This is a genomic window from Kosakonia sp. MUSA4 (assembly GCF_013085925.1).
In the GTDB taxonomy this organism is placed as follows: Bacteria; Pseudomonadota; Gammaproteobacteria; order Enterobacterales; family Enterobacteriaceae; genus Kosakonia; species Kosakonia sacchari_B.
The window spans coordinates 5,464,084-5,576,662 of record NZ_CP025697.1; the positions used below are offsets into that span (position 1 = coordinate 5,464,084).

General features: G+C 53.5%; 118 protein-coding genes, 1 rRNA gene, 1 pseudogene and 1 other annotated feature (1 of these 121 cut by a window edge). Of the genes and pseudogenes, 70 read left to right on the forward strand and 50 right to left on the reverse strand.

Features of this window, described 5'->3' with window-relative positions:
- The first annotated feature begins 101 nt into the window (after positions 1-101).
- Positions 102-183: a sequence feature (23S ribosomal RNA rRNA prediction is too short), on the forward strand.
- Between the two features lie 108 nt (positions 184-291).
- Positions 292-407: ribosomal RNA gene (gene rrf / locus C0557_RS25955) — 5S ribosomal RNA — on the forward strand.
- Between the two features lie 71 nt (positions 408-478).
- On the opposite strand, the gene mobB is transcribed toward rrf, so the two are convergent.
- Together mobB and mobA are read right to left on the reverse strand one after the other, a co-directional pair.
- Entirely contained in the window at positions 479-982 is a 504-nt protein-coding gene (gene mobB, locus C0557_RS25960; protein WP_208662407.1) for a molybdopterin-guanine dinucleotide biosynthesis protein MobB, read from the reverse strand.
- A 2-nt stretch (positions 983-984) separates the two neighbouring features.
- Entirely contained in the window at positions 985-1,563 is a 579-nt protein-coding gene (mobA, locus tag C0557_RS25965) for a molybdenum cofactor guanylyltransferase MobA (protein WP_208662409.1), read from the reverse strand.
- Between the two features lie 69 nt (positions 1,564-1,632).
- On the opposite strand from mobA, the gene C0557_RS25970 reads away from it, so the two are divergent.
- The 3 genes from C0557_RS25970 to dsbA all read left to right on the forward strand — a co-directional run bounded on the left by C0557_RS25970 (position 1,633) and on the right by dsbA (position 3,604).
- A complete protein-coding gene (locus C0557_RS25970; protein WP_064568898.1) occupies positions 1,633-1,902 on the forward strand; it encodes a YihD family protein in 270 nt (89 codons plus the stop codon).
- Between the two features lie 75 nt (positions 1,903-1,977).
- The gene (locus C0557_RS25975; RefSeq protein WP_208662412.1) at positions 1,978-2,964 is read left to right on the forward strand and encodes a serine/threonine protein kinase; all 987 of its coding nucleotides are present in this window, start codon (positions 1,978-1,980) and stop codon (positions 2,962-2,964) included.
- Between the two features lie 16 nt (positions 2,965-2,980).
- Positions 2,981-3,604 carry a thiol:disulfide interchange protein DsbA gene (dsbA, locus tag C0557_RS25980; RefSeq protein WP_007369343.1) on the forward strand — a complete coding sequence of 208 codons (624 nt, stop codon included), beginning with the start codon at positions 2,981-2,983 and terminating at the stop codon, positions 3,602-3,604.
- A gap of 13 nt (positions 3,605-3,617) precedes the next feature.
- Here the strand turns inward: dsbA and C0557_RS25985 are convergent, their stop codons facing one another.
- On the reverse strand, positions 3,618-4,526 hold the full coding sequence (locus tag C0557_RS25985; protein ID WP_208663130.1) for an acyltransferase: 909 nt from the start codon (positions 4,524-4,526) through the stop codon (positions 3,618-3,620).
- 425 nt (positions 4,527-4,951) lie between these two features.
- On the opposite strand from C0557_RS25985, the gene polA reads away from it, so the two are divergent.
- The gene (gene polA, locus C0557_RS25990) at positions 4,952-7,738 is read left to right on the forward strand and encodes a DNA polymerase I (RefSeq protein WP_208662415.1); all 2,787 of its coding nucleotides are present in this window, start codon (positions 4,952-4,954) and stop codon (positions 7,736-7,738) included.
- Between the two features lie 297 nt (positions 7,739-8,035).
- Here polA and yihA read toward each other — a convergent pair whose 3' ends face one another.
- Positions 8,036-8,662 carry a ribosome biogenesis GTP-binding protein YihA/YsxC gene (gene yihA / locus C0557_RS25995; RefSeq protein ID WP_007369340.1) on the reverse strand — a complete coding sequence of 209 codons (627 nt, stop codon included), beginning with the start codon at positions 8,660-8,662 and terminating at the stop codon, positions 8,036-8,038.
- 581 nt (positions 8,663-9,243) lie between these two features.
- On the opposite strand from yihA, the gene yihI reads away from it, so the two are divergent.
- Both yihI and hemN read left to right on the forward strand, forming a co-directional pair.
- A complete protein-coding gene (yihI, locus tag C0557_RS26000; RefSeq protein WP_208662417.1) occupies positions 9,244-9,747 on the forward strand; it encodes a Der GTPase-activating protein YihI in 504 nt (167 codons plus the stop codon).
- 186 nt (positions 9,748-9,933) lie between these two features.
- Positions 9,934-11,307 (forward strand): oxygen-independent coproporphyrinogen III oxidase, encoded by a 1,374-nt coding sequence (hemN, locus tag C0557_RS26005; protein WP_208662419.1) that lies wholly within the window; start codon positions 9,934-9,936, stop codon positions 11,305-11,307.
- 75 nt (positions 11,308-11,382) lie between these two features.
- On the opposite strand, the gene C0557_RS26010 is transcribed toward hemN, so the two are convergent.
- From C0557_RS26010 to glnA, 4 genes are all read right to left on the reverse strand, one after another.
- Positions 11,383-11,505, reverse strand: a complete 123-nt coding sequence (locus C0557_RS26010) for a YshB family small membrane protein (RefSeq protein WP_007369337.1) — start codon at positions 11,503-11,505, stop codon at positions 11,383-11,385.
- 110 nt (positions 11,506-11,615) lie between these two features.
- Positions 11,616-13,025 (reverse strand): nitrogen regulation protein NR(I), encoded by a 1,410-nt coding sequence (gene glnG / locus C0557_RS26015; RefSeq protein ID WP_007369336.1) that lies wholly within the window; start codon positions 13,023-13,025, stop codon positions 11,616-11,618.
- An 8-nt stretch (positions 13,026-13,033) separates the two neighbouring features.
- The gene (glnL, locus tag C0557_RS26020; protein ID WP_074780265.1) at positions 13,034-14,083 is read right to left on the reverse strand and encodes a nitrogen regulation protein NR(II); all 1,050 of its coding nucleotides are present in this window, start codon (positions 14,081-14,083) and stop codon (positions 13,034-13,036) included.
- A gap of 265 nt (positions 14,084-14,348) precedes the next feature.
- Positions 14,349-15,758, reverse strand: a complete 1,410-nt coding sequence (gene glnA / locus C0557_RS26025) for a glutamate--ammonia ligase (RefSeq protein WP_007369334.1) — start codon at positions 15,756-15,758, stop codon at positions 14,349-14,351.
- Positions 15,759-16,140: 382 nt separating this feature from the next.
- On the opposite strand from glnA, the gene typA reads away from it, so the two are divergent.
- From typA to fabY, 5 genes are all read left to right on the forward strand, one after another.
- Positions 16,141-17,964 (forward strand): ribosome-dependent GTPase TypA, encoded by a 1,824-nt coding sequence (gene typA / locus C0557_RS26030; RefSeq protein WP_074780262.1) that lies wholly within the window; start codon positions 16,141-16,143, stop codon positions 17,962-17,964.
- Between the two features lie 133 nt (positions 17,965-18,097).
- The gene (yihX, locus tag C0557_RS26035; protein WP_074780260.1) at positions 18,098-18,697 is read left to right on the forward strand and encodes a glucose-1-phosphatase; all 600 of its coding nucleotides are present in this window, start codon (positions 18,098-18,100) and stop codon (positions 18,695-18,697) included.
- Positions 18,691-19,563 (forward strand): virulence factor BrkB family protein, encoded by an 873-nt coding sequence (locus C0557_RS26040; RefSeq protein WP_208662421.1) that lies wholly within the window; start codon positions 18,691-18,693, stop codon positions 19,561-19,563. The genes yihX and C0557_RS26040 overlap by 7 nt, the downstream gene beginning before the upstream one ends.
- Positions 19,560-19,997, forward strand: coding sequence for a D-aminoacyl-tRNA deacylase (gene dtd, locus C0557_RS26045; protein WP_007369330.1), 438 nt, complete (start codon positions 19,560-19,562; stop codon positions 19,995-19,997). Before C0557_RS26040 ends, dtd begins: the two co-directional genes overlap by 4 nt.
- 44 nt (positions 19,998-20,041) lie before the next feature.
- Positions 20,042-20,983, forward strand: coding sequence for a fatty acid biosynthesis protein FabY (gene fabY / locus C0557_RS26050; protein ID WP_074780254.1), 942 nt, complete (start codon positions 20,042-20,044; stop codon positions 20,981-20,983).
- Between the two features lie 47 nt (positions 20,984-21,030).
- Here fabY and C0557_RS26055 read toward each other — a convergent pair whose 3' ends face one another.
- The 6 genes from C0557_RS26055 to fdnG all read right to left on the reverse strand — a co-directional run bounded on the left by C0557_RS26055 (position 21,031) and on the right by fdnG (position 28,123).
- Positions 21,031-21,369, reverse strand: a complete 339-nt coding sequence (locus C0557_RS26055; protein WP_208662423.1) for a nuclear transport factor 2 family protein — start codon at positions 21,367-21,369, stop codon at positions 21,031-21,033.
- A 17-nt stretch (positions 21,370-21,386) separates the two neighbouring features.
- Positions 21,387-22,298 (reverse strand): alpha/beta hydrolase, encoded by a 912-nt coding sequence (locus C0557_RS26060; protein WP_208662425.1) that lies wholly within the window; start codon positions 22,296-22,298, stop codon positions 21,387-21,389.
- A gap of 301 nt (positions 22,299-22,599) precedes the next feature.
- Positions 22,600-23,529: a formate dehydrogenase accessory protein FdhE gene (gene fdhE / locus C0557_RS26065; protein WP_074780247.1), complete on the reverse strand. Its 930-nt coding sequence runs from the start codon at positions 23,527-23,529 to the stop codon at positions 22,600-22,602.
- Complete coding sequence (gene fdoI, locus C0557_RS26070; protein ID WP_074780244.1) at positions 23,526-24,161, reverse strand: formate dehydrogenase cytochrome b556 subunit; 636 nt, start codon at positions 24,159-24,161, stop codon at positions 23,526-23,528. Before fdoI ends, fdhE begins: the two co-directional genes overlap by 4 nt.
- Positions 24,158-25,060, reverse strand: coding sequence for a formate dehydrogenase subunit beta (gene fdxH, locus C0557_RS26075; protein ID WP_043955956.1), 903 nt, complete (start codon positions 25,058-25,060; stop codon positions 24,158-24,160). The genes fdoI and fdxH overlap by 4 nt, the downstream gene beginning before the upstream one ends.
- Positions 25,061-25,072: 12 nt before the next feature.
- A complete protein-coding gene (gene fdnG, locus C0557_RS26080) occupies positions 25,073-28,123 on the reverse strand; it encodes a formate dehydrogenase-N subunit alpha (RefSeq protein WP_208662427.1) in 3,051 nt (1,016 codons plus the stop codon).
- Positions 28,124-28,362: 239 nt separating this feature from the next.
- Here fdnG and fdhD point away from each other — a divergent pair, with 239 nt between their 5' ends.
- Positions 28,363-29,202, forward strand: coding sequence for a formate dehydrogenase accessory sulfurtransferase FdhD (gene fdhD, locus C0557_RS26085; protein ID WP_208662429.1), 840 nt, complete (start codon positions 28,363-28,365; stop codon positions 29,200-29,202).
- 114 nt (positions 29,203-29,316) lie between these two features.
- Entirely contained in the window at positions 29,317-29,529 is a 213-nt protein-coding gene (locus tag C0557_RS26090) for a YdgH/BhsA/McbA-like domain containing protein (RefSeq protein ID WP_007369320.1), read from the forward strand.
- Positions 29,530-29,570: 41 nt separating this feature from the next.
- Here the strand turns inward: C0557_RS26090 and C0557_RS26095 are convergent, their stop codons facing one another.
- Both C0557_RS26095 and C0557_RS26100 read right to left on the reverse strand, forming a co-directional pair.
- Entirely contained in the window at positions 29,571-29,894 is a 324-nt protein-coding gene (locus C0557_RS26095) for an AzlD domain-containing protein (protein WP_074780236.1), read from the reverse strand.
- Positions 29,894-30,556 carry an AzlC family ABC transporter permease gene (locus tag C0557_RS26100; RefSeq protein ID WP_208662431.1) on the reverse strand — a complete coding sequence of 221 codons (663 nt, stop codon included), beginning with the start codon at positions 30,554-30,556 and terminating at the stop codon, positions 29,894-29,896. Before C0557_RS26100 ends, C0557_RS26095 begins: the two co-directional genes overlap by 1 nt.
- A 103-nt stretch (positions 30,557-30,659) precedes the next feature.
- Between C0557_RS26100 and C0557_RS26105 the strand changes: the two genes are divergently transcribed.
- The 6 genes from C0557_RS26105 to C0557_RS26130 all read left to right on the forward strand — a co-directional run bounded on the left by C0557_RS26105 (position 30,660) and on the right by C0557_RS26130 (position 37,594).
- Positions 30,660-31,208: a helix-turn-helix domain-containing protein gene (locus tag C0557_RS26105; RefSeq protein ID WP_208662433.1), complete on the forward strand. Its 549-nt coding sequence runs from the start codon at positions 30,660-30,662 to the stop codon at positions 31,206-31,208.
- 420 nt (positions 31,209-31,628) lie between these two features.
- Positions 31,629-32,168: a fimbrial protein gene (locus C0557_RS26110; RefSeq protein ID WP_083416340.1), complete on the forward strand. Its 540-nt coding sequence runs from the start codon at positions 31,629-31,631 to the stop codon at positions 32,166-32,168.
- A gap of 52 nt (positions 32,169-32,220) precedes the next feature.
- Entirely contained in the window at positions 32,221-32,937 is a 717-nt protein-coding gene (locus C0557_RS26115; RefSeq protein ID WP_208662442.1) for a molecular chaperone, read from the forward strand.
- A 47-nt stretch (positions 32,938-32,984) separates the two neighbouring features.
- Positions 32,985-35,522 (forward strand): fimbria/pilus outer membrane usher protein, encoded by a 2,538-nt coding sequence (locus C0557_RS26120; RefSeq protein ID WP_208662445.1) that lies wholly within the window; start codon positions 32,985-32,987, stop codon positions 35,520-35,522.
- Between the two features lie 15 nt (positions 35,523-35,537).
- Positions 35,538-36,857, forward strand: coding sequence for a fimbrial protein (locus tag C0557_RS26125; protein WP_208662447.1), 1,320 nt, complete (start codon positions 35,538-35,540; stop codon positions 36,855-36,857).
- Positions 36,854-37,594 (forward strand): molecular chaperone, encoded by a 741-nt coding sequence (locus C0557_RS26130; protein ID WP_208662450.1) that lies wholly within the window; start codon positions 36,854-36,856, stop codon positions 37,592-37,594. Before C0557_RS26125 ends, C0557_RS26130 begins: the two co-directional genes overlap by 4 nt.
- A 31-nt stretch (positions 37,595-37,625) precedes the next feature.
- On the opposite strand, the gene rhaM is transcribed toward C0557_RS26130, so the two are convergent.
- The 9 genes from rhaM to rhaB form a co-directional block, all read right to left on the reverse strand.
- Positions 37,626-37,940, reverse strand: coding sequence for an L-rhamnose mutarotase (gene rhaM / locus C0557_RS26135; RefSeq protein WP_208662452.1), 315 nt, complete (start codon positions 37,938-37,940; stop codon positions 37,626-37,628).
- The gene (gene fucO / locus C0557_RS26140) at positions 37,937-39,085 is read right to left on the reverse strand and encodes a lactaldehyde reductase (RefSeq protein ID WP_208662454.1); all 1,149 of its coding nucleotides are present in this window, start codon (positions 39,083-39,085) and stop codon (positions 37,937-37,939) included. Before fucO ends, rhaM begins: the two co-directional genes overlap by 4 nt.
- A 165-nt stretch (positions 39,086-39,250) precedes the next feature.
- Complete coding sequence (locus C0557_RS26145) at positions 39,251-40,255, reverse strand: ABC transporter permease (RefSeq protein ID WP_208662456.1); 1,005 nt, start codon at positions 40,253-40,255, stop codon at positions 39,251-39,253.
- Positions 40,252-41,256, reverse strand: a complete 1,005-nt coding sequence (locus C0557_RS26150; protein ID WP_208662464.1) for an ABC transporter permease — start codon at positions 41,254-41,256, stop codon at positions 40,252-40,254. The genes C0557_RS26145 and C0557_RS26150 overlap by 4 nt, the downstream gene beginning before the upstream one ends.
- Complete coding sequence (locus C0557_RS26155; protein ID WP_208662466.1) at positions 41,256-42,758, reverse strand: sugar ABC transporter ATP-binding protein; 1,503 nt, start codon at positions 42,756-42,758, stop codon at positions 41,256-41,258. Before C0557_RS26155 ends, C0557_RS26150 begins: the two co-directional genes overlap by 1 nt.
- A 100-nt stretch (positions 42,759-42,858) precedes the next feature.
- Entirely contained in the window at positions 42,859-43,845 is a 987-nt protein-coding gene (gene rhaS / locus C0557_RS26160) for a rhamnose ABC transporter substrate-binding protein (protein WP_208662468.1), read from the reverse strand.
- Between the two features lie 124 nt (positions 43,846-43,969).
- On the reverse strand, positions 43,970-44,800 hold the full coding sequence (gene rhaD, locus C0557_RS26165) for a rhamnulose-1-phosphate aldolase (RefSeq protein WP_208662470.1): 831 nt from the start codon (positions 44,798-44,800) through the stop codon (positions 43,970-43,972).
- A 112-nt stretch (positions 44,801-44,912) separates the two neighbouring features.
- Entirely contained in the window at positions 44,913-46,172 is a 1,260-nt protein-coding gene (locus tag C0557_RS26170) for an L-rhamnose isomerase (RefSeq protein ID WP_208662472.1), read from the reverse strand.
- On the reverse strand, positions 46,169-47,638 hold the full coding sequence (gene rhaB, locus C0557_RS26175) for a rhamnulokinase (RefSeq protein WP_208662481.1): 1,470 nt from the start codon (positions 47,636-47,638) through the stop codon (positions 46,169-46,171). Before rhaB ends, C0557_RS26170 begins: the two co-directional genes overlap by 4 nt.
- A gap of 299 nt (positions 47,639-47,937) precedes the next feature.
- On the opposite strand from rhaB, the gene rhaS (C0557_RS26180) reads away from it, so the two are divergent.
- Entirely contained in the window at positions 47,938-48,774 is an 837-nt protein-coding gene (gene rhaS / locus C0557_RS26180; RefSeq protein ID WP_208662483.1) for an HTH-type transcriptional activator RhaS, read from the forward strand.
- 73 nt (positions 48,775-48,847) lie between these two features.
- Positions 48,848-49,696, forward strand: a complete 849-nt coding sequence (rhaR, locus tag C0557_RS26185; protein WP_208662486.1) for an HTH-type transcriptional activator RhaR — start codon at positions 48,848-48,850, stop codon at positions 49,694-49,696.
- Here rhaR and rhaT read toward each other — a convergent pair whose 3' ends face one another.
- The gene (gene rhaT / locus C0557_RS26190; protein ID WP_208662488.1) at positions 49,697-50,731 is read right to left on the reverse strand and encodes an L-rhamnose/proton symporter RhaT; all 1,035 of its coding nucleotides are present in this window, start codon (positions 50,729-50,731) and stop codon (positions 49,697-49,699) included.
- A gap of 289 nt (positions 50,732-51,020) precedes the next feature.
- Here rhaT and sodA point away from each other — a divergent pair, with 289 nt between their 5' ends.
- Both sodA and kdgT read left to right on the forward strand, forming a co-directional pair.
- Entirely contained in the window at positions 51,021-51,641 is a 621-nt protein-coding gene (sodA, locus tag C0557_RS26195) for a superoxide dismutase [Mn] (RefSeq protein ID WP_208662490.1), read from the forward strand.
- A gap of 257 nt (positions 51,642-51,898) precedes the next feature.
- Entirely contained in the window at positions 51,899-52,882 is a 984-nt protein-coding gene (gene kdgT / locus C0557_RS26200) for a 2-keto-3-deoxygluconate transporter (RefSeq protein WP_208662492.1), read from the forward strand.
- A 160-nt stretch (positions 52,883-53,042) separates the two neighbouring features.
- On the opposite strand, the gene C0557_RS26205 is transcribed toward kdgT, so the two are convergent.
- Complete coding sequence (locus tag C0557_RS26205) at positions 53,043-53,933, reverse strand: dihydrodipicolinate synthase family protein (RefSeq protein ID WP_208662494.1); 891 nt, start codon at positions 53,931-53,933, stop codon at positions 53,043-53,045.
- 160 nt (positions 53,934-54,093) lie between these two features.
- Between C0557_RS26205 and yiiM the strand changes: the two genes are divergently transcribed.
- The gene (yiiM, locus tag C0557_RS26210) at positions 54,094-54,768 is read left to right on the forward strand and encodes a 6-hydroxyaminopurine reductase (protein ID WP_208662496.1); all 675 of its coding nucleotides are present in this window, start codon (positions 54,094-54,096) and stop codon (positions 54,766-54,768) included.
- Between the two features lie 33 nt (positions 54,769-54,801).
- Here yiiM and cpxA read toward each other — a convergent pair whose 3' ends face one another.
- Positions 54,802-56,175 (reverse strand): envelope stress sensor histidine kinase CpxA, encoded by a 1,374-nt coding sequence (gene cpxA, locus C0557_RS26215; RefSeq protein WP_007369293.1) that lies wholly within the window; start codon positions 56,173-56,175, stop codon positions 54,802-54,804.
- Entirely contained in the window at positions 56,172-56,870 is a 699-nt protein-coding gene (gene cpxR / locus C0557_RS26220) for an envelope stress response regulator transcription factor CpxR (RefSeq protein ID WP_074780174.1), read from the reverse strand. The genes cpxA and cpxR overlap by 4 nt, the downstream gene beginning before the upstream one ends.
- A 151-nt stretch (positions 56,871-57,021) precedes the next feature.
- On the opposite strand from cpxR, the gene cpxP reads away from it, so the two are divergent.
- A complete protein-coding gene (gene cpxP, locus C0557_RS26225) occupies positions 57,022-57,516 on the forward strand; it encodes a cell-envelope stress modulator CpxP (protein ID WP_074780171.1) in 495 nt (164 codons plus the stop codon).
- A 185-nt stretch (positions 57,517-57,701) separates the two neighbouring features.
- Here the strand turns inward: cpxP and C0557_RS26230 are convergent, their stop codons facing one another.
- On the reverse strand, positions 57,702-58,682 hold the full coding sequence (locus C0557_RS26230; RefSeq protein WP_208662499.1) for a tyrosine-type recombinase/integrase: 981 nt from the start codon (positions 58,680-58,682) through the stop codon (positions 57,702-57,704).
- A 69-nt stretch (positions 58,683-58,751) separates the two neighbouring features.
- The gene (locus C0557_RS26235; RefSeq protein WP_035942304.1) at positions 58,752-59,045 is read right to left on the reverse strand and encodes a helix-turn-helix domain-containing protein; all 294 of its coding nucleotides are present in this window, start codon (positions 59,043-59,045) and stop codon (positions 58,752-58,754) included.
- A 135-nt stretch (positions 59,046-59,180) separates the two neighbouring features.
- Here C0557_RS26235 and C0557_RS26240 point away from each other — a divergent pair, with 135 nt between their 5' ends.
- The 7 genes from C0557_RS26240 (at position 59,181) to C0557_RS26270 (ending at position 63,471) form a co-directional block, all read left to right on the forward strand.
- Complete coding sequence (locus C0557_RS26240; RefSeq protein ID WP_007369289.1) at positions 59,181-59,453, forward strand: Cox family DNA-binding protein; 273 nt, start codon at positions 59,181-59,183, stop codon at positions 59,451-59,453.
- Positions 59,454-59,622: 169 nt separating this feature from the next.
- Entirely contained in the window at positions 59,623-60,123 is a 501-nt protein-coding gene (locus C0557_RS26245) for a replication protein B (protein WP_208662507.1), read from the forward strand.
- 63 nt (positions 60,124-60,186) lie between these two features.
- Positions 60,187-60,411: a DUF2732 family protein gene (locus C0557_RS26250; RefSeq protein ID WP_007369287.1), complete on the forward strand. Its 225-nt coding sequence runs from the start codon at positions 60,187-60,189 to the stop codon at positions 60,409-60,411.
- The gene (locus C0557_RS26255) at positions 60,411-60,698 is read left to right on the forward strand and encodes a DUF5405 family protein (RefSeq protein WP_208662514.1); all 288 of its coding nucleotides are present in this window, start codon (positions 60,411-60,413) and stop codon (positions 60,696-60,698) included. The genes C0557_RS26250 and C0557_RS26255 overlap by 1 nt, the downstream gene beginning before the upstream one ends.
- A gap of 13 nt (positions 60,699-60,711) precedes the next feature.
- A complete protein-coding gene (locus C0557_RS26260; RefSeq protein WP_208662516.1) occupies positions 60,712-60,936 on the forward strand; it encodes a TraR/DksA C4-type zinc finger protein in 225 nt (74 codons plus the stop codon).
- The gene (locus C0557_RS26265; RefSeq protein WP_208662519.1) at positions 60,933-61,208 is read left to right on the forward strand and encodes a DUF5405 family protein; all 276 of its coding nucleotides are present in this window, start codon (positions 60,933-60,935) and stop codon (positions 61,206-61,208) included. The genes C0557_RS26260 and C0557_RS26265 overlap by 4 nt, the downstream gene beginning before the upstream one ends.
- Complete coding sequence (locus tag C0557_RS26270; RefSeq protein ID WP_208662521.1) at positions 61,198-63,471, forward strand: replication endonuclease; 2,274 nt, start codon at positions 61,198-61,200, stop codon at positions 63,469-63,471. The genes C0557_RS26265 and C0557_RS26270 overlap by 11 nt, the downstream gene beginning before the upstream one ends.
- A gap of 249 nt (positions 63,472-63,720) precedes the next feature.
- On the opposite strand, the gene C0557_RS26275 is transcribed toward C0557_RS26270, so the two are convergent.
- Positions 63,721-65,949: an AAA family ATPase gene (locus C0557_RS26275; RefSeq protein ID WP_208662524.1), complete on the reverse strand. Its 2,229-nt coding sequence runs from the start codon at positions 65,947-65,949 to the stop codon at positions 63,721-63,723.
- Between the two features lie 774 nt (positions 65,950-66,723).
- The gene (locus tag C0557_RS26280; RefSeq protein ID WP_208662526.1) at positions 66,724-67,434 is read right to left on the reverse strand and encodes a hypothetical protein; all 711 of its coding nucleotides are present in this window, start codon (positions 67,432-67,434) and stop codon (positions 66,724-66,726) included.
- A gap of 71 nt (positions 67,435-67,505) precedes the next feature.
- Here C0557_RS26280 and C0557_RS26285 point away from each other — a divergent pair, with 71 nt between their 5' ends.
- On the forward strand, positions 67,506-67,760 hold the full coding sequence (locus C0557_RS26285; RefSeq protein WP_007370026.1) for a hypothetical protein: 255 nt from the start codon (positions 67,506-67,508) through the stop codon (positions 67,758-67,760).
- Between the two features lie 343 nt (positions 67,761-68,103).
- Here C0557_RS26285 and C0557_RS26290 read toward each other — a convergent pair whose 3' ends face one another.
- Complete coding sequence (locus C0557_RS26290; RefSeq protein ID WP_208662528.1) at positions 68,104-69,138, reverse strand: phage portal protein; 1,035 nt, start codon at positions 69,136-69,138, stop codon at positions 68,104-68,106.
- The gene (locus C0557_RS26295) at positions 69,138-70,907 is read right to left on the reverse strand and encodes a terminase ATPase subunit family protein (RefSeq protein WP_208662530.1); all 1,770 of its coding nucleotides are present in this window, start codon (positions 70,905-70,907) and stop codon (positions 69,138-69,140) included. Before C0557_RS26295 ends, C0557_RS26290 begins: the two co-directional genes overlap by 1 nt.
- A gap of 177 nt (positions 70,908-71,084) precedes the next feature.
- Between C0557_RS26295 and C0557_RS26300 the strand changes: the two genes are divergently transcribed.
- The 28 genes from C0557_RS26300 (at position 71,085) to C0557_RS26430 (ending at position 90,011) form a co-directional block, all read left to right on the forward strand.
- The gene (locus C0557_RS26300; RefSeq protein WP_208662532.1) at positions 71,085-71,945 is read left to right on the forward strand and encodes a GPO family capsid scaffolding protein; all 861 of its coding nucleotides are present in this window, start codon (positions 71,085-71,087) and stop codon (positions 71,943-71,945) included.
- 33 nt (positions 71,946-71,978) lie between these two features.
- Complete coding sequence (locus C0557_RS26305; protein WP_208662534.1) at positions 71,979-73,136, forward strand: phage major capsid protein, P2 family; 1,158 nt, start codon at positions 71,979-71,981, stop codon at positions 73,134-73,136.
- Between the two features lie 3 nt (positions 73,137-73,139).
- A complete protein-coding gene (locus C0557_RS26310; RefSeq protein ID WP_208662536.1) occupies positions 73,140-73,898 on the forward strand; it encodes a terminase endonuclease subunit in 759 nt (252 codons plus the stop codon).
- A gap of 97 nt (positions 73,899-73,995) precedes the next feature.
- Positions 73,996-74,502, forward strand: a complete 507-nt coding sequence (locus C0557_RS26315; RefSeq protein ID WP_208662538.1) for a head completion/stabilization protein — start codon at positions 73,996-73,998, stop codon at positions 74,500-74,502.
- A complete protein-coding gene (locus C0557_RS26320; RefSeq protein ID WP_208662541.1) occupies positions 74,502-74,705 on the forward strand; it encodes a tail protein X in 204 nt (67 codons plus the stop codon). The genes C0557_RS26315 and C0557_RS26320 overlap by 1 nt, the downstream gene beginning before the upstream one ends.
- Positions 74,696-74,932, forward strand: coding sequence for an HP1 family phage holin (locus C0557_RS26325; protein WP_007369270.1), 237 nt, complete (start codon positions 74,696-74,698; stop codon positions 74,930-74,932). The genes C0557_RS26320 and C0557_RS26325 overlap by 10 nt, the downstream gene beginning before the upstream one ends.
- A complete protein-coding gene (locus C0557_RS26330; RefSeq protein WP_208662543.1) occupies positions 74,916-75,428 on the forward strand; it encodes a lysozyme in 513 nt (170 codons plus the stop codon). Before C0557_RS26325 ends, C0557_RS26330 begins: the two co-directional genes overlap by 17 nt.
- Positions 75,425-75,856 carry a DNZ54_00345 family protein gene (locus C0557_RS26335; RefSeq protein ID WP_208662545.1) on the forward strand — a complete coding sequence of 144 codons (432 nt, stop codon included), beginning with the start codon at positions 75,425-75,427 and terminating at the stop codon, positions 75,854-75,856. Before C0557_RS26330 ends, C0557_RS26335 begins: the two co-directional genes overlap by 4 nt.
- Positions 75,856-76,278, forward strand: a complete 423-nt coding sequence (gene lysB / locus C0557_RS27535; protein ID WP_208663132.1) for an Rz-like lysis system protein LysB — start codon at positions 75,856-75,858, stop codon at positions 76,276-76,278. The genes C0557_RS26335 and lysB overlap by 1 nt, the downstream gene beginning before the upstream one ends.
- Complete coding sequence (lysC, locus tag C0557_RS27305) at positions 76,160-76,405, forward strand: Rz1-like lysis system protein LysC (RefSeq protein WP_253073763.1); 246 nt, start codon at positions 76,160-76,162, stop codon at positions 76,403-76,405. Before lysB ends, lysC begins: the two co-directional genes overlap by 119 nt.
- Positions 76,368-76,835 carry a phage tail protein gene (locus C0557_RS26345; RefSeq protein ID WP_208662547.1) on the forward strand — a complete coding sequence of 156 codons (468 nt, stop codon included), beginning with the start codon at positions 76,368-76,370 and terminating at the stop codon, positions 76,833-76,835. The genes lysC and C0557_RS26345 overlap by 38 nt, the downstream gene beginning before the upstream one ends.
- The gene (locus C0557_RS26350; protein ID WP_208662554.1) at positions 76,828-77,280 is read left to right on the forward strand and encodes a phage virion morphogenesis protein; all 453 of its coding nucleotides are present in this window, start codon (positions 76,828-76,830) and stop codon (positions 77,278-77,280) included. Before C0557_RS26345 ends, C0557_RS26350 begins: the two co-directional genes overlap by 8 nt.
- A gap of 65 nt (positions 77,281-77,345) precedes the next feature.
- Entirely contained in the window at positions 77,346-77,981 is a 636-nt protein-coding gene (locus tag C0557_RS26355; RefSeq protein ID WP_208662555.1) for a phage baseplate assembly protein V, read from the forward strand.
- Positions 77,978-78,322 (forward strand): GPW/gp25 family protein, encoded by a 345-nt coding sequence (locus tag C0557_RS26360; RefSeq protein ID WP_208662556.1) that lies wholly within the window; start codon positions 77,978-77,980, stop codon positions 78,320-78,322. Before C0557_RS26355 ends, C0557_RS26360 begins: the two co-directional genes overlap by 4 nt.
- A gap of 4 nt (positions 78,323-78,326) precedes the next feature.
- Positions 78,327-79,235, forward strand: a complete 909-nt coding sequence (locus tag C0557_RS26365; protein WP_208662557.1) for a baseplate assembly protein — start codon at positions 78,327-78,329, stop codon at positions 79,233-79,235.
- Positions 79,228-79,839 carry a phage tail protein I gene (locus C0557_RS26370; protein WP_208662558.1) on the forward strand — a complete coding sequence of 204 codons (612 nt, stop codon included), beginning with the start codon at positions 79,228-79,230 and terminating at the stop codon, positions 79,837-79,839. The genes C0557_RS26365 and C0557_RS26370 overlap by 8 nt, the downstream gene beginning before the upstream one ends.
- On the forward strand, positions 79,836-81,050 hold the full coding sequence (locus tag C0557_RS26375) for a phage tail protein (protein ID WP_208662559.1): 1,215 nt from the start codon (positions 79,836-79,838) through the stop codon (positions 81,048-81,050). Before C0557_RS26370 ends, C0557_RS26375 begins: the two co-directional genes overlap by 4 nt.
- The gene (locus tag C0557_RS26380) at positions 81,050-81,646 is read left to right on the forward strand and encodes a tail fiber assembly protein (RefSeq protein WP_208662560.1); all 597 of its coding nucleotides are present in this window, start codon (positions 81,050-81,052) and stop codon (positions 81,644-81,646) included. Before C0557_RS26375 ends, C0557_RS26380 begins: the two co-directional genes overlap by 1 nt.
- Positions 81,647-81,801: 155 nt before the next feature.
- A complete protein-coding gene (locus tag C0557_RS26385) occupies positions 81,802-82,992 on the forward strand; it encodes a phage tail sheath protein (protein ID WP_208662561.1) in 1,191 nt (396 codons plus the stop codon).
- A 12-nt stretch (positions 82,993-83,004) separates the two neighbouring features.
- Positions 83,005-83,523, forward strand: coding sequence for a phage major tail tube protein (locus C0557_RS26390; RefSeq protein ID WP_007369252.1), 519 nt, complete (start codon positions 83,005-83,007; stop codon positions 83,521-83,523).
- Positions 83,524-83,583: 60 nt separating this feature from the next.
- Positions 83,584-83,859: a phage tail assembly protein gene (locus C0557_RS26395; RefSeq protein ID WP_007370054.1), complete on the forward strand. Its 276-nt coding sequence runs from the start codon at positions 83,584-83,586 to the stop codon at positions 83,857-83,859.
- A 32-nt stretch (positions 83,860-83,891) separates the two neighbouring features.
- A complete protein-coding gene (locus tag C0557_RS26400; protein WP_071531957.1) occupies positions 83,892-84,011 on the forward strand; it encodes a GpE family phage tail protein in 120 nt (39 codons plus the stop codon).
- Positions 84,004-86,445, forward strand: a complete 2,442-nt coding sequence (locus C0557_RS26405) for a phage tail tape measure protein (RefSeq protein ID WP_208662563.1) — start codon at positions 84,004-84,006, stop codon at positions 86,443-86,445. Before C0557_RS26400 ends, C0557_RS26405 begins: the two co-directional genes overlap by 8 nt.
- 15 nt (positions 86,446-86,460) lie before the next feature.
- Positions 86,461-86,937: a phage tail protein gene (locus C0557_RS26410; protein WP_208662565.1), complete on the forward strand. Its 477-nt coding sequence runs from the start codon at positions 86,461-86,463 to the stop codon at positions 86,935-86,937.
- The gene (locus C0557_RS26415) at positions 86,937-88,088 is read left to right on the forward strand and encodes a phage late control D family protein (protein WP_208663134.1); all 1,152 of its coding nucleotides are present in this window, start codon (positions 86,937-86,939) and stop codon (positions 88,086-88,088) included. The genes C0557_RS26410 and C0557_RS26415 overlap by 1 nt, the downstream gene beginning before the upstream one ends.
- An 80-nt stretch (positions 88,089-88,168) precedes the next feature.
- The gene (locus tag C0557_RS26420) at positions 88,169-88,387 is read left to right on the forward strand and encodes a DNA-binding transcriptional regulator (RefSeq protein WP_208662567.1); all 219 of its coding nucleotides are present in this window, start codon (positions 88,169-88,171) and stop codon (positions 88,385-88,387) included.
- Positions 88,388-88,522: 135 nt separating this feature from the next.
- Positions 88,523-89,536 (forward strand): DNA-binding protein, encoded by a 1,014-nt coding sequence (locus C0557_RS26425; protein WP_208662569.1) that lies wholly within the window; start codon positions 88,523-88,525, stop codon positions 89,534-89,536.
- 10 nt (positions 89,537-89,546) lie between these two features.
- On the forward strand, positions 89,547-90,011 hold the full coding sequence (locus C0557_RS26430; protein ID WP_208662571.1) for a type II toxin-antitoxin system death-on-curing family toxin: 465 nt from the start codon (positions 89,547-89,549) through the stop codon (positions 90,009-90,011).
- Positions 90,012-90,184: 173 nt separating this feature from the next.
- On the opposite strand, the pseudogene C0557_RS26435 reads toward C0557_RS26430, so the two are convergent.
- Positions 90,185-90,442, reverse strand: a pseudogene (locus C0557_RS26435) (site-specific integrase); the annotation flags it as partial.
- Between the two features lie 199 nt (positions 90,443-90,641).
- Positions 90,642-91,496 (reverse strand): benzoate transporter, encoded by an 855-nt coding sequence (locus C0557_RS26440; RefSeq protein ID WP_208662573.1) that lies wholly within the window; start codon positions 91,494-91,496, stop codon positions 90,642-90,644.
- Between the two features lie 398 nt (positions 91,497-91,894).
- Here C0557_RS26440 and C0557_RS26445 point away from each other — a divergent pair, with 398 nt between their 5' ends.
- The 6 genes from C0557_RS26445 to C0557_RS26470 all read left to right on the forward strand — a co-directional run bounded on the left by C0557_RS26445 (position 91,895) and on the right by C0557_RS26470 (position 97,748).
- Complete coding sequence (locus C0557_RS26445; protein ID WP_074780165.1) at positions 91,895-92,119, forward strand: DUF2188 domain-containing protein; 225 nt, start codon at positions 91,895-91,897, stop codon at positions 92,117-92,119.
- 186 nt (positions 92,120-92,305) lie between these two features.
- Positions 92,306-93,190 carry a CDF family cation-efflux transporter FieF gene (fieF, locus tag C0557_RS26450; RefSeq protein ID WP_208662575.1) on the forward strand — a complete coding sequence of 295 codons (885 nt, stop codon included), beginning with the start codon at positions 92,306-92,308 and terminating at the stop codon, positions 93,188-93,190.
- A gap of 199 nt (positions 93,191-93,389) precedes the next feature.
- Positions 93,390-94,352 carry a 6-phosphofructokinase gene (pfkA, locus tag C0557_RS26455; RefSeq protein WP_208662577.1) on the forward strand — a complete coding sequence of 321 codons (963 nt, stop codon included), beginning with the start codon at positions 93,390-93,392 and terminating at the stop codon, positions 94,350-94,352.
- Positions 94,353-94,498: 146 nt separating this feature from the next.
- Positions 94,499-95,488 carry a sulfate ABC transporter substrate-binding protein gene (locus C0557_RS26460; RefSeq protein WP_208662579.1) on the forward strand — a complete coding sequence of 330 codons (990 nt, stop codon included), beginning with the start codon at positions 94,499-94,501 and terminating at the stop codon, positions 95,486-95,488.
- Between the two features lie 123 nt (positions 95,489-95,611).
- Positions 95,612-96,370: a CDP-diacylglycerol diphosphatase gene (locus tag C0557_RS26465; protein WP_208662581.1), complete on the forward strand. Its 759-nt coding sequence runs from the start codon at positions 95,612-95,614 to the stop codon at positions 96,368-96,370.
- A 73-nt stretch (positions 96,371-96,443) separates the two neighbouring features.
- Positions 96,444-97,748, forward strand: coding sequence for an SLC13 family permease (locus C0557_RS26470; protein WP_208662583.1), 1,305 nt, complete (start codon positions 96,444-96,446; stop codon positions 97,746-97,748).
- An 85-nt stretch (positions 97,749-97,833) separates the two neighbouring features.
- On the opposite strand, the gene tpiA is transcribed toward C0557_RS26470, so the two are convergent.
- The gene (gene tpiA, locus C0557_RS26475; protein WP_007369238.1) at positions 97,834-98,601 is read right to left on the reverse strand and encodes a triose-phosphate isomerase; all 768 of its coding nucleotides are present in this window, start codon (positions 98,599-98,601) and stop codon (positions 97,834-97,836) included.
- 107 nt (positions 98,602-98,708) lie between these two features.
- The gene (locus C0557_RS26480) at positions 98,709-99,308 is read right to left on the reverse strand and encodes a DUF1454 family protein (protein WP_208662586.1); all 600 of its coding nucleotides are present in this window, start codon (positions 99,306-99,308) and stop codon (positions 98,709-98,711) included.
- A gap of 112 nt (positions 99,309-99,420) precedes the next feature.
- Here C0557_RS26480 and C0557_RS26485 point away from each other — a divergent pair, with 112 nt between their 5' ends.
- Positions 99,421-99,840 (forward strand): DUF805 domain-containing protein, encoded by a 420-nt coding sequence (locus C0557_RS26485; RefSeq protein ID WP_007369236.1) that lies wholly within the window; start codon positions 99,421-99,423, stop codon positions 99,838-99,840.
- Here the strand turns inward: C0557_RS26485 and fpr are convergent, their stop codons facing one another.
- The 4 genes from fpr to C0557_RS26505 all read right to left on the reverse strand — a co-directional run bounded on the left by fpr (position 99,841) and on the right by C0557_RS26505 (position 104,175).
- Positions 99,841-100,587 (reverse strand): ferredoxin--NADP(+) reductase, encoded by a 747-nt coding sequence (gene fpr, locus C0557_RS26490; protein WP_208662588.1) that lies wholly within the window; start codon positions 100,585-100,587, stop codon positions 99,841-99,843.
- Between the two features lie 96 nt (positions 100,588-100,683).
- Entirely contained in the window at positions 100,684-101,694 is a 1,011-nt protein-coding gene (glpX, locus tag C0557_RS26495) for a class II fructose-bisphosphatase (protein WP_208662590.1), read from the reverse strand.
- A 102-nt stretch (positions 101,695-101,796) separates the two neighbouring features.
- A complete protein-coding gene (glpK, locus tag C0557_RS26500) occupies positions 101,797-103,305 on the reverse strand; it encodes a glycerol kinase GlpK (RefSeq protein WP_074780138.1) in 1,509 nt (502 codons plus the stop codon).
- A 21-nt stretch (positions 103,306-103,326) separates the two neighbouring features.
- Complete coding sequence (locus C0557_RS26505; RefSeq protein WP_079517136.1) at positions 103,327-104,175, reverse strand: MIP/aquaporin family protein; 849 nt, start codon at positions 104,173-104,175, stop codon at positions 103,327-103,329.
- Positions 104,176-104,600: 425 nt separating this feature from the next.
- On the opposite strand from C0557_RS26505, the gene zapB reads away from it, so the two are divergent.
- Positions 104,601-104,846, forward strand: a complete 246-nt coding sequence (gene zapB, locus C0557_RS26510; protein WP_007369231.1) for a septal ring assembly protein ZapB — start codon at positions 104,601-104,603, stop codon at positions 104,844-104,846.
- A gap of 173 nt (positions 104,847-105,019) precedes the next feature.
- Here zapB and rraA read toward each other — a convergent pair whose 3' ends face one another.
- The 7 genes from rraA to priA form a co-directional block, all read right to left on the reverse strand.
- Positions 105,020-105,505, reverse strand: coding sequence for a ribonuclease E activity regulator RraA (gene rraA, locus C0557_RS26515; RefSeq protein WP_007369230.1), 486 nt, complete (start codon positions 105,503-105,505; stop codon positions 105,020-105,022).
- Between the two features lie 92 nt (positions 105,506-105,597).
- Positions 105,598-106,527, reverse strand: a complete 930-nt coding sequence (menA, locus tag C0557_RS26520; RefSeq protein WP_208662592.1) for a 1,4-dihydroxy-2-naphthoate polyprenyltransferase — start codon at positions 106,525-106,527, stop codon at positions 105,598-105,600.
- A gap of 66 nt (positions 106,528-106,593) precedes the next feature.
- Positions 106,594-107,925, reverse strand: a complete 1,332-nt coding sequence (gene hslU, locus C0557_RS26525) for an HslU--HslV peptidase ATPase subunit (RefSeq protein WP_208662594.1) — start codon at positions 107,923-107,925, stop codon at positions 106,594-106,596.
- Positions 107,926-107,934: 9 nt separating this feature from the next.
- On the reverse strand, positions 107,935-108,465 hold the full coding sequence (gene hslV, locus C0557_RS26530; RefSeq protein ID WP_007369227.1) for an ATP-dependent protease subunit HslV: 531 nt from the start codon (positions 108,463-108,465) through the stop codon (positions 107,935-107,937).
- A gap of 92 nt (positions 108,466-108,557) precedes the next feature.
- Positions 108,558-109,559, reverse strand: coding sequence for a cell division protein FtsN (ftsN, locus tag C0557_RS26535; protein ID WP_074780638.1), 1,002 nt, complete (start codon positions 109,557-109,559; stop codon positions 108,558-108,560).
- 93 nt (positions 109,560-109,652) lie between these two features.
- Complete coding sequence (cytR, locus tag C0557_RS26540) at positions 109,653-110,678, reverse strand: DNA-binding transcriptional regulator CytR (RefSeq protein ID WP_208662596.1); 1,026 nt, start codon at positions 110,676-110,678, stop codon at positions 109,653-109,655.
- A gap of 124 nt (positions 110,679-110,802) precedes the next feature.
- A protein-coding gene (gene priA / locus C0557_RS26545) for a primosomal protein N' (protein WP_208662598.1) crosses the window boundary here: on the reverse strand, positions 110,803-112,579 show its 3' portion. It continues 416 nt past the right edge of the window; only the last 1,777 of its 2,193 coding nucleotides appear in the window; the start codon falls outside the window, past its right edge; the stop codon is at positions 110,803-110,805.

Genomic DNA, 112,579 nt, shown 5'->3' on the forward strand with positions numbered 1-112,579 from the left:
GGCACTGCCCGGTAGCTAAATGCGGAAGAGATAAGTGCTGAAAGCATCTAAGCACGAAACTTGCCCCGAGATGAGTTCTCCCTGACCCTTCAAGGGTCCTGAAGGAACGTTGAAGACGACGACGTTGATAGGCCGGGTGTGTAAGCGCAGCGATGCGTTGAGCTAACCGGTACTAATGAACCGTGAGGCTTAACCTTACAACGCCGAAGATGTTTTGGCGTGAGAGACGATATTCAGCCTGATACAGATTAGACCGGTGTGCCCTTGGGGCATGCGGGTAAACAGAATTTGCCTGGCGGCAACAGCGCGGTGGTCCCACCTGACCCCATGCCGAACTCAGAAGTGAAACGCCGTAGCGCCGATGGTAGTGTGGGGTCTCCCCATGCGAGAGTAGGGAACTGCCAGGCATCAAATCCGTGAAGAGGCCATCCGTAAGGATGGCCTTTTTGCGTTGAGATAAAATAAAAGGTCACACGCTCTATGCGCGTAGCCAATGAAGAATAAAGTCAGCAATCTGAGCAATATCATTTATATCCAGCACCGGTACATCAAGTTCCAGTGCTACATCGCTGGCTACCGCGATGACGTGCTCATCCAGTATAAGTTCTTGCAGATTATGCCCGCAGTCCTGTCGCCAGAGCATAATTTTAGCCACGGGCTCGTGTTTAAAACCCTCGACCAGAACTAAATCCAGTTTCGTTGCATCCATTCGACCAGCAAGATACGCCAGATCCAGACTGGTTTTATCCGGGGTTTCTGTCATCAGCGCCCAACGCTGCGAACTGGCGACCAGAGTCTGTGCTGCCCCCGCCTTGCGCAGCTCATAGCTATCTTTACCCGGTTTATCGACATCCATATCGTGGTGAGTATGTTTTATTAAGCCCGGACGAATACCATGAGCGCAAAGTTCTGGAATCAATTTCTTGAGTAGCGTGGTTTTTCCTGTACCGCTCCATGCGGCAATAGCCAGTAATGGGATCATAGTTACTCCTGCCAATGAGCAAGGTCTTCCGGGGTATTCACATTAGCGAAAGCGTCTTTAACATCGCTAAAATCCACTGCATGGCCGCCAGCCTCGCGCAGAAATACCATTACCCTGCGTTCACCGCGTGCCAGATATGCCTGTAAAGAGGGCATGATATCGCGATGAATCAGCGCAATAGTGGGATGATCCCGCTCGCCATCGTGGACCCACACAGCCAAAGCCTGCTGACGGTTTCTCTGTAACCGTATGGCAAGATCTGCCGGTATATGAGGGGTATCGCAGGGACAGAAAAGGAACCATAGCCCTGAATGTTGCTGCATTACCGATAAAATTCCTGCCAGCGGCCCGGGATAATCACGTAGCGTATCGGTCAGCACTGGCAGGCCACTGGCACGATAGATATCGAGGTTTCGATTAGCGTTAATTACCATATCTGTCACTTGTGGCTTCAGTTTCTGCGCTACATGCTGCCAAAGTGGCTGGCCATTAAGTTGCAATAATCCCTTATCATTTCCTCCCATCCGTGAGGCTTTCCCCCCCGCCAGAATTACGCCAGTTACCGCATCACTTACTGCCACCAGTATCGCCTCTTTTATTGTGGGTTTGACCCTGCTAACGTGTCTGTACCAAGAGTAAGGAGCACGAATATGAAATGTAAACGCCTGAACGAAGTTATCGAACTTCTCCAGCCTGCGTGGCAAAAAGAGCCCGAATTAAACTTAATGCAATTCTTGCAGAAACTGGCGCAAGAGTCAGGTTATGAGGGTGAACTGGCCGATTTAAGTGATGACATCCTGATTTATCACCTGAAAATGCGTGACTCAGCGAAAGATGCCGTCATCCCTGGTATTCAGAAGGATTATGAAGAGGATTTTAAAACCGCTCTGCTGCGCGCTCGCGGCGTAATTAAAGAGTAAAAGCTTGTAAGCGGCGCCACTGAACGCGCCGCGAAATGGTATCCTGAATTATTCGTCGAATTTTCGGATGCCAGGATGACCTGTAACGCTTTTACTTTCCAGACACTACACCCCGACACCATCATGGATGCGCTATTTGCGCAGGGGATCCGTGTGGATTCTGGCCTTACTCCGCTAAATAGCTACGAAAACCGCGTTTATCAATTTCAGGACGAAGATCGCCGTCGGTATGTCGTGAAATTTTACCGTCCTGAACGCTGGTCGGCCGCGCAGATCCTTGAAGAGCACGAGTTTGCCCTGGATCTTCAGCGCGATGATGTACCGGTTGCCGCACCGCTTGCCTTTAATCACCAGACCTTACTCACTCATCAGGATTTCTGTTTTGCTGTCTTCCCAAGCGTTGGCGGTCGGCAATTTGAAGCCGACAATCTGGATCAAATGGAATGGGTTAGTCGTTATCTCGGGCGACTGCATCAAACCGGCAGCAAAAAATGTTTTACTCATCGCCCGGATATTGGCGTTAAAGAGTATTTAATTGAACCCCGCCAGTTATTTGAAACTACCACACTTATTCCTGCGTCGCTGAAAGAGGCATTTTTGAGCGCTGTTGATAAGCTTATTGATGCTGTCATGGAGCAGTGGCACAGCCGTTTCAATCTTCTGCGTCTGCATGGCGACTGTCATGCCGGAAATATTCTCTGGCGTGACGGGCCGATGTTTGTTGACTTAGACGATGCGCGTAATGGGCCTGCGGTACAGGATCTATGGATGCTGCTGCATGGCGATAAAGCCGAGCAGCGTATGCAACTGGAGATGATCGTCGAAGCATATGAAGAGTTTTGTGAATTTAATCGTGCCGAACTTGGCCTGATTGAGCCTCTTCGCGCCATGCGTCAGGTGTACTACCTGGCGTGGCTTATTCGTCGCTGGGACGATCCGGCGTTTCCGAAAAACTTTCCATGGCTGCGCAGTGAAGATCACTGGCGCAGGCAGACTTCGATTTTTCTGGATCAGGTGAATGTTCTGCAAGAACCACCTTTAGCATTAACACCAATGTATTAAATGGAGAGAATTAACCATGAAGAAGATCTTTTTGGCGCTGGCAGGAATGATTCTGGCTTTTAGCGCCGTAGCTGCTCAACCCACTGATGGTAAGCAGTTTATTACGCTTGATAAACCAGTGGCAGGGGAGCCGCAGGTCCTTGAGTTCTTTTCGTTCTATTGCCCGCATTGCTATGACTTTGAACAGGTATGGCATGTTGCCAGCGCTGTGAAAGAAAAGCTGCCGCAGGGCACCAAAATGACCAAGTACCATGTTGAATTTCTTGGGCCGCTGGGTAAAGAAATGACCCAGGCCTGGGCGGTTGCAATGGCGCTTGGCGTGGAAGATAAAATTACTTCCCCGATGTTTGAAGCGGTGCAAAAAACTCAGACTGTCCAGTCCGTTGCTGACATCCGCGATGTCTTCATCAGCGCTGGCGTAAAAGGCGAAGAGTATGATGCGGCGTGGAACAGCTTCGTGGTGAAATCACTGGTTGCTCAGCAGGAAAAAGCGGCTGCTGACCTTCAATTGCAGGGCGTTCCAGCCATGTTCGTTAACGGTAAATACCAGGTTAACCAGCAGGGCATGGACGGCAGCAGCCTGGATGCTTTCGTGAAAGACTACGCAGATACAGTAAAATATCTGGTAGAGAAGAAGTAAAAAATAACGCCGGTCAATGACCGGCGTTTTTATATTGCGCTTTTATCGCGTCAATATGTTCATCTTTGCCGGACCATAATTTATTCAGCCATTGCTGAAAACTGCGTTTAAAATTCTTGTCGTTGACGTAATCGCCATGCAGTTCTTCATTCACCGGCAGCAAATTAATACGTACGACAATGCGCGTCAGCTTGCCGCTGAGCATATCAAAGAAAGGCGTCTTATCATTTTCCGGATAGCACAAAGTAACATCCAGCAACTTATCAAACTGTTCTCCCAGCACGTTTAGCGCCATAGCCATACCGGCCGCTTTTGGCGGCAATAGGTTTTTGAAGGGGGAACGTGTCTGGCGACGTTTTTCCTCGGTAAAGCGCGAGCCTTCCACGAAATTCACAATCGTGGTGGGATGATAGCGAAACTTCTCACATGAGCGCCGTGTGGTTTCCACGTCTTTGCCGCGGCGTTCCGGGTGACGGAGCAGATAGCTTCTGGAATAGCGGCGCATAAATGGCATATCCAGCGCCCAGCAGGCGAGCCCAATAAAGGGTACCCAGGCGAGTTGTTGCTTAAGGAAATATTTATTCGTCGGGATATGTTTGCGAAACAGCACGCATAACACCACGATATCTGCCCAGCTATGGTGATTGCAGATCAGCAAATACCAGTTCTTTTTATTCAGTCCTTCCAGCCCTTCAACATCCCATTTTAAATGTGGATTGAGATGCAGCAGCCATGAGAGGCCTACACACCAGCAATACATCATGAAATTACAGAAGGCTGAGATTGCTCTCCACAATACTGGCACTGGAAGCAGCAGCTTGAGTAAGCCGGCAACAATAATCGGCACGGAGCAAAAAATAGTAACCAGTATGGTAAGCAGGACACTCATAAACAGAGTGAATACTGCAAGCAATCTCGACATAATTAAAGTATTCAGAAAGTTAGCTGCTAAAGGCACACAATAAAGAAGAGTAAGGCGCTGATTTTAGCAGAAAACCCAGTGCAGGAATGCTTAAACCTTGCTGGTAATACCCGGTGCCTCTGGAATAGAGAATGCCGATTGACTTTTCTTATATCCACATAGAGTAAATTGCCATCAAAAGGCAATAATGATCTTTTATCTTTGCGTAACTGATTAAATCTAAAGTGATTGTGTTTTTTTACGATCGACAGAAGGGCACAAAAATCCAGCCGGGCAGAAATTATTCACAAACTTATCCACAGGTTTATTGTGCGAGCGATCCCGACGATCGCGAAATCTTTTCCGGCAAATACCGTGAAAAACTCATGTTTTCTCCCTGTCTGTGGCATCCTTTAGCTATAAATTGATAAACAGGCACGGACATCATGGTTCAGATCCCAGAAAATCCCCTTATCCTTGTTGACGGCTCGTCTTACCTCTATCGCGCATATCATGCGTTCCCACCGCTGACCAACAGCGCCGGAGAACCCACCGGTGCCATGTACGGCGTGCTGAATATGCTGCGTAGCCTGATCCTGCAATATCAGCCGACCCATGCCGCCGTAGTATTTGATGCGAAAGGAAAAACCTTCCGTGATGAGCTGTTTGAGCATTACAAATCCCATCGACCTCCGATGCCAGACGATCTGCGTGCGCAAATAGAACCGCTGCACGCCATGGTTAAGGCAATGGGCCTGCCGCTATTGGCGGTTTCTGGCGTGGAAGCGGATGATGTGATCGGCACGCTGGCGCGAGAAGCCGAGAAAATGGGGCGCCCGGTGCTGATCAGTACCGGTGATAAAGATATGGCGCAGCTGGTAACGCCGGGTATCACGTTGATCAATACTATGACCAACACCATTCTCGGCCCGGATGAGGTTGTCACCAAATATGGTGTACCGCCTGAACTGATCATTGATTTCCTGGCGCTGATGGGCGACTCCTCCGATAACATTCCGGGTGTTCCTGGCGTGGGCGAGAAAACCGCGCAGGCGCTGCTACAAGGGCTGGGTGGTCTGGATACGCTGTATGCTGAATCAGATAAAATTGCCGGATTGACCTTCCGTGGCGCGAAAACCATGGCCGCGAAGCTGGAGCAGAATAAAGAGGTGGCGTACCTCTCTTATCAACTGGCGACCATCAAAACCGATGTCGAACTGGAACTGACGTGTGAGCAACTGGAAGTGCAGCAACCTGCGGCTCAGGAACTGCTTGGGTTGTTTAAGCAATATGAATTCAAACGCTGGATAACAGACGTCGAAGCCGGTAAGTGGTTGCAGGCGAAAAGCGCGAAACCCACGGCCAAACCGCAGGAAACCATTGTGGTGGAAGCGGAAGCTGATATGCCGACCGCCACACTCTCTGCGGAACAGTACGTCACCATTCTTGACGAAGAGACGTTGCAACAGTGGATCGCGAAACTGAAGCGCGCGCCGCTGTTTGCCTTTGATACCGAAACGGACAGCCTCGATAATATCAGCGCTAATCTGGTTGGCCTCTCCTTTGCGATTGAACCAGGCGTCGCCGCTTATGTGCCGGTTGCGCATGATTATCTTGATGCTCCTGACCAAATCGCCCGCGATCGCGTATTAGAACTGCTTAAACCGCTGCTGGAAGATGAGAATGCCCGCAAAGTAGGGCAGAACCTGAAATACGATCGCGGTGTGCTGGAAAACTACGGCATTGAGCTACGCGGGATCGCGTTCGACACCATGCTCGAATCCTACACGCTGGATAGCGTTGTCGGTCGCCACGATATGGACAGCCTGTCTGAACGCTGGTTGCAACATAAAACCATCACCTTCGAAGAGATTGCCGGTAAGGGCAAAAACCAGCTCACTTTTAACCAAATCGCTCTGGAACAGGCGGGGCGCTACGCAGCGGAAGATGCTGATGTCACGCTGCAATTGCATCTGAAGATGTGGCCGGAGCTGCAAAAAAATGCCGGGCCGCTGAATATATTCCAGAATATCGAAATGCCGCTGGTGCCTGTGCTCTCGCGCATTGAACGTAACGGCGTCAATATTGATCCTGCGGTGCTACATAAGCATTCCGAAGAGCTGACATTGCGCCTGGCTGAGCTGGAGAAAAAAGCGCACGACATTGCAGGTGAGCCATTTAACCTCTCATCAACCAAGCAGTTGCAAACCATTCTGTTTGAAAAACAGGGGATTAAACCGCTGAAGAAAACGCCGGGCGGCGCGCCTTCAACCTCAGAAGAGGTACTGGAAGAGCTGGCGCTGGATTACCCGTTGCCGAAAGTCATTCTGGAATACCGTGGGTTGGCCAAGCTCAAATCAACCTACACCGACAAACTGCCGCTGATGATTAATCCAAAAACCGGGCGCGTGCATACCTCGTATCACCAGGCGGTGACGGCAACCGGGCGTTTATCATCTACCGATCCAAACCTGCAAAACATTCCGGTGCGTAATGATGAAGGGCGACGCATTCGCCAGGCGTTTATTGCGCCGAAAGATTATGTGATTGTCTCGGCAGACTACTCGCAAATTGAACTGCGTATTATGGCGCATCTGTCACGCGATAAAGGCCTGCTGTCAGCCTTTGCTGAAGGTAAAGATATTCACCGGGCGACCGCCGCTGAAGTCTTCGGCTTGCCGCTGGAAAGCGTAAGCAATGAACAGCGTCGCAGCGCGAAAGCGATCAACTTTGGTTTGATCTACGGAATGAGCGCCTTTGGTTTGTCCCGACAGCTTAATATTCCGCGCAAAGAGTCGCAGAAGTATATGGATCTTTACTTTGAGCGTTATCCTGGCGTACTGGAGTATATGGAGCGCACACGAGCACAGGCGAAAGATCGCGGTTATGTGGAAACGCTGGATGGCCGTCGCCTCTATCTGCCGGACATCAAATCCAGCAATGCCGCCCGACGCGCAGGCGCGGAGCGTGCAGCAATCAACGCACCGATGCAGGGTACGGCGGCCGATATCATCAAACGGGCAATGATCGCTGTGGATGGCTGGCTGCAAAGCGAAAAACCTCGGGTGCGTATGATCATGCAGGTGCACGATGAACTGGTGTTTGAAGTGCATAAAGATGATGTTGATGCTGTGTCGAAAAAGATCCATGAACTGATGGAAAGCAGCACCACGCTTGATGTGCCTTTGCTGGTGGAAGTGGGGAGCGGGCAAAACTGGGATCAAGCGCACTAAGCGTTCGGTGAATAAGGGGCTTTTTCTGTAAGTAAGCAACATATCGCCGGCAGTTTTGTGACAATCATTAGAATTCCATATGTAAAAATTGAAAAGAAATTACAAAAAGTGCTTTGTCCGGATCCAAAAAGGGAGTAGAGTTATTTGCGTAGGGTACAGAGGTAAGATGTTCTATCTTTCAGACCTTTTACTTCACGTAATCGGATTTGGCTGAATATTTAGCCGCCCCAGTCAGTAATGACTGGGGCGTTTTTTATTGCGCGAAAGAAAAAGCGCGGCGGACGCCGCACCTGAGGATTATGCGTCGGTTTCTTCAACCGGCGGCAGGGAACTGAACCAGCCGTCCAGTTTTTCACGCAGTTTATCCACGCCCTGTTTTTTCAGTGAAGAGAATGCTTCTACCTGCACTTCACCGTTAAAAGCCAGCACTGCTTCCCGTACCATATTAAGCTGCGTTTTACGTGCGCCGCTGGCCAGTTTGTCCGCTTTGGTCAGCAGCACGAGAACCTGCAAGTTGCTCTCTACTGCCCATGAGATCATCTGCTGATCGAGATCTTTTAACGGATGGCGAATGTCCATCAGCACCACCAGCCCCTGCAAACACTGGCGTTTTTCCAGATATTCACCCAATGCACGTTGCCATTTGAGTTTCATCTCTTCCGGCACTTCGGCGTAGCCGTAACCCGGCAAATCGACGAGGCGCTTGCCCTCGGCAACTTCAAACAGGTTAATCAGTTGCGTACGGCCGGGGGTTTTTGAGGTGCGCGCCAGGTTTTTCTGTTGAGTTAATGTGTTAAGCGCGCTCGATTTACCTGCATTGGAACGGCCGGCAAAAGCCACTTCAACGCCAGTATCGGCAGGCAAGTGGCGAATATCAGGCGCACTGGTGACAAAATGCGTCTTTTGGTAATTCAGGTTTGTCAAAACGGTCGTCTCCATCATCAAAGCATGCGGCGATTATACCTGAACCGGAACAAAAGGCTGTTTTTCTCGCCAGAAACCTGTCTGGCAGCCGTAAGCCATTACCGCGCTATGTGTAAGATATTGCCCCTTCCTGCTATGCGAACTTTCAGAGAAATTTCAGGTTGATAAATGGATAAGAATATTTTAATCAATAACTTATGGTTGAAGAATAGTCTGAAACTGGCGTTTTAAGTCCTGTTAATGCTTGTCTGTGTAGCTCAGAAGGGTAAAGTAACCCACACAAGGCAGGAGGCCTGAAAGGGAAGGAAGACTCAAGGATCGAGGGGTCTGGAGCGCCAGGAGGCGAAGACCACAGGATAACGTCAGAAGATGTTTGCAAGGAAAGGGACCTCAACAGGGAACGTTCTTAGCTAAAGGATAAACAGGGAACAGTTGATAGCGAACAGGGAACGTAAAGCCCGTTACGGGCTGAAGGTCAAGAAAAAAGGCGACAGTTTACACTGTCGCCTTTTTTCTTTGCTTGCTTTCTGCTAGATTCCGCCGCAATTCTATACTGAAGAAAACGACTTAAGACGACCATTATGAAAAAACCGTCCTCCAATCCGCGCAGCAAAGTGCGCCGCAAAACCCGTGAAGAATTGAATCAGGAAGGCCGCGATCGTAAGCGCGAGAAAAAGCATCGCGGTAATGTCTCTGGCAGCCGTGCGAACAGTGGCGGTGAGTCTTCTGGCACCGGTAAAGGCAAGTTGCAGAAAGACCCGCGCGTTGGCAGCAAAAAACCGATCCCGCTGGGTGTCACCGACACACCGGTCAACAAGCAGCACAAACCTAAGAGCGAGAAAACTATGCTTTCACCGCAGGCTGAGTTGGAGATGCTGGAAACGGATGAGCGCCTGGACGCGCTACTGGAACGTCTTGAAGAGGGTGAAACCCTGAGCGCTGACGATCAAGCATGGGTTAACGCCAAACTGGACCGCATCGATGAGTTGATGCAGAAACTGGGCCTTTCTTACGATGATGATGAAGACGAAGAAGAAGAGGAAGGCCGGGAAGATATGATGCGCCTGCTGAAAGGCGGCAACTGATCCTTTTCTATGGGCTTTCCCGTCCTGCTTATAACCCTTCCGGTTATATGTTATCTGGTGTGGTTATTCGTTAAACTACAGCGGTTGTCGCAGCGCAAAGTGTGGCTGCGCAACCGGCTTATGACCCGCAACGAGGTCAGGCCGGGCCGCCGGAACCGCCAGCGGCGTCATCGGAAGGAGTAAGCAATGTCAGAGCAAATTATCGACTGGGATCTGGCCCTGATCCAGAAATATAACTATTCCGGGCCGCGCTACACGTCCTATCCCACCGCGCTGGAGTTTTCTGACGCTTACGGTGAAGAGGATTTCCGCCAGGCGGTTGCGCGTTATCCTGAGCGTCCGCTGTCGCTGTATGTGCATATTCCGTTTTGCCACAAGCTTTGCTACTTCTGCGGCTGCAATAAAATCGTTACCCGCCAGCAGCATAAGGCCGATCAATATCTCGATGCGCTGGAGCAGGAAATTGCCCATCGCGCGCCGCTGTTTCGCGGTCGCCACGTCAGCCAGTTGCATTGGGGCGGCGGTACGCCAACATACCTCAACAAAACGCAAATCAGCCGCCTGATGGGGCTGCTGCGCAGCCATTTTGATTTCAATACCGACGCAGAGATCTCTATTGAGGTCGATCCCCGTGAAATTGAACTCGATGTGCTTGACCATTTGCGTGCGGAAGGTTTTAACCGCCTGAGTATGGGCGTGCAGGATTTCAACAAAGAGGTGCAAAGGCTGGTCAACCGCGAGCAGGACGAAGAGTTTATCTTTGCGCTGCTCAACCATGCCCGCGAGATTGGTTTTACCTCAACAAATATCGATCTGATTTATGGCTTGCCAAAACAAACGCCGGAAAGCTTCGCCTTTACGCTACAACGTGTTGCAGAGCTTAGCCCGGATCGCCTGAGCGTCTTTAACTATGCGCACCTGCCGACGCTGTTTGCCGCGCAACGCAAAATCAAAGACGCCGATCTGCCTTCGGCGCAGCAGAAGCTCGATATTTTGCAACAAACCATCGCTTCGCTGACCGGCTCCGGTTATCAGTTTATCGGTATGGATCACTTCGCCCGCCCGGATGATGAGCTGGCGATTGCCCAGCGCGACGGCGTTTTGCACCGTAACTTCCAGGGCTACACCACGCAGGGCGACAGCGATTTGCTGGGGCTGGGCGTTTCCGCCATCAGCATGATCGGCGACAGCTATGCGCAAAACCAGAAAGAGTTGAAGCTCTACTACCAGCAGGTTGACGAACGCGGCGATGCGTTGTGGCGCGGTATTGCGCTTACCCGCGACGACTGTATTCGCCGTGATGTGATTAAAAGTCTGATTTGTAATTTCCGGCTGGATTTCAGTGCGACGGAACGCGTATGGGATCTTAATTTCCGCGACTATTTTGCTGAAGATTTACGCCTGTTAGCGCCGCTGGTGAACGATGGGCTGGTGGGGATGAATGAGCAGGGGCTACAGGTCACGCCGAAAGGGCGTTTGCTGATCCGCAATATCTGTATGTGCTTTGATGCGTATTTACGCCAGAAAGCGCGTATGCAGCAGTTCTCAAGGGTAATTTAAGTGAAAGCGTTATCAGGCCAGGGCAAAAACCACTGGCCTGAAACGCATAGCGCCTTGCGGCGGCGGCAAGCGAAACTAGCTAAACAGTCCAACCAGCGCGGCGCAAAGAACAGCCGCGATGGCCGTTTGCGGTGTGTGGCTTGCAGATGCGCCAGCTTCGACGCCCGCACTGACCACACTGATAATTGATTCCAGCATCATGAACTCCCCCGTGAACGGGCAAGATCATACTTCACTGCGATAAACAGTAAAGCGCAAAATAGCGTCAATTTGCGGCTGAGATTCATAATTTACATTTCACCCGCACGTTACTCCATTCCCAGCTCTTTCAACTTGCGTGTCAGGGTATTACGTCCCCAGCCAAGCAAGCGCGCTGCTTCCTGTTTATGCCCCTGAGTATGGCGCAGCGCGGTGGTCAGCAATGTCCGTTCCATCTCCGGTTGCGCTTCAGAAAGCAGGTTTTGATGTCCGGAACGCAATGCCCGATCGGCCCACTGCGCCAGCAGCGTTGCCCAACTGTCAGGCAAACTCTGCGACGGGCTGTCCGGCACCGTGGTTTCAAACAGTTCACTGGGCAGATCCTGAATCAGCACTTCCTGGCCCGCAGCCATCACCGTTAACCAGCGACAGGTGTTTTCAAGCTGACGTACGTTACCTGGCCAGGCCAGACGCGTGAGCGCCGCTTCGGTTTCTGGATGCAACTGTTTGGCTTCGACGCCCAGTTCGCGTGCCGCGACCTGCAAGAAATGACGTGCAAGGCGAGGAATGTCCTCCCGGCGTTCGCGCAGCGGCGGCAAGTGGACGCGAATAACGTTCAGCCGGTGGAACAAGTCCTCACGGAATTTGCCTTCCTGAACGCGCAGCTCCAGATTCTGGTGCGTCGCCGCAATAATGCGCACATCAACCTTTACCGGCGCGTAGCCGCCGACACGATAGAACTGACCATCGGCCAGCACGCGCAACAAACGGGTTTGCACATCCAGCGGCATGTCGCCGATCTCGTCGAGAAACAGCGTCCCGCCATCGGCCTGTTCAAAACGCCCCTGACGGATGGTGTTCGCACCGGTAAAGGCACCTTTCTCATGGCCAAACAGTTCTGATTCAATCAGATCTTTGGGAATTGCCGCCATATTCAGAGCGATAAACGGCGCTTTCACTCGCGGGCTATGGCGATGCAGCGCATGCGCCACCAGTTCTTTACCGGTCCCGGATTCACCGTTAATCAGGACGCTAATCGACGAGCGCGACAGGCGGCCGATAATGCGAAACACATCCTGCATCGCCGGCGCTTCGCCGATAATATCGGTGGTCGGGCCGCTGGCCTGTATATTGCGCGGCTGCTGCTGTTCCTGATAATGGCTGATCGCGCGTTCGACCAGCGCGACGGCTTCATCGATATCAAAAGGTTTGGGCAGGTAATCAAATGCCCCTTGCTGATAAGCGCTTACCGCCGCATCCAGATCGGAATGCGCGGTCATAATGATGACCGGAAGCATTGGATGGCGCTGTTTGATCTGTTTTAACAGTGCAAGTCCATCCATCCCTGGCATACGAATATCGGAAAGCAGTACATCCGGGGTTTTGGTGGTGAGCGCATCAAGCACTTCATTGGCACTTTCAAACGTTGTACAACTTAAGCCTGCCCCGCTGAGCGCGCGTTCCAGCACCCAACGGATGGAGCTATCGTCATCAACGATCCAGACTATCCCTCGTTGCATAAACACCTCTACTTCCGAATAGGCAGAAATACCGAGAATTCGGTATGACCTGGCCAACTGGTGAATTCAATTTTGCCAGAATGTTGATCAATCAAACTGCGTGCGATAGATAATCCCAGCCCGGTGCCGCCCTCACGCCCGCTCACCATGGGATAGAACAGCGTATCCTGGAGATGCGACGGAATACCTGGGCCGTTATCTTCCACATCTATTCTCGCCGCGAGGCGATAGCGAATTCCGTGCAGCGTTAACTGGAAGGCGGTACGGGTACGCAGAATAATTTCGCCCCCTTCCGGCCCCAGCGCCTGCAAAGCGTTGCGGACGATATTCAGTAAAACCTGTTCAATTTGGTCTGGATCGTGGGCCAACTCCGGCAAACTCGGATCGTAATCGCGAACCAGCGTTACGTTCTCCGGCAGTTCCATCGACACCAGTTTCACCACGCGTTCGGCAACTTTGTGAATGCTTTCGGTAACATGCATTCCCGGCTGCTGTGGGCCTAACAGACGATCCACCAGATTTCGCAGACGGTCGGCCTGCTCAATAATGACTTTGGTGTATTCCATTAGCGCCGGATCGGGCAGCGCTTTGCTCAGCAGTTGCGCCGCACCGCGTAACCCGCCAAGCGGGTTTTTGATTTCATGCGCCAGTCCACGCACCAGATCACGCGCAGCCACCTGTTGGGCATGCTGCAATTGTTCCTGGCTCAGACGTCGCTGATTATCCATTGGCGCCATTTCCAGCAGGACTAAACCGTCCGGTAAACGTTGCGCCGTCAGCGACAAAATATGTGAGCGGCCGTCGATCACGAGAGTCACTTCGTTATCGGTAAACCCCTGACCTGCATGCAAACTTTCACGCATCAAATCGATATTCAGTGAAAAATAGCTCAGCAGTTCAGGCAGCGGTGTGCCGAATAATTTACGCGAGCTCTGCGCCAGCAATTGCTGTGCCGCAGGGTTGGCGTAATGCACCGCCAGTTCGTCATCAACCAGTAAAATACTGTTGATCAAAGAATTGAGGATCTGCCCAGCATCGGGCAGCGCGCCGCTTGCCATTTAGCAGTCTCCCGGAGATATGCACTAATTTAGTGCAGTATAGCTTTTTATAGGTAAAAAATGCGTCAGAACAGAGTGTTGGTGGAGAAAAAAGCCCATCCAGGGATGGGCTAAAAGTTCCACGGCAACAAATCCTCTGGCGTCTTTCTCGCCGTTGCTGCGTTGGCTGCCTTCGCTCACCCCGGTCACATAGTTATCTATGCTCCCGGGGATTCGCTCAGTTGCCGTCTTGCTACGACAAGAAATCCGCCGAGTATTTAATTTATTAAACGCTGTAGTACAGTTCGAACTCTACCGGGTGCGGCGTCATGCGAACGCGGTCGTTCTCTTCCAGACGCAGCGCGATGTAAGCATCGATAGCGTCGTCGGTGAACACGCCACCGGCTGTCAGGAACTCGCGGTCAGCATCCAGCGCGTTGAGCGCTTCTTCCAGAGAGCCTGCAACCTGCGGGATCTCTTTCGCTTCTTCCGGCGGCAGGTCATACAGGTTTTTGTCCATTGCTTCGCCCGGGTGGATTTTGTTTTTAATACCATCCAGACCGGCCATCATCAGTGCTGCGAAGCACAGGTACGGGTTAGCCGCCGGATCCGGGAAGCGCACTTCGATACGACGTGCTTTCGGAGAGGCAACGACCGGAATACGGATAGAAGCAGAACGGTTACGGGCAGAGTAAGCCAGCATTACCGGCGCTTCGTAACCCGGGACCAGACGTTTGTAGGAGTTGGTGGTCGGGTTAGACAGGGCGTTGATAGCTTTAGCGTGTTTGATTACGCCGCCGATGTAGTACAGCGCCATTTCAGACAGGCCTGCGTATTTGTCGCCAGAGAACAGGTTAGTACCGTTCTTGGACAGGGACATGTGGCAGTGCATACCGGAACCGTTATCACCGAACATTGGTTTCGGCATAAAGGTCGCGGTTTTACCGAAGCGGTGAGCAACGTTATGTACCACATATTTGTAGATCTGAATTTCGTCCGCTTTTTTGGTCATGGTGTTGAAGCGGGTAGCCACTTCGTTCTGACCAGCAGTTGCCACTTCGTGGTGGTGAGCTTCAACAACCAGGCCCATCTCTTCCATCACCAGACACATGGTGGAACGCAGATCCTGTGATGAATCAACCGGCGGAACCGGGAAGTAACCGCCTTTAACAGCCGGACGGTGACCTTTGTTACCACCTTCGTATTTGGTGGAGGTGTTCCATGCGCCTTCGATATCATCGATAGCAACGCTGGAACCGGAAATAGAGCTGCCGAAACGAACGTCGTCGAACAGGAAGAATTCCGGCTCTGGCCCAAACAGAACGGTGTCTGCCAGACCGGTAGAACGCAGGTACTCTTCAGCGCGTTTCGCGATGGAACGCGGGTCGCGATCGTAACCCTGCATGGTGCCTGGTTCGAGGATATCGCAACGGATGATCAGCGTTGTTTCTTCGTAGAACGGGTCAATGACAGCGGTAGTCGCGTCCGGCATCAGCACCATGTCTGATTCGTTGATGCCTTTCCAGCCACCAATCGAAGAACCATCAAACATTTTGCCTTCTTCAAAGAAGTCAGCATTAACCTGATGGGCTGGGATAGTGACGTGCTGTTCTTTACCTTTGGTATCGGTGAAGCGCAGATCAACAAACTTCACTTCGTGCTCATTCAGCATCGTCAAAACGTGTTCAGCGGACATACTTAAACTCTCCCGGATTTGTCATTGTCGTCGTGGTAACGAGGTCTTCAAATACTGCGTGAAACCTGGCGTAGTTGCCGTAAAATAGATAAAGCGAAATCTATGCCAACTTTTAAATGCCCCTCAAAAGGCGTTATTATGCCCGGTATAGTGCAAAAGGGCTGCACCATGATGGTTAAATTGCACCAATATAGTGCTTTCATGTGAACATTAAGCACCTTATTGGTGCGATTTTTTTGTTAGCGGCCCTTTTAACGCTCCGTGAAAGCGATCACAAAGCAACTCTGCAATACTTGTTTGCGGAGGATGTTTGTGATCCTGTTTTGTCCTTCGATTAATACGTGTACAATAACGCGCTATTTCTAATGCCTGAGGCAAAGTTGTGATCGAAAATCTGCGTAACATCGCCATCATTGCTCACGTTGACCATGGTAAAACAACCCTGGTTGACAAGCTGCTGCAGCAATCCGGTACGTTCGACGAACGTGCTGAAACTCAAGAGCGTGTGATGGACTCCAACGATTTGGAGAAAGAGCGTGGGATTACCATCCTCGCGAAAAACACCGCTATCAAATGGAATGATTACCGTATCAACATCGTTGATACCCCTGGGCACGCCGACTTCGGTGGTGAAGTTGAGCGTGTGATGTCCATGGTCGATTCCGTGCTGCTGGTGGTTGATGCGTTTGACGGCCCGATGCCGCAAACGCGCTTCGTGACCAAAAAAGCATTTGCCCATGGCCTCAAGCCGATTGTGGTAATCAACAAAGTTGACCGTCCTGGCGCGCGTCCGGACTGGGTTGTTGATCAGGTCTTCGACCTGTTCGTTAACCTCGACGCGACCGACGAACAGCTGGACTTCCCGATCGTTTACGCTTCTGCGTTGAACGGTATTGCGGGTATGGACCACGAAGACATGGCTGAAGACATGACCCCGCTGTATCAGGCGATTGTTGACCATGTACCGGCACCGAACGTCGATCTCGACGGGACCCTGCAAATGCAGATCTCTCAGCTCGACTACAACAACTATGTTGGTGTTATCGGCATTGGTCGTATTAAACGCGGTAAAGTGAAGCCGAACCAGCAGGTTACTATCATTGATAGCGAAGGCAAAACCCGCAACGGTAAAGTCGGTAAAGTACTGACCCACCTGGGTCTGGAACGTATCGACAGCGAAATCGCCGAAGCCGGCGATATCATCGCGATCACCGGCCTGGGCGAACTGAACATCTCTGACACCATCTGCGACCCGCAGAATGTGGAAGCGCTGCCGGCGCTGTCTGTTGATGAGCCGACCGTAACTATGTTCTTCAACGTCAACACCTCTCCGTTCTGTGGTAAAGAAGGTAAATACGTGACTTCACGTCAGATCCTCGACCGCCTGAACAAAGAGCTGGTGCACAACGTTGCGCTGCGCGTTGAAGAAACCGAAGACGCTGATGCATTCCGCGTTTCCGGTCGTGGTGAGCTGCACCTGTCTGTTCTGATCGAGAACATGCGTCGTGAAGGTTTCGAGATGGCGGTTTCCCGTCCGAAAGTTATCTTCCGTGAAATCGACGGCCGTCGCCAGGAACCGTTTGAAAACGTGACGCTGGACGTTGAAGAGCAGCACCAGGGTTCTGTCATGCAGGCGCTGGGCGAGCGTAAAGGCGACCTGAAAAACATGAATCCGGATGGCAAAGGCCGCGTACGTCTCGACTACGTGATCCCAAGCCGTGGCCTGATCGGCTTCCGTTCTGAGTTCATGACTATGACTTCCGGTACCGGCCTGCTGTACTCCACCTTCAGCCACTACGACGATGTTCGTCCGGGCGAAGTTGGCCAGCGTAACAACGGCGTACTGATCTCTAACGGTCAGGGTAAAGCGGTAGCGTTCGCGCTGTTCGGTTTGCAGGATCGCGGTAAGCTGTTCCTTGGTCACGGTGCGGAAGTTTATGAAGGCCAGATCATCGGTATTCATAGCCGTTCTAATGACCTGACGGTAAACTGCCTGACCGGTAAGAAACTGACCAACATGCGTGCGTCCGGTACGGACGAAGCAACGGTTCTGGTTCCGCCGATTAAGATGACCCTGGAGCAAGCTCTGGAGTTCATCGATGACGACGAACTGGTAGAAGTGACCCCGCTGTCTATCCGTATTCGTAAACGTCACCTGACGGAAAACGATCGTAAACGCGCAATGCGCGGTGCAAAAGAAGAGTAATTTCTCCTCTTTCTTCGTGAAAAAGCCGCTGATATTCAGCGGCTTTTTTTATGCCCGCATGTGAGACGGCAAACTATTCAATTTCACACTTTACCGCTACAGTTAACTCTCCACGGCTGGTAAGGAGAGAGAAATGCTCTATATCTTTGATTTAGGTAATGTGATTGTCGATATCGACTTCAACCGGGTGCTGGGTGCCTGGAGTGATTTCAGCCGTGTGCCGCTGGCGAATTTGAAGCAGAGCTTCACCATGGGCGAAGCTTTTCATCAGCACGAGCGCGGAGAGATCAGCGACGAAGATTTTGCCAAAGCGCTGTGTGAAGAGATGGAAATGCCGCTGAGCTACGAGCAATTTTCCACCGGCTGGCAGGCGGTGTTTGTCGCTCTGCGTAGCGACGTTATCGACATCATGCACAAGTTGCGCGCGCAGGGGCATCGCGTGGTGGTTTTGTCGAATACCAACCGCCTGCATACCACTTACTGGCCGGAGCAATATCCCGAAATCCAGGCTGCTGCCGACCATATCTATCTTTCCCAGGAAATGGGAATGCGTAAGCCCGAAGCGCGCATTTATCAGCAAGTATTATCACTTGAAGGTTTTTCTGCCGACGATGCCGTCTTTTTCGATGACAATGCTGACAATATCGCGGGTGCAGAACAGTTGGGTATTACCAGTATTCTGGTGACGGGCAAAACGACGATCCCCGATTATTTCGCGAAGCAGTTATGCTAAAAAACGTTCGGCAGCATGCCAGACATCGCGCGCGTGCATTGTGGTCATGGTTAAAACTGCTCTGGCAGCGCATCGATGAAGATCATATGACGACGCTGGCGGGGAACCTCGCTTACGTCTCGTTGCTCTCGTTGGTGCCGCTGCTCGCCGTGATAGTCGCGCTGTTTGCTGCATTTCCAATGTTTTCTGAAATCAGCCTTCAGCTACGTCATTTTGTGTTTGCCAATTTCATCCCGGCAACCGGCGATGTGATTCAGAACTATATTGAGCAGTTTGTGGCGAACTCCACCAAAATGACCGCTGTCGGTGCGTGCGGGCTGATCGTGACATCGCTTCTGTTGATGTACTCCATTGATTCGGCGCTGAACACCATCTGGCGCAGCACTCGGATACGCCCGCATGTTTACTCATTTGCGGTGTACTGGATGATCCTCACGCTTGGGCCGCTACTGGCGGGCGCCAGCCTTGCCATTAGTTCCTATTTGCTGTCGCTGCGCTGGGCCAGTGAACTGAACAGCATGATTGATGATGTGCTGCGGATTTTCCCGCTGATTTTATCCTGGCTCTCTTTCTGGCTGCTTTACAGCATTGTACCCACAACGCGGGTGCCTAACCGCGACGCTATTATCGGCGCCTTTGTCGCGGCTCTGTTGTTCGAATTGGGCAAGAAAGTCTTTGGTCTCTATATCACTATGTTCCCTTCCTACCAGCTTATTTATGGCGTGCTGGCTGTCATCCCGATTTTGTTCCTCTGGGTCTACTGGACCTGGTGTATCGTCTTGCTAGGTGCAGAAATAACTGTCACTCTCGGTGAATACCGAAAACTCAAAATAGCCGCACAGCAAGAAGAAGCAGACCAACCATGATTGCATTAATTCAACGTGTTTCCCGCGCAAGCGTTAGCGTGGCGGGCGAGGTGACGGGCGAAATTGGTCCGGGACTTTTAGTGTTGTTAGGGGTCGAAAGGGAAGACGATGAACAAAAAGCGAACCGCCTGTGCGAGCGAGTGCTGGGGTATCGCATTTTTAGCGACGCTGAAGGAAAAATGAATCTTAACGTCCAGCAGGCGGGTGGGAGTGTGCTGGTGGTGTCGCAATTCACGCTGGCGGCGGATACCGAACGCGGCATGCGTCCTGGGTTTTCCAGAGGCGCAGCGCCGGATAAAGCGGAAGCGCTGTATAACTACTTTGTCGAACGTTGCCGCAGCCAGCAGATGGAAACGCAAACCGGGCGATTCGCTGCCGATATGCAGGTTTCGCTGGTCAACGATGGTCCTGTCACATTCTGGTTGCAGATATGAGCCAGCTTGCGGCGTGGCCCAGAGTCACAAGAGAGAACACCGCTATGTATCACCTCCGCGTACCACAGACTGAAGAAGAGTTAGAGCGTTATTACCAGTTCCGCTGGGAAATGCTGCGCAAACCCCTGCATCAGCCAAAAGGTTCCGAACGCGATGCATGGGATGCAATGGCGCATCACCAGATGGTGGTTGATGAAGAGGGCAATATGGTGGCGGTCGGCAGGCTGTATATCAACGCCGACAATGAAGCCTCGATCCGTTTTATGGCCGTGCACCCTTCTGTGCAGGATAAAGGGCTGGGTACGCTGATGGCGATGACGCTGGAATCCGTTGCTCGCCAGGAAGGGGTGAAGCGGGTGACCTGTAGCGCCCGCGAAGATGCCGTAGAGTTTTTTGCCAAGCTCGGGTTTATCAATGAAGGGGAGATCACCGCGCCGCAAACGACGCCGGTGCGCCATTTTTTGATGATCAAACCCGTGGCCACGCTGGACGATATTCTGCATCGCGGCGACTGGTGCGGGCAGCTACAGCAAGCCTGGTACGAGCATATTCCGCTGAGCGAAAAGATGGGCGTGCGTATTCAGCAGTACACCGGGCAGAAATTTATCACTACCATGCCGGAGACCGGCAACCAGAACCCGCATCATACGCTGTTTGCCGGCAGCCTGTTTTCGCTGGGCACGCTGACTGGCTGGGGGTTGATCTGGCTGATGCTGCGCGAACGCCATCTCGGCGGCACCATTATTCTGGCTGATGCGCACATTCGATACAGCACACCAATTAAAGGTAAACCCAGCGCGATTGCCGATCTCGGCTCACTAAGCGGCGATCTCGATCGCCTGGCGCGTGGGCGTAAAGCGCGCGTTCAGCTTCAGGTTGAGCTGTTTGGCGAGGGTAAGCTGGGCGCGATTTTCGAAGGGATTTACATCGTGCTGCCCGCGAAACCTTTTGGCCCTTATGAAGAGGGCGGCAACGAAGAAGAGTAACCGACCGCGCGCTTGTTGACGCAGGCGCGCAGCCTTATAGCTGCTCCTCACTGCGCAAAGAAAAACCACGCGGTGGTGATGCGCCCATCCTGCACTTCATAAACCGCCATATTTTCGATGACCGATTCGCCAATGCCGTAGATTTTTTCGTGATCGAACACCTTATTGCCCATCACTGTACGCGAGAGCAGCTCTGCACGGAGCGCCGGGTTATTAAAACGGTGCCCGGCATAGAACTCACGTAAGGCTTCCCTCCCTTGCAGCGATGGCGCTGTGGAGGGCAAACGGTAGGCGGTGAAATCCTCACTAAAGCATGCGACGAACGCTTCAATATCATGGGTATTGTACGCGGCGAACTGCTGTTCTACGGGGCTTACGACAGACATTGGCTCTCCTTTGGGTTTTATGCTCTGGCCACGCGTGCGGCCACGTCTTGTATGACATCCCGTGCGCTCTGGCTGATACCGGCAAGCTGGAAGAAGCCGTGAATAACGCCGAGGTAGCGGGAACAGGTACAGGTTACGCCCTGATCCGTCATATGCTGGTATAACGCTTCCCCTTCATCGCACAGCGGATCGAACTCCGCCGTAATAATGTGTACCGGCGGCAGACCTGCGAAATCATCGCGCCACAGCGGGCTGACATCCGACAGCAGGCGGTCAGTGTCGCCAAGATACATTTCGTAGCCTGACAGCAGCGCATCACGGGTGATTACATAATCAGAACCGTTAAAGGTATAGCTGTCGAAGTAGGCCGTGGCATCCAGCATCGGGTAGATCAACACCAGTTGCGTGGGTTGCCAGATTGCCGCCGCCTTCAATCGTAGCGCGGTGACCAGCGCCAGATGCCCGCCTGCGCTGTCGCCCGCCAGCGTAATTCGTTGCGGATCAACGTTGAGGCGTTCGGCATTTTTCCATATCACCTCTGCACCCTGTAGCGCATCATCGTGCGCGGCAGGCCAGCGATGTTCTGGCGCGAGCCGATACTGCACGGCAATCACCCGACAGCCGCTGTACCACGCTAACTGGCGCAACTGGTTATCATGCGTGGCGAACCCGCCGCTGATAAAGCAGCCGCCGTGGTAATAGATCAGCGCAGGCAGTTTACCGTTGGCCTCCAGCGGCGAGAACACACGCAGCGTCACACCTTCAAGCGTAACGTCTTCAACCCGAACGCGGGTTTCCGTTTCCCCGGCAAGCGACGTGCTGGCGATATAACCCGTGCGCCGTTCATCAATACTCCTGGCACGCGCCGAGGGGCGCCCGGCGGCGATAAAGTCGCTCACCAACCCGGCAATGCCTTGTTCCAGTGCCATTCCGTTCACCTTTATCTGTATAAATATCCAGTTTTATAGCCTGGTTTTTATGAAATGGGAACGGCTGATTTTGTGGAAAGCACAAATTTGGAAGGCTGCTCGTAAAGCCGGTTTATAACTTTTGAACCCGCTTGTTTTTGCCGAAAGTGGCGGTATGGTGTGCTACGAAATGTGCTGAAATCATTAACGTTTGCGGCAGATTACGGTGAGGAGCGCTAAATTGGGGCAGGAGCAGAATAGCAAGACTGACATGAAAACAATGGCAGGCCGGGTAAGCACAGCTTACCGCGACCTGTCAGGATTATTCCCCTTCGCCCGGGAAGAGGAACGGGTTGATAGAGCTACGGGCGAAACCTTCCTGCTCCATGCGGGCATCAAGCACCAGCGAAGCTAAATCATCGGCCACCGGTTCGACGTTCGGGTCTTTTTCCTGGTACAGGATCTTCAGGTAAGTGCCGCAGTCGCCGCAGCTTTCGGCTTTAATGGCTGCCTGCTCATTATCCAGCGACCAGTAGTGCAGATCGCGGGTCTGCTCGCAGTTGCTGCATTTGACGCGCACCACGTGCCATTCGGTTTCGCACAGATTGCAGTGCAGGTAACGCAGCCCCTGCGTTGTGCCGATATGCACTACGCTGGAAACAGGCATGGCGCCGCATACCGGGCAGAACTGGCGCTGTTCACCATATTCAGCACGGGCTTTTCCTGGAATCAGGCTGGCCATTTGCGCCCAGTAGAGCGACAGCGCGGCCCAGATAAACGGCGATTTATCGCTGCTCACAGCGGCGAAGTCAGCAGCAAACAGCGCGCTTGCCATCGTTTCCAGTTCCTGCGCGGAGGCCTTTTCAAGGTTCTCAATGACCGCCAGCGCCGGGCCGCTCATCTCCGGCTTCAGCTCGGCGATGAGCGAATGCAGCAGCTTGTGCCAGTGCGTATCACGCGGCAGCACGTGAATATCAAGCGGCGGTTTACCCTCTTCAGCGGCTTCTTTAATGCGCGCTGTCAGGTCGATATGCAAGGGGTGGTCGTACAGCACCACTTCCTGGGCATGGGCGATAAGCGCAGCAAAACGCAGGTAATCACCCAGCGGGTTACTCTCTGCAAGTTCGCGCAGACGCTCTGCACGGCGGTTGTAGAGATTTTTCAGTCTGGGGAATAATAACGGCGGAATAACATCCGCCGTGCGTTTATCGCTCTTCTCCAGCTCATCTTGCGGGATTATGCGAATACTCATTCAGTCGATTTTTCCGTTGTCTTGCGAACTTCCCGGTACCAGCGCGGGTGATGTTTCTTCGCCCACGAGCTGGTGACCCAGCCTTCCACCATTGCGGTTATGGTGCCTTTAACCCACAGGGCGGCGTAAATATGCACCATAATAACCACAATTAACGCGACTGCGGCAAATGAATGCACCATCAGCGCTAATCGGATTAGCGGAATAGGGAACGCTGGCGCGAAGTAAGGGCGCCAGATAACCACGCCGCTTACCAGTAGCAACACCAGGAAAATAATCGCCGCCCAGAACACGCATTTCTGACCGAAGTTATATCGCCCGGTGTCGCCCACTTCCTCATTGACGACAATCTTACGAATATTCTTCGCCCAAAAGATATCATCCCTATTGATGAGGTTATGGTGCCAGTAGCGGAAAAACATGATGATAAACGACGCAAACATCACCACGCCGACGAACGGATGGAGAATGCGCGCCAGCTGCGGCGTACCGAGAATTCCCATTAACCAGTTGAAGGACGGGAAGAAAAACCCCAGCCCGCTCACCGCCGCCAGCACGAAGCAGAAGGCGGTGACCCAGTGGTTAATGCGCTCCGGTGCCGTGTAGCGCACGATGGTGTCACGTTTTTTCATTTGCGCACCTCGTCTTTTTCTTCATGCAGGTTATCGTCTTCCTCTTCTGCACGGTTCGGACCGACACCGACATAGTGGAAGATGCTGGCCGCGAAGGTCGCTGCAAAGCCGACCGCCGCAAGTGGTTTCCAGATTCCTTTCCAGAACTTCACGGTTTCGCTGATCTGCGGATTCTCCGGCAGGCCGTGATACAGATTCGGCTTGTCGGCGTGATGCAGCACGTACATCACATGCGTTCCGCCAACGCCCGCCGGATCGTACAGCCCGGCGTTATCGTAACCGCGGGTTTTCAGCTCCGCGACGCGTTCGCCAGCGAGGGTTTTCATATCCTCTTTGGAGCCAAAGTGGATAGCGCCGGTCGGGCAGGTTTTCACGCATGCCGGTTCCTGGCCCACGGTGACACGGTCAACGCACAGCGTACATTTGTAGACGCGGTTGTCTTCCGGGTTCAGACGCGGCACATCGAACGGGCAACCGGCGATGCAGTAACCGCAGCCGATGCACTGCTCAGACTGGAAGTCGACAATGCCGTTGGCATACTGAATAATAGCGCCTTCTGACGGACATGCTTTCAGACAGCCAGGATCGGCGCAGTGCATGCAGCCATCTTTACGGATCAGCCACTCCAGTTTGTCGTTCTGTTCCACTTCCGAGAAGCGCATAACCGTCCAGGATTTCGCGGTCAGATCCGCCGGGTTGTCATACACCCCGACGTTATGTCCCACTTCATCACGGATGTCGTTCCACTCGGAACAGGCCACCTGACAGGCTTTACAGCCAATACAGGTGGTGACGTCGATAAGTTTCGCCACTTCCTGCTGGTGATCCCGCGCCTGTGGCGCGGGAGTGAAGCCGTTAGTTGCGGAACGACGGATGATGTCTTGCGATTGATAAGCCATAAGTCGTCTCCGTTACACCTTTTCCACATTCACCAGGAACGCCTTGAATTCCGGCGTTTGGGTGTTCGCATCGCCGACGAACGGCGTTAACGTATTGGCGATAAAGCCTTTCTTCGCCACACCTTCGTAACCCCAGTGAATCGGAATCCCGATGGTATCGACATCTTTGCCGTTCACTTTCAGCGTGCGGATACGCTTGGTCACCACCGCTTTGGCTTTGATATAGCCACGGTTGGAGGAGACACGAACCGTATCACCCTGAACGATGCCCAGCTTGCCCGCCAGCTTCTCACCGATCTCCACAAACTGTTCCGGCTGCGCGATAGCGTTAAGCAGCGCGTGCTTGGTCCAGTAGTGGAAGTGCTCGGTCAGACGGTAAGTGGTGCCGACATATGGGAATTTATCCGCTTTACCCATGGCTTCCATATCGTCTTTAAAGACGCGGGCTGCCGGGTTGGATACGACGTTCGGGTGCAGCGGGTTCGTGCCCAGCGGCGTTTCAAACGGCTCGTAGTGTTCCGGGAACGGCCCTTCAGCCATCTTATCGATAGCGAACAGGCGACCCATCCCTTCCGGCTGCATGATAAACGGCCCGACATCGCTGCCTGGCGCGGCAGTGCTGTAGTCCGGAATATCCACGCCGCCCCACTTCGCACCGTCCCACTTCAGCAACTGACGCTTCGGATCCCACGGTTTACCCTGCGGATCGGCTGAAGCACGGTTGTAAAGAATGCGGCGGTTAAGCGGCCACGCCCACGCCCAGCCCAACGTATTACCAAGGCCTGACGGATCGGCGTTATCGCGACGTGCCATCTGGTTGCCATCCGGCGTCCAGCTACCCGCGAAGATCCAGCAACCACTGGAGGTAGTACCGTCATCGCGCAACTGAGCAAACGAGCTAAGCTGCTGGCCTTTCTTGACGATCACCGTGCCCGTTGCCGGGTCGATAATGTCTGCCAGTGCTTTACCGTTGCTCTCCATTGCCACTTCTTCCGATGCCGGTTCGTGCGGAGTGGAGTAGTTCCAGGTCATATTCAGCACCTGTTCCGGGCACGCGCCGCCCTCTTCGGCATACATCTTACGTAGACGCGTAAAGATACCGGCGAGGATCTCGCCATCGGTCACAGCTTCGCCCGGGCCGTCAGCGCCTTTCCAGTGCCATTGCAGCCAGCGGCCGGAGTTCACGATCGAGCCGTTCTCTTCGGCGAAGCAGGTTGAAGGCAAACGGAACACTTCGGTCTGGATTTTCGCCGGATCGACATCGTTCGACTCGCCGTGGTTTTGCCAGAAGGTCGAGGTTTCGGTGTTCAGCGGATCGATGGTCACCAGGAACTTCAGTTTCGACAGCGATGCCACGACCTTGTTCTTGTTCGGGAACGAGGCCACCGGGTTAAAGCCCTGGCACAGATAGCCGTTCACCTGGCCTTTGTACATCATGTCGAAGTACTGCAGAACGTCGTAACTTTTGTCCCACTTCGGCAGCCAGTCAAAGCCCCAGCTATTTTCCGCCGTGGCTTTGTCGCCAAAGAAGGCTTTCATCATCGAAACGAAGAATTTCGGGTAATTACCCCAGTAGTTTACCTGGCCTTCCAGCAGCGGTTTCGGCGTGTTGGCGGTAAGGTAAGTCTGGAGATCGGCCTGTTTCTCACTCGGCAGTGTCATATAGCCCGGCAGGCTTTGTGACAGCAAACCAAGGTCCGTCAGCCCCTGAATGTTGGAGTGACCGCGCAGGGCATTCACGCCGCCGCCTGCCATCCCCATGTTCCCCAGCAGCAGTTGGATCATCGCCATGGTGCGAATGTTTTGCGCACCGACAGAGTGCTGCGTCCAGCCCAGCGCGTAGAGGAACGAGGCGGTTTTGTCATGCACGCTGGTTTCGGCGATGTATTCGCACACCTTCAGGAAATCCGCTTTTGGCGTCCCGCAGATGTTTTCAACCACGTCCGGCGTATAGCGAGAAACGTGCTGTTTCAGCAGGTTCCACACGCAGCGCGGATGGGTGAGCGTGGTATCGCGTTTGGCGAAACCTTTCTCATCCAGTTCGTAGTTCCAGCTGGTTTTGTCGTATTTACGTTTATCCGCGTCATAGCCGGTGAACAGGCCATCTTCGAAACCATAATCTTCCCGCACGATCAGGCTGGCGTTGGTATAGGCCTCGGTATATTCGCGGTTATATTTTTCGTTGGTCATCAGGTACAGCAACACGCCTGACAGGAAGGCAATGTCAGTACCGGAACGAATTGGCGTATAGAAATCCGCAACAGAGGCAGTACGCGTAAAGCGCGGATCGATAACAATCAGCTTCGCGCCATTATGGATCTTGGCTTCCATCGCCCAGCGGAATCCCACCGGATGTGCTTCAGCTGCGTTCCCACCCATCACAATGATAAGGTTGGCGTTCTTCATGTCGACCCAGTGGTTGGTCATCGCACCGCGACCAAATGTAGGAGCAAGACTTGCTACCGTTGGTCCGTGTCAGACACGCGCCTGGTTATCGACGGCTAACATGCCGAGTGCGCGGGTGAATTTTTGCGTTAAATAGCCCGTTTCATTGCTGGACGCGGATGCGCACAGCATCCCGGTGCTCAGCCAGCGGTTGACAGTGGTGCCTGCGGCATTTTGCGCGATAAAGTTGGCATCGCGGTCGGCTTTAATCAGCTTCGCGATGCGGTCAAACGCATCATCCCACGTGATGCGCTGCCATTTATCGGAGCCTGGCGCACGGTATTCCGGGTATTTCAGGCGGCTTTCCGAGTGGATGAAATCCACCAGACCTGCGCCTTTCGGGCACAGTGCGCCACGGTTTACCGGATGATCCGGGTCACCCTCGATATGAAAGATTGACGCTTTGGCGTTCTTGGCACCGTCGCCGAGGCTGTACATCAACAGCCCACAGCCGACGGAACAATATGTGCAGGTATTACGGGTTTCACGGGTGCGCAGCAGCTTATACTGCCGTGTTTCCGCAAGTGCGATATTGGGGGCAAAGCCCAATGCCGCAGCCGTTGTTCCTGCCATACCGCCAGCGCAGATCTTAAAGAACTGCCTTCTGCTGACCTGCATGGTTTGCTCCTGGTTCGACATTACTCTTATCGTTTTTTCTTTGCGGTGGTTTTCGCAAAGGTTCAGAATTGCTGGTAATCCCTCATTTGGGGGGATTAGCAACGAAGATTACTACAATGTAGGTAGGTCAATTCTGCGGTAAGTTCCTCAGAATCGCTGCTATTCCCTCTTTCCCCCAAGGGATATACGCAAAGAGTACCATATAGTTGGTACGCTTGTTTGATAACGGTTAAGACAAAGTGAACGATTTGCACCCTAAAAAGCACAAAAATGCAACATCAGTCACAGGGGCCCGTGAGATTTCCCTGTGGAAACGCACCGATTTACAGCAGACGCAGCCGGATATGCTGGCGGAAGAAGTTCCTGTCGCGCTGGTCTACAACGGTATCTCCCATGTGGTGATGATGGCCTCGCCAAAAGATCTCGAATGGTTCGCGATTGGCTTCTCCTTATCCGAAGGGATTATCGAAAACCCGGCGGAAATTTACGGCATGGATGTGGTGCCTTCCTGTAACGGCCTTGAAGTGCAAATCGAACTCTCCAGCCGCCGTTTTATGGGGCTAAAAGAGCGACGCCGCGCGCTTGCCGGGCGAACCGGCTGTGGCGTATGCGGCGTGGAACAACTTAACGATATCGGCAAGCCGATAGCGCCGCTGCCGTTCACGCAGCGCTTTGACCTGGCGTTACTGGATAACGGGCTGGCGCATTTAACCGATTTTCAGCCTGTCGGGCAGTTAACGGGTTGTACGCATGCGGCGGCGTGGATGTTGCCATCCGGCGAACTGGCGGGCGGCCATGAAGATGTCGGGCGTCATGTAGCGCTGGATAAGTTGCTTGGTCATCGCGCGCGTGAAGGTGAAGCGTGGGAGCAAGGAGCGGTGCTGGTGTCCAGCCGCGCCAGCTATGAAATGGTGCAAAAATCGGCGATGTGCGGCGTTGAAATTCTGTTTGCGGTATCGGCGGCGACAACGCTGGCCGTGGAAGTGGCGGAACGCTGCAACCTGACGCTGGTCGGTTTTTGCAAGCCGGGCAGGGCGACGATCTATACCCATCCACAGCGTTTAATTGTTAATCAATAATTTTGAAAGATGAGAACAAATCCTTCCGCTTTTTGTTGTGAGTGAACAGGTCTAGTATTTATTTCATCGAGGCACAACGCCTCACTCCAACAAATTAACGTAAGGATTTATATCATGAAAAGCATCAAAACTTTTGTCGCTGTTATCGCTCTGTCTGCTTCTTTCGGTTCTTTCGCTGCCCAGTCTGTAAGCGTAACTGACACCACTCTCAGCGGTGCAGAAGCACAAATCGCCGCTCAGGCTCAGCAGGCAGGCGCTTCTTCTTACCACATTACCGAAGCTTACAACGGCAACCAGGTTCATATGACTGCCGAGCTGACCAAATAAATTGCAATATTGTCGAAAGAGCGCCTGCGGGCGCTTTTTTTTTAATGCATACCCGCCAGGCGCAACAGCGCCGTCACCACAGCCGCCGAGATAATCACCACAATGAGCGGCATCTTTCGCCAGGCCAGGAAAAGGGCAAACAGTACGCCCAGCACGCGTGCCATTCCGGCAAAATGATCCCCTTCATAGAGCATGGCCGCCAGCGCGACCGCGAACAACAACGTCGTTGCCGCATCGGAAAGTAGCGCCTGTGAGTGCTCTGAGAGCGCCAGCCTGCTGCCGAGTTTTGCGCCGCCGAAGCGCATCAAATACGTGCCAACGGAAAGAACCGCAATGCCGCCGATAATTAAGGAAACGCTGGCCATTATTTCTTCCTCGTCAGTAAACCCAGTAAAGAGAGCAGCACCGGTAAGCCAACCGGGGCGAAGGGAACGGTTGCCAGCGATAACAGAGCGCCGCTGGAAGCGCGGATAAGCGTGGTGCGTTTTTTCAGCGCCGGTAACACCAGCGCCAGCAGGATCGCCGGGAATACGGCGTCGAGCCCGATGGTTTCTGGCGCTGGTAATAGCGTGCCAACCGCCGCGCCCACCAGTACACCCGCAGGCCACAGCAGCGCGACGCCCAATCCGCACAACCAGTAAGCGGCCTTACGCTGTTCCGGTGTGGGTTGCGACAAACCGAACACCACGCTTTCGTCATTCATAATGTGGCAGCCGAGAAATCCCGCCGCCCGCTGACCGACCAGTTCACGCACCGTGACGCCAAAAGGGATATGGCGGGCATTGACCAGTAATCCGGCAACGGCGGCGGCCAACGGGTTACCGCCGCTGGCGACAATCCCGATAAACATAAACTCGCTGGCGCCCGCCAGTACCAGCGTGGAGAGCGCAAGCGGCACCCACAGCGGAAAGCCGTAAGCCATCGCCAGCGATCCGTAGGAGACGCCGACGACGCCGACCGCCAGGCAAACAAGGAATATTGCTTTGATGGTATCGCCTTTTAGCGACGCGAAGTGGTGTGTAAGCATCTCATTTTAGCCATATCGAACGTTTATCCATTATAATGAACACATCAGGATCGTTTTTCAAGGAGAACGATTCGTTCGATTAAATGAACGTTTGGGGTCGTGTATGACACAACCAATTAGCATCATAGCCAAAAGTCTGGTGCGCGAGCGTCAGCGAACCGGCCTTTCGCTGGCAGAAATTGCCCGCCGCGCCGGGATCGCCAAATCCACGCTGTCTCAACTGGAAGCCGGGAATGGCAATCCCAGCCTGGAAACATTGTGGGCGTTGTGCGTGGCGCTGGATATTCCCTTTGCCCGCCTGTTGGAACCGCAAAGCCCGAAAACACAGGTGATTCGCCGCGGTGAAGGCACCAAAGTGATTGCCGAACAGGCTAATTATCAGGCAATTTTACTGGCTGCCTGCCCGCCAGGCGCGCGGCGCGATATCTACCTGCTACTGACGCAGCCGGGCGCGGACCGTATTTCGCATCCTCATCCGCAGGGCTCTGTTGAGCATATTATCGTGACGCAGGGGCGCGCGCTGGTGGGGCTAACCGAAGCGCCAGAGGAGTTATGTGAAGGGGATTACATCTGCTACCCAGCGGATCAGGAGCATATTTTTAAAGCGCTGGAACCGGATACGCAGGCGATTTTAGTGGCGGAACAGAATTAATTATAAATTCTGCTCATAAAGGGTTTCTTATTTCAGGAAGGAGTTATATGCATTAATGCTACCAATCCTTCCTGATCTTAATGATTTATTTTTGACATGCTTTTTATGACGGGTGAGAAATATAGATATATTCCTAATGTTTTATTCTATATTTTTGTTTTTATGCGGATGTGCAGGCACCTCTTACCAGTTTAACTTATTGTTTTAATTGTGTTTTTGTTTTTCTGTTTTTATCAATGTGAATACTATTTCTTGTTTTATTTTTTGAGTGGATATTAATTCAATTTTTGTTTTATTTTTGCTTATTTCTCTGCATTTACAGTAAGTGTCCGTAGGTGTATTTTTGTTTTCGGACTTAAGGCGTTTACCGCCTGGTAAATGTCTTGATATGGACTGTCAATTTTAAATTAAGGTTTTTTTATGAATCGTATGAAAGCTATTTGTGCGGCAACTGCTGTTTTTGCTTTTGGTTTAAGCGCTTCCTCTTTTGCTGCAACGTCAAATAATACTGTGCGTTTTATGGGTGAAGTAAGTGAACAAACCTGTAATATTACTGTAAATGGCAGCAGCTCCGCTCCGGTTGTTCTTCTGCCGACCGCAGCAAAAACTCAGTTGGCCAATGCAGGCGATACCACCGGCGAAACTCCGTTCACTGTAATGCTGTCTGGTTGCGGTGCGCAAACATCTAACGCAAGCGTTGTTTTTGTTGCAAATGATGTTGATGGTATGAATTTGAAAAATACTGCGACCACTTCTCCGGCGGCAAATGTTGCGATCCAATTAATGGAAGGTACTACCGCGCTGGATTTCGTGGGTAATAAAGCTCAGACCGCTTCTCAGTCTGTTGGTGGCGCAAATACCAGCGCAACCTACGATCTGACTGCGCGTTATTTTGCAACCGGTGCATCTACGGCGGGTACTGTAGAAGCTCAGGTGCAGTTTGCCGTAACTTACATGTAATATCCTTAAAAGCGCTGCCTCGTGCAGCGCTTGTTATGGGGTTTAAATCAGCATGTCGAAACATAAAATATTATTCGGTTTTCTTTCCGCCTTTCTTTTTTCCTCTGCGCTCAATAGTGCCTCGGCTAGCGTGACGATGCTCGGGACTCGTATTATTTACAATGCGGAGATTAAAGAAAAATCGCTTGATTTCACTAATGCTGGCGACAACCCTTTTTTAGTACAAGTGTGGACGGATAAAAATAATCCTAATTCAACAGCAGAAACGGCCGATGCTCCTTTTATTGTCATGCCCTCGATATTTCGTATTAATTCGCACGCACAACACAGTTTGCGGTTGAAATTTACGGGAACGGTTTTACCACAGGACAGGGAGTCCCTTTTTTGGCTGAATTTTCTGCAATACCCGGCAAAAAGTGCCGCTGCGCAGGGTAAAAATTCTTTAACCATGCTGGTGAAAAGCCGTATCAAAATATTTTACCGCCCTTCCGGCCTGGTGGGTGACGCAAATAAATCACTCGATGAGTTAAAGGTCGGCGTCCAGGGTAAAAAAATCGATATTAAGAATACCAGCCCCTGGCATATTTCCATTGTTAGCGCATTTGTTGCGGATGGAAAGAAAAAAACGTCCATTACAACGACAGGCATGATTACGCCGCATTCTACTGCGCAATGGATATTGCCTGAGGGTGCAGGTGATAAATTAATAATTAATGCGATAAATGATTATGGCGGCGTATTTAGTAAAACCTACTCATTGGTTCGATAACTTCTGTTTGATGATGTAAATATATTTCTCAATTTCTGGTGACTATAATGCCTCTGCATTTAACCTGCTTTCGTGTTTTTATAGGGCTGATTTTTGTTTTGCCCTTTTCAGCATCAGCGGAAGATGAAGGTTTCTATTTTGATGCCTCTTTGCTAAGGGGGAGTGGCTTATCAGTTGAGGATTTGCAACGTTTAAATAAAAACGAAATGATCTCGCCAGGGCGTCACTCACTGGATATTTATCTTAACGGCAAATTTATTACACACAGTGAAATAGAATATTCCCGCAGGGGGAAGAGTATTAGCCCCTGCCTGCCCCGGGAATTATTAACAACGTTAGGTCTGAAGGCGTTCACGCCCATAATGAAATCATCATGCTACTGGAATGATGATGAAGTGATGAAGGGCGTCACTATCAAAGATGACCTTGCGCAATTGCGTATGGATTTGAGTGTGCCGCAGGCACTGTTGAAATCCGTTCCCCGGGGCAGCGTCAGTGAAGCAAGCCTTGATGCCGGGGAAAGCATGCTGTTTCTGAACTATATCGCCAACCAGTATCACGTGAAGTCGCGGCAGAGCGGCGCAGGCAGCATGGATTCCAGTTGGCTGAATTTTAACGGCGGTTTCAACCTTGGGCTGTGGCGCTATCGCCAGCAATCCAGTTTGAGCTACAGCAACGAAGAAGGCAGCCGCTGGAATACGAACCGTCGTTATCTTCAGCGTGCCATTTACCCGTTGCGCAGCGAATTAATGGTGGGCGAAGGCTATACCAACGGGCAATTTTTTTCCGGGATGAGTTTCCGGGGCTTCCAGCTTTTATCCGATACGCGCATGTTGCCGAATTCGCGCCGGGGCTATGCGCCCGTTGTGCGCGGGATTGCCAATACGAACGCGAAAGTCACCATTTTGCAGGGTAAATCCACGCTGTATGAAACGACTGTCGCGGCGGGCCCATTTACGATCGACGATCTCTACCCGACAAATTTCGCCGGTGATTTAACGGTTGTCGTCACTGAAGCGGATGGCAGCGTAAATACTTTTATGGTGCCTTTCTCGGCACTGGCTGAATCTATGCGCCCTGGCTCCTCAGACTATGTTTTCACGCTGGGGCAGACGCGGGACGTGGGCGATAAGAATGTATTCAGTGAAGTGGTCTGGCGGCAAGGGCTAACGAACGCGTTTACCCTCAGCCTCGGCAACCAACTGGCATCTAACTATATGAGTTATGCGCTGGGCGGCGTCTACACAACCTCCGTGGGCGCTTTTGGTTTGACCAGCCTGTTTTCCCGCGCATCCCTGGCGGATGAGGGTGCCCGAAGCGGCTGGTCGTTACGGGCGAACTACAGCAAATTCATTCCGCAATCGGGAACATCGTTTACGCTCGCCGGTTATCGCTATTCCACCGACGGGTATTCTGAGCTGTATGACGCTTTAGGTTCTCGTGAGGCTTACAAACATGGTAATCAGTGGCAATCACTAAGCTGGAAACAGCGCAATCGTCTGGAGATCTCTGCGGGCCAGACATTAGGCGATTACGGCAACATTAACCTCTCAGCATCAACGCAGACTTACCGCGATAATAAAAAGCGCGACAAACAGCTTCAGTTCAACTGGAGTAAAACCTTCGATTATGGCATTGCGTTGAATCTCGGGGTGGCGCGTACCTATAACGTTACGCCCGATAGCGTAAGCAGTCCGTGGCAAAACAGCGGCAACGAGCACGCGATCTCTTTGCGTGATCAGATTCAAACACTGTGGTCGCTCGCGGTCTCTGTACCGCTTGGCACCCAACGGTCCTCACCTGTTCTTTCAGCCAGTGCACACCGCAGCAACAACAGCGACGGTTCCGATGGTGGCTATCAATCAACATTGAGCGGGGTGTATGGCGACAAAAATCCGCTGAACTACAACCTGAACTATTCAACCGATGACAAAGGCGAGCAGTCGGTGTGGGGTGGCGGTTTGCAGCAGAATTTTTCTTTTGCTAATGCCGGAATCTCCTGGTCATCGTCACAAAATTACTGGCAAGCCTCTGCCTCGCTACAGGGCTCGGTGGTTGCGCATAAAGGCGGCGTGACGCTTGGGCACTGGGTCGGCGACAGTTTTGCCCTGATAGATGCGCCTGGCGCCAGCGGCGCGGAGGTTATCGGCGGACAGGGAGGGCGCGTCGATGCGTTTGGTTACGCCATTGTGCCTTCGCTCGGCGCGTACCAGTTCAATAGCATTGGCCTCGATCCCCGCAATATGAGCGATGACGCCGAACTGCAAACTTCGCAGCAGCGTATTGCGCCGTATGCCGGCGCGACGGTACGAGTGCGTTTTAACACCCTTAACGGGCAGGCGATGCTGATTACGGCGCAACGGCAAGCGAATGAACCGATCCCGATGGGGGCCTCGGTGTATGACGGCTATGACAACTATCTGGGCATGGTGGGGCAGGCTAATCAGATTTACCTGCGTTCCGGTGAGAAAAAAGGGGAGTTGCAGGTGCGTTGGGGAGAAGGGGCTCTGCAGAGCTGCCGTATTGCCTGGCGTGCCACGGAACCCCGGCAACCACTGCTTTTGATGGGTCTGCCTTGTCGTTAATTGACGGAGCTGTTTATGATCTTTATGCGCATTATTTTACTGAACATTCTTTTGCTCGCGAGTTTGTCCGCGAGCGCAGTGTGTAAAAAAGGGCCGGATTTCGTCCGTACCGAACTGGATTATTGGGGTGTTGGCCTGTCGCTGGGCACCGTTAACGTCACCAGTCTGTCGATCCAACCCGTTGGCTCACCGCTTGGTTCAAGCATCGTATCATTTGCGAATAACCCGCGTTATAAAGGCCCGGACAGCGTTTTATGGGTCTGTGATATTGCGGATAAAAATAACATCTTCGAGATCATTGCCACCAATGGTGACGATCGTAACGGTGGTTTTTTTGATTTGGGCGCAGCCGATGGCTACCCTGGCTACTATGGCACGCTGTTTAGCCATGTGGGGTTACGTCTGACGCATGTGAATTCGGGCACTGTGTTTGCCCGTAACTTTCAGCGTATCCCGATGAAAAATTACGCGGTTTCGGCTGACGGCAAGCAGATTTATATCCGGGTCAAAGACTTCAGCCCCATTCGCGCCGAGCTGATTCGCGTGAGTTCCACCTCGCCCAGAGGGGTATCGCCAACGGACTGGTGTGGACGTTCAACCCAGCTCACATCTGGTGTGTATAGCTGCAACCAGCCGAATGGTTATGTCTCTTTCTGCTCGCCTGGCAGCACGGATGCCTACTGCGATGTGGGTGATTCCGCCTACGACTGGAATGGCTGGTTGATGGATAACTGGATGGCGGTGAATATGGGTACCGCTACCGTTCCGGGCGCAATACTGGTATCAACGCCAACCTGTGTGGCTAAAAGCGCCACGCCTGTGGTGCTATTCCCGACGATTTCTGTTGCTGATTTAAATAATGGGAAAAAGGCGCAGGCCAATTTTAGCGTCAACATTCTCTGCGAAGGCGCAATGCAAAGTGGTACTGCTGCGGGTATGACGGCGCTGGCTTTTCAGACCACCCACTATGGTTACACGATCGCAGAGTTGCTGGGCCTGGTGAATCCATTGGGGGGAGTGAGTCACTTGCTGTCCGATCGCTATGGCTATCCAGGCATTGCCATGGGTGTTGGTATCCAGATAGCGAATGCCAGCGATGGCGTACCACGCAATCTGCTCGGCTGGTACTGGTGTTCGCTAAGCGCCTGCCGCTTTGGCAATACCAGCGGCTGGTACTCTGTGCGAGATGGGGCAACGCAAATCTCTAATGGCGGCTCATCGGGACTGAGTGAATATATTGTCCATTTCCATGCGTCCCTGACGCGCCTTCCGGGTCAGACGGTCACACCGGGCAAAGTGGATGCCAGTGCTTATGTGGTGGTGAAAGTCCAATGAGAAAGCATGTTAAAACGATGGCGTTAGCGGCGCTGTTGGCGGTTGCATTTTCTTCTCACGCCGGACTCATCGCATCCTCAACGCGGGTGATTTTTAAAGAGGGGCAGACGCAACAGAGCCTGATGCTGGTAAACACCAATAGCTGGCCCGTAATGGCGCAAAGCTGGGTGGATAACGGCAACACGAACGTGACGATGCCCGATCGCATTAAAACGCCGTTTGTTGCGGTTCCGGCGCTGTTCAAATTAGAACCGCAGGCGATGCAGGGGCTGCGGCTGATCTATAACCAGCAGGAATTGCCCCAGGATCGCGAATCCGTCTTCTGGCTGAACCTGTATGAGATCCCGCCCAAATCCTCGACGATTTCGCCGCAGGCGCAGAGCGTGGTGCTGACCATGAATACGCAGATGAAAATCTTCTGGCGGCCGAAAAAAATTGGCGATCCTGAGAACATTGCGGAAAAAATCAGCTTTCATCAGGAAAAAAACGGCAAAGATATTGAGATCGTGTGCCATAACGCTTCGCCGTGGCATGTCTCATTTGCCGGCATTTCGCTACTCGCTGGCGGCGAAACTTATGCCGCCGGGCAGCAGCCGGACATGATGGTCTCGCCCTTCAGCGAAAAGCATTATTTCGTTGAAGCGGCAAACCTGGCGAGAAATTTACCGCTGCGCGTAAAAGCTGGACTGATAGACGATCTCGGCCAGGTGACGGCCAGGGAGTTCCCGCTTCAGTGATCCCCTCCCGTAACAGAGAGGGGAACAGGGCTCAGGCCAGGTAAAACACTTCTTTCAACTCCGCGCTGACCGGGCTGTTATCCGCGTTGGCGGGCATCACGTCGCGCATATATTTCCACCAGCGCTGGCAAACGTCGGTGCTGGCGACCGCATTCCAGCGCTCTTCAGACTCAATTTCCACGGTGGCGAACAGCAGATGGCGCGCTTTATCGAGATAAATCGCGTAATGGTGCGCGCCTCCTTCTTTCAGCGCCGCTTCCAGCTCCGGCCAGATCGGGTTATGGCGACGTTCATACTCTTCATGGGCCTCAGGATTAACCTGCATCACAAAGGCTTTACGGATCATAACGCCTCCAGATACAGCTCGCGGACTTCATCGCGGCTGGCGGTACGCGGGTTGCACGGGGCGCATGGATCGGCCAGCGCTTTATCCAGCCAGCCTTCGATATCCGCTTTGGTCACGCCCAGTTTGCTAAAACCGGAAGGAATGCCCACGCGCACACTGAGGCGGCGAATCGCGTTGATTGCCTCCATGCTGGCGGCTTCATCGCTCATCCCTTTGGTATCAACGCCCATCGCCTGTGCAACGCGGGCAAAACGGGAAACGGCGTTCGGGCGGTTAAAGTTTTCGATAATCGGCAGCAGAATGGCGTTGCACACGCCGTGCGGCAGGTTGTGGGTCGCTCCCGGTTGATGCGCCAGCGCATGTACCAGGCCAAGACCGGCGCTGTTAAAGGCCATCCCGGCAAGATACTGGCCGTAAGCCATCTGCTCACGCGCTTCGAGGTTATGCCCGTCATCCACCGCTTTCGGCAGCCACAGGTTGATCAGGCGAATCGCTTCCAGCGCGTTGGCGTCGGTTAACGGATGCGCGCCGACAGAAACATAGGCTTCTACCGCATGCGTCAGCGCATCCATTCCGGTGGCGGCGGTTACCGAAGCCGGAATTTCCAGCATTACGCTGGCGTCGTCCACGGCGATGTCGGGGATAATATTAGGGTCGATAATCACCTCTTTGACTTGTCGCGCCGAGTCGATAATCACCGCGTTACTGGTCATTTCCGCTGCGGTACCGGCCGTGGTATTGATCGCCACCAGCGGTACGCCGGGGTTTTTCACTTTGCCCACGCCCGAGTAAGCGGTGGATGGCCCCGGGTTGGCGGTAAGGATTTTCACCGCTTTGGCGGTGTCGATCGGGCTGCCGCCGCCGAAGGCAATGATGTAATCACAGGCGGCGTTTTGGTATGCGGCATACCCTTTTTGCACCAGTTCTTCCGTTGGGTTCGGGAACACGCCATCAAACAGGTGATACGCCATGTTGTGCGCTTTCAACGCAGTAAACAGGCTGTCCAGCAGACCCAGTTTTACCAGTTGTCCATCGGTGACAATCAGCGCTTTACCCCACTGTTTGTTCGCCACCAGGTTGACCATATCGCCGATTGCGCCTGCGCCATGCAGGCTGATTTTGGGTAGGGCTAACATAAAGCTCATCGTGACTCTCCTTAATTTGCTGTGATTTTTCCGGCGGCAATACTCCATGTCGCCGGGGGAATTCTTTTTGCCCGGTGGCGCTACGCTTACCGGGCCTGCAATTATCTGCGGGGCGGTTTTGTAGGCCGGATAAGGCGTAGCCGCCATCCGGCAATCAACGCCCGTTTACATACGCCTGCGCTGCATCACGCGGCGGGTAATGATCGGCAGCGAAATCACCACAATCAGCATCGCGCCGACGATAATCGACATCACAATGCCCGGTACATTGAGCAGGCTCAGACCGAAGGTCACCAGCCCCATCAGGAAGGCGGCGATGATGACGCCGACCATGCTGCCGGAGCCGCCGAGAATATTGACGCCGCCCAGCACGGCCATCGTCACCACTGAAAGCTCCCAGCCGAGCGCCAGCGTCGGGCGCGTGCTGCCAAGGCGTGATGTCAGCAGTACCGATGCCAGCCCCGCCATCAGACCCACCAGCGCGAAGAGGATCAGGTTGTGACGCTTTACGTTGATGCCGGAATACCACGCGCCGGTCGGGTTGTTGCCTATCGCATAGGTGCGGCGGCCAAAGTTGGTTTTGTGCAGCAGGAACGCAAACACAACGGCCAGCACGATAAACAGGGCAAACTCAAACGACAGCGCGCCCCAGACATAGCCCTGGCCAAACCACGCGAAGCTCTCCGGCCATCGGTTCAGCGCCTGATCGCCAAGCAGGATGTAGGTAATGCCGCGATAGAGACTCATGGTGCCGATGGTGATCACAATCGATGACAGGTTGAAACGGGTGACGAGAATGCCGTTGAACAATCCGCACAGCAGACCGACGCCAAGGCCCACCGCGACCAGCAGCGGCGTCTCCATTCCTGCCTGCGCGCAAAACCCCATTACCGTGGAGCTCAGCGCCATGTTGGCGGCGACGGATAAATCGATCTCGCGCGCGATGATCAGCATTGCCATCGGCAGGACAATGATCGCTTTTTCGGTAAAGTTGAACGTCGCGTCAGAGAGGTTCCAGATATTGAGGAAGTAGGGCGACGCGATGGCATTCGCCACAAATACCGCCAGGGTCACGGCCAGCAAAAAACCTTCCCAGCACAGCAGGCGCTGGAGGAAAGGTGAGGTGGCTGGTGCGTTTTTCACGGCATCGGAAGTCAATATTTTGCTCATGATTTCACCGCCTGTTTTTGTCGTGCCAGCGCCGCATCACGCAGGATCAAGCGGCCTTTGCGCTTGTTGGCGCGTTCATTCAGCAGAACCGCAATGACAATCACCGCGCCGGAGATGGCCATCTGCCAGAAGGGAGAAATACCGATGACCGGCAACGCGTTATTGATCACCCCGAGGAATAATGCGCCAAACAGACAGCCAAGCACGCGCCCGGTGCCGCCCATGGTGCTGATGCCGCCAATCACACAGGCTGCCACCGTCTGCAACTCAAAACCGTTAGCCACATCGACATACGCCACCGCAAAGCGCGAGATCCACAAATAGCCGCAAAAGCCCGCCAGCGCGCCGGAGAGGCAGAAGCTGACAAACTGCATCTTGCCGGCGTTGATCCCGGTGTAATACGCGGCCGTCGCGTTGCCGCCTGCGGTATAGAGCGCCCGCCCGGTACGGCTGTAACGCAGGAAATACCCCACCAGCAGTAGCGCGGCGACAGCGCACCAGCTCAGCACCGGTAAACCCAGCACCGACGCGCGCGGCAGGCCGAGAAAATCCGCGCCCATCTGGTTGGAATTCACCCAGCCGCCGCCGGAAAGTAAGAAGATAAGGCCGCGGTAGATGCTCATGGTGCCGAGCGTCACCACAATGGCCGGAATACCCAGTTTCCACACCAGCAGGCCATTGATCATGCCCATCAGCAGACCGAGCAGCGTGGCCAGCAGCAGCAACGACCAGACCGGAACCTCCGGATGATGGAAGTTGATCAGCGCGACAATCATGCCGGTCAGCGCGAGGTTTGCCGCCATCGACAGATCGATGCCTTTGGTCAGCAGCACCATCATTTGCCCGAGCGCGAGGATGATCAGAATGGCGGTATCGTTGAACATCTCCACCAGATTGCCGGGGCCGATAAACGACGGCACACGGCTGCCGATACTCAGCACCAGCAGCACAATCACGCCGCCGAGCAGCGCTTCGCGGTGTTTAAGCAGTTGTTGCCACATTATGCTGCCTCCTTCCCGGCGCCGCTGGCGGCGCTGACAATGGTTTCTGCCGTGGCGTCGCCGGCGTTGTACTGCGCCACCATCAGCCCTTCATGCATCACAATCACCCGATCGGCCATGCCCATCACTTCCGGCAACTCGGAGGAGACCATAATCACTGCCAACCCGTGCGCCACCAGTTCCGACATAAACTGGTGCACCGCCGCTTTTGAGCCGATATCGATTCCTTTCGTCGGTTCGTCGAGGATGATCACGTCCGGATGGGTGGCGAGCCATTTACCGATCACCACTTTTTGCTGATTGCCGCCGGAGAGCGTTTCTACCGCCTGTCTCCAGCTAAAGGCTTTCACCTGCAAACGGCGCGCGTACTCATCGGCCAGCGCCCACTCTTTCGCCTCATTCAGCACGCCGTTGCGGTTCAGCTTGCTTAGCTGCGGCAGGCTGATGTTCTGCGCAATCGACAGCTCGATAATCGCCCCCTGCTTTTGCCGCTCTTCCGGCACGCAGACAATACCGGCCTGAATGGCATCCGCTGGCTGGCGGAACTGCACGGATTTGCCGTTGAGGATGATCTCGCCGGACGAGGGGCGTGAAACGCCGGAAAGCGCCTGCATCAGCTCGGTACGCCCGGCACCGACCAGGCCGTAAAAGCCGAGGATCTCGCCTTTACGCAGGGAAAAGTTGATATGGGCAAACTCGGTGGGATGACACAGATCGCGCACTTCCAGCACCGTTTCGCCTGGTTCGCAGGCCACTTTCGGCCAACTCTGGCTCAGCGTGCGGCCAACCATCATCGCCACCATGCGCTCTTCGGTGATCGCCTTTATCGCGCCGGAATCAACATAAACGCCGTCGCGCAAAATGGTGTAGTGATCGGCCAGTTCAAAGATTTCATCGAACTTGTGCGAGATAAACAGGATCGCTTTGCCTTCCTGTTTCAGGCGCTCGACGATTTGGTAAAACTCCAGGATCTCATGCTGCGAAAGCGCGGCCGTGGGTTCGTCCAGAATCACCACCTGCGCGTCAAAAGAGAGCGCGCGGGCAATCGCCACCATATGGCGCTGGGCAATGCTCAGGGTTTTCAGCGTGGCGCGCGGATCGATTTGCACTTCCAGCCGGGCGAGAATATCCCGCGCCTGCTGGTGCATGGCGGGCCAGTCGAGTTTTTTCAGTAGCCCTTTATAAAGATACTGGCCGACAAAAATGTTCTCGGTCACCGACAGTTCATCAAACAGAACTGTCTCCTGATGGATAGCGGTGATCCCCACTTTGTGGGCGGATTCCGGCGTCGGCAGCGCAATAGGGATCGCTTTATAGAGGATTTCACCTTCGTCCGGTTGATAAATGCCGGTCATCACTTTGACCAGCGTTGATTTCCCTGCGCCGTTTTCACCGATCAACGCGGTGACTTTGCCGGGCCAGAGATCAAGCTGCACATTCTCAAGAGCACGCACACCGGGGAAAACCTTGGTGATGCCGTTGAGTTGAAGGAGTGGTGTCATGATAGTTCTCCATTACAGGGGAATTTGTAGGGCGGGTAAGCGGCTGCGCCACCCGCCGTCTTGCCGGATGGCGCTACGCTTATCCGGCCTACAAATCTCATCAGAAGATTTTTGAGAACTTATCAATATTGCTGGCATCGTAGACAAACGGCTCCGCCATCGCGCCGTTGCCGTCAGCATCGAGCTTCACTTTGCCCAGTTTGCCCATGCTGGCTTCCTCTTTGGTCGCCGTGCCTTTCACTAAATCATCCGCCAGATAGGTGGCGGCATAACCGAGATCGATCGGGTTCCAGATGGCGAAACTTTTGCTGGCGCCGGATTTAATCGCGCCTGCCATTTCAGACGGCAGGCCCAGACCGGTGACATACACTTTGCCAATCTTGCCCTGGTCTTTTACCGCCTGCGCGGCGGCGACAATGCCGACTGACGACGGCGATACGATCACTTTCAGATCGGGGTACGACTTCAGCAAACCGACCGCTTCGCGGTAACTTTTATCCGATAAGTCATCGCCGTAGGCGACGGTCACCAGATTGACGGACGGGTATTTCGGCAGCACTTTTTTCATCTCCGCAATCCAGATGTTCTGGTTGGTGGAGGTCGGTGTGGCGCTGAGAATGGCAACGTCGCCTTTATCCACATTCAGCGCTTTCAGCGCATCGGCGGCGAGTTTGACGTTGGTTTCGCCGATCAGGGCGTTATTGGAAGGATTCAGGTGGATCTGGCGGCCCGCTTTTGCCACGCCGGAATCCCATGAAACCACTTTGATACCGCGCTGCATCGCTTTTTTCAGCACCGGCACCACGGCGTCCGGATCGTTGGCTGAAATGGCGATCGCATCCACCCCCTGGGCGATCAAGCCATTCAGCACTTCGATCTGCGCTTCGGCCGTGGTGGTGGTCGGGCCGGTGTAGATCACTTTGACATCGCCTAACTCTTTGGCCGCCTCCTGCGCGCCGGTATTTGCTGCTTCAAAAAAGCCATTGCCTAAAGATTTCGCCACGAGGGCGATTTTTACTTCAGCGACAGCGGAACCGGACAACGCCATGAGGGCCACGGTGAGGATCAAGCTAGCTTTTGTTTTCATTGCTTTTACTCCACGAGTTAGATTCCCGTCGTCTTTCGCATTGCAGCGCACCGCGAAATCTTCAGGGAAGAGTTGTTTTGCAGGTGACAGAGTTCGCCCCGTCTTTGTGCGGGGCGCGATGTTGTTATTTGTACAAATCCAGCGCCGATTGCAGCGGGGTGACGCCAAAGCGTTTGCCCAGCGCAATCAGTTCTTGCTGACTAATGGTTTGCTTCATTCCGCCCATGGAATAGATTTTCACCAGCACCTCCGCCGACTTCTCGGCGGTGTCAATCAGGCCAAAGGTTTCGTCGAGCGTCGGGCCGCTGCCGAAAACGCCGTGGAACGGCCACAGCACCAGCGAATGTTTCTGCATTTCTTCGGCGGTCGCCTGGCCGATTTCATCGGTGCCGGGCACCATCCACGGCAGAATGCCGACGCCATCCGGGAACACCACCAGACATTCGGTGCTGCCTTCCCACAGTTTGCGGGTCATCAGATCGGAGGTGTTTTCCAGCACATACGTGAGCGCTATCAGGTTGGTGGCGTGGCAGTGCATGATCACGCGATCTTTTCCGCCGGTGACCTGCATGCGCTGGCAGTGTGACAGGAAGTGAGCGGGCAGTTCCGATGTCGGTACCGCTTCAGACGTCAGCCCCCACAGAATGTGGTAGCCCGCGCCATCGCTGTCCACTTTCACCACGCCTAAGTTCGCCGCCGGATCGAGCTGCACGTTGCGGAAGAATTTGCCGGAGCCGGTGACAATAAACGGCGTGTTCGCCAGCAGCGGCATCGGCTGGCTGAGCGCGATATAGCGCGGTTTCTGGTGGAAATCGGCTTCATACTGCGCGATATCCGCATCATCCAGGCGCAGCGTCAGGTTGCCGCCGTTACGTTCGTCCCAGCCTTTCAGCCAGGCATCGGAGGTGGCTTTGATCATCCCCTGGACGAACCAGGAATTAATAATGGTCTGCATGTATGGAGTTCCTGTTGGTTCTGTTGCCGGATGGCGCTGCGCTTATCCGGCCTACGTGAATCGGTTTCTCTGTGTAGGCCGGATAAGGCGCAAGCCGCCATCCGGCACATCGTTACTGGCGCTGGCGTGATACCGCTTGCTCATATGCCCGTACGCTGTCCAGCCACTGACTGCTGGCTGGCGTGTCATGGCGCTGGCAATACATCTCCCATACGGCCTGCCACGGCAGGGATTTTTGCTCTTCCAGCAGCGCCAGGCGGGCGGTGTAGTCGCCATCGGCTTCCAGTTTGCGCAGCGTTTCAACCGGCTCCAGCAGCGCGCGCAGCAGGGCTTTTTTCATATTGCGGGTACCGATGACCCACGCGGCGATGCGGTTGATCGAGGCGTCGAAGAAGTCGAGACCGATGTGCACGCGGTCAAACAGTTTGTGGCGCACGATCTCGCTGGCGATGGCCTGAGTTTCGTCATCCAGCAGCACTACGTGATCGCTGTCCCAGCGCACCGGGCGGCTGACGTGCAGCAGCAGGCGCGGCACATAAAGCATGGCGGCGGAGATTTTGTCGGAGATTACCTCTGTCGGGTGGAAGTGACCTGCATCGAGGCACAGCGCGGTCTGGCGGCTGGTGGCATAGCCCATGTAAAACTCGTTGGAGCCAACGGTGTAGCTCTCTGCGCCAATACCGAACAGCTTGCTTTCGACGGCGTCGATATGGTGCGCCGGGTTGAGTTTTTCGCTGAGCGCTTCGTCCAGCGCATTAAGCAGGCGCTGGCGCGGCGCCAGGCGGTCAACGGTGACATCTTTCATGCCGTCCGGGATCCAGATATTCATTACCGACGGTGTGCCGAGTTGTTCGCCGAAATATGCCGACACGCGGCGGCTGGCTTTGACGTGGTCAATCCAGAACTGGCGGATTTCATCGTTAGCGTGGGAGAGCGTAAAACCGTCGGCGCTCAGCGGGTGCGAGAAGCAGGAAGGATTAAAATCCAGCCCCAGTTTGTTCGCTTTCGCCCACTGCACCCAATTTGTGAAGTGTTCCGGTTTGATCTCATCGCGGCCGACCGGACCGTCGGCTTCGAGATAAATGGCGTGCAGGTTGAGGCGTTTCGGGCCGGGGATCAGGCTCAGCGCCTGCTCCAGATCGGCGCGCAGTTCGCTGGCATTGCGTGCTTTGCCCGGGTAGTTGCCGGTGGCCTGAATGCCGCCTGTCAGGCTGCCTTGCGGGTTTTCAAAACCGGCGACGTCATCGCCCTGCCAGCAGTGCATGGAAACCGGCAGGCGATCGAGCTGGCGCAGCGCCTCCTCGACATCAATCCCCACAGCGGCGAAGCGCTGTTTGGCAATTTCCCAGGCGTGTTCAAGTTGAGTGGTCATGCGCAAAGCTCCTTTGTCTGTCGTTTTTGCTGAAAGCGCGCGACGTAACGGGCGATTTCATGGTCAGGATTAGGGGTAAACGTGATCAGGTTGTGGTTGCTCGCCACCACCTGACGGAAATCATCAACGTTGCTCAGTTCATCCAGCGTCATCAGCTGAATGCCGATGTTGCCGAGCGTGGAGGCTTCCACCGGACCGGCCACCACCGGCAGCCCGCAGGCGTCGGCGCAGAGCTGATTCAGTAACTGGTTCTGGCAACCGCCACCGACGATATGCAGGCGGCTGAAGGGTTTGCCGCGCAGAAAGGCCAGTTCGGCAAGGATGTCGGCATAGAGCAGGGCGAGGCTGTCGAAGATGCAGCGCGCCAGTTCGGCAGCGTTCTGCGGTACGGGCTGGCCCGCTTCCCGACAGGCGGCCTGAAGTTCGGCACTCATGTTCTGCGGGTTGATAAAACGATCGTCGTTCGGGTTGATAACAAAGCGGCAGGCCGCAAGCTGTTCGGTGGCGGCAATCAGCGCGGGCAGATCGCTTACCTGTTGTTCTCTCAGCACCCGTTGCAGTAGCCACAACCCCATAATGTTTTTCAGCACACGGTAGCGGCCTTCCGCGCCGCCTTCGTTGGTGATATTCGCCGCCAGCGCGTCATCGCTGGTGTAAGGAGTTTTGCTCTCAAAACCCATTAATGACCAGGTGCCGGAGGACAAATAGGCTGCGTCTTTATCCGCCAGCGGCGAGGCGATCACCGCGCTGGCGGTATCGTGGCTGGCGACGGCGACCACCGGAATTGCATTGCCCTGCGGGCAGATCCAGTGACCAATCACATTGCCGGGATGTGTCGCGGTGCCAAACCAGCCAGCCGGAACGCCCGCCCACGCCAGCAGCGTATCGTCCCAGTTATCGGTATTGATATTGACCAGTTGCGTGGTGGTGGCGTTGGTGTATTCCCAGTTCAGTTGGCCGGTCAGACGGTAGCTAAAGTAATCGGGGATCAGCAGCGCATGCGCGACCTGGTCAATCAGTTCCGGCTGTTGTTCCGCCAGCGCGCGTAACTGATACAGCGTGTTGAAGGGTAAAAACTGGATGCCGCTGCGGCGATAGATATCGGCTTTGCCGGGATTCTGCATCGCACGCTGCATTACGCCATCGGTGCGATCGTCGCGGTAGGCAATCGGCAGACCGACGCGCTGGCCTTCGCGGTTAATCAGAATGTAATCGACGCCCCAGGTATCGATGCCGATGCTGTCGGGTTGAATGCCTTCTTCGCAGACCTTCAGCAGGCCGAGGCGAATTTCGCTTTCCAGGCCGTCGATATCCCAGCAATCAAAGCCGTCCACTTTTTGCAGACAGTTACTAAAACGGTGGATTTCGCGAAGCGAAAGGATGCGCTGCTGGCTGTCATAACGCGCCAGCATGACACGTCCGCTTGAGGCGCCTAAATCAACTGCGACACAGTGGCGAAAAGTCATGATTGGGTCCTTCTTAGAGTCATTGCAGACAGTCTAAAAAAGAGGGATAAGGCGTACCTTCTCGCTACTGACAGCCGCCAATTGCCGCTGGCAAGAAAGCAAAGGTGAACGTGAGAAAGTTCACAGTTTCCAGTAATGGCGGGGATTTAAGCCATTGTGACCGTTGCCACATTTCCCGATCTTTCCGGTCGTTTCTTGAAAAAACGGCAGGCTATGCGCGAAAAGCTGTCGAAAATTTAAGGTGAGGTTGATAACCCTTAATTACTATTTTGAGAAGGTTTCTCATTAGTGGGGCAATCATGACCGTACTTCATAGCGTGGATTTTTTCCCGGCAGGTCAATCACCTGTTGCCATTGAACCCCGGCTTCCCCAGGCGGCTTTCCCTGAACATCATCATGATTTTCATGAAATTGTGATCGTTGAACACGGCACCGGGATCCACGTTTTTAATGGTCAGCCTTTCACTATCAGCGGCGGCACCGTCTGTTTTGTCCGTGACCATGATCGGCACTTATATGAGCATACCGATAACCTGTGCCTGACCAATGTGTTGTACCGTTCGCCGGAGGCTTTCCAGTTCCTTGCCGGTTTGCACCAGTTACTGCCGCAGGAGCAGGATGGCCACTACCCGTCGCACTGGCGGGTGAGCCAGCAGACGCTGGCGAAGGTGCGCGAGATCATCGGGCAGATGGAAAAACTGGATCCAGAAATGGATACCCACGGTATTGCGAACCGCGAGATCCTGTTTATGCAACTGCTGGTGATGCTGCGTAAAGGGAGCCAGCAGGAGGGCGCCGTCAGCAGCGATGCCCGCCTTAATCAACTGATGTTGTGGCTGGAAGATCACTTTGCCGAGGATGTTTGTTGGGAAATGCTGGCCGACCAGTTCACGCTCTCTTTGCGCACGCTGCATCGCCAGTTGAAGCATTCAACGGGCCTGACGCCGCAGCGCTATCTCAACCGGTTAAGGCTGACCAAAGCGCGGCATATGTTGCGCCACAGCGATGAGAGCGTCACCGATATCGCTTTCCGTTGCGGATTTGGCGACAGCAATCACTTCTCCACCCTGTTTCGCCGGGAATTCAACTGGTCGCCCCGCGATATCCGCCAGGGGCGCGATACGCAGCTTCAGTAACGCGAAGGCTGTCACCGATTTGTCGCCGAAGATCCGCTAATAATTTCAGGTTGTTCAAGGCAGAGGTGAGTGTGTGGCAGGCCAACTGATTCTTCGCAAAGCGGATTTCTTTCCCCGCGCCGGACAAGCGGTAGCGGTGGCCGATCGCTATCCGCAAAATGTCTTTGCTGAACACACTCATGAGTTTTGCGAACTGGTGATGGTGTGGCGCGGCAACGGCCTGCATGTGCTGAATGACCGCCCTTACCGCATCACGCGCGGCGACCTGTTTTATATCCGCGCCGAAGATTGCCACTCTTACGCCTCGGTCAACGATCTGGTGCTGCAAAATATCATCTACTGCCCGGATCGATTGACGCTTAACCTCGACTGGGCGGCGCATATTCCCGGCCTTAACGGTACGGCAAGAACGCCGCACTGGCGGATTGGCAGCACCGGCATGGCGCAGGCGCGGCAGGTGATTGCGCAGCTGGAGCATGAGAGCGCCAAAGCCGATCCGCTGGCGAATATGATGGCGGAAACGCTGTTTGCCCAACTGGTGATGACGCTCAAACGCCACCGTTTTGCTATCGATAACCTTGCGGCGACGCACAGTGAGACGCTGCTTGATAAGCTAATTACCGTGCTCTCCGGCAGCCTGAATCGCAGCTTTGCGCTGGAGCAGTTTTGCGAGCAGGAGCAGTGCAGCGAGCGCGCGCTGCGCCAGCAATTCCGCACCCAGACCGGGATGACCATCAACCACTACCTGCGCCAGTTGCGCATCTGCCATGCGCAGTATTTGCTTCAGCATTCCGAGCAGATGATCGGCGAAATCGCCATGCAGTGCGGGTTTGAGGACAGTAACTACTTTTCGGTGGTGTTTAGCCGGGAAGTGGGGATGACGCCAGGTCAGTGGCGTCATCGTAGCCGGGTTGCTGCCTGATTAGTTCGCCATGCCGAGGCCGACGATATTGGCGGCGACAATGATCACCACGCAACCAAGGCTCAGCACGCTCACCGGCTGACGTCCGGCGTTCTTCCACTCTTTCAGGATCAGCCCGACAATGCCGCCGCACAGCACGTAGAAGCTCATGTGCAGCATCCAACTGATGTAGTCATACTGCGCCGGAATGCGGGCATGGCCCCAGGCGTAGAAGAAGAATTGCAGATACCACATCAAACCGCCCAGCGCCGAGAGCAGAATATTGCTGATGATTAGCGGTTTTGCCAGCGAGAAGTCGGCTTTTACCGACAGGTTTTTCAGTTTTGCCAGCCGAATGAAGCAGAAACCGAGGTTAATCAGCGCGCCGCCGCCCATGATCACCACATAACTTGGCAAGGCGGTGTAGAGCGGATCGATGCCCAGCGCCGCAGCGGCTTCGTGCATCGGTTTGGCGGCGTTCATGGCAAAGGACATGCCGGCGGAGAACACGCCGCACATCACCGCCAGCGTCAGCCCTTTTTTCAGGTTGAACTCTTCGGCTTTAATGCCCATTTTGCGCTCTTTCAGCTGGCCTGCGCGGGTCACAATCCCGACGCCTATCAGCGCAACCAGCACGCCAAGCAGCGTCATGCGACCGCCATCGGTGTTGATCAGAACGTCAAAATTACCGTTGATGATTGGTGTCATTAGCGTACCGACGATCAGCGTAATGCCAATGGCAATGCCAATGCCCATCGACATGCCGAGGTAGCGCATGGTGAGGCCGTAGTTGATGTTCCCGACTCCCCACATTGCGCCGAAGAGAAAGACCGGTAGCAGGGTGGAAGCGCTGAACGAGCTGTAATAGGCCCAAAAATCAGGCAGTAACAGCGCGCTGATGGTCCAGGGAAGAATCAACCAGGAGACGATGCCGCCGATTGACCACATGGTCTCCCAGGACCAATTTTTAACTTTCTTGAACGGGGCATAGAAACAGGCTGCACTGGCCGCACCTATCAAATGCCAAAGAATACCCATCGTAATCGCGTTACTCATTTTCTCATCCTCTTTGTTTTTATCGTCGGGATACGAGCAGCCGACCTGATGAGTGTAAAAATCACTCAGGAGATTAACCTTGAGGCGTTTGCCGCGATAGACGGCGAGCTGGCAATGAGCGCGTGATGGAGGTGAGCAGCTTCACAATTTCAATAACATAACCAAAAGTTATAACCTTATTAAAACTACGGCATTGATAAACATTTTCAATATCATTTAATTAACTATAATGATCCGACTGCTTACTCGGCATTAACATATATGCCGCCAGACAATAATGGAGATGAAAATGAGCTATACACTGCCCGCTCTGCCGTACGCGTATGATGCCCTTGAGCCTCATTTCGACAAGCAGACGATGGAAATCCATCACACTAAACATCACCAGACTTACGTAAATAACGCGAATGCCGCGCTGGAAAGCCTGCCGGAGTTCGCCAGCCAGTCAGCTGAAGAACTGATCACCAAGCTGGATCAACTGCCGGCAGACAAAAAAACCGTTCTGCGTAACAACGCAGGCGGTCACGCTAACCACAGCCTGTTCTGGAAAGGCCTGAAAAAAGGCACCACCCTGCAGGGCGATCTGAAAGCGGCTATCGAGCGTGATTTCGGTTCCGTAGACAACTTCAAAGCTGAATTCGAAAAAGCGGCCGCCACTCGCTTTGGTTCCGGTTGGGCCTGGCTGGTGCTGAAAGGCGACAAACTGGCAGTAGTTTCTACCGCTAACCAGGATTCCCCGCTGATGGGTGAAGCGATCTCTGGCGCGTCCGGTTTCCCGATCGTGGGTCTGGACGTGTGGGAACACGCTTACTACCTGAAATTCCAGAACCGCCGCCCGGACTACATCAAAGAGTTCTGGAACGTAGTGAACTGGGACGAAGCTGCAGCACGTTTCGCGGCGAAAAAATAAGTTTGCTTTCCCCCTCGCGCTAGCGTGAGTCAAAACCCCGTCAGGCCTCGCCGTCGGGGTTTTTTTACGTCATTTCTAACGCGAAAAACTAAAAGGAACGTTGATCTGAAAATAATGAAATATTGTTTTGTTATGGTTGTTTGATCACTTTTCTTCCGCCAGAGCCGATCTACCCTCTCTTCATCCGCGCTGCTGTTGTCCCGCAAACATAGCGGGTCAGCGCTCAAAAAATCGGACGTTTTTTGACAGGTGAAGATATGCAAATCAAGCGTGCAATCGAAAAAATCCCTGGCGGGATGATGCTGGTTCCTTTGTTCATTGGTGCTCTCTGCCATACTTTTGCGCCCGGCGCGGGAAAGTACTTTGGTTCATTCACTAACGGCATGATTACCGGTACGGTGCCAATTCTGGCGGTGTGGTTTTTCTGTATGGGCGCTTCCATCAAACTGAGCGCTACCGGCACGGTGTTGCGTAAGTCCGGCACGCTGGTGGTGACCAAAATTGCGGTTGCCTGGGTGGTGGCTGCTGTCGCCTCACGGTTGATTCCTGAACACGGTGTGGAGGCGGGTTTTTTTGCCGGGTTATCGACGCTGGCGCTGGTGGCATCGATGGATATGACGAACGGCGGGCTGTATGCGTCAATCATGCAGCAGTACGGCACCAAAGAGGAAGCCGGTGCGTTCGTGTTGATGTCGCTGGAATCCGGCCCGCTGATGACGATGATTATCCTTGGCACAGCGGGAATTGCCTCGTTCGAGCCGCACGTGTTTGTCGGCGCGGTGCTGCCTTTCCTGGTGGGGTTCGCGCTGGGTAATCTGGATCCGGAATTGCGGGAATTTTTCAACAAAGCGGTGCAGACGCTGATCCCGTTCTTTGCTTTCGCACTGGGTAACACGATTGATTTAAGCGTGATTGCGCAGACCGGTTTGTTGGGGATTTTGCTGGGGTTGGCGGTGATTGTGATGACCGGTATTCCGCTGATTATCGCCGATAAACTGATTGGCGGCGGCGATGGTACGGCAGGGCTGGCGGCCTCCAGTTCTGCGGGCGCGGCAGTGGCAACGCCGGTGCTGATCGCCGAAATGGTGCCGGACTTTAAATCGATGGCGCCAGCCGCAACCGCGCTGGTGGCAACCTCGGTGATTGTCACGTCGATTCTGGTGCCGATTTTAACGTCCGTCTGGTCGCGCAAGGTGAAAGCAGCAGAGGCGGAAGTGGTGATGCGTAACGCGGTGAAATAACGGTTTGCCCGGTGGCGCTACGCTTACCGGGCCTACAAAACCCCCCGACCGAAGTGTAGGCGGATGGCGTTACGTTTACCGGGCCTACAAAACCCTCGACCGGAATGTAGGCCGGATAAGCGCAGCGCCATCCGGCAATGCAGTCACTTTCCCGTCATGGTCAAATCCCAAACACCCGATCGATAATTTGGCACTGCGCTTCATTCAACGTGCCGCCAAAATTGCGTGAAACCGGCGTACAGTAGCCAAACTTGCGTGAAACCACGGTTTTGATGGTGGTAACGAAGTCGTCGCCAATGGCGTAGATCGCCATAAATTTGCCAATTTCCTGCTGGATTGCGTGCAGCGTCGGCAAATCGCCCTGTCGCCACGCCTCCCGCGCCTGGACAAACAGTTCCGGCATCACATTATTCAGCCCGGAAATAACGCCCGCGCCGCCTGCCAGCAGGTTGGGGATAAAGTACTCGTCGTAGCCGCACAGCACGGCAAAATCCTCACGCACCTGCGCGGTGGCCTGAATCATATTACGGGTATGCGACTGGCAATCGACGGTATCTTTGATGCCAGCAAAATCCGGGAATTCCGCGGCCAGCGTGGCGACCAGCTCCGGCGTCAGATCGCAGCCGGTACGTGCCGGAAAGTTATAGGCGAACCATTTGCCGCTTATCGCTTTGCCCAGCGCGCGGAAGTAGCTCAACAGTTGATTTTGCGTTTGCCCGTAATAGTAAGGCGGCAGCACCATAACCGCGTCATAGCCGGTGCGGTATGCTTCATCAGCCATCCACAGAATATCGTTAAAGCAGGTCGAGGAGACGTTGGCTACCATGGTTATCGGCGACATGCCGCGCGCTTCACGAATCAACAGTAGCCGCTCTTCCAGCGAGAAGGAGGCAAACTCGCCGATACTGCCCATCAGCAACACCACATCGATTTTCGCTGCTGCCAGCCGGGCGATATGCTGGCTCAGCGCGTTAAGGTCAGGTTTCCCTTCGTTGTCCATTGGCGTGATGGAAGGGCACCAGACACCGGAGAAAGATGTTTCGCGGATCACGTTGTAACCTCCTTGATTAATGAAATTGCGTTTCAAATACTGTGTTAAGTGATAGCACGCCCGGTCGGTGCGGATCGGCATGAATGTCGCATTTTTGCAGGTTAGGTCAGCAAACAAATGTGATGTAATAGCGTGATGACGACGAGCGGGCGGAGGGAACATGCAATATCAGGTAGACGTTTTTACTGGAAAAATAAGGGATTATGACGGCAGTCGGCCAAGCGCGATTGCGAAATTGCAGGTGGAAGGCGAGCTAATTCTCACGGAGCTGGGCATCGCGGGTGACGAGCAGGCGGAAAAAAGTTACCACGGCGGCACCGATCGCGCGTTGTGCCACTATCCGCGTGAACACTATGCTCACTGGGCACAGATGTTCCCGGAGCAGGCCGCGCTGTTTTGCGCGCCAGCGTTTGGCGAGAACCTATCAACGGAAGGGCTGACCGAGCAGAACGTGTTTATTGGCGATATTTTTCGCTGGGGCGATACGCTGATTCAGGTGACGCAGCCGCGCTCGCCCTGCTTCAAACTTAACTTCCATTTCGGCATTAGCGACATTTCCGCACAGATGCAGGCCAGCGGCCGCGTCGGCTGGCTTTATCGTGTGGTTGCTGCGGGGAAAGTATCGGCAGAAGCGCCGCTTGAACTGCTCTCCAGGGTCAGTGATGTCAGCGTGTATGACGCGGCGGCGATTGCGTGGTTTCAGCCGTTTGATGATGAACAGTATCACCGTCTGCTTTCGGCTGCGGGATTGTCGGCGAGCTGGACGCGTACCATGCAGAATCGACGCACTCACGGCAAGATTGAGGATCAGTCGCGCCGACTGTGGGGAAAATAAAAAAACGCCCTCTGCGATGAGAGGGCGTTTTTATCAGGCGCGTTTGTACAGCGGTAGCCAGAGCGTTAAGCGTAACCCGCCAAGCGGGCTGTCGTCCGCCTTCACCCAGCCGCGATGCTGCTGAATAGCCGTTTCGACAATCGCCAGCCCGAGGCCCGTGCCGCCGGATTCACGATCGCGCGCTTCGTCGGTGCGGTAGAACGGACGGAAAATCTGTTCCCGATCTTCCGGACTGACGCCGGGGCCGTCATCGTCCACGTTAATGGTGATGCCGTCTTTATCCACCGCAAAACTCACTTCGATTTTGCTGTGCGAATAGCGCAGTGCGTTACGCACGATATTCTCCACCGCGCTTTCCAGCGCACTGGGGTTACCGTACAGCGGCCACGGACCTGGCGGGAAATTCACCGTGAACGATTTGCCCATCTGCTCCGCTTCGAAGGCGGCGTTATCCAGCACTTCGTTCCACATCTGATTGGCTTTCACGGTTTCACTGACCAGCGCGTTTTTCTGCTGATTGCGCGACATCACCAGCAGATCGTTGATCATGCTGTCCAGCCGCTGTGCTTCCGTTTCGATACGTTCCAGTTCTTTACTTTCACCGCTGCGACGACGCAGCAGCGCAGTACCAAGCTGTAAACGCGTCAGCGGCGTGCGCAACTCATGGGAGATATCGGACAGCAGGCGCTGCTGGGCGGTCATCATGCGTTCCAGCGCGGTCACCATCTGGTTAAAACTGGCTCCGGCGGCAAGGAATTCCTGCGGCCCGGCTTCCAGCTCCGGGTGCTGTCGCAGGTTGCCCTGGGCGACTTCATCCGCCGCGTTTTTCAGTTTACGCGCGGGTTTCGCCAGGCTCCACGCCAGCCACAGCAGCAACGGCGAACTGATAAGCATGGTGACGATCAGCAGCAGTAACGGGCGGTCAAACAGCAAATTGATAAAGTCAGATTGTGAGTTGCTGGCAGGGCGGATGAGATAGAGCTGATAGTTGTCTTCTCCGTCGCGAACGGAGAAAGGCCCAACCATCTCAACCCGGCCATACTTTTTCTTCTGCGGATGGTCTGAGTTATCCGCCTGGCCTATAAAGTTGCGGATAATCTGCATTTCGTTGCGTTCGGCGCCAATGACGCGCCCTTCGCTGGTGACCAGTAGCAGGCGTTGACCCGGCGGCGCCCATTTGTCGATAGCGCGAAACAACCTGCGCCACCACATCAGGTCGTTCGGCGGGTCATTTGCCAGTTCTGCTTCAACATGCTGTTCAATCATCACGCCCTGACGCTGTTCGCTGTCCAGAAGCTCCGTCATTTGACGGGAATCCAGCTTCGGCACCATCAGCACCAACATTAGCACCAGCGCCAGCGTTAACCAGAAAATGGCAAAGATGCGGGCGGTCAAACTTCCTATCATGAAGCGGAGACCATCAAATAACCGCGACCACGCAGGGTTTTAAACCACGGATGTCCATCTTTGCGATCCGGCAATTTGCGGCGCAGGTTGGAGATGTGCATGTCGATGGCGCGATCGAACGGCGTCAGGCGTTTACCCAGCACTTCCTGGCTCAGATGTTCACGTGAAACCACCTGGCCTAAATGCTGAGCCAGCAGATAGAGCAGGGTAAATTCAGTGCCTGTAAGTTCCAGTGAGTGCCCATCAAAACTGGCCTCCTGGCGACCCGGATTGAGGCTCAGCGCATCCACTTCCAGCGTGGGTGAACCGTTGTCGCTGCTTTGCTGTTGCTCGCTCCAGTGGGAACGGCGCAGGATCGCACGAATACGCGCGACCAGTTCACGATCGTTAAAGGGTTTCGGCAGATAGTCATCCGCGCCCAGCTCAAGGCCAAGGACGCGATCGAGCTCGCTGCCGCGCGCAGTTAACATAATTACCGGTGTCTGGTGTGTCTGGCGTAGCTCTTTAAGTGTGTCGATACCGTTTTTCTTCGGCATCATGACATCGAGTAAAAGCAAGTCGATGCTGTCGTCGAGGAGGTCGAGTGCCTGCTCTCCGTCATGGGCAACGAGCACGTTAAAACCTTCCATGTCGAGTAGCTCCTTTAACAAGGATGTAAGCTCTCGGTCATCATCTACTAAAAGGATTTTATTCATTGTTTAACTACCTCCGAGGCAGAAATTACGTCATCAAGAGTCGCTAATCCATGACTTTACGTTGTTTTACACCCCCTGACGCATGTTTGCAGCCTGAATCGTAGACTCATTATCGTTGAATCGAGAGATGAAAAGGTTACTGGAGCAAATGATGCGCATCGTTACCGCTGCCGTCATGGCCTCAACGCTGGCGTTAAGCACTGTTAGTCGTGCTGCTGACGTTGAAACAGGCGATAACTGGCACCCGACTGAGGGATTTGCGCAGCGCAGTGTTCAGAGCCATATGTTTGACGGTATTAATTTAACGGAACACCAGCGTCAACAGATGCGGGATCTCATGCGACAGGCGCGGCACGATCAGCCTCCTGTTAATGTTAGCGAAATGGAGACAATGCATCGCCTTGTCATCGCAGAAAAATTTGATGAAAACGCTGTGCGCGCTCAGGCAGAAAAAATGGCGCAGGAACAGGTAGCTCGTCAGGTTGAAATGGCCAGAGTGCGCAACCAGATGTACAACCTGCTCACGCCGGAGCAGCAAGCGGTTTTGAACCAGAAGCATCAACAACGGATGAACCAGTTACGCAGCGTAGCGCAAATGCAGCAAAGTTCACCGATGACCGAGTTAAGTAGCAGTAGTACCAGGTAACAACCCCTGTTTTTCCTTGCCATAGACACCATCCCTGTCTTCCCCCACATGATGTGGGGGTTTTTTTTATCAATTACTTACACATCATTCTAAATAAAACAGCAACTTAGAAAAAGCTGTAACGGTATGGAACGGTTTCAAAACCCTCTGAGTGTGGACACAATGTGGACACTCAGAGAGATGATTTATACCGTCACTCCTCCGTTAAGAGGATTCAATGCGACAGCATTTTGCAGGTAGTCAGGAGCAAGGTGCGCATAGGCCATTGTCTGCTGAATGCTTGCATGCCCGAGAATCTGTTGCAGGGCAATAATATTTCCCCCGTTCATCATGAAATGGCTTGCGAAAGTGTGGCGCAGAATATGTGTTGCCTGATTGGGTGGAATGTCAGGTTTCACGTTGCGTAAGACCCCGCAAAATTTTTCATAATCAACTTTGAACAGCTTCCCGCTGGCTTCCTCTTTCACTTTCTTTTCAAGCTGTGCTGAGATCGGCACGGTTCGCTTTTTGCCGTTTTTAGTTTTTAAAAAGGTGACCCTGCAACTGGCTATCTGCGCCGGTTTTAGAGTGGCGACCTCTGTCCATCTTCCGCCAGTGCTAAGGCAGAGGAGGGCAACGAGCAAAGCATCTCCGGTCAATACTCCTAACAGCCTTTCAATTTCTGACTTGTCCAGAAACGTCATTTCCGGGTTAGCTTCTGCCAGTGGCGGCAAACCATGAATAGGGTGTTGCCCGGCAAATTCCTCTAACTGGATCAGCTTAGTAAACATGCCCGATAGCCGGTACATGTCACGATTTATCGTTGCTGCGCTAATACCTTCCCGTAAACGCAATGAGCGGTAATCCATTAGGCATTTCTTGCTTAACCTGCTGACTGGCAGATCTCCCAGCCCATCGATAGTTTTGAGCAAATGCCCTCGCTCTTTTTTTCCGTGTTCGTGGTTCTGCCCGTGGTATTGCCACCATGCCTCTAACAGCTCGGTTAGAGTACGTCTGTCAGTCCGTTGGGCTGCCCATTCCTTTTGGGAAGCGTTCGCAAGCGTGTAGCGCTCAAATGCGATAGCTTCTGCTTTTCTTTCAAACTTCCGGCGAATGCGACGTCCTTCGCGCCCGCGCGGCCTAATGTCCACTTCATAGCGACCATCATCGAGCTTCTTAATTGCCATAAGAAAGCCCTCCGGCGCAATTTTCACTGTCCTGAAAACAGATAGTGAAAATGTAATGTTTATAAATAGTTAGCCAGTCTGTTTCTCTGAGGGGTTCGAGGTTGCTGACTCTTGCCCATTGTGTGCGATAGCCGGTGCTATTTGACCAGCTTGCGGGGCAGTTTTGTCAGTCATTAACCATAAAGTGTATTTCTGAAACTGAGGTGTGTTTGTTACTTGTAGCAGCACCTGCAAGCCTGGTGTTTTGTATTCCCCCTCGTAGTTCTTCAATGTGCTGAGCGCTATTCCGCTAATTTCACAGAATTTTTTCTGAGTTAAACCTTCAGCCTTTCTTATGGCTTTTAGTTTTTGTCCCATAGTCATTGACATGGTTTCCCTTTGGAGACTATATTCCCTCCGAAAGGTATCCATAGGGAAACCTTCCGGGGCGTAAAAAACCAACCGCCAAAACGGCTCTAAACGGTTTTGGGAGGGTTGGATCAAGAGAGGGTAGCACAGATGGAAGCTAATGATTATGTGATCCAGTATCCGCTGGATGCGGTACATACCGAGAAATTTGCGGAGTTATTAGGCAAGCCTAAAACGGCTGTTGCCGAAATGGTTAAGGCTAACAAGCTGCCTGTTATTGAGCTGCGCGATCCGAGTAAACCGAATGCTCGCGCCGGTGAAAAGTGGGTTTTCATCCCAGAGTTTAACCGCGCAGTTCGCGAAGCTTTTTACAACCGTCCGGTCGAGCAACGTGATGCCTGGCTGCTTTGGATGGGGCTTTGATTATGAACGAACCACGTTGCATAGCTCAGTTATTGCGTAATGAAAGCACAGGGGCGATAGATTTCACTATAACCCACGGCAGAGGGCGAAAGGGCATCATCATTCGCACTAAAAAAACGAGTGCTTTAAGCGCTATTTTTGCTTTCCTGAAATCGTGGAGGTTCTGGAAATGCCTGTAATGACGCTCGGTATCGTGTCAGCACAGCCTGCCGGTTTGCGCAGCCTGGTCAGCAAATATCTGGCCGCGCCTCGCTGGCAGGATTCTTGTGATTTTTATAATCAGATGATGGAGCGTGAGCGCTTAACTGTCTGCTTCCACGCTCAGTTAAAACAGCGTCACGCTACGATGCGTTTTGAAGAAATGAACGATGTTGATCGTGAACGTCTGATAACTGCTATTGATGAATTACGCTCTGCATTTTCAAGATTCCGTCAGGTTGGGATTAGCCTGGTTAAATATATTGGCCGATTAACCATTAGTCAGCGTCGCACATTGTTTATGCATGCAGGATTAACAGAGGAAGAATTTAACCAGCCTTACTGGCGTATTAATGAAGACTCCTGTTATTGGCGTGATGCCTTGTTTCGCGCATTGCGTGAGCTATTTAATTTATTTGAATATGCGCCAACAATTTTAACCTCGGTAAAACCCGAGCAATATCTGCATTAAATAATTAACGGTAAATTTTAACGCACTTAATTGTGCGGGGCTTCTTTTTGTCTGGAGAAAGTCATGCATACAGTAACAGGAAAGCAGTGCGGTAAATTTTCACTAATGTTGCAGCAGGCCAGAGCCGAAGCACAGGCCGATGCGGCTACGCGCTTTTCCTCTCACCTTGACGGCTTAATCCGTCATATAGCTGGCGCTGAGTTATCACGCGTTGAGATTGTTGAGTTACTAAGTCAGGAATCTATCAAGTTTCATAATATCGGCCTTTCTCGCGGAGAATCTCTTTAATGTCTCTGATGCACGCCGTATTGCTTAATAACTGGCTAAAGATTGCGGTTATGAAAAACGGTGAATTATCGCTTGCCGATCTTAAGCACGATAAAAAAACAGGAGCGATGACAGAGTCAATTATCGCTATTTATTCGAGTGAATTAAACCTCCTGACGGATGTGGTCAGTTTGCTTGTGAAACGCGCCGTTTTTCATAAGCAAATCACCACCGTTGATGAATTATCGAAATTAACTATCGAGCTAACTGGTTATTGCGCCAGTGAGTTTAAAAAACTGAACAGATAGAGGAACTAAATCAATGCCAGATTATATGGATCACATTCAAGAACGGCAGTCCGAGTCACTGGCTCGCCAGGTCAACGCTGCGCGGGTAAAAACCTGCGGCGCTGCTGCGTTGGCTTGTGAAGAATGTGACGCTCCGATTCCTGCTGATCGCCGTGCAGTTTATCCATCTGCTACTCGCTGTGTTTACTGTCAGTCAGCGCATGAGGCGAAAGCAAAACACTATCGGGGACACGCATGAGCATTCGTATCGAAATTGGCGAACGTTATGTCGTCACCAGTGATCGCTTTCAATTTATTTTGCAGGAAAAAAAGACCGCTGAAACAGGTAAGAATGCCGGTAAGGAGTGGCTCGATGTTGTCGGCTATTACCCCAAATTAAACCAGCTCGTTTCCGGCTTGGTGCATCACGATCTCTTGACTGGTGACGCCAGCTCGTTTGAGGCACTAAGTACGCAGGTTGAGCGCCTCAGTCAGCAATGTTTAGCGGCTTTTGGTTCAAATGGGCGTTGAAGTTCGGGGGCGTTACGCCCCTACACCGCCACCACCATTCGCAAAAGGCACCACTAAAGAGTTTGCCGGTGCTTACTCATGGAACGCGCCGCGTGATGCTATTGGGCGCGATAGACCCCTTACACGTGACGAGTTGCGTCAGGTGCAAGGCGTTTTATCCAGGATTGACCGCCTGCCTTATTTTTTGCGCTCCCTTTTCATATCGCGCTATGAATACATCAGGCGCAACAAAAGCCCGGTTCACGGATTCTATTTTCTCAAATCGACATTTTTACGCCGTTTATGGCCGCGCATCGAGCGAGTAAACCAGCGCAACGAAATGAACACTCAGGAGTCGCTACTATTTCTGGCGGAAAGCGAAACTTATGCGCGCTTGCCGGGAATGAACGATAAGGAGCTGAAAAAATTCGCGGCGCGTATTGCTTCGCTTTTTTTCGTAATGTACGAGGAGTTAAGTGATGCATGGGCGGAGGCGCACGGTGGTAAAGAATCACTTTTTACCGATGAGGCGCAGGCGCATCTTTATGGTCATGTTGCCGGGGCAGCTCGTGCTTTCAATATCTCCCCGCTTTTTTGGAAGAAATACCGCAAAGGTCAGATTACAATCCGCCAGGCTTTTTCCGCTGTGTCTCGGCTGATTAATGATGAATGGTGGATTAACCAACTCAAAGCGCAACGTATGCGCTGGCATGAAGCTCTTTTAATTGCTGCCGGTGAGGTTAATAAAGACCGTTCGCCGTATGCCAGCAAAAACGCAATCCGCGATGTACATACACGCCGCCTGGCTAACCTTGAATACCTCAAATCCTGTGATCTGGAAAATAAGGTGACGGGCGAGCGTATCGATCTCATTAGCAAAGTCATGGGGAGTATTTCTAACCCTGAGATACGACGCATGGAGCTGATGAATACTATTGCCGGAATTGAGCGTTACGCCGCTGGCGAAGGTGATGTCGGGATGTTTATTACATTGACCACGCCATCGAAATATCATCCGACGCGTCAGGTCGGCAAGGGTAAAGATAAAACTGTGCAGCTTAATCACGGCTGGAATGACGAGGCTTTTACCCCGAAAGATGGGCAGCGCTACCTATGCCGTATATGGAGCCTGATGCGTACCGCTTTCAAAGATAACGATTTGCAGGTTTACGGTATGCGCGTCGTCGAGCCGCATCACGATGGAACGCCGCACTGGCATATGATGCTGTTTTGCAAACAAGAACAACGCAAAGAAATTACTGAAATTATGCGTCGTTATGCCCTCAAAGAGGATGGTGACGAACGCGGGGCAGAGCGTAATCGCTTTCAGGCTAAACACCTGAACAAAGGCGGCGCAGCGGGCTACATCGCGAAATACATTGCTAAAAATATCGATGGCTATGCGCTTGATGGCGAGCTCGATCATGATACCGGTAAGCCGTTAAAAGACACGGCTGCCGCTGTGACAGCCTGGGCGTCTACATGGCGTATTCCTCAATTTAAACCTATTGGCCTGCCGACAATGGGCGCGTATCGCGAGCTGAGAAAATTACCTCGTGGCGTTAGCGTTGCTGATGAATTTGATGAGCGTGTCGAAGCGGTTCGCGCCGCTGCGGATAGTGGTGATTTTGATTTATATATCGCCGCACAGGGTGGGGCAAATATCCCGCGAGATAGTCAGACTGTGCGCGTAGCCCGCAACGTGACTGATGAGGTTAACGCATACGAGGAAGATATTGAGCGGGTGGTAGGAATTTACGCGCCACATATCGGTGCGCGTCATGTCCACGTCACCCGATCATCGGAATGGCGCATTGTTCCAAAGCTTTTGGCCGTTGAGCCTTTGACTTTAAAAAGTGGCATCGCCGCGCCTCGGAGTCCTGTCAATAACTGTGGAAAGCTCACCGGCGGTGACGTTCCGGTTATGACCCCCACACCGTCTGAGCATGCCGCAGCGGTGTTAAATCTGGTTGATAGCGGGGTTATCGGTTGGAATGACGTTGAGGTCGTGACGGCGCTCAGGGGCGCACTAAAACACTGCGCATCACGACCAAATCGACAGCAAAGAAGCGGTGAGTCATTAAAGCCGCATGACGTCGCCCCATCAGGACGGCTGACAAAATCCGAGCGTGACCAAATGCCTCGCATCCGTTTTGACCTTGCGCAGCAAGGCATAACGCCGAAGCGATGGGAGCTTGAGACCTTAGCGCGTGGTGCAACTGTGATATTTGATGGGCGCAAATTCAAATATCCAGTTATTACTAACTGGCCTGGGGGGTTATAAGGGCTTTGATCTTTGGAAACTGCTGCCATAGAATAACCATGTTACCGCTTGGGATATCTACATCGCATTACTCTTAGTATTAGCTTTATACAAAGGGTGTAAAGGCTGCTATTGGCAACAATAGTGCTGGCATGGAGATAACCTCATGTTAAAGCTAGTGAATGTACGTCAGTACAACCGCTACCGCTTCGGGCGCTGGGAGACGGTGCGTAAGCACCGTCGTTCCTACCCGAATCGATGATATGCGGCCTAAGCGGTAACACCTCCTAAACCTTCTTCTTCCTCTTCCTCGTCCATCATTTTTATATAGTGTTTTTGATCACCTGTCATAGAGAATATTTTGCGTAACTGCTCCATATATTTTTCTGGAGCAATATCTCCCATGTCGGTAATGTTAACGGCATCTGAATGAGAGCCTCGGTTAATGTATCTATAAAAGGCTCTAAAATCATTGTTATTATCATCATTAGCAAGTTTTAACAATTCTGATTGCAATGAATCTGTTCTGTGAACAAAAGCAAAATAATATTCTAAGATATTTCTCATTATATTAGGTATTATAATTTTGTTTACTTTCCCATCTCTTGCGTCTTTTAATATTTGCCATAGTGACTGATATTCATTTTGTACACTATTTTTATCTATTTCTGTAATTAAGCTAAAGTTATTTTTTGTTATTCTTCCGAGGTAATAGTCTCGTTTAAATAACTTATCATCTTTGCTTTTTGGTGCTAACTTTATAAGTTCATGAAAGAAATAAAGGTTGTGTGTAAGTATTATTATTTTTTTGGTTGAATCATTTTTAATAAGTTCATGGTGTATTATTGAAGCAATGTCATAAACATAATTTTGTGATAGGCTTGATATTGGATCATCTATTACGATTAATGCGTCGCGTGCATCATTATCATTTTTATCAGTTCTGCCTTTGCAGTATTCTAAAAAATACAGGAAAGTAATTAAGGTCTTCTCCCCTTCGCTGAGAGATCTATATACATTTTCTTGTTCAGTGTTTTCAGATCTGGAGATTATATATTTGTCTTCGCTGCCTGAGTGTTTTTTTATGCTAAATCCATAAATGCCTAGGCTTTTTAGTCGCAAGTTTATAGAGTCTATGGTTGAATCGATATTAGATATTTGAGAACGTAGTTTTGCTATTTCTTGATTGTTTTCTTGACCTTTTTTTGCTATTTCTTTCATTTGAGATTGTAGTTTTTCAAAACTATCTTCGTAACTTTCTTCGTATTTTGAAAGTGACTCAAATTCAGGATGGCAAAGGTCTCTTATTGCCCCCCATATTTGTCTTTTTATAGCGTTCTCGCTTTCCTTAAATTTTTTGACTTTAAGGTTTATATCATTAATAGATTTATTGTATTCTATTAATGTTGATGCTATTTTATTTTCTATTTCATTGTCGTGGTTTAATTTTATTGTTGTGGATGGGTTTGTGATTTTTTCGGAAATTAATTCCAGGTTTTTATCTGCGATTGCCTCCAGTATTGTTAAGTAAGATATACTCTTTTCTTTTTCATTGTCGCTGATTAATTCGCAAGCCAGAATAGCCTGATGTATTTTTTGAAAATGAGCTTTTGTACCCGTTTCATAAGCCGACTTAATTAGATGTATTTGATTGACTTTGTCTGAATAACTTTTATCAAAAATAGACTCTATAGCCGCCAGGAATTCATTAGTTATGGTGTTTTGTTGGCAAAATGGGCAGGAGTCACCGCTTAGGTAATAATCTTTCCCTTTCTTTACCCAATCAAGATTCTGAAGTTTCTTGATTGTTTCTGAAAGGTAACTATTACTTTTATCTATGATTTGAGTGGATAATAGCTCTTGATCTTCAACTGAAATTATATAATTAGAAAAAGGTGGTAGGGATGGAATTTCATTGTTTTTATGCTTTAGTAAATTATTGTATTCGTTTATGAGTGTGCTCAGATTAATTTCCGTGACTCGATTTGTTTTTTTTACTTGGCTAAAAAAATCTTTCTTGCTTCCTATTGATCCTCTCATCAGTATTTTTAAATTAGACGATCTTACAAAGTCAGTTTTTGTCCAAACCAAATCTATGTACCTATCGTCCTCTTTTTCTTTTTCCGCGATTAGCTTGGTTTGTTCAAGTTTTTTTTCTTTGTATTGGCTTGTTAAACTTGTCTTTAACTCCTCTTTTTCAAGTAGTTGTTTTTCTATATCAGCGTTTTCTTTGCTTAGAGTAAATACCCCTTTTTGCTGTGTTGTATTGTAGAAGTTATCTTCTATAAATTTTGAATTGTAGACTAAAGGTCTGTAGTTTTCGATTAATGAGCACTGGCACTCGATGTAGTCAGCATGGGTTGTATTATAAAAATAGTTTGAAATTGTGGACTTTCCACACCCATTATGGCCATAAAATATATTTATTTTTTTAGTGAGATTGATATTTGTGAAACTATCCTTTGAATAGCTGGTAACGTTTTTTAGTTTAAGTTCCATTTTCACTCCTCATCTTATCAATATATGCTATGTGTAAATTTAAATGGTTGAACTATTATGATTTCACTCTACCAGAAGAGATCTACTCCTCACATACGATATATTCAAGGTGAATATGAGGTATAAAAATGATGTGACGCAATTCACTATAATAGTGTTGATTATTTAGCTTGTATTTGATTATCCTGTAGTTTTGTCAATTTTGCATCGTGCATGAATCAGGTGCATTGTTTTGAATGAGAGTTATATTCATTTTTCTTATGATCTCCACCAGAGCTAATGCGGATCCTGAATAGTGTTACAACTGTATTTAAACCGCCCCTTAACGCGGGCTGGAGAGGTGGGGGAGCGGAAAATGGCTGGGTGTTTTCCAGGGACTCAAAGAATACGTCGATGGTTACTTGCTCGGACAACCTTATAAGGATGCATTTTTCTTCGGCAGTGAGCGCCCTGTGTCGATGAATGAAGGAATGGTTTTTTGGTAGTTAAAAAGGCCGCTGAGGTTAGGAATACAGAATTTTTAACGGCCGCGGACGATCCCAACTTGTCGCTGTTTTAACGCCAGAAACAATAAATAGACGATAGTTCTTTCACATGGCTATCAGTACCATCTATTATATTTCACATAGAAATATGTAACGATAATAATCCATATAAAGGTAAGGATGCCGAAATAGTCAGGTATGAAACGAGCGAATATATAAGCCCCCGCCACGATAGCTATCAAAGGGATATAATAAATATATGATTGTAGAAACCATAAAATTGCTCGCTTCATCTTTTTAATAGCTCATACAAAGCATCACCGATTATTTCTTCATTGTTGCCGCCTGATTCTACTTGATAAATTATCTTTGTCATTTGCGGTTCAATAAGAAAGTAAAGCATCTCAAGGTTTTCTTTGTACAGATCCTGATAATATGTTGCGTCCTGAAATTTGAGTTTGTTAGCTGCCATTGCCGCTATTTGTGCTTTTGAATATATTATGGCACCGTTAACATACATCGATGACAATGAATTCACCATTTTAATATGGGATTCCTGAAAGTCACCACTACTGATTACCAACTTTGCGATAGTCAAGGATAGCGCTAATTTACTGGATTTTTCTGCGTATTCATAAGCCTTGTCCCCTAATTCTTTTTTGAGGAATTCTGCAAGATTTGTACTCTTTTGTGCACCAAGTTTTTTAAGAGTTTTCCGAAAATAGATCTCAACCATATCGAGAGCAACATCATTTCGGTTATAGATTTCAGCAAGAGCCAATACGAGCCGTCGGTCTTCATTCATTAACTCACGACAGGTGTTGCGGTAGTAATCATCTGGTATTAAGCACGAACCATAGTTGATCAAACGCTGCGTGCCGAGTTTCAAACTTTCAATAGTGCTCATATTGGTTGCTTGTATTTCTCGTAATGCTTTTGTTAACGCTAAGGCCATCTGTCTGTCAGACTGAGCCTTCATTTTTAAGTAGCTTTCTGCCATTTTAATTTCCCTTGATATAACATTAACGAGTCAATAATTGATCATCATCGTCAGAAGGGGCAAGGAAGATAATGAAAAAAAGCGGTAAGGCGACCATTTATGTTCTGGTGGTGATTGTTTTCTTTCTAACTATTCCTGAAATCGTGATTCGCGTACTGACACCGGAACAGTTTGCCCGGCTGAGTGATTTCACAAGCTTCGGAGGGCTGTTCAGTCATCTCCTTTCATTACTGATTTTTCTGGGCTTAGCTTCTATTTTGCTGGGTGTGCTCGCCATTTTTTTAACGAAAAAAATCTACCGGCATTTAACGCGCGACAGAAGCTAATCAACATGCCTTACCGCGAAATTCTGCGGCGCATGCATCAGGTGCGTCATTTCGCATTTGTTTTATCTTTTGTTGAATGAGGATCAAGGCCAGTTCTGGCAAGGATCCGATGACCTGTTGCAACTGCATTAAAACCGACCCACAAAGCGGGCAGGCGAGGCGGGGAAAGCACTGCGCGCTGAGGCCGGTAATTTATTTATTTTCCCGCGCCTGAGCGCGCCCCAGCCGCGCGCAGGGCGCGAGGGCGTGTGACGAGGAAGCGAGACGGCAGCGCGTCGTGTGGGAGCTCTGGCGGGCTCTGGCGAGGGGCATGAAAAAGCCGCCCTGCGGCGGCTGCGGTGGGTTACGCGTCGTCGGTGTCGAGGCTGTATTTCTGGAACCGGATGATCTCCTCTCCCGCCCATTCATTGAGCTCAAGAAAGCGGGCTTGCAGCGGCATCAGTTCGTTACGCACAAACACTTTTGCCACCTTCTCAACGTCGCCGATCGAGCCCGCATTTTCCGGTTTGCCGCCCATCAACTGGAACGGGATGCGGTGCGCGTCCAGCAGGTCGTTGGCACTGACTTTCTTGATGTTGAAAAAATCGTCTTTGGTGGCGACTTCACTCAGCGGTACGATTTTAATCCCGTCGGCTTTTCCGTTCGGCGCGTAGAAAAACAGATTTTTAAAATTGCCGAGCCCTTTCGAATCACGCATCGCTTTGCGCAGCGCCTCAACATCGGTGCTACTCTGCGCCGCGTCGGTTACATACATGATGTAACCCGCATGCGCGCCGTTCTGGTAATACTTGCGGCGAAACAGCGTCGCCGATTCATTCAGCCAGGCCGAGTTAAGCGCGCTCAGATATTCCGGCATCCCGTAAAGCTCCTGGTTAATATCGGGCTCCAGCAGGTGGAACACCGAGCCGGGCGCAAACTGATGTGGCTTCGTGTAATTCTGAATATACCAGTAGGTATCCTGCTCCACGCCGCGCCGGGTGTATTTGGCCGGTGAGGTTTCATATTTTAGCGGCCTGCCTGTCACGCTCCGGCTCTGCTCAATAAACGCATTGCCAAACACCATGTAATCAAGCGCGAAGCGGGTAAAATCCTGCCGGGATAACAGCGGATGCGGGATGTAGGTTGACACCAGAATATTACGTTTGACGTAGATCGGCGAGCTGTGGTGAACGGCAGCGCGCATGCTTTTCGCCAGCCCGGAAAAGCTGACCGGCGGCTCGTACCACTGGCCGTTATCGATACACTCAACGTAATCCAGGATATCGCGTTTATCCAGCACCGGCACCGGTTCGCCGAAGGTAAACGCCTCCATACTTTGCGCGGGTGCGGCGGTATGCTGGCGCGGTTGGGTGTGCTGACGCCTGTTGCGTTTTGCCATTAATAAAACTCCAGAATTGAGGATGAGGACTGGCCGCTCGCGGCGGTCAGCGGTTCGTTAATCAGTACGTGCATGGTCGCCCAGGCGAGATCGGCGTGACTGGCTTCTTCGGTGCGGCTGGCCTCATAGGTGGCGCTGCGCCCGCTGCTGGTCATGGTTTTGCGGATGGACATAAACGACTGCGTGATGTCGGTTGCGCTGACGTCGTATTCGAGGCAACCGCGCGTGATGGTATCTTTCGCTTTCAGCACCATTGCGGTTTTCATTTCCGGGGTGTAGCGAATATCGCGCGCTGCCGGGTAGAAGGAGCGCACAAGCTGGAAGACGCCCTGACCGAGCCCGGTCGCATCAATCCCGATGTATTCGACGTTGTATTTTTGCGTGAGCGCGCGAATGGATTCGGCCTGTGTGGCAAAATCCATTCCCTTCCACTGGTGGCGCTCCAGAATGCGGAATTTACCCCCGGCAACCAGCGGCGGCGCGATAACCACGCAACCGGCACTGTCGCCACGGTGTGACGGGTCGTAACCAATCCACACCACGCGCTGACCAAATGGCCGGTCGGCAAAGGGCGCGTAATCTTCCCACTCCTCCATGCTGTCAACCATGCAGCGCTGTAGTTCCTCGAACGGGAACACCGACGCCTTATCATCAACGAACTCGCACATAAACAGGTTGCGGAAGTCGTCTGCGCTGTTCTCCCGGCGCAGTGCGTCGAGGTCAAACAGGGTACAGCCCCCGGCGAGCGCGTCCTCAATGGTGACAATCTGCCGCCACTGCCCGTCTGCGCAGGCCACGCCGCGCGCTAATGCTGCATGGCTGATATCAATATCAACCCGCTCGCTGGCGCTGGCGCGCCCCCGGTTAAACAGTTCGCCTGACCAGAACGGATAAGCGCCATGACCGAGCGAGGACGGCGTCGAAAAATAGGTCGTGCGCAGGTGTTTTTGTGAGGCCATGCCCGACGCCACTTTGCGCAGTCGCTGGAAGTTGGGGATCCAGAAAATCTCATCGACATACAGGTCGCCGTTGTGGCTCTGCGCGGTGTTGGAGTTGGTGCCGAGAAACAGCAATTCCGCGCCGTTGTTGCCGATGACAATCGGGTCGCCGGTAAGGTCAACATCAACCAGCCGGGCAAACGCAATGATGTATTTGCGGAACACATACGCCTGCGTTTTTGAGGCGGATAAAAATATCTGGTTATGGCCGGTTTTCAGGGCGCGTAACAGCGCCTCGCGGGCGAAATAAAACGTCGCGCCAATCTGGCGGGATTTGAGAATGTGCCTGATGCGGTGCTCAAGCCCGGCCTTGTGCCAGCCAAGCTGATAGGCGAAGGACTGGTCAAAGAAAATTTCCTCCAGTTTTTCGATGGCCTCCTCGCTGAAAAAATTCTTTTTCGGCTTTTTGCGATCCCCTTTGTTGCGGTTCGCCACGTTCGGATTGAGATCGGCCTCGTTGCCGGTCTGCCCGTAGCGGTTAATACGCGCAAAGCGCTCCATCTGGCGCGCCAGAAAGTCAGCGACCTTGAAGTCGTGCGCGGTCAGCTCCGGCCTGGAGTAAATCTGGATTAACCGCGCTTCTAACGTGTTCCCCACCCGGTCTAACGGGGCGGTGTCCTCCCAGCCGTCGCGCTGTTTCCAGCTCTGAACTGTGGGGCGTTTGGTCTGCAACATTTCCGCGATTTGCGGCACGGAAAACCCCTGCCAGTACAACAGTGCCGCCTGTCGTCGCGGGTCATTTAAAAGTGTCGTGTCGGTGGTGATGGTCATGAATGCCTCGCCGTGATGAATACAGGGCAAGGCTACTTAAGCGCGGTCAGCGATTCGCTAAGGTACTGATGTGTCGGGGGCAAGCCATCCGTGACTGATGGCGAAGCAACGGACGAGCCGGGAAACTACCCCCTGACAAAACCGTGAATCCTTCACAGACAATCAGGACTCCTGACGATGGCAAAAAAAGTAGTTTCAAAATGGTTTCGCATCGGCGTCGAGGGTGACACCTGCGACGGTCGCGTTATTGGCGCGACGGAAATTCAGGAAATGGCCGACACGTTTGATCCGCGTGTCTATGGCTGCCGTATCAACCTTGAGCACATCAAGGGACTTATGCCGGACAGCACCTTCAAACGCTATGGCGATGTGGTGGAGCTGAAAGCGGAGAAAATCGAAGACGATTCTGCGCTGAAGGGCAAGCTGGCGCTGTTCGCGAAAATCACCCCGACTGATGAACTGGTCGCCATGAACAAGGCGCTTCAGAAGGTTTACACCTCGATGGAGATCCAGCCGAATTTCGGCAACAGCGGCAAGTGCTACCTCACCGGCCTGGCCGTGACCGATGACCCGGCAAGCCTCGGCACCGAATATCTGGAATTCTGCCGCACCGCAAAACACAACCCGCTGAGCTCCCGCAAAGCCAGCCCTGAGAATTTCTTCTCGGCGGCTACGCTGGCGGAAATTGAGTTTGAAGAGGAGCCCGACACCCTGCTTAACCGGCTGACTGACTCGGTTAAGGCCATTTTCAGCCGCCAGCAGACCAGCACCGATGCACGTTTTAACGATGTGCATGAAGCCGTGACGGCGATTGCTGAACGTGTCCAGAGCAATGGCGACGGCATTGATACCCGTTTCAGCGCGCTCGAAAGCCAGCTTGCGGAAGTTAAGCAGGGGCTTGAAGCGCAGACCCTGTCCACGACTGAGCAATTCAGCGCGATCACCGCCACCCTGGACAAAACCCCCAGCGAGACGCAGCCGCGCCGGAAACTGAGTACCGGCGGCGATGGTGCAGGCGCAACCCTGACCGACTGCTAATCAGCCCTTTTTCAGAACAGGAACACAGACACAATGCGTAAAGAAACCCGCTTTAAATTTAATGCCTGGCTGAGCCGCCTTGCGGAGCTGAACGGCGTCGGCGTGGAAGACCTGAGCAAGAAATTCAGCGTTGAGCCGTCGGTCACTCAGACGCTGTTCGACAAAGTCCAGCAGTCTTCCTCCTTCCTGCAACAGATTAATATGGTCGTGGTGCGCGAGCTGACCGAGGAAAAAGTCGGCATTGACGTCAACGGCACGATTGCCAGCACCGCCGATACGGCCAACGGCGTAGAGCGTAAAACCGCTGATTTTTCGAAGCTGGACGCGTACCGCTATTTCTGCCACCCGGTGAACTTCGATTATCACCTGAGCTATAACAAACTCGATTTGTGGGCGCGTTTTCAGGATTTTCAGATTCGTATCCGTAACGCGATCATCAAGCGCCAGGCGCTGGACTACATCACCATTGGCTTTAACGGCGTGAGCCGTGCGGCCACCTCTGACCGCAAGGCAAATCCCCTGTTGCAGGATGTCGCTGTCGGCTGGTTGCAGAAATACCGCAACGACGCGCCGGAGCGCGTCATGAGTAAGGTTGTCGACGAAGACGGCACCGTGATTTCGGAGAAAATCACCATCGGTAAAAACGGCGTTTATAAAAACCTCGACGCGCTGGTCATGGATGCGCATGAATCCCTGATTGAAGAGGTTCACCGCGAAAACCCGGAAATGGTGGTGATTTGCGGTCGCCGCATTCTGACCGACAAATATTTCCCGATGATCAACAAATTCCAGGCGAACAGTGAACAGCTCGCCGGTGAGCTGATTATCAGCCAGAAAACCATCGGCCAGTTGCAGGCGGTGCGCGCGCCGTTTTTCCCGGCCAGCAGCATTTTCATCACCACGCTCGATAACATCTCGATTTATCTCTACGAGGACGGCCACCGCCGCCACATCATCGAGAATCCGAAGCTCGACCAGGTGGAAAACTACGAGCAGGTGAAAGTCGATTTTGTGATTGAAGACTACGAAGCCGGGTGCCTGATTGAAAACATCGAGATCCTTGAGCAGGACGAGAGCGACACACCGGAATTGGCTATCGCGAAAGTGTTCGCGACTGAACTGACCGGAGCCATGAAAGAAATGCTGGCGGGTTCCACTACCGCCCCGGCCAGCACCGACGAGGGAGCGTAACCGATGGCGAGCCCCGCACAGCGTCACGCGATGCGGGTCTCGGCCATGATGGCCGCGCAGCGGGATAACGCCCCGCTGCGCCATGCCACCGCTTATGAGCAGATGCTCGTTAAGCTGGCCGCAGACCGCCGGACGCTAAAAGGCATCCACTCAAAAGAGCGCAAGGCAGAGAAAAAGCGCGAGCTGCTGCCGCTGTACCTGCCGTGGGTGGCGGGTGCACTGGAAAACGGCACCGGCGCGCAGGATGACATCCTGATGACCGTAATGCTGTGGCGTCTCGATGCGGGCGATATTCCCGGCGCGCTGGAGATTGCCCGCTACGCGCTGCGCCACAACCTGGCGATGCCGGAGCCTCACACCCGTACCGCGCCTTACATGCTGGCCGAAGAGGTCGCCCTTGCGGTGCTACGCGCCCGTGATGCCGGTGAGCCGGTCGATATGGCGGGCATTCTGGAGACCCTCGCCCTGACCAGCACCGCCGACATGCCCGATGAGGTACGCGCCCGGCTGCACAAGGTCGCCGGTCTGACGCTGCGCGATGCCGGTCAGCCTGCTGACGCCATGACCCATCTGCAACGTGCGAACCAGCTCGACCGTAACGCGGGGGTACGCAAGGACATCGAGCGCCTTACCCGCGAACTGAACCCGAAGCCTGTTGCCGCAAAGCCCGCGCCGAAAGCGCCCGCGAAAGCCGCACAACAGAAAAAAACAGCCACACCGGCGAAACGCGGGCGGGGCCGCCCCCGCAAAGTCGCCGGTTAACCGAATGCGCCCCGCGCCAGGGCGGCACGCCGGTCAATGAGGGTGTTTCACCTTATCTGCGACCGGCGTCCACCGCCCACCCTTTTCAGAGGCAGTCATGACGACACTGATTATTGAAAAAAATAACGAACAGCCGGAGCGCGGCATGGTGGTCATCCCGCCGCCTGTCAGTAACGAGCCGGTGATTAAAAACACCTTTTTCTTTCCCGATATCGAGCCGAAGCGCGTGCGCGAGCTGATGCGCCTTGAGCAGACCATCGCCCCGGCACGGCTGCGCCATGCCATCAAAGCAGGGATAGCCGAAACCAACGCCGAGCTTTTTGACTGGCGGGCAAGCCAGATGAAAGCCGGTTTTGCACGGCTGGCAGATGTGCCGGCAGATGATATCGACGGCGAGAGCATGCGCATTTTTCACTATCTGAGCGCGGTGTGTGCGATGACGGCCGCCACACTTTATGAGCGCTATCGCGGTGTGGATGCCAGCGCGAAAGGCGACAAAAAAGCGGACAGCATCGACACCACGGTCGATGACCTGTGGCGGGACATGCGCTGGTCGGTCGCCCGTATTCAGGACAAACCGCGCTGCATCGTGGGGCAAATCTGATGAAGGTTTATGCGCACCAGGGCGACACGCTCGACGTCATTTGCAGCCGCTATTACGGGCGCACTGAGGGTGTGGTCGAAACGGTGCTCGCCGCAAATCCGGGGCTGGCAGAGCTCGGCGCGGTGCTGCCGTATGGCACTGGTATTGAGCTGCCGGACACTGACACCGCACCGGCTGCCGAAACGGTGAATTTATGGGACTGAGCATGGAGAAAATCACCTCGTCGCTGGCCTACTGGATTAGCGTCGCGCTGACCTTTTTCGGGGCGATGACGCCGCAGGATTTTGCCGCGTATTTTGGTGCGCTGGGCGTGGTGCTGACGGTTGGCGTTAACTGGTATTACCGGCGCAAAAGCTACGCCCTGCTGGCGCTCCAGCTTGAACAGAGCCGTCTTTCCGGGGAGGCAATGAGCAATGTCATCAATCGTTAAGCGTTGCAGTGTGGCCGCCGTGCTGGCGCTGGCGGCACTGGTGCCTGATTTTCGTTTACTCCATACCTCGCAACAGGGGCTGGCGCTGATTGCCGACCTCGAAGGGTGCCGCCTGCGCCCCTACCAGTGCAGCGCGGGGATATGGACATCAGGCATCGGCCACACTGCCGGGGTTGCGCCGAAACGCGACATCACCGAACGGGAAGCGGCGCAAAATCTGGTTTCCGACGTGCTGACGGTTGAGCGTCGTCTTGCGGTCTGCGCGCCGGTTGCGATGCCGCCCGCCGTTTACGATGCGGTGGTCAGCTTTGCGTTTAACGTCGGCACCGGCGCGGCCTGTCAATCGACGCTGGTCTATTTCCTGAACCAGAAAAAGTGGCAACAGGCCTGTGATCAACTGCCTCGCTGGGTCTACATCAACGGAATCAAAAATAAAGGGCTGGAGAACCGTCGCGCGCGGGAGCTGGCATATTGCATGAAAGGGGTAACACAATGAAAAAGAATCTGATTTCACTGATTTTCGATGTCCTGCTGTCGCTTCTGGTGCTCAGGGGACTGACCTGCCCGCAAAGTGTGGCCGTTAATTTTGTCGCGGTGTGGGCAATTTTTTATTGTCTGCTCTGTATCGCTGTCAGCCTCGCCGGTGCTGCCGTGTATGACGACTGGTTACAGGGACGGAAAAAGGCGATCCCCCTGAGCGATGAGAAAATGAAAATTTTCCGCTCTGTCTTTTGCCGAAAGCATTCACCACTGCGACATTGCTGGTCGCTGGTAATTATTGCAGGCGCGTTTTCCTGTCTGGTTGCGGCTGGCTGGGTGTTTACGGCGCTGATTTATGTAATTTGCGTGCTGATATTACGGGGTGTGCGTTCCTCTTACCGTCAGCGCATTGAGGAGGCGGGTTTGTGTCCAGACTCATTGTGATGCTGCTTGCCGGTGCGCTGGCGCTGGCCGGGCTGCTGTGGCTGCGCCATGAAAACGGCAATCTTACCCGGTCGCTGGAAAAGGCGAACCGCGTCGCAGGCGAGCAAAAGCTGACGATCGGCATGCTGAAAAACCAGCTCATTGTTGCCCGCGACCAGGCGGATAAAAACGAACGGGCGCAGGTGGATTTGCGTCAGAAGCTGAACGCCGCCGGTGAGCGGGAAGCCCGGCGGGAACAAACCATAACGAGGTTACTCAATGAAAACGAAGCCTTTCGCCGCTGGTACAGCGCTGATCTGCCTGATGCTGTGCGCCGGTTGCACAAGCGCGCCGCCTGCGCCAGTGCCGGTGACTGTTTACAACGGTTGCCCGAAAGTCAGCCTTTGCCCGATGCCGGGCAGCGATCCGCACACGAACGGTGATTTAAGCGCCGATATTCGCAACCTTGAGCGCGCGTTAGAAAGCTGTGCGCTCCAGGTGGAAACCGTCAAACACTGCCAGGATGATTTAGATGCTGAAACCCGAAAGCCTGAGAAAAGCTCTGGCTGATGCTGTGCCGGTGCTGAAAACCAACCCTGAAATGCTGCGGCTGTTTGTGGACAGCGGCAACCTTGTCGCCACGCTCGCCGCCTCGCTGTCATTCGAAAAGCGTTACACGCTCAATGTGGTTGTGACGGACTTTACCGACGATGCGGATTTGTTGCTTGTGCCGGTGCTGGCGTGGCTGCGTGAGAACCAGCCCGATATTATGGAAACCGCTACAGGCCAGGATAAAGGCTTCACCTTCGAGGCCGATCTGAACAATGACAGCAGTTTTGATATCAGCATCAGTCTTGCCCTGACCGAGCGGACGCTGGTTAACGAGGTCGGCTCAGCGCTTCACGTCCGGCGCATCCCGGAACCACCCCCGCCGGAGCCGGTCACGCCACCGACAGAGATGTATATCAATGGTGAACTGGTGAGCAAATGGCATGAATGAATTTAAACCCTTTGAGGATGAGCTTGCCGGGCTGCTGGCGGCGCTGTCACCTGCTGGCCGTCGCCGCCTGACCATAGAAATTGCGAAGAAGCTGCGCCAGCGTCAGCAACAGCGAATTAAGGCTCAAAAAGCCCCGGACGGCTCGCCGTATGCAAAGCGAAAACCGCAGCCGCTGCGCGCGAAGAAAGGCCGGATTAAGCGGGAAATGTTCGCGAAGCTGCGCACCAACCGCTATATGAAAGCCAGCAGCGATGACAGCGCGGCCGTGGTTGAATTTACCGGCAAAGTGCAGCGCATCGCGCGGGTTCACCAGTTCGGACTCAAAGACCGGCCAGCGCGCAACCGGGAGCCCGTACATTATGCGGCGCGTCAGTTACTGGGTTTTTCTTCTGACGATACGCAGTTTATTGAAAGTCTTGTCATCGACCATCTCACCGATTTATAGCTGTGCCAGTTCTGACATAACCGCCCCACATTGCCGCCGGATAAACCCGGCGGCATCATTTCCTTATGAATACACTCGCAAATTTAAATGATCTCGCGCGCACGCTGCGCAACATGATTCGCACCGGTGTCATTGTCGAAACCGATCTCGATGCCGGGCGCTGCCGCGTGCAGACCGGCGGCAATATTACCGACTGGCTCCAGTGGCTGACCCGGCGCGCCGGGCGTTCGCGCACATGGTGGGCTCCCTCCGTCGGCGAGCAGGTGTTAATTCTGGCCGTGGGTGGCGAGCTCGATACTGCGTTTGTGCTGCCCGGTATTTTTTCTGATGACAATCCTGCGCCGTCGGCCTCGGCTGACGCCCTGCATATTGCTTTCCCGGATGGCGCGGTCATCGAATACGAACCGGCGACCAGCGCGCTGACCGTCAGCGGCATCAAAACCGCCGACGTTACCGCATCGGAATCCCTCACCGCCACCGTGCCGGTGGTGCTGGTCAAAGCGTCTTCGCGCATCACACTCGATACGCCGGAAGTGGTCTGCACGAATAAGCTCATCACCGGCACGCTGGAGGTGCAGAAGGGCGGCACCATGAGCGGGAATATCGCGCACAACGGCGGCGCATTGTCGTCCAACGGCAAAGTGCTTCACACCCATCAGCACCCCGGCGACAGCGGTGGCACAACAGGAGCACCCCTGTGACAGTGAACTATAACGGCATGAGCCGTGTAAATGGCCGCACGCTTACCGATTCACAGCACGTCAGCCAGAGCATGGGCGACATCCTGCGCACGCCGGTCGGCTCCCGCGTCATGCGCCGGGAATATGGCTCGCTGCTGTCAACCCTGATTGACCAGCCGCAGACACCGGCGCTCACGCTGCAAATCCGCGTGGCCTGTTATATGGCGCTGCTGAAGTGGGAGCCGCGCATCACGCTGAGTGAAATCACGACCGAACAGACCGAAGGCCGGATGACCGTCAATGTGACCGGCCAGCTCGTCAGCACCGGGGAAACCCTTTCATTAACCCTTCCTGTGAGTTGAACCCATGCCGATTGTTGATCTGAGCGAGCTCCCCGCCCCGGATGTGGTTGAGGAACTCGATTACGAGAGCATTCTCGCTGAGCGCAAGGCGACGCTGGTTTCGCTGTTCCCTGCTGATGAGCAGGACGCCGTTGCCCGCACGCTGGCACTGGAGTCCGAGCCGCTGACCAAATTCCTTGAGGAGAATGCTTACCGCGAAGTGCTGTGGCGCCAGCGGGTAAATGAAGCTGCCCGTGCGGTGACACTGGCAAGCGCCGCCGGGACTGACCTCGATGTTATTGCCGCGAATAACAACACCGCACGGCTGACCATCACCCCGGCGGATGATACCTCCATCCCGCCGGTGGCGGCGGTGATGGAGTCCGATGCCGATTTACGCATGCGCGCGCAACAGGCGTTTGAGGGGCTGAGCGTGGCCGGTCCGGTCGGTGCCTATGAATACCACGGACGCAGCGCCGACGGACGTGTCGCCGATATTTCTGTCGAGAGCCCGACACCGGCCTGTGTGACCATTACCGTGCTTGCCCGCGAGGGTGACGGCACGGCGGGCGATGACCTGCTGGCCGTGGTGGAAAAGGCACTGAACGCTGAGGACGTGCGCCCGGTGGGCGACCGTGTGACGGTGCAGGCGGCTGAAATTGTGCCGTATGAGGTGGCCGCCACACTGTATTTTTACCCTGGCCCCGAAGCGGAGCCCATCCGCGCCGCTGCCGAAGAGAAACTCAAAGCCTATATCACCGCGCAGCACCGGCTTGGTCGTGATGTTCGTCAGTCTGCGATTTATGCCGCGCTCCATGTTGAGGGTGTCCAGCGCGTGGAGCTGAGCGCCCCGCAGGGCGACATCGTGCTCGGCAAACATCAGGCCTCTTTCTGCACCGGATACAGCATCACCGCCGAGGGGAACGATGAATAGTGACCGGCTGTTACCCGTTGGTTCGTCGCCGCTGGAGGTGGCCGCCGCGCAGGCAGCGGCGGAGATTATCCGCGTCCCGGTGCCGCTGCGCACGTTATGGAATCCGCAAACCTGCCCGGTTGACCTGTTGCCCTATCTGGCGTGGGCGCTGTCTGTCGACCGGTGGGATGCTGACTGGCCGGAAACCACCAGACGCCGGGTGATAGCGGCCTCGTTTTTTGTCCATCAGCACAAGGGCACCATCAGCGCCCTGCGCCGTGTGGTGGAGCCGCTCGGTTTTCTTATCGAGGTGCGTGAATGGTGGGAGCTCAACGAGGAGCCCGGCACGTTTCGCCTGGTGGTGGGGGTGCTGGATGGCGGCATCACCGACGAGATGTATCAGGAACTGGAAAGGCTCATTGACGATGCAAAACCTGCCAGCCGCCATCTGACCGGCCTCGCCATCAGCCTGAGCACACCGGGCGAGTGTTATGTCGGGGCGGGAAGCTATGCCGGTGACGACCTGGTCGTTTATCCGTATCTGCCCGAAGACATCACCGGCGGCGGGGAATACTTCCCGGCCTCGGCCATTCATTTTATCGACAACATGAGAGTAATCGCATGACCGCGAAATTTTTTGCCATTCTGACCAGCCAGGGCGCGGCACTGCTGGCAAACGCCACCGCGCTGGGGACAAAGCTCAACATCACGCAAATGGCCGTGGGGGACGGCAACGGCACGTTGCCAACACCGGACGCCACACAAACGAAACTGGTTAACCAGAAACGTATTGCGCCGCTGAACATGCTGAGCGTTGACGCGAACAACGCCAGCCAGATTATCGCCGAGCAGGTTATCCCGGAAAACGAGGGCGGTTTCTGGATACGTGAAATCGGGCTTTATGACGATAACGGCGTACTGATTGCCGTCGCCAACTGCCCGGAGACCTATAAGCCGCAGTTGCAGGAGGGGAGCGGGCGCACGCAGACCATCCGCATGGTGCTGATTGTGTCCTCAACCGCCGCCGTGACGCTGAAAATCGACCCGTCGGTCGTACTGGCGACACGGCAATATGTTGATAATGCCGTCATTGAGGTGAAAGCGTATGCCGACAATCTGCTGAAACAGCATATCGCGGCCAGCAACCCGCATACGCAATATGCCCCGATCGCCAGCCCGGTTTTCAGCGGAACACCGAAAGCGCCGACGGCGGCGCAGACTTCAAACGACACCCAACTCGCGAATACTGCGTTTGTTCAGGCTGCTATTGCCGCACTGGTTTCCGGGGAGCTGGCAAAAAAACAGCCGCTTGATAAAACGCTGACCGACCTGGCGGGGAAGAGCGTTGCTGCGATCCTCGAATATCTTGGTTTAGGCGATGGCTCAGCGCTGCCGGTTGGCACACCAGTCCCGTGGCCTGCATCCACACCGCCAGCAGGCTGGCTTAAGTGCAACGGCGCGACATTTACCGCCGCCCAATATCCGAAGCTGGCTCTCGCTTACCCCGGTCTTGTGCTGCCTGACCTGCGCGGCGAATTTATTCGCGGCTGGGATGACGGGCGCGGCGTTGATAGTGGCCGCGCCATTCTGTCAGCGCAGGGTGACGCAATCCGCAATATAACTGGCGGTTTCAAAGTCGCAGGGGATAACGGCACAATCGACTACCCGTCTGGTGCATTTTATTTATCTGCAAACGGTCAGAAATCTCTCCCGGCTTCTGCTTTCGTGTCTGGTAACACCGGCCCCGCCGGATTTGACGCATCGCGTGTTGTACCAACTGCACCGGAAAACCGCCCCGTAAACATCGCATTTAACTACATCGTGAGGGCTGCATAATGGCTTCAGCCGTACTGGATAAAACCAAAATCGCTACCGTGGCAGGGAGCATCACCGTTTATAATTTTTCCGCACAAACCAGTGAATTCACCGGTTCAGGTGATGAATATCTGGCTGTTGGTGTCGGCCTCCCGGCACATTCAACTGATATTGCCCCCGGTGTTGCGGGGGATGGCTGTGTGCTGGTATTTACCGGCCAGAAATGGTCACAGCAGGAAGACCACCGGGGCGAAACAGTCTATTCGACTACAGACCGCAGTGCTTCGACCATTGATTATATCGGCGCGATGAAAGACGGTTTCACCTCTGCGGCACCCGCAACGCAATACGACAAGTGGGACGGCGAGAAATGGGTCACTGACACTGACGCGCAGCATGCCGGGAATGTGGCCAGCGCCGCAGCGCTTAAGACCGCTTACATTGCTGACGCAAATAATTATATGAATGGCAGGCAATGGCCGGGCAAAGCTGCAATCGGGCGGCTGAAAGGTGATGAGCTGACTCAGTACGGTATGTGGCTGGATTATCTGGATTTGCTGGAAGCCGTCGATATTTCATCAGCCCCGGCCATAAGCTGGCCTGTTAAGCCAGAGTAGCCAAGCAGGTAATATCACCAGGGCTGTCCACCGGCGGGCATGTGCCCGCTTTTTTTGTTTGCTGTTGTACCCCACGTCCGCCAACCCCAATAAATAGCCCAACTCCCCGGCACCCTGGAAAATAACACTCACCCCAACCCCTCGGAGTTAAACGGATGAGTGATTATCATCATGGTGTGCAGGTTGTCGAAATTAACGACGGCACGCGCGTCATTTCCACGGTTTCAACGGCGATTGTTGGTATGGTCTGTACCGCCAGCGATGCCGATGCGGCCACTTTCCCCCTCAATGAGCCGGTGCTGATCACCAGTGTGCAAAGCGCCATCGCCAAAGCCGGTAAAAAAGGCACGCTGGCCGCATCCCTCCAGGCCATCGCCGACCAGTCAAAACCGGTGACCGTCGTCGTGCGCGTGGCTGAGGGAACCGGCGACGATGAAGAAGAGGCGCTCGCGCAGACCATTTCCAACATCATCGGCACCACCGACGAGAACGGCAAATACACCGGCCTGAAAGCGCTGCTCACTGCCGAAGCCGTCACCGGCGTAAAACCCCGCATCCTCGGTGTGCCGGGCTTCGACACGCTGGAAGTGGCGACCGCGCTTGCGCCCGTTTGCCAGAAGCTGCGCGCCTTTGGTTATGTCAGCGCATGGGGCTGTAAAACCCTCCCGGATGCCATCAGATACCGCGACAACTTCAGCCAGCGTGAATTAATGGTTATCTGGCCTGACTTCCTCGCCTGGGACACCGTGAAAAATGCGACCGCCACGGCATACGCCACCGCCCGCGCCCTCGGTCTGCGCGCCTACATCGACCAGTCTGTTGGCTGGCACAAAACCCTGTCTAACGTCGGCGTCAACGGTGTGACCGGCATCAGCGCCTCGGTGTTCTGGGATTTGCAGGAGCCGGGCACCGATGCCGACCTTCTCAACGAGGCGGGCGTCACGACGCTGATTCGCAAGGACGGTTTTCGCTTCTGGGGTAACCGCACCTGTTCCGATGACCCGCTTTTCCTGTTTGAGAACTACACCCGCACGGCGCAGGTTATCGCTGACACGATGGCCGAAGCGCACATGTGGGCGGTCGATAAGCCGATCACCGCGACGCTTATCCGCGACATCGTGGACGGCATTAACGCGAAATTCCGTGAGCTGAAAAGTAACGGCTACATCGTCGATGCGACCTGCTGGTTTGACGAGGACGCCAACGACGCCGAAACCCTGAAAGCCGGAAAACTGTATATCGATTATGACTATACGCCGGTTCCCCCACTCGAAAATCTGACCCTGCGCCAGCGCATCACCGATAAATATCTGGCGACGCTGGTTTCCTCGGTTAACAGCAATTAAGGAGCCTGATAAATGGCAATGCCACGCAAGCTGAAATACATGAATGTGTTTCTGAATGGCTACAGCTATCAGGGTATCGCGAAGTCGATCACCCTGCCGAAGCTGACACGCAAGCTCGAAAATTATCGCGGGGCGGGTATGAACGGTGTCGCGCCGGTTGACCTCGGCCTCGATGATGATGCCCTGTCGATGGAATGGTCGCTGGGCGGCTTCCCGGATTCGGTTATCTGGGAGCTGTACGGTGCGACCGGCGTCGATGCCGTGCCGGTTCGCTTTGCCGGTTCCTACCAGCGCGACGACACCGGCGAAACGGTCGCCGTTGAAGTGGTGATGCGTGGCCGTCAGAAAGAGATCGACACCGGCGAGAACAAACCCGGCGAAGACACCGAAGCGAAAATTTCGGTCGTCTGTACCTATTTCAAATTAACGATGGACGGCAAAGAGCTGGTTGAAATCGACACCCTCAACATGGTGGAGAAGGTCAACGGCACCGACCGGCTGGAGCAGCACCGCCGCAATATCGGCCTGTAATGTTCACCCCGGCCAGTGCGCTGGCCGGTTAACCCGAAGCCTGATTAAAAAGAGAAACCCATGAATAACGACAACGTGATCACCCTGGAAAATCCGGTTAAACGCGGCGAGCAGATTATTGACGCCATCACCCTGATTAAACCGAACGCCGGAACGCTGCGCGGCGTCAGCCTTGCGGCGGTGGCAAACTCCGAAGTTGACGCCCTGATTAAAGTGCTGCCGCGCATGAGCGCCCCCTCGCTCACCGAGCAGGAAGTCGCCGCGCTTGAGCTGCCTGACCTCGTTGCCCTGGCGGGTAAGGTGATCGGTTTTTTGTCGCCGAATTCGGCGCAGTAAATTTCCCCGACACACTCTCTGTTGATGACCTGATGGCGGATATCGCGGTGATTTTCCACTGGCCGCCCTCAGAGCTCTTTCCCCTGAGCCTGACAGAGCTCATTACATGGCGAGAAAAAGCCATCCAGCGAAGCGGAAACACGAATGAGTAGCGTGAAATTACAGGTATTACTCAAAGCTGTTGACCAGGCGACCCGCCCGTTAAAATCCATCGATAAGGCCAGCAAGGAGCTGGCCGGAGGGATGCGCACAACACAAACCGCATTGCGTGAGCTCAACGGGCAGGCGTCAAAGATTGACGGCTTTCGCAAAACCAGCGCACAACTGGCGGTCACTGAGCAGGCGCTGAAAAAAGCGAAAGAAGAAGCCGCCGCGCTGGCGATTCAGTTTAAAAACACGGAACAGCCGACCCGCGCGCAGGCGCAGGCAATGGAGACCGCGCGCAAAAGCGCCGCCGCGCTCCAGCTTAAACACAACAGCCTGCGTGAATCCGTGCAGCGTCAGCGCCAGGAGCTCAGCCTTGCCGGGATAAACACCCGCACGCTGGCCGCTGACGAGCGAAAACTCAAAGCCACCCTCAGTGAAACCACCTCACAGCTCAACCGGCAGCGTGAGGCGCTGGCGCGCGTCAGTGCGCAACAGGAGAAACTCAGCCGGGTAAAACAGCGCTATCAGGCCGGGAAGGCGCTCGCCGGGAACGCCGCAGCGGTGGGCGCGGCTGGGGTGGGAATGGCAACCACGGCAACGTTTGCCGGGGCGGCGCTACTGAAACCGGGCTATGACTTCGCGCAAAAGAACTCGGAGCTTCAGGCGGTGCTCGGCGTGGGTAAAGACTCGGCAGAGATGACCGCGCTGCGCAGACAGGCGCGCCAGCTCGGCGACAACACAGCCGCCTCGGCTGACGACGCTGCCGGGGCGCAAATCATCATTGCCAAAGGGGGCGGTGATGCGGCAGCGATTCAGGCTGTCACACCGGTGACCCTCAATATGGCGCTGGCTAACCGGCGCACGATGGAAGAAAACGCCGGTCTGTTGATGGGGATGAAATCCGCCTTTCAGCTTTCAAACGATAAGGTCGCGCACATCGGTGATGTTCTCTCCATGACGATGAACAAAACCGCCGCTGACTTTGACGGGCTGAGTGATGCGCTGACCTATGCCGCGCCGGTGGCAAAAAATGCCGGGGTGAGTATCGAGCAGGCCGCCGCCATGGTCGGCGCCTTACATGATGCGAAAATTACCGGCTCGATGGCCGGTACGGGGAGCCGCGCGGTGATAACGCGCTTACAGGCACCGACCGGCGAGGCGTACCGGGCGATTAAAGAGCTCGGCATCACCACGGCAGATAAAAAAGGTAACACCCGGCCAATCTTCGCCATCCTGAAGGAAATGCAGGCCAGTTTTGAGAAAAACAAACTCGGCACCGGCCAGCGCGCCGAATACCTGAAAACGATATTCGGGGAGGAAGCCAGCTCGTCGGCGGCGGTGTTAATGGCTGCGGCATCGGGCGGGAAACTGGATGCGCTGACCGCTGCGTTTAACGCCTCGGACGGGAAAACGGAGGAACTGGTCAAAGTCATGCAGGACAACCTCGGCGGCGACTTTAAAGAATTTCAGTCGGCTTATGAGGCGGTCGGTACTGACCTGTTTGACCAGCAGGAATCCTCGCTCAGGAAGCTGGTGCAGACCGCCACCGGGTATGTGCTGAAGCTGGATAACTGGATCACCAGAAATAAAGGGCTGGCGCAAACGCTGGGCGTGATTGCGGCGGTGGCTGTCGGCGTGGTGGGGCTTGTCGGCGCTATTGGTCTGGTTGCCTGGCCGGTTGTGATGGGCGTTAACGCGATCATCGCCGCTGCCGGTGTGCTGGGGACGGTCTTCAGTGTGGTGGGCGGGGCAATTATGACGGTGCTCGGCGCGCTGACATGGCCGATTGTGGCGATCGGCGTGGCGATTGTCGCCGGTGCGCTGCTCATCCGTAAATACTGGGAGCCCATCAGCGCCTTTTTCAGCGGGGTTGTTGAGGGGCTGACCGCCGCATTTGCGCCGGTCGCTGAGATATTCGCACCACTTAAGCCCGTTTTTGACTGGCTCGGCGAGAAATTAAAGGCGGTATGGGACTGGTTCAAAAACCTGATTGAGCCGGTTAAATCCACGCAGGACACGCTTAACGCCTGCAAAGATACCGGCGTCCTGTTTGGGCAGGCGCTGGCGGATGCACTGCTGATGCCGCTTACCGCCTTTAACAAACTGAAACAGGGAATAGACTGGGTGCTCGATAAACTTGGCCTCATTAATAAAGAATCCAGCGATCTTGACCAGAAAGCCGTAAAAGCTGGCGCGGTGGCGCAGAGCGGCACCTATATCCCGGCAACCAGTACCTATGGCGGTTATCAGGGATATCAGCCCGCCGTTGCCCCCGGTGGTAAATCCTATGTCGATAACCGGCAAAGCCATTACAACATCACGATGCAGAACGGCGGCGCACCGGGCGGCGAACTCGGGCGGCAGTTGCAGGATGCCGTTGAAAAGGCCGACCGTGACAAGCGCGCCCGCGAACGTTCCAGCATGCGCCACGACGGATAAGGGAGACATTCAGAGATGATGCTTGCATTAGGTTTCTTTGTCTTTATGCGCCAGACACTGCCGTTTCAGGGCATGCAACGTGAAGCGGAATATCGCTGGCCGTCAAACAGCCGCGTCGGCAGGCGCGATGCTTTCCAGTTTCTCGGCGTCGGGGAGGAAAAAATCACGCTCAACGGCACGCTTTACCCGGAAATCACCGGCGGGACGCTGACGCTGACCGCGCTCAGGCTGATGGCCGAACAGGGTAAGGCGTGGCCGCTGATAGCCGGAACCGGCCAGATTTACGGCATGTATATCATCAACAGTATTAACGAAACCGGCGCGGAGTTTTTTTCGGACGGCTCACCCCGGAAGATTGATTTTACGCTGGCGTTAACGCGCGTGGATGAGTCGCTCGCGGCGGTTTATGGCGACCTGAGTCAGCAGGCTGACATGCTGGCCGGGAAAGCAAAAGACGCCGCCACCAGGTTAATCACAATGCCGGGGTTATGATGTCAGAAATACTCTACAGCCAGGCGGGGAGCTCACTCACCCCCGCGTTTATGCTGAAACTGGACAGTAAGGATATCACCGGCAACATCAGCGACCGGCTGATAAACCTCACGATGACGGATAACCGGGGCTTTGAGGCTGACCAGCTTGATATTGAGCTCGATGACAGCGACGGCCTTGTGCAGTTACCTGTGCGCGGCGCTATGCTGACCCTGTTCCTCGGCTGGAAAGATTCCGCGCTGGTCGGCAAGGGCAGTTTTACCGTTGATGAGGTTGAGCACCGGGGCGCGCCTGATACTGTGACCATCCGCGCCCGCAGCGCAGATTTTCGCGGGACGCTGAATTCCCGGCGTGAGGAGTCATGGCACGACAAAACCCTCGGCGATATCGTGGCGGCGATCGCCGCGCGTAACAGGCTGACCGCGAGTGTCACCCCGGCGCTGGCCGGGATTCACATCCCGCATATCGACCAGACGCAGGAATCTGACGCTAAATTTCTGACGCGGCTGGCTGACCGGAACGGCGGCGAGGTGTCGGTCAAGGCGGGGAAACTGCTGTTTCTCAGAGCCGGGAATGCCACAACCGCCAGCGGCAGGCCAATCCCGCAGGTGACGATCACCCGCAGCGATGGCGACCGGCACCAGTTTGCGATTGCTGACCGGGGTGCTTATACCGGCGTTACGGCTCAGTGGCTTCACACCAAAGACCCGAAACCGAAAAAAGTGAAGGTGAAGCGCAAGCCCAGAGAGCAGCATTTACGCGCGCTACAGCACCCGAAAGCCAAAGCGAAAAAGAAGGAAACCAAAGTACCGGAAGCCCGCGAGGGCGAATACCTGGCCGGTGAAGCGGATAACGTGTTTGCACTTACAACGGTGTATGCCACAAAAGCCCAGGCCATGCGGGCGGCACAAGCGAAGTGGGACAAGCTACAGCGTGGTGTCGCTGAATTCTCGATAAGTCTGGCCGTCGGTCGTGCCGATCTCTACCCGGAAACGCCGGTGAAAGTCTCAGGGTTTAAGAGCGTCATAGATGAGCAGGCGTGGTTGATTAGTAGGGTAACTCATAACCTCAATAATAATGGCTTCACGACGGGCGTAGAGCTCGAAATAAAGCTTTCTGAGGTTGAGTACGAAGCAGAAAACGATGAATGATATTATTGACTTAACTTTTTGTTATTTAACGATTTTTATCGTAAAATTTCGACATTGCTCAAACCGTCGAGGTGCTCATTATGTTCCATTGCCCGTTATGCCAACATGCCGCCCATGCGCGTACCAGTCGTTACATGACAGATACCACCAAGGAACGTTATCACCAATGCCAAAACGTTAACTGTAGTGCGACGTTTGTAACGCTGGAGTCAGTGCAGCGGTATATCGTGAAGCCCGGCGAAGTGCAGCCAGTCAGACCACATCCGACTTCATCGGGGCAGCAAGCTTTGTGGATGTAGCCACGGACAAAAAGTCCTACTAATGCAGATTGTACTCCAAAAGCTGGATACCAATTGCGTAACGTGCAGTTTTTATGGGAAGCAGAAAATTAATAATGCTATCGTAACTATATCGATATCCTCAAAGGAACGGATATGGCTAAAGATCTCACTACTTCACCACACGATAGGCAGAATATCCTCAATAACTCCTATGCGCTTAACCATGCGGAAAAGCATCTTGCATTGGGTGGGATTGAGTTTAATGGTGAAAAAGTATTCACCAAAAATCAATTAGTTGAGCTGTTTGGTGTAGGTGATGCGACTATTGAGCGGTATATAACCAATAATATTGATGAATTAAAAAACAACGGCTACATTGTTCTTAAGGGAAGAAATTTAAGAGAATTCAAAGAGATAGCTGATGGTACCCTCATTAATGAGGGTACCAAAACCTCCATACTTGGAATATTTAAATTTAGAGCTGTACTGAACTTAGCAATGTTACTAGTCGAGAGTGAGCAGGCAAAGGCGCTTCGTACCCGATTATTAGACATCGTGATCGACACTCTCGCTGAACGGGCAGGGGGGCAAACTAAATTTATTAACCAAAGGGATGAAGATTACTTAGTAGCGGCTTTCAAGGAGGAGAGTTATCGGAAAAAATTTACTGATGCTCTTAATGAGTATGTGGATGCCAATGGCTGGAAGTTTGGCAAATTAACCAATGCGATTTATCAAAGCATTTTTCATGAAAATGCCAATGAATACCGTAACGTCTTAAAACTTCATCAGAACGATAAAATTCGCGACACAATGTATTCAGAGGTTCTCACACTGATAGCTAGTTTTGAGGCCGGTCTGGCGCATGAAATAAAAGAAAAATCGGCGCAACTAGGTAGAAAGCTGACTTACAAAGAAGCTGAAACAATCTTGGCGAAGATGGAAAAGCACCCTTTATATGAGCCAATGCTGGTAGATGTTCGAACAAAAATGGCAAGTCGAGATCTATGTTTTCGCGACGCCCTCCATGAAAAGCTGGAAGCATATGTACGTGCAGTCCCTGAAGGGGAATTTGAGCGCTTTTTGGGAGAGAAAAGTAAGTCCCTTGAAGAGAGGTTGAATGATCCTGAAACATTAGAAGTTTTCAAACGATTGAAAGATCGCTGAGGAGTCGCTCATGGAGGAAATCCAGTTCAATTATTTTGATATTGAACATGCAATACGAGTGCATGATTGGATCATAGATAAATCCGGCGGACTTCATGGCATCAAGGATCGGGGCGTCTTAGAAAGTGTGCTTAATCATGTACAAAACGATTGGTACTACCCAAGCTTTGAAGAAAAACTTACACACTTATTCTTCTCTATAAATAAGTTCCACGCATTTACTGATGGCAATAAAAGGGCAGGCATCGCTCTGTCAGCTTATTTTTTGGAAATTAATGGGTTATCTCATTGTGTGAAGTTATTTGTACATGAAATGGAAAACATTGCTGTATGGGTTGCAGACGGGGCCATAAGTAAGGATTTGCTGAAACTTGTCGTTCATGATTTGGTGCTGTGTGAGGAAATTCTTGAGGGAACAAAACTTGAGCTTGCACTCGCTGTATCCGCTCATTATGAAGGGAAGCAAGATCAGTAATCTGTCATAGAGATGCCCTGCGATTGCAGGGCATTTTAGTCAATGTGGTCGCAGTGTGGACACTGCATGAAATAAATCCTTTTATTTCATGTTGATAGAGATAGCTTTAAATCACCATCCCTGTCTTCCCCCACATGATGTGGGGGTTTTTTTTATCAATTAATTACGCATCATTCTAAATAAAACAGCTTCTCGCTGGCTTCCACTTTCACTTTCTTTTCAAGCTGCGCTGAGATAGGCACGGTTCGCTTTTTGCCGTTTTTAGTTTTCAAAAAGGTAACCCTACAACTGGCTATCTGCGCCGGTTTTAGAGTGGCTACCTCTGTCCATCTTCCGCCAGTGCTAAGGCAGAGGAGGGCAACGAGCAAAGCATCTCCGGTCAAAACTCCTGACAGCCGTTCAATTTCTGACTTGCGCAGAAACGTCATTTGAATCGTGTCGCCAGAGGTTACAACGGGAAAAGCTGCCGTATTTGGAGGTACTAAAGGGAGCCGGGTCGAAGGTCATCGCAGCGAGATACTCAACAGTAAGGAAACCGGGAAATATGTCGCTCGCACCTGCTTGCGAGTGATCAGAAAAGCCAGCCAGGTAAAGGAGTGTCTTTTAAAACTGGCTGGTACGAGTCGCAATTTAGATAATAAATCCTTCGAATTTATGGGCGTTATCCACAAGATAGGGCGGGAATTTATCTTTTGTTAATTCCTGCCGCTCCATTTTGCGGTCACGCCCCCATATATCCTTTGCGTTGGTAAGGGCATCAATAATATGATCTTTATTATTGAGATGGGGCAGATCATACTCAGTATGCGAGATCGTAGACATCTTCTCCGAAATGCGCTCTGGATTCATAATCCATGAGAAGTGCCAGCCAGCATCAGGTATAACCTCATGTCGGAGTTTAAAGAAAGTTTTCGAAATAAAACCTTTGCTCAGGCAGGACTTCTTAATATTTCTGAAGTCTTCCGGCTTGCCTTTGAAATACCCTTTTAAATTGTGCAAGGTCGTCGCTCGTGGCAGTTTACACAGTCTTTTACTGCCATCAGGATTAAATACCTGTAAGTTAAACTGGTAATTATAAAAACCCATATAAAGCGTCGTGCAAAGTTTTTTAGGATTAATTGCTCTGATGGCTTCGGGAGAAAATATTTCGTCAACGTCAGAGACCAGGATTAGATCATCATCCTGCGCATACTTAAGACCTTGCATAATAGCGTTTCTCTGCGCAGCTTCGTTAGCCCAGGCATCGACTTCGTCCGAAACCCCATTCATTTTTTTCTTAAGAGGTTCCTCATCATGGACGATATAGATAATTTTGTCTTTAAAGCGGGCAAACTTTTCAATCTTGAAGTGCAGATTTCTTGGCTTGCCGGTAAACGTATGAGTTGATTCCACAATAACAAAACGATCAACAGCATCAACGAGAGTATTCAAACGAATGTCAAGCAACATGTCTTCATCGTAATACAAAAAACAATCATAAATCATGTTGGTATTCTCTAATTATTGGGTCGAGCAGTGAGTTATCCGTAATTCAATAATTCAGAATTCTCGTATATTGCATATGGTTAGTAAAGGAAACCAACTGTAAAAAATGGATTCCGGAACTGAATGAATCCCATAAGTTAAATACCGGCCTGAAAGCTCTGCTGACCCGAAACCGAAAAGTGAAGGTGAAGCGCAAGCCCAAAGAGTAGCGTTTACCTGCCATCACGCTGGGAACCCAAAAACGAGGGAGTCCACATCGGCCGTGTATGTTGCAGCGGCGCAAAAATCTGATTTTCTCCTGAGATAACCCAAAGGTGGGCCATCCGCACAATTCAGCGGTTTCGCCTGGGTTAGGATTTTAGGGAAGCAATGTTGCTTTTTTTATCTGAGGACTTTCAATGGATAATTATCACGTAACGAAAGAGGGTGATAAGTGGAAGTTGCAAAAGGAAGGGAACGATCGCCCCAGTAAAACGGCTGACACGAAGGCTGAACTCATCACTAAAATGCGCGAATTTATGAGCGATAAGCAAGGCTCAGTGAAAATTCATAAGCAAGATGGTAAGTTCCAGGAAGAGCGAACATATCCGCGAAAAGATGACCCTAAAAAATCGAAAGGGTAGAGAATTGAAGCCGCCACATTTGGCGGCTTCTGTCATTTGGCCGCTATCAACGTACTGCTTGGTTTTCCGCTGTTGGTCAGCAGATGAACCGACAGCTAAGATTTTTGCACAAATTCCCCCGCTTAATTTCACCATCACCGGGGATGCCATCCGTTATAATTCCCGCAGGACAAAGCAGGAGCGTTTATGAATCAATCCTATGGGCGGCTGGTTACCCGGGCGGCAATCGCGGCGACCGTCATGGCATCGTCACTACTGTTAATTAAAATTTTTGCATGGTGGTTCACCGGGTCGGTCAGTATTCTGGCGGCATTGGTGGATTCTCTGGTGGATATCGCGGCATCGCTGACCAACCTGTTAGTGGTGCGTTACTCGTTGCAGCCCGCTGATGAAGAACACACTTTCGGGCATGGTAAAGCGGAGTCGTTGGCCGCGCTGGCGCAAAGTATGTTTATTTCCGGTTCGGCGCTGTTTTTGTTTTTGACCGGTATTCAGCATCTGGCTAACCCCGAGCCGCTTCGTGCTGCCAGGATTGGTATTACCGTCACGCTAATCGCGTTATTCAGTACTGTGATATTAGTCACTTTTCAGCGCTGGGTGGTGCGTAAAACCCACAGCCAGGCGGTGCGGGCGGATATGCTTCATTATCAGTCTGATGTTATGATGAACGGTGCAATTCTCATCGCGCTTGGTCTGTCCTGGTACGGATGGCACCGGGCGGATGCGCTGTTTGCACTGGGGATTGGCAGCTATATTCTGTATAGCGCGTTACGCATGGGGTATGAAGCGGTTCAGGCGTTGCTGGACAGAGCGTTACCCGACGAAGAGCGCCGGGAGATTGTCGATATTGTCACTGCCTGGCCAAGCGTTAACGGCGCGCACGATCTTCGCACGCGGCAGTCAGGGCCGACCCGCTTTATTCAAATACATTTAGAAATGGACGATAACCTGCCGTTGGTTCAGGCGCATCTTGTGGCTGAGCAGGTAGAGCAGGCCATTCTGCAACGTTTTCCGGGATCGGATGTCATTATTCACCAGGATCCCTGCTCAGTCGTACCTCAGGGACGTTAAGCACAACGGTGCATTCGTATTTCATTGTAAAAAAGTGAGCCAGACCCGTTTTTTGTGTATAAATTACCGCCATTTGGGCTGACCTGAATCAATTCAGCAAGCAGTGATTGATATACTATTTGCAGCATAGTTGTTCGCTCCCGTGGGGAGTCGCTTCGGGCCACAGAATTTATTTTGCATTCCTAGTTCAGAGGTAGTCATGATTAAAAAAATCGGTGTGTTGACAAGTGGCGGTGATGCGCCAGGCATGAATGCCGCGATCCGCGGGGTCGTCCGTGCAGCATTAACAGAAGGTCTGGAAGTTGCAGGTATCTATGATGGTTACCTCGGCCTGTACGAAGACCGCATGATCCAACTCGACCGCTACAGCGTGTCGGATATGATCAACCGCGGCGGTACATTCCTCGGCTCTGCCCGCTTCCCGGAATTCCGCGAAGAGCATGTCCGTGCCGTGGCTATTGAGAACATGAAAAAACGCGGCATCGACGCCCTGGTTGTTATCGGTGGTGACGGTTCTTATATGGGCGCCAAACGCCTGACTGAAATGGGTTTCCCGTGCATTGGTCTGCCGGGCACCATTGATAACGACGTTGCGGGAACGGACTACACCATCGGTTATTTTACCGCGCTGCAAACCGTCGTTGAAGCGATTGACCGCCTGCGTGATACCTCTTCTTCCCACCAGCGTATCTCCATCGTTGAAGTGATGGGCCGTTACTGCGGCGACCTGACTCTGGCTGCGGCAATTGCCGGTGGCTGTGAGTTTATCGTTCTGCCGGAAGTAGAATTCAACCGTGAAGATCTGGTCGCAGAAATCAAAGCGGGTATCGCCAAAGGTAAAAAACACGCGATTGTGGCGATCACTGAGCACATTTGCGACATTGACGAGCTGGCGAAATATATCGAAAGCGAAACACAGCGTGAAACGCGTGCGACCGTTCTCGGCCATATTCAGCGCGGCGGCTCTCCGGTGCCTTACGACCGTATCCTGGCATCCCGTATGGGTTCTTACGCGATTGAACTGCTGCTGCAGGGCTTTGGCGGTCGCTGCGTCGGTATCCAGAACGAAAAAATGGTTCACCACGACATTATCGACGCTATCGAGAACATGAAGCGCCCGTTCAAAGGCGACTGGCTGGACTGCGCGAAGAAACTCTTTTAATCGTGCGAAACGCCCTCACAGCGAGGGCGTTTTTTTATGTCTATTTATTCCGCATAGTTATAGCCAATCTTTTTTTATTCTTTAATCATTGATTATCTTTCTGGCACGCTGGTCTCATCAAAATACACAACCAAAGAGAGTGGGCGATGAATAAATGGGGCGTGGGAATAACTTTACTGCTGGCTTCCACCAGCGTTCTGGCTAAGGACATCCAGTTATTAAACGTGTCTTACGATCCAACGCGTGAGCTGTACGAACAGTACAACAAAGCGTTTAGCGCGCACTGGAAACAAGAGACCGGCGACAATGTCGTGATCCGTCAATCTCACGGCGGTTCTGGTAAACAGGCGACCTCGGTAATTAACGGCATTGATGCCGATGTCGTGACGCTGGCGCTGGCTTATGACGTTGACGCTATCGCTGAACGCGGCCGCATTGATAAAGACTGGATCAAACGCCTGCCGGACAACTCCGCGCCTTACACCTCAACCATCGTCTTCCTGGTACGCAAAGGCAACCCGAAACAGATTCATGACTGGAACGATCTGGTGAAACCGGGCGTTTCCGTTATTACGCCGAACCCGAAAAGCTCCGGCGGCGCACGCTGGAACTATCTGGCAGCCTGGGGCTACGCTCTGCACCATAACAATGGCGATCAGGCAAAAGCGCAGGAGTTCGTGAAAGCTCTGTATAAAAACGTTGAAGTGCTGGATTCCGGCGCGCGCGGTGCGACCAGTACCTTTGTTGAACGCGGCATTGGCGATGTGCTGATTGCGTGGGAAAACGAAGCGTTGCTGGCAACCAACGAACTGGGCAAAGACAAGTTTGAAATCGTGACGCCGAGCGAATCGATCCTCGCTGAGCCAACGGTTTCTGTCGTTGATAAAGTTGCCGAGAAAAAAGGCACCGAGAAAGTGGCTGAAGCCTACCTGAAATATCTCTACTCACCGGAAGGCCAGGAGATCGTTGCGAAGAACTTCTACCGCCCGCGCGATCCGCAAATTGCCGCGAAATACGCGAGTGAGTTCCCGAAACTGAAACTCTTCACCATTGATGATGAGTTTGGCGGCTGGACCAAAGCGCAAAAAGAGCACTTCTCTAACGGCGGTACGTTCGACCAAATCAGCAAACGTTAATCCCCGCACATCGCCCTCTCCTGAGGGCGATGTCATTTTTGCCCCTGCGTAAAATCCAGGATTTCCGACTTCACTGCTGTTTTACGCTATCATTCCGGTTCTTTCAGCAAAGGAAGCGGAAATATGAAAACAGTACGTCGTCTTATCATTGCCCTGTTAGTGCTGGTTGTTCTGGCGGGCGCGGGAACTGCATACTGGTTTAAAGGTCGCGGCAATCCGGACGCGTTGCGGCAGATCGTTATCGGGCAATGCCTGCCGAATGCCCGCGAGCACAATTCGCCCGCTCCCTGTGCGCAGGTGAACCTGAAAAGTGGTTACGTGCTGATGAAAGATCGCAATGGGCCGCTGCAATTTCTGTTGATGCCGACTTATCGCATCAACGGCACGGAAAGCCCGCTGCTGCTGCAAGCGACAACGCCAAACTTCTTCTGGCAGGCGTGGCAATCCCGTGACGTGATGAGCAACCTGCGCGGCAGCGAAGTGCCGGATAATGCCATCTCTCTGACCATCAACTCCCGCATGGGGCGTACACAAAACCACTTTCACATTCACATCTCCTGCCTGCGCCCCGATGTACGTCGTCAGTTAAATGACAATGCAGCGCGCATTAGCAGCCAGTGGCTGGAATTCCCGGGCGGTTTGCTCGGACATCAATATTTGGCCCGCCGCGTGACGGAAGCGGAGCTGGTGCAGCGTAGCCCGTTCCTGATGCTGGCGGAAGAAATCCCGGAAGCAAAAGCGCATATGGGGCGTTTTGCGCTGGCGATGGCGCAACAGGCGGACGGCTCGTTTGTGCTGCTGGCAACCGAGCGTAATCTGCTGGCGCTTAATCGCGCTTCTGCGGAGGAAATTCAGGATCATCAATGCGATATCCTCAAATAACCCCACTATAATTCGCGTTTACTCAACCTGCCTGTCGCCGTAGACTTGCTGAAAAAATCTACAGGAGACAGGCATGTCGCTCTGGCTTACTCACCCTCTGTTCCTTCCCTCGTTAATTGTCGGCATCACCATTGTGCTGTGGGCGACCTCGCTGTTACCGGAGTTTATTACTGCGCTACTGTTCTTTACGGCAGCGATGGTGGCGAAAATCACGCCGCCGGAAGTGGTCTTCGGTGGGTTTGCTTCTTCGGCATTCTGGCTGGTGTTCAGCGGCTTTGTGCTGGGCGTGGCGATCCGTAAAACCGGTCTGGCGGACAGAGCCGCCCGCGCGCTGTCATCGCGGCTGACAACGTCATGGCTGCAAATGGTCGCCAGCGTCGTACTGTTGAGTTATGCGCTGGCTTTTGTGATGCCGTCGAATATGGGGCGCATTGCGCTGCTGATGCCGATCGTTGCAGCGATGGCGGCGCGATCGGGCATTCAGGAAGGTACACGTTCATGGTACGGGCTGGCGCTGGCCGTCGGTTTCGGTACGTTCCAGCTTTCGGCCACTATTCTGCCCGCCAACGTTCCCAATCTGGTGATGAGCGGCGCGGCGGAAGGCTCTTATGGCATTCATCTCAACTATCTTCCCTATTTGCTGTTGCACACGCCGGTACTCGGCATTCTGAAAGGCGTTATTCTGATTGGCCTGATCTGCTGGCTGTTTCCGGGGCAGCTGCAGGTGCCGCGTGAAGAGGCACTTTCTGCGCCGATGAGCCGGGAGGAGAAACGGCTGGCGTGGCTGCTGGCTGTGGTGCTGACGATGTGGGTGACGGAGAGCTGGCACGGCATCGGTCCGGCGTGGACCGGGCTGGCGGCGGCCTGCGTCACCTTGCTGCCGCGCATTGGCTTTATCAATGGTGACGAGTTTTCTACCGGGGTGAATATCCGCGCCTGTATTTACGTTGCCGGGATTTTGGGGTTAGCGATCACGGTGACGCAAACCGGCATCGGCAGTGCAGTCGGGGACGCGTTGCTGAGGGTGATGCCGCTCGATCCGGCTAACCCGTTCACCAGTTTTCTCGCGCTGACGGGCATCACCACGGCGCTCAATTTCATTATGACCGCCAACGGCGTTCCGGCGCTGTTTACCACGCTGGCGCAGAGTTTTTCTGACGCGACCGGATTCCCGCTGCTGTCGGTCATCATGATTCAGGTGCTGGGTTACTCCACACCGCTGTTGCCGTATCAGGCGTCGCCGATTGTGGTGGCTATGGCACTGGGGAAAGTGCCGGCACGCGCGGGAATGCTGCTCTGTCTGGCGCTGGCAGTGGTGACGTATCTGGTGTTATTGCCGCTGGATTATTTGTGGTTTAGTTTACTGGGGCGTTTGTAAAAAAGCCCGGTGGCGCTAACGCTTACCGGGCCTACAGTTTTGTAGGGCGGGTTAGCGTAAACGCTACCCGCCACTTACCGCGCAATTACGCCTGTTTTGCTGCTTCTGCTGCTTTGACGATCACCGCGAAAGCGTCAGCTTTCAGGGACGCGCCGCCAACCAGCGCACCGTCGATGTCCGGCTGGGTGAACAGCTCTGCGGCGTTGCCGGCGTTCACGGAACCGCCGTACTGAATGATCACTTGCTCAGCCACTTTCGCGTCTGCTTTAGCAATGTGGTCACGGATAAATTTGTGTACTGCCTGCGCCTGCGCCGGAGTTGCAGATTTGCCGGTGCCGATGGCCCATACCGGTTCGTAGGCAATCACTGCGCCTTCGAACGCGCTCGCGCCCTGAGTTTTCAGCACAGCGTCGATCTGGCGTGCGCATACTTCTTCGGTTTTACCCGCTTCGTTTTCTGCTTCGGTTTCACCGATGCACAGTACCGGGATCAGGCCCTGCGCTTTCAGTACGGCGAATTTTTTGGCGATGAATTCATCGGATTCTGCGTGGTAAGTACGACGCTCAGAGTGGCCGATGATGATGTATTTTGCGCCGATGTCTTTCAGCATTTCGGCAGAGGTTTCACCGGTGAAAGCGCCGGACAGGTTAACGTCGACGTTCTGCGCGCCCAGGATGATGTGGCTACCGTCAGCGGCATGTTTAGCCAGATCCAGGTACATTTCCGGCGGTGCAATCGCGACTGCACAGCCTGTTACGCCAGCCAGCTCAGTACGCAGGTTTGCAACCAGTTCGTTTACCATGTGGCGGCTGCCGTTCAGTTTCCAGTTACCCATCACTAAAGGATGTCGCATTTTTACTCTCCACGCGCTTGGCGAATTAAGGAATATGGCCGCCCTTCAGGGCAGCATGGTCTGTGAAATAGTATAGAGATTCATCCTCTGAAAGGCTTTGCTTTTTGTCATTTATTGTTATCTTCAAGCGATTCAGATAGCGTCAGCTTAATCGGTTCAACAGCGAAGGTCAGCCCCTTTTCGCCGTTATCTGCCACCACATAACGTACTGCACCTTCTGTTTCCGCGTAGTACGCTTTGTTTTTGCCGTTGTTCAGCAACTTTTGCAGCTTTTGCCCGCTTTGCGCGGTGGTCATTGCCGGGGAAAACGCGCGAATTATCGCCGCCATATACTCCTGGGCTTTTGCTTTCGCCGCCTTTTGCTCTGGACCCTGTACCGGCAGCCAGGTGATTTGCATCGATTTTATTTTCAGCGTACCGCGCTCCAGCGCTGTCGATGCATAAAGGTTGTCGTTAATTTTTGTTGCGGCGCGCGTCAGGTTCGCCTGATCGTTGCGGGCATCGACAGCGCGGAACTCGTTCAGCGCCAGCGTCGGGTTGTCAGTATTAAATTTTTCCCGGAACTGGCTGATCGACTGGTCGAATGTCGGCGCGCCCGGCAGCAGGTAGGGCGCGGTTGCTGTGGCAGGCGTCTCTTCCGCCCACACCGGGGAGCCGAAGACCAGCGCTGAGAAGAGCAGCCAAATCGGGTAACGCCATGCTTTCATTACATCGCCCTCTCTAAAGTGTGCTCACGATTAAAACGATATCGGGCTGGCTTGTCAAAAACTCCCGCTGCCAGGGTAAACTACGCAGCATTACGATAATAAGGAACCTTACATGGGCATACAGCAGTGGTTGTTTTCGTTTAAAGGGCGCATTGGTCGACGCGACTTTTGGGTCTGGATCATTCTCTGGGTAGTGAGCATGACAGTGCTGTTTGCGCTGGCAAACAGCGGGATGCTCGATTTCCAGATGGCCGCGTTTATTCTGGTGTGTCTCATCTGGCCGACTGCCTGCGTAATGGTGAAACGTTTGCACGATCGCGGCCGTCATGGCGCGTGGGGATTGCTGATGGTGCTGGCGTGGATGCTGCTTTCCGGCCACTGGGAAGTGCTGAACGGTACGCTGGAATGGGCGGTGGGACGTCTGATTCCGGTGGTGATTATCGTCATGATGCTGATCGACCTGGGCGCGTTTGTCGGCACCCAGGGAGAAAACAAATATGGCAAAGAGACGCTGGAAGTGAAGTACCGCTGATTACCAGTAGTGTTCCGCGGTGATATGCCCCGGTCGGCGGCGCAGGTGCTTGGCCATTTGCCGGGAATCTTTAAGGAGTTGTGTGGTATCGCGTACCATCTGCGGGTTGCCACACAGCATCACATGGCTGGTTTCGGTGTTCATCGGCAGCCCGACGGCTTCTTCCAGCGCACCGCTTTCAATCAACGCCGGTACGCGTCCGGTCAGCGAGCCGGAAATCGTCTCCCGGCTGACTACCGTCTGAATACGCAGTTTCCCTTCATAACGCTGTTGCAGTTCCAGCATCAGCGGCAGATAGCTGAGATCCGCGGCATAGCGCACGGCGTGCACCAGCACCAGATTTTTAAAGCGTTGCAGATCCCTGCCTTCCTGCAAAATCGACAGATATGGCCCTATAGCGGTACCGGTGGCCAGCATCCATAGCGTTTCGCAATCCGGTACTTCCTCAAGCACAAAGAAACCGGCGGCTTCGCTGACAATCTGCACCTCGTCTCCCGGTTGCAGAGCCGCCAGGCGCGGGCTGAGTTTGCCTTCCGGTACGGTGACAAGATAGAACTCGAGGTCGGGGTTACCCGGCGCATTGACGTAAGAGTAAGCGCGCTGAACGCGCTCGCCGTCAATTTCCAGACCAAGCTTGGCGAACTGCCCGGCAGTGAAGGGGTGAACGGGGGCATGAACGGTGAGGCTAAATAGCGCATCGGTCCAGAACTGCACCTTAGTGACTTTTCCTGTTACCCATTCCGCCATGGTTTTCTCCTGTTCAGTTGCGTTGCCTTATCTTCGTGCCTGTGGAGGGAGATTTCCAGCCCGTGCGGGCCGGAAAGCTCAATTGAACAAATAGCCTTACAGGATGTGGCGTTGCACATCCGGATCTTTACGATCAAGGTAGTGGATGGACTGAATGCGGCGAATCGTGCGCGATTTCCCGCGGATCAGCAGCGTTTCCGTGGTGGCGATATTACCTTTGCGGGTAATGCCATCCAGCAGATCGCCTTTGGTGATGCCGGTTGCCGCAAAAATCACATTATCGCTACGCGCCATATCGTCCAGACGCAGCACGTTGCCCGCCTGAATGCCCATGCCACGGCAGCGTTTCAGCTCCTGCTCGCCGATGCGGCGGTTCTCTTCGCTGTCGCCTTTAACCTGATGGCGTGCCAGCAGACGTCCCTGCATGTCGCCATCCAGCGCGCGGATCACCGCTGCGGAAACCACGCCTTCCGGCGCGCCGCCGATACCGTACAGCACATCGACTTCGCTATCCGGCATACAGGTAAGAATGGATGCCGCCACATCGCCGTCGGGAATGGCGAAAACGCGCACGCCGAGCTTTTGCATCTCTGCAATCGTTACGTCATGGCGCGGTTTAGCAAGGATGGTGACCGTCAGCTCAGTCAGCGGTTTGCTTAGCGCGGTGGCGATATTGCGCAGGTTATCCGCCAGCGGCAGATTGAGGTCGATAGCGCCTTTTGCGCCAGGGCCGACAATCAGCTTTTCCATGTACATATCCGGCGCATTCAGGAAGCAACCCTTATCGCCGACAGCCAGTACCGCCAGCGCATTTGCCTGGCCCATTGCGGTCATGCGGGTGCCTTCAATAGGATCGACCGCGATATCCACGGCGTCGCCTTTTCCTGTGCCGACTTTCTCACCGATAAACAGCATCGGCGCTTCATCGATCTCCCCTTCGCCAATGACGATGGTACCGTCAATGTCGACATTGTTGAGCATGATGCGCATAGCGTTTACCGCTGCGCCGTCCGCCGTGTTTTTATCGCCACGTCCCAGCCATTTGTAGCCAGCCAGCGCCGCAGCCTCGGTAACGCGGGAGAATTCGATGGCAAGTTCTCGTCTCATAACACACTCTGTAGTGAAAGAAATTGCACAAAGTTTATCACAGGGAGAGGGGCGAGAGGATTGATCCCCTCCCCCAAACGGGAGAGGGGAGAGAAGGCAGGATTACTCGTCGTGATCTTCCCACGCCAGCGCGCGTTTGACGGCTTTTTTCCAGCCGCTGTAACGGTAGTTGCGCTCGGTGGTTTCGATGCCAGGGCGGAATTCGCGTTCGATGACCGCTTTTTCCTGTAATTCATCGAGATTCTGCCAGAAGCCGACCGCCAGACCCGCAAGGTAGGCGGCGCCCAGCGCCGTCACTTCACGCACTTCCGGGCGTTCTACGCGGGTGCCCAGAATGTCGGACTGGAACTGCATCAGGAAGTTGTTGGCCACCGCGCCGCCATCCACACGCAGCGCGTGTAAACGAATACCGGAGTCTGCCTGCATCGCTTCCAGAACGTCGCGCGTCTGGTAGGCGATTGATTCCAGCGTGGCGCGAATGATGTGGTTAGCGTTCACACCGCGCGTCAGGCCGAAAATGGCGCCGCGTGCGTACGGGTCCCAGTATGGCGCGCCGAGGCCGGTGAAGGCTGGAACCACGTATACGCCGTTGGTGTCTTTTACTTTGGTAGCGAAATATTCAGAGTCGAATGCATCGCTGATCAGCTTCATTTCATCACGCAGCCACTGGATGGAAGCCCCCGCCATGAACACTGCGCCTTCCAGCGCGTAGTTCACTTCGCCTTTCGGGCCGCAGCCGATGGTGGTCAGCAGACCGTGCTCGGATTTCACCGCTTTCTCGCCGGTGTTCATCAGCATAAAACAGCCGGTGCCGTAGGTATTTTTCGCCATCCCTTCTTTCACGCACAGCTGGCCAAACAGCGCGGCTTGCTGGTCACCGGCGATCCCGGCGATAGGAATACGCGTACCGCCTTTACCACCAATGTTGGTCTGACCGTACACTTCGGAGGATTTGCGCACTTCCGGCAGCATGGCGCGCGGGATATCCAGCGCATCCAGCATTTTGTCATCCCAGTCCAGCGCGTGGATGTTAAACAGCATGGTACGCGAGGCGTTGGTGTAATCGGTCACGTGAACGCGGCCCTGCGTCATTTTCCAGATAAGCCAGGTATCTACGGTGCCGAACAGCAGTTCGCCGCGTTGCGCACGTTCACGGGAGCCTTCAACGTGATCGAGGATCCACTTCACTTTGGTGCCGGAGAAGTACGGGTCAATCACAAGGCCGGTGGTGTTGCGCACGTACTCTTCCATGCCGTCGCGTTTGAGCTGCTCGCAAATCTCGGCGGTACGACGGCACTGCCAGACAATTGCGTTGTAGATCGGTTTGCCGGTTTCGCGTTCCCAGACGATGGCCGTTTCACGCTGGTTGGTAATACCGATGGCGGCGATTTCGTCGGAGTTGATGTCTGCCTTCGCTAACACTTCGACCAGCGTGGAGCTTTGCGATGCCCAGATTTCCATGGGATCGTGCTCAACCCAGCCTGGCTTAGGGTAAATTTGTTCAAATTCGCGCTGTGAAACGCTGATGATGTTGGCGTCGTGATCCATCACAACCGCGCGGGAACTGGTAGTACCCTGGTCGAGCGCAACGATATATTTTTTGTCAGTCATGGTTAGAGTCCCGTAGTCACATTACAGCGAAGCTTTTTGTTGAGTCGTGGAGGCAGTGCCTTTTTCTTCCGCCGCCTCACTGGTTCCTGACGGCAGGTGGCGGCCAATCAGTTTACGATAACCGAACGCGCCAAGCGCCGCGCCTACGATCGGCCCGAACAGCGGGACGAGGAAGTAGGGAATATCTTTGCCGCCGGTAAAGGCGACGTCGCCCCAGCCTGCCAGCCAGGCGAAGGTTTTCGGGCCGATATCACGCGCCGGGTTCATGGCGAAGCCGGTCAGTGGCCCCATCGACGCGCCGATAACCGCAATCAGCAGGCCAATCAGCAGGGGTGCCAGCGGTCCGCGTGGAATGCCGTTGCCATCATCGCCTAGCGCCATGATGACGCCCATCAGAACAGCGGTAATGACCATTTCAACTGCGAAGGCCTGCACAAAGTTGATGTGCGGGTTAGGGTAGGTTGAAAAGATACCCGCTAAATCAAGACTTTCGACGCTGCCGCGCACCATATTGTGCGTATGTTCGAAGTCGAGGAAAAGATTGTAGTAAAGCCCGTAAACAAGTGCCGCTGCGCAAAACGCGCCGGCAAACTGCGAAATGATGAAGGGAGCTACTTTACGCCCGTCAAAACTGGCGAAGAGCCATAGTGCGATCGTTACCGCGGGGTTAAGATGCGCGCCGGAAACCCCTGCAGTCAGGTAGATGGCCATAGCCACGCCAAGACCCCAGATGATGCTGATTTCCCACTGGCCGAAGGTGGCGCCTGCCACTTTCAGCGCTGCGACACACCCGACACCGAAAAAAATCAACAACCCGGTTCCGAGAAACTCGGCGATGCACTGGCCTTTTAAGGTTGATGTCTGACTCATAATCGGATCCTGCTAAAGAGTAATGGTTATTGTTAGCATGGGGCCAACGTCTCCCATGATGTCGTGTAGACATAGTGTTAATTTATCGTTAACGAGCAAAAACGAGAAATATCGAAATTAAAATGTGTGTACTGCGTCAATAAAATGAGCGTTTTCGCGCGAATTGGGGTGTTTTTGTGCCATATCGAAATGTGAGCTGAATCATTTTTGTAACTTCACTATTAACAATGTAGAGATGGGCACCGCTGTTGCACCAGGATGAGGACGAAAAGTGTTGCAAAGCGCAAACAGCGCGGCTCCGCGCTGGACAGGGGCTGGTGTGATTCATACAATCGTGGACAAGCGAAATGCGCTCATTTTATTAAGGCGTCGCCGGTGTTAGGGACGAAGATTTACCTATCAACGCCTTGCAACTCAGGAGAGGTATGACAATGTCATTAGAAGTGTTCGAGAAACTGGAAGCGAAAGTGCAGCAGGCGATTGATACCATCACGCTGTTGCAGATGGAAATCGAAGAGCTGAAAGAAAAGAACAATAGTCTGGCGCAGGACGTTCAGGCTGCACAGCATAGCCGCGAAGAGCTGGAGCGCGAAAACAACCAGCTGAAAGAACAGCAGCACGGCTGGCAGGAGCGTTTGCAGGCGCTGCTGGGCCGCATGGAAGAAGTCTGATTACGTTTTATCTTTCGCGGTGTTGGCTGCGTGCATTCACCCCGGTCAGGCTATCTATGCTCCCGGGAATTCATGTGCTTGCCGCCTCGCTACAACGTGAAATCGTTCGGATCGGATAAGTGAAGCGTTGTCTGACGCAAAAGAAGAAGGGCGCCTGATGGCGCCCTTTTGTTTTACTCGATATCGAGGGGATCTTCGGAAAGGATAATGCCAGTATTGTCGGCATAAAGGTGGTCGCCAGAGAAGAAAGTGACACCGCCGAAATTGACGCGCACGTCGCTTTCACCAATGCCTTCACCTGCAGCGCCAACCGGAATAGCGGCAATCGCCTGGATGCCGATATCCAGCTCTTCCAGATCGTCAACCTGGCGCACAGCGCCATAAACCACAATGCCTTCCCACTCGTTTTGCACCGCGGTGCGTGCGAGATCGGCGTCGATTAACGCGCGACGCATAGAACCGCCGCCGTCGACCAGCAGGACGCGACCACGGCCATTTTGTTCGAGCAGATCGTACAGCAACCCGTTATCCTCGAAACATTTCACCGTGATGATTTGTCCGCCAAAAGACGACCGACCGCCAAAATTAGAGAATAGCGGCTCTACAACGTTGATCTCTTCCTGGTAGATGTCACAAAGCTCAGAAGTATCGTATTTCATAGGATTAACGTTCAGTTGATGCGAGAAACGTTAGTATATCGCGCATCCCGCACTGTTGGCAAAATCATCAATTGTTAATTGACATTAATCAGTTAAAGGTGTGTCTGACTGAGAATTATTCCAATAACAAACAATAAGTTAGTAAGCAGTGCGCCTTTTACCGTACGTTCAAGCATTGGTGGCATAGCGCGCGGATCGCGTTCGCGCAGCACAAAGCGCGCTTGTTTGATAAGTAGCGGTGCTGCAAGGAGAAACAACCATCCCCACAGGCTATGCAATGACAGCAGGTTGAACAGCGCCAGGCACAGCAGTGCGCCGACCAGCAAGCCGACGTGATAGCGGCGGGCGTTGATTGGCCCCAAACGCACCACCAGCGTGTTTTTGCCGTTCTCGCGGTCGCTGTCAATATCGCGCAAGTTATTGATATTCAATACAGCCGTCGCCAGCAGGCCGCAGGCCGTGGCGGGCAGGATAACCGCCGGGATCAGCATATGCGTTTGCAGATACCAGCTTCCCATCACGCTCAGCCAGCCAAAGAAAATCAGCACTGAGATATCGCCAAGGCCGAGATAGCCATACGGGCGCTTACCAATGGTGTAGGTTATCGCCGCAATGATCGACAGGCCGCCAAGCACGAGGAAACCGATAAAATCCGCCAGCGTCTGGGTTGCCGCCGTCACCAGCAACAGCCCGGAAATGCAGCTCAGCACAATTATGATAATCAGCGCTCGCTTCATTTGCGCAAGCGAGATGGCGCCTTTCTGCATACCGCGCAGCGGCCCAATGCGATCCGGTTTATCGCTGCCCTTCACTGCATCGCCGTAATCATTGGCAAGGTTGGAGAGAATTTGCAGCAGGCCGGCGGTGATCAACGCGAGCACGGCGACCAGCGGATCAAAATAACCCTGCCACCACGCCAGCACGGTGCCCACGACAATGGCCGCGAATGCCAGCGGTAATGTTTTAGGTCGCAGGCTTTCCAGCCAGGCCTGGGTAAGGCTCAGAGATTGCGTTTCGTTCATAAATTACGCCAACAAAAATGGGGGCATAAGCCCCCATCGAAGGTGATGAAAACGTTGTGAACGGGATTATAGGATAAAACGGCTCAGATCTTCATCTGCCACTAAAGCATCAAGGTGCTTACTCACATAGTTGGCATCAATGATAATGGTTTCACCGCCCAGATCGCTGGCGTCGTAGGAGATGTCTTCCATCAGGCGTTCCAGCACGGTATGCAAACGGCGGGCACCGATGTTTTCCGTGGTTTCGTTCACCTGCCACGCAGCCTGCGCAATGCGTTTGATGCCGTCGTCGGTAAATTCGATATTCACGCCTTCGGTCGCCATCAGCGCTTTGTACTGTACGGTCACAGACGCGTTTGGCTCGGTCAGGATGCGCTCGAAATCTTCCGTCGTTAACGCCTTCAATTCAACGCGAATCGGCAGACGGCCCTGCAATTCCGGGATCAGATCCGACGGGCTGGCAACCTGGAACGCGCCGGAGGCGATAAACAGAATGTGATCGGTTTTCACCATGCCGTGCTTGGTCGAGACGGTGCAGCCTTCCACCAGCGGCAGCAGGTCGCGCTGTACGCCTTCGCGGGAAACGTCCGGCCCGCTAGTGTTGCCGCGCTTACAGATTTTGTCGATTTCGTCGATAAACACGATCCCGTGCTGCTCAACGGCTTCGATAGCATCCTGTTTCAACTCTTCCGGGTTGACCAGTTTCGATGCTTCTTCTTCAATCAGCAGCTTCATCGCGTCTTTGATTTTCAGCTTACGCGGTTTCTGCTTCTGCCCGCCCAGGTTCTGGAACATGGACTGCAACTGATTGGTCATCTCTTCCATGCCCGGAGGCGCCATGATCTCTACGCCCATCGGCGCCGCGGCGAGATCGATTTCAATCTCTTTATCGTCGAGCTGGCCTTCGCGCAGTTTTTTGCGGAAAGACTGGCGCGCAGCTGAAGGTTCCGCGGCTTGCTCCGGCTGGCCCCAGTTGTTTTTTGCCGGTGGGATCAGCACGTCGAGAATACGCTCTTCGGCCAACTCTTCGGCGCGGTAGCGGTTTTTCTCGATCGACTGGATACGTACCATTTTCACCGCGGAATCGGTCAGATCGCGGATGATAGAGTCCACTTCTTTCCCGACATAGCCCACTTCGGTGAACTTGGTCGCTTCAACTTTGATAAACGGCGCGTTAGCCAGTTTCGCCAGACGACGAGCAATTTCGGTTTTACCGACGCCGGTCGGGCCGATCATCAGAATATTTTTTGGTGTCACTTCGTGACGCAGCTCTTCATCAAGCTGCATACGGCGCCAGCGGTTACGCAAGGCGATTGCCACAGAACGCTTAGCCGCGTCTTGGCCGATAATGTGTTTGTCCAGTTCGCTGACAATTTCGCGTGGGGTCATTTCAGACATGGGAGATCCTTACGCTTTAGAGGGTAATTCTTCGATGGTATGGAAGTGGTTGGTGTAAATGCAGATATCGCCTGCAATATCCAACGCCTTCTCAGCGATTTCACGCGCGCCAAGCTCAGTATTTTCCAGTAACGCACGGGCTGCGGCCTGGGCGTATGGCCCACCGGAACCGATAGCGATCAGGTCATTTTCCGGCTGAACCACATCACCATTACCGGTGATGATCAGCGACGCGTTCTCATCTGCCACCGCCAGCAGCGCTTCCAGCTTGCGCAGCATGCGATCGGTGCGCCAGTCCTTTGCCAGCTCGACAGCTGCTTTCACCAGATGGCCCTGGTGCATTTCCAGTTTGCGTTCGAAAAGTTCGAACAGAGTGAAGGCATCGGCCGTACCACCGGCAAAACCTGCGATAACTTTGTCGTTATACAGGCGGCGGACTTTTTTCACGTTTCCCTTCATTACGGTATTACCCAGTGTGGCCTGGCCATCACCGGCAATAACGACATGGCCGTTACGGCGTACGCTTACGATTGTTGTCACGAGCAGACCCCTTGGTTACAAATGCAGAATACAGCGCCCCGCACAGCGTGCGGGGCAGAATGCAATTATAGATGGGGGAGATTTCGGGGGTTTCAACCCCCGGAGGCGAGACGGATACAGTTTGTATGACCCGCCATTTTCAGACGGCTAATGGTGGAATCGGCATTCTCTTTGCCTTTCACCGGGCCAAGTACCACGCGGTTCCAGCCGTTGTTGCTGGTGATCCGTGAATCAAACCCTTCAAACGCCAGCTGGGCGCGAACGGTTTCTGCCTGATCCTGACCTTTAAACGAACCGCACTGGATCATCCAGCGGCGGTCATCTTTTTTCTCCGCCGTTTGCGTTTTCGGCGCTTCCGCTTCACGTGTTATCGGCGCAGCCTGCTGCGCTTTCGGCTGTGCTGCCGTGGTATGCGGCGGCGTTTGCAACAGATCCTGATACGGCTGCGATGTGGCGGCGGCTTTCGGTTGCTGCTGAGTTTGCGTTTGCGTTTGCCGCGGCGCAGTGGCCGTTGTCCGCGCCGGTTGCTGCTGAACCGGCTGTTCCACAACGCGCGTCTGCGTACGCGGCTGCTGAACCGGCTGCGTTTGCGTCCACTGCGGTTGTTGCTGCTGCTGAGCCTGGCGCTGACGCTGCAACGTTTGCTGACGTTGTTCCGGCGTCTGTTCGTTCCACGGCACTTCATTAAGCTGCGTCGGCTGCTGGCGCATATCCGCCTGCATCTGCGCTAACAGCTGGCGCTGTTCATCTGTCAGTTGATCCGGGGTTTTCACTTCGCCGCCTGCAGAAGGTTCTGTCGGCGCAAGCACGCCTGGCTGACGGCTTTCCAGCTCTTTAATGTAGCGCCAGCGCTCTTCCGGCTTCGGCGGCAGGCCGTTACCGCTGACCTTTTGATTTTGCAGCGCTTCGGATTCTTCTTTTTTGTGGTGCGTAATAAAGTACAGACCACCGATAAAGGCGACCAGCACGGCGGCCGCGATGGCGACCATGGCTGGAGAGACCGCAGACCTGCTGCGTTGCTTTTTCCGTGAGTTGCTCGCTTTTCGCCGCGAAGGAGCCGGCTGGCTGCGGCGTACATAATCTCGTTGTGCCACTATCGTTTCGCTGTATTTATATCGTTTATCAGCCCGCCATGTTACTTAAGCGACGGGCTTTTGACCAGAAGGGGGTGTCTTAAAGCCCGGTATTTACGTAATCGCCCGGGTACTGCCGCGCAGGATCAATTCGCAATCCAGCAGGCGCGATCCGCTGTTGACGTTATGACCTTGCAGTTGTTCCAGCAGGAGCAGCATCGATTCCCGGCCAATTTCGTAGCGCGGCTGCGCAACCGTAGTGAGCGGCGGGTCAGAGTACTCTGCCAGTGAAATGTTATCAAAACCGATAATCGATAAGTCGTCCGGTACTTTCAACCCCCGACGTTTGGCGAGCGACAGCGCACCCAGCGCCATAACGTCGCTATGGCAGAACACCGCCGTTGGCGGATTGGGCAGCGCCAGAAGCTGTTCCAGCGCGTGCGCTCCGGCTTCAAAGGTAAAATTACCGCGCGCAATATAGTGCGGATCGACGGTCGTTCCGGAGCGGCGCAGCGCCTGCACATAACCCTGCAAGCGGTAGTGGCACAATGGCATCTCTTCCGGCCCGGCAATACAGCCAATCAGATGGTGCCCCTGCTCCTGTAGATAATTGACGGCGTTAAAAGCGGCGGTCAGGTTATCAATGTGTACGGTAGGCAGCTCCAGCTCAGGAGCAAATTCATTCGCCATGACCATCGGCGGCAAATTGCGCTGTTCTTCAATACTGGCGTCGAACGGCAGGCGTGAGCCTAACAGCAGCATGCCGTCGATTTGCTTGGTAATGATCAGATCGATAAAGGTTTTTTCTTGCTGATTCTGGTGGGCGCAGTCGCCAATCAGTACCAGATAGCCGTGTTCGGCCGCGGTAACTTCGATACCGCGAATGATTTCGCTGAAAAAGGGATCGCAGATATCCGGCACAATCACCAGCAAAGTGCGGGATTCGTTTCGTTTGACGTTACGTCCCATCGACTGGGGTAAATAACCCACTTCCATGGCGGCTTGTTCAACCCGATTACGGGTCGTCTGCGACACTTTTTCCGGATTCATTAATGCACGGGATACGGTTGCCGTAGAAACCTTTGCTTTCATGGCAACATCTTTCATGGTCGCTGCTGCAACCTGATTTTTGGGTTTCAACTTGTTCTCCTCGCATGCACGGCGCAAGCGTAGTCACATTTTTATCAGATAGTTAGGCGCAGCGGTTACAGAATTTTCATGAAAAGTGTGATGAAAGTTGAATTTCATGCTGCCGATCGCAACCTCAACTCTCAATAGGATCAACGTCCAGCACCCATTTAACCCGCCGCGCATCGGGCAGCGTGTTAATCAACGCCAGCGCGCCGCTGACAATATGTTGTAAGCGAATGCGGGAAGGGTGTTGCAGCAGGAGCTGCCAGCGATAGCGTCCGGCGCGCTTCGCTGCCAGCGCCGGAACCGGGCCGAGGATCCACAGCTGGTTATCCGCCAGCGGGCTGGCTTGCAGTAAGTTTTTCAACTGTTGCAGGAACAGCGGGGCGAACTGATTGTTCTGATCTTCTGCGCGGATCAACACGTGGCTGGTCCACGGTGGCAGTTGCAGCGTTTGCCGCTCGGCCAGCGCCTGTTCTGCAAAGGTGTCATAACCTTTATGCAGCAAAGTTTGCAGCAAAGGATGCTCAGGATGGTGGGTTTGCAGTACCACTTCGCCCTGCTTCCCGGCGCGTCCGGCGCGGCCCGAAACCTGGGTGTAGAGCTGAGCAAACCGTTCCGCTGCGCGGAAATCCGCAGAAAAGAGTGCGCCATCGACATCCAGCAGAGCAACCAGCGTGACATCCGGGAAGTGATGGCCTTTCGCCAGCATCTGCGTGCCAATCAGGATGCGCGCACCGCCGCGATGCACTTCCGCCAGGTGCTGCTCCAGTGCGCCTTTGCGGCTGGTGGTGTCACGGTCGATACGCGACACCGGCACGCCAGGGAACAGCGGCGCAAGCGCCTGTTCCAGTTGCTCAGTCCCTAAACCGACGGGCAGCAGGTGCGTGGAACCGCAGGAGGGGCACTGGCGCGGTACCGGGCGCTGGCTATCGCAATGGTGACAGCGCAAATGCTGCTGCGCCTGGTGAAAGGTGTAGTAGTGATCGCAACGCGGGCACTCTGCTATCCAGCCGCAGTCATGGCATAGCAGCGCCGGAGCGAACCCCCGGCGGTTAAGAAACAGGATCACCTGGTTGCCTGCCTGCAAATGCTGGCGCATGCGGTTGATGAGCGCGGGCGCTAATCCGGCCTGCAACTGCTGGCCTTTCATATCCAGCACGTGCTGCGTTGCCGGACGCGCGCTACCGGCGCGGCGCGTCAGGCGCAGCAACCGGTATTTTCGCGCCCGCACATTATATAAGGTCTCCAGCGCGGGAGTCGCCGAGCCGAGAATGATGGGGATCTGTTCGCTATGGGCGCGATAGACCGCCAGATCCCGCGCGTGATAGCGCCAGCCTTCCTGCTGTTTATAGGAACTGTCGTGCTCTTCATCGATAACGATCACGCCGAGGTTTTTAAACGGCGTGAACAGCGATGAGCGCGTGCCGATAACAATTGCCGCCTCACCGTTTTTCGCTTTTTGCCATGTGGTCAGACGTTCACTGTCGTTCAGGCCGGAATGCAGCACTTCGACTGGCGCGTTAAAGCGTTCACGAAAGCGGGCGATGGTTTGCGGCGTCAGGCCAATCTCCGGCACCATCACCAGCGCCTGTTTACCCTGCGCCAGCACGTTTTCCAGCACGCTTAAATAGACTTCGGTCTTACCGGAACCCGTGACGCCTGCCAGCAGCCAGGCAGAGAATTGATCGGCCGCGCTGTGAATCGCGCCGACGGCTGTGGCCTGCTCCGTGTTCAGCCGCAGCCTGTCGCCGCTGACGGAGAACTGGCTGCGCCAGTCGCTGAACATCGGTTCTTCGCTGTTCATCTCCGCCAGCCCTTTGGCGCGCAGCGCCTGCAGAGTGACGCTTTTCAGATCCAGCGCGGCCAACTGGTGCTGCCAGATTTTGCCTTTACGCAGCGCGGAAAGC

Bases quoted from the DNA above. Each gene is read 5' to 3' on its own strand.
- C0557_RS26375 (WP_208662559.1), top strand. From the start codon at position 79,836: ATGACCGCGAAATTTTTTGCCATTCTGACCAGCCAGGGCGCGGCACTG.
- glnA (WP_007369334.1), bottom strand. From the start codon at position 15,758: ATGTCCGCTGAACACGTTTTGACGATGCTGAATGAGCACGAAGTGAAG.
- C0557_RS26365 (WP_208662557.1), top strand. From the start codon at position 78,327: ATGCCGATTGTTGATCTGAGCGAGCTCCCCGCCCCGGATGTGGTTGAG.
- C0557_RS26390 (WP_007369252.1), top strand. From the start codon at position 83,005: ATGGCAATGCCACGCAAGCTGAAATACATGAATGTGTTTCTGAATGGC.
- C0557_RS26290 (WP_208662528.1), bottom strand. From the start codon at position 69,138: ATGGCAAAACGCAACAGGCGTCAGCACACCCAACCGCGCCAGCATACC.
- pfkA (WP_208662577.1), top strand. From the start codon at position 93,390: ATGATTAAAAAAATCGGTGTGTTGACAAGTGGCGGTGATGCGCCAGGC.
- menA (WP_208662592.1), bottom strand. From the start codon at position 106,527: ATGAACGAAACGCAATCTCTGAGCCTTACCCAGGCCTGGCTGGAAAGC.
- C0557_RS26275 (WP_208662524.1), bottom strand. From the start codon at position 65,949: ATGGAACTTAAACTAAAAAACGTTACCAGCTATTCAAAGGATAGTTTC.
- C0557_RS26380 (WP_208662560.1), top strand. From the start codon at position 81,050: ATGGCTTCAGCCGTACTGGATAAAACCAAAATCGCTACCGTGGCAGGG.
- C0557_RS26120 (WP_208662445.1), top strand. From the start codon at position 32,985: ATGCCTCTGCATTTAACCTGCTTTCGTGTTTTTATAGGGCTGATTTTT.
- C0557_RS26405 (WP_208662563.1), top strand. From the start codon at position 84,004: ATGAGTAGCGTGAAATTACAGGTATTACTCAAAGCTGTTGACCAGGCG.
- mobB (WP_208662407.1), bottom strand. From the start codon at position 982: ATGATCCCATTACTGGCTATTGCCGCATGGAGCGGTACAGGAAAAACC.
- C0557_RS26425 (WP_208662569.1), top strand. From the start codon at position 88,523: ATGGCTAAAGATCTCACTACTTCACCACACGATAGGCAGAATATCCTC.
- C0557_RS26115 (WP_208662442.1), top strand. From the start codon at position 32,221: ATGTCGAAACATAAAATATTATTCGGTTTTCTTTCCGCCTTTCTTTTT.
- polA (WP_208662415.1), top strand. From the start codon at position 4,952: ATGGTTCAGATCCCAGAAAATCCCCTTATCCTTGTTGACGGCTCGTCT.
- rhaS (WP_208662468.1), bottom strand. From the start codon at position 43,845: ATGAAAACAAAAGCTAGCTTGATCCTCACCGTGGCCCTCATGGCGTTG.
- C0557_RS26315 (WP_208662538.1), top strand. From the start codon at position 73,996: ATGACGACACTGATTATTGAAAAAAATAACGAACAGCCGGAGCGCGGC.
- C0557_RS25970 (WP_064568898.1), top strand. From the start codon at position 1,633: ATGAAATGTAAACGCCTGAACGAAGTTATCGAACTTCTCCAGCCTGCG.
- glpX (WP_208662590.1), bottom strand. From the start codon at position 101,694: ATGAGACGAGAACTTGCCATCGAATTCTCCCGCGTTACCGAGGCTGCG.
- glnL (WP_074780265.1), bottom strand. From the start codon at position 14,083: ATGGCAAGCGGCGCGCTGCCCGATGCTGGGCAGATCCTCAATTCTTTG.
- C0557_RS26060 (WP_208662425.1), bottom strand. From the start codon at position 22,298: ATGGCACTGGAACAAGGCATTGCCGGGTTGGTGAGCGACTTTATCGCC.
- C0557_RS26100 (WP_208662431.1), bottom strand. From the start codon at position 30,556: ATGCTTACACACCACTTCGCGTCGCTAAAAGGCGATACCATCAAAGCA.
- C0557_RS26445 (WP_074780165.1), top strand. From the start codon at position 91,895: ATGGATAATTATCACGTAACGAAAGAGGGTGATAAGTGGAAGTTGCAA.
- C0557_RS26370 (WP_208662558.1), top strand. From the start codon at position 79,228: ATGAATAGTGACCGGCTGTTACCCGTTGGTTCGTCGCCGCTGGAGGTG.
- C0557_RS26410 (WP_208662565.1), top strand. From the start codon at position 86,461: ATGATGCTTGCATTAGGTTTCTTTGTCTTTATGCGCCAGACACTGCCG.
- rhaT (WP_208662488.1), bottom strand. From the start codon at position 50,731: ATGAGTAACGCGATTACGATGGGTATTCTTTGGCATTTGATAGGTGCG.
- C0557_RS26295 (WP_208662530.1), bottom strand. From the start codon at position 70,907: ATGACCATCACCACCGACACGACACTTTTAAATGACCCGCGACGACAG.
- yihX (WP_074780260.1), top strand. From the start codon at position 18,098: ATGCTCTATATCTTTGATTTAGGTAATGTGATTGTCGATATCGACTTC.
- rhaM (WP_208662452.1), bottom strand. From the start codon at position 37,940: ATGATCCGTAAAGCCTTTGTGATGCAGGTTAATCCTGAGGCCCATGAA.
- sodA (WP_208662490.1), top strand. From the start codon at position 51,021: ATGAGCTATACACTGCCCGCTCTGCCGTACGCGTATGATGCCCTTGAG.
- tpiA (WP_007369238.1), bottom strand. From the start codon at position 98,601: ATGCGACATCCTTTAGTGATGGGTAACTGGAAACTGAACGGCAGCCGC.
- C0557_RS26255 (WP_208662514.1), top strand. From the start codon at position 60,411: ATGTCTCTGATGCACGCCGTATTGCTTAATAACTGGCTAAAGATTGCG.
- rraA (WP_007369230.1), bottom strand. From the start codon at position 105,505: ATGAAATACGATACTTCTGAGCTTTGTGACATCTACCAGGAAGAGATC.
- rhaS (WP_208662483.1), top strand. From the start codon at position 47,938: ATGACCGTACTTCATAGCGTGGATTTTTTCCCGGCAGGTCAATCACCT.
- C0557_RS26145 (WP_208662456.1), bottom strand. From the start codon at position 40,255: ATGAGCAAAATATTGACTTCCGATGCCGTGAAAAACGCACCAGCCACC.
- C0557_RS26480 (WP_208662586.1), bottom strand. From the start codon at position 99,308: ATGAAAGCATGGCGTTACCCGATTTGGCTGCTCTTCTCAGCGCTGGTC.
- hslU (WP_208662594.1), bottom strand. From the start codon at position 107,925: ATGTCTGAAATGACCCCACGCGAAATTGTCAGCGAACTGGACAAACAC.
- C0557_RS26320 (WP_208662541.1), top strand. From the start codon at position 74,502: ATGAAGGTTTATGCGCACCAGGGCGACACGCTCGACGTCATTTGCAGC.
- C0557_RS26350 (WP_208662554.1), top strand. From the start codon at position 76,828: ATGAATGAATTTAAACCCTTTGAGGATGAGCTTGCCGGGCTGCTGGCG.
- C0557_RS26130 (WP_208662450.1), top strand. From the start codon at position 36,854: ATGAGAAAGCATGTTAAAACGATGGCGTTAGCGGCGCTGTTGGCGGTT.
- C0557_RS26470 (WP_208662583.1), top strand. From the start codon at position 96,444: ATGTCGCTCTGGCTTACTCACCCTCTGTTCCTTCCCTCGTTAATTGTC.
- C0557_RS26010 (WP_007369337.1), bottom strand. From the start codon at position 11,505: ATGCTGGAATCAATTATCAGTGTGGTCAGTGCGGGCGTCGAAGCTGGC.
- C0557_RS26430 (WP_208662571.1), top strand. From the start codon at position 89,547: ATGGAGGAAATCCAGTTCAATTATTTTGATATTGAACATGCAATACGA.
- C0557_RS26230 (WP_208662499.1), bottom strand. From the start codon at position 58,682: ATGGCAATTAAGAAGCTCGATGATGGTCGCTATGAAGTGGACATTAGG.
- cpxR (WP_074780174.1), bottom strand. From the start codon at position 56,870: ATGAATAAAATCCTTTTAGTAGATGATGACCGAGAGCTTACATCCTTG.
- C0557_RS26310 (WP_208662536.1), top strand. From the start codon at position 73,140: ATGGCGAGCCCCGCACAGCGTCACGCGATGCGGGTCTCGGCCATGATG.
- C0557_RS26265 (WP_208662519.1), top strand. From the start codon at position 60,933: ATGAGCATTCGTATCGAAATTGGCGAACGTTATGTCGTCACCAGTGAT.
- fucO (WP_208662454.1), bottom strand. From the start codon at position 39,085: ATGAGCTTTATGTTAGCCCTACCCAAAATCAGCCTGCATGGCGCAGGC.
- fdhE (WP_074780247.1), bottom strand. From the start codon at position 23,529: ATGAGTATTCGCATAATCCCGCAAGATGAGCTGGAGAAGAGCGATAAA.
- C0557_RS26170 (WP_208662472.1), bottom strand. From the start codon at position 46,172: ATGACCACTCAACTTGAACACGCCTGGGAAATTGCCAAACAGCGCTTC.
- C0557_RS26415 (WP_208663134.1), top strand. From the start codon at position 86,937: ATGTCAGAAATACTCTACAGCCAGGCGGGGAGCTCACTCACCCCCGCG.
- rhaB (WP_208662481.1), bottom strand. From the start codon at position 47,638: ATGACTTTTCGCCACTGTGTCGCAGTTGATTTAGGCGCCTCAAGCGGA.
- fabY (WP_074780254.1), top strand. From the start codon at position 20,042: ATGTATCACCTCCGCGTACCACAGACTGAAGAAGAGTTAGAGCGTTAT.
- yiiM (WP_208662496.1), top strand. From the start codon at position 54,094: ATGCAATATCAGGTAGACGTTTTTACTGGAAAAATAAGGGATTATGAC.
- glnG (WP_007369336.1), bottom strand. From the start codon at position 13,025: ATGCAACGAGGGATAGTCTGGATCGTTGATGACGATAGCTCCATCCGT.
- C0557_RS26285 (WP_007370026.1), top strand. From the start codon at position 67,506: ATGAAAAAAAGCGGTAAGGCGACCATTTATGTTCTGGTGGTGATTGTT.
- C0557_RS26460 (WP_208662579.1), top strand. From the start codon at position 94,499: ATGAATAAATGGGGCGTGGGAATAACTTTACTGCTGGCTTCCACCAGC.
- C0557_RS26260 (WP_208662516.1), top strand. From the start codon at position 60,712: ATGCCAGATTATATGGATCACATTCAAGAACGGCAGTCCGAGTCACTG.
- dtd (WP_007369330.1), top strand. From the start codon at position 19,560: ATGATTGCATTAATTCAACGTGTTTCCCGCGCAAGCGTTAGCGTGGCG.
- dsbA (WP_007369343.1), top strand. From the start codon at position 2,981: ATGAAGAAGATCTTTTTGGCGCTGGCAGGAATGATTCTGGCTTTTAGC.
- C0557_RS26325 (WP_007369270.1), top strand. From the start codon at position 74,696: ATGGGACTGAGCATGGAGAAAATCACCTCGTCGCTGGCCTACTGGATT.
- rhaD (WP_208662470.1), bottom strand. From the start codon at position 44,800: ATGCAGACCATTATTAATTCCTGGTTCGTCCAGGGGATGATCAAAGCC.
- C0557_RS26095 (WP_074780236.1), bottom strand. From the start codon at position 29,894: ATGGCCAGCGTTTCCTTAATTATCGGCGGCATTGCGGTTCTTTCCGTT.
- C0557_RS26250 (WP_007369287.1), top strand. From the start codon at position 60,187: ATGCATACAGTAACAGGAAAGCAGTGCGGTAAATTTTCACTAATGTTG.
- C0557_RS26040 (WP_208662421.1), top strand. From the start codon at position 18,691: ATGCTAAAAAACGTTCGGCAGCATGCCAGACATCGCGCGCGTGCATTG.
- C0557_RS26485 (WP_007369236.1), top strand. From the start codon at position 99,421: ATGGGCATACAGCAGTGGTTGTTTTCGTTTAAAGGGCGCATTGGTCGA.
- glpK (WP_074780138.1), bottom strand. From the start codon at position 103,305: ATGACTGACAAAAAATATATCGTTGCGCTCGACCAGGGTACTACCAGT.
- C0557_RS26300 (WP_208662532.1), top strand. From the start codon at position 71,085: ATGGCAAAAAAAGTAGTTTCAAAATGGTTTCGCATCGGCGTCGAGGGT.
- C0557_RS26150 (WP_208662464.1), bottom strand. From the start codon at position 41,256: ATGTGGCAACAACTGCTTAAACACCGCGAAGCGCTGCTCGGCGGCGTG.
- cpxA (WP_007369293.1), bottom strand. From the start codon at position 56,175: ATGATAGGAAGTTTGACCGCCCGCATCTTTGCCATTTTCTGGTTAACG.
- cpxP (WP_074780171.1), top strand. From the start codon at position 57,022: ATGCGCATCGTTACCGCTGCCGTCATGGCCTCAACGCTGGCGTTAAGC.
- zapB (WP_007369231.1), top strand. From the start codon at position 104,601: ATGACAATGTCATTAGAAGTGTTCGAGAAACTGGAAGCGAAAGTGCAG.
- C0557_RS26055 (WP_208662423.1), bottom strand. From the start codon at position 21,369: ATGTCTGTCGTAAGCCCCGTAGAACAGCAGTTCGCCGCGTACAATACC.
- C0557_RS26105 (WP_208662433.1), top strand. From the start codon at position 30,660: ATGACACAACCAATTAGCATCATAGCCAAAAGTCTGGTGCGCGAGCGT.
- C0557_RS26400 (WP_071531957.1), top strand. From the start codon at position 83,892: ATGGCGGATATCGCGGTGATTTTCCACTGGCCGCCCTCAGAGCTCTTT.
- C0557_RS25975 (WP_208662412.1), top strand. From the start codon at position 1,978: ATGACCTGTAACGCTTTTACTTTCCAGACACTACACCCCGACACCATC.
- fieF (WP_208662575.1), top strand. From the start codon at position 92,306: ATGAATCAATCCTATGGGCGGCTGGTTACCCGGGCGGCAATCGCGGCG.
- C0557_RS26305 (WP_208662534.1), top strand. From the start codon at position 71,979: ATGCGTAAAGAAACCCGCTTTAAATTTAATGCCTGGCTGAGCCGCCTT.
- yihI (WP_208662417.1), top strand. From the start codon at position 9,244: ATGAAAAAACCGTCCTCCAATCCGCGCAGCAAAGTGCGCCGCAAAACC.
- C0557_RS26155 (WP_208662466.1), bottom strand. From the start codon at position 42,758: ATGACACCACTCCTTCAACTCAACGGCATCACCAAGGTTTTCCCCGGT.
- C0557_RS26345 (WP_208662547.1), top strand. From the start codon at position 76,368: ATGCTGAAACCCGAAAGCCTGAGAAAAGCTCTGGCTGATGCTGTGCCG.
- C0557_RS26385 (WP_208662561.1), top strand. From the start codon at position 81,802: ATGAGTGATTATCATCATGGTGTGCAGGTTGTCGAAATTAACGACGGC.
- C0557_RS26505 (WP_079517136.1), bottom strand. From the start codon at position 104,175: ATGAGTCAGACATCAACCTTAAAAGGCCAGTGCATCGCCGAGTTTCTC.
- C0557_RS26395 (WP_007370054.1), top strand. From the start codon at position 83,584: ATGAATAACGACAACGTGATCACCCTGGAAAATCCGGTTAAACGCGGC.
- C0557_RS26125 (WP_208662447.1), top strand. From the start codon at position 35,538: ATGATCTTTATGCGCATTATTTTACTGAACATTCTTTTGCTCGCGAGT.
- C0557_RS26330 (WP_208662543.1), top strand. From the start codon at position 74,916: ATGTCATCAATCGTTAAGCGTTGCAGTGTGGCCGCCGTGCTGGCGCTG.
- lysB (WP_208663132.1), top strand. From the start codon at position 75,856: ATGCTGCTTGCCGGTGCGCTGGCGCTGGCCGGGCTGCTGTGGCTGCGC.
- kdgT (WP_208662492.1), top strand. From the start codon at position 51,899: ATGCAAATCAAGCGTGCAATCGAAAAAATCCCTGGCGGGATGATGCTG.
- C0557_RS26465 (WP_208662581.1), top strand. From the start codon at position 95,612: ATGAAAACAGTACGTCGTCTTATCATTGCCCTGTTAGTGCTGGTTGTT.
- fdxH (WP_043955956.1), bottom strand. From the start codon at position 25,060: ATGGCTTATCAATCGCAAGACATCATCCGTCGTTCCGCAACTAACGGC.
- lysC (WP_253073763.1), top strand. From the start codon at position 76,160: ATGCTGTGCGCCGGTTGCACAAGCGCGCCGCCTGCGCCAGTGCCGGTG.
- C0557_RS26420 (WP_208662567.1), top strand. From the start codon at position 88,169: ATGTTCCATTGCCCGTTATGCCAACATGCCGCCCATGCGCGTACCAGT.
- fpr (WP_208662588.1), bottom strand. From the start codon at position 100,587: ATGGCGGAATGGGTAACAGGAAAAGTCACTAAGGTGCAGTTCTGGACC.
- C0557_RS26440 (WP_208662573.1), bottom strand. From the start codon at position 91,496: ATGATTTATGATTGTTTTTTGTATTACGATGAAGACATGTTGCTTGAC.
- C0557_RS26280 (WP_208662526.1), bottom strand. From the start codon at position 67,434: ATGGCAGAAAGCTACTTAAAAATGAAGGCTCAGTCTGACAGACAGATG.
- C0557_RS26110 (WP_083416340.1), top strand. From the start codon at position 31,629: ATGAATCGTATGAAAGCTATTTGTGCGGCAACTGCTGTTTTTGCTTTT.
- fdoI (WP_074780244.1), bottom strand. From the start codon at position 24,161: ATGAAAAAACGTGACACCATCGTGCGCTACACGGCACCGGAGCGCATT.
- C0557_RS26090 (WP_007369320.1), top strand. From the start codon at position 29,317: ATGAAAAGCATCAAAACTTTTGTCGCTGTTATCGCTCTGTCTGCTTCT.
- C0557_RS26235 (WP_035942304.1), bottom strand. From the start codon at position 59,045: ATGACTATGGGACAAAAACTAAAAGCCATAAGAAAGGCTGAAGGTTTA.
- C0557_RS26335 (WP_208662545.1), top strand. From the start codon at position 75,425: ATGAAAAAGAATCTGATTTCACTGATTTTCGATGTCCTGCTGTCGCTT.
- C0557_RS26270 (WP_208662521.1), top strand. From the start codon at position 61,198: ATGGGCGTTGAAGTTCGGGGGCGTTACGCCCCTACACCGCCACCACCA.
- C0557_RS25985 (WP_208663130.1), bottom strand. From the start codon at position 4,526: ATGTCGAGATTGCTTGCAGTATTCACTCTGTTTATGAGTGTCCTGCTT.
- C0557_RS26245 (WP_208662507.1), top strand. From the start codon at position 59,623: ATGCCTGTAATGACGCTCGGTATCGTGTCAGCACAGCCTGCCGGTTTG.
- C0557_RS26240 (WP_007369289.1), top strand. From the start codon at position 59,181: ATGGAAGCTAATGATTATGTGATCCAGTATCCGCTGGATGCGGTACAT.
- C0557_RS26355 (WP_208662555.1), top strand. From the start codon at position 77,346: ATGAATACACTCGCAAATTTAAATGATCTCGCGCGCACGCTGCGCAAC.
- hemN (WP_208662419.1), top strand. From the start codon at position 9,934: ATGTCAGAGCAAATTATCGACTGGGATCTGGCCCTGATCCAGAAATAT.